Annotated in this window: 115 protein-coding genes, 2 tRNA genes, 1 other RNA gene and 1 riboswitch (2 of these 119 running past the window's edge); of the genes, 100 read left to right on the forward strand and 18 right to left on the reverse strand. The window is 32.1% G+C overall.

Going from position 1 to position 115343, the window contains the following annotated elements; genetic code table 11:
* The 5 genes from EQM05_RS04145 to EQM05_RS04165 all read left to right on the forward strand — a co-directional run.
* On the forward strand, positions 1 to 275 hold the 3' end of the coding sequence (locus EQM05_RS04145) for a coproporphyrinogen III oxidase (RefSeq protein ID WP_128748872.1). It extends 1153 nt beyond the left edge of the window; only the last 275 of its 1428 coding nucleotides appear in the window; the start codon falls outside the window, past its left edge; it ends in the stop codon at positions 273 to 275.
* A 17-nt stretch (positions 276 to 292) separates the two neighbouring features.
* The gene (gene hisS / locus EQM05_RS04150) at positions 293 to 1537 is read left to right on the forward strand and encodes a histidine--tRNA ligase (protein ID WP_128748873.1); all 1245 of its coding nucleotides are present in this window, start codon (positions 293 to 295) and stop codon (positions 1535 to 1537) included.
* Between the two features lie 17 nt (positions 1538 to 1554).
* A complete protein-coding gene (aspS, locus tag EQM05_RS04155; RefSeq protein WP_128748874.1) occupies positions 1555 to 3342 on the forward strand; it encodes an aspartate--tRNA ligase in 1788 nt (595 codons plus the stop codon).
* An 82-nt stretch (positions 3343 to 3424) separates the two neighbouring features.
* A non-coding RNA gene (gene ssrS, locus EQM05_RS04160) (6S RNA) lies at positions 3425 to 3603 on the forward strand.
* A gap of 72 nt (positions 3604 to 3675) precedes the next feature.
* Entirely contained in the window at positions 3676 to 4653 is a 978-nt protein-coding gene (locus EQM05_RS04165; protein WP_128748875.1) for a CehA/McbA family metallohydrolase, read from the forward strand.
* 47 nt (positions 4654 to 4700) lie between these two features.
* Here EQM05_RS04165 and EQM05_RS04170 read toward each other — a convergent pair whose 3' ends face one another.
* On the reverse strand, positions 4701 to 5366 hold the full coding sequence (locus EQM05_RS04170) for a DUF6483 family protein (RefSeq protein WP_128748876.1): 666 nt from the start codon (positions 5364 to 5366) through the stop codon (positions 4701 to 4703).
* 145 nt (positions 5367 to 5511) lie between these two features.
* Between EQM05_RS04170 and EQM05_RS04175 the strand changes: the two genes are divergently transcribed.
* Together EQM05_RS04175 and iadA are read left to right on the forward strand one after the other, a co-directional pair.
* A complete protein-coding gene (locus EQM05_RS04175; RefSeq protein ID WP_128748877.1) occupies positions 5512 to 7425 on the forward strand; it encodes an ABC-F family ATP-binding cassette domain-containing protein in 1914 nt (637 codons plus the stop codon).
* Between the two features lie 18 nt (positions 7426 to 7443).
* Positions 7444 to 8607, forward strand: a complete 1164-nt coding sequence (iadA, locus tag EQM05_RS04180; protein WP_128748878.1) for a beta-aspartyl-peptidase — start codon at positions 7444 to 7446, stop codon at positions 8605 to 8607.
* Positions 8608 to 8648: 41 nt separating this feature from the next.
* Here iadA and EQM05_RS04185 read toward each other — a convergent pair whose 3' ends face one another.
* Both EQM05_RS04185 and EQM05_RS04190 read right to left on the reverse strand, forming a co-directional pair.
* Complete coding sequence (locus tag EQM05_RS04185) at positions 8649 to 10676, reverse strand: ABC transporter ATP-binding protein (protein ID WP_128748879.1); 2028 nt, start codon at positions 10674 to 10676, stop codon at positions 8649 to 8651.
* Positions 10673 to 12427, reverse strand: a complete 1755-nt coding sequence (locus tag EQM05_RS04190) for an ABC transporter ATP-binding protein (RefSeq protein ID WP_128748880.1) — start codon at positions 12425 to 12427, stop codon at positions 10673 to 10675. The genes EQM05_RS04185 and EQM05_RS04190 overlap by 4 nt, the downstream gene beginning before the upstream one ends.
* Before the next feature lie 155 nt (positions 12428 to 12582).
* Here EQM05_RS04190 and EQM05_RS04195 point away from each other — a divergent pair, with 155 nt between their 5' ends.
* The 7 genes from EQM05_RS04195 to EQM05_RS04210 all read left to right on the forward strand — a co-directional run bounded on the left by EQM05_RS04195 (position 12583) and on the right by EQM05_RS04210 (position 16374).
* Positions 12583 to 13482, forward strand: a complete 900-nt coding sequence (locus tag EQM05_RS04195) for a L,D-transpeptidase family protein (RefSeq protein ID WP_243108115.1) — start codon at positions 12583 to 12585, stop codon at positions 13480 to 13482.
* A gap of 59 nt (positions 13483 to 13541) precedes the next feature.
* Positions 13542 to 13697 (forward strand): hypothetical protein, encoded by a 156-nt coding sequence (locus EQM05_RS15665; protein WP_164917186.1) that lies wholly within the window; start codon positions 13542 to 13544, stop codon positions 13695 to 13697.
* A gap of 15 nt (positions 13698 to 13712) precedes the next feature.
* On the forward strand, positions 13713 to 13847 hold the full coding sequence (locus EQM05_RS16335) for a hypothetical protein (RefSeq protein ID WP_279222125.1): 135 nt from the start codon (positions 13713 to 13715) through the stop codon (positions 13845 to 13847).
* 20 nt (positions 13848 to 13867) lie between these two features.
* Positions 13868 to 14011 (forward strand): hypothetical protein, encoded by a 144-nt coding sequence (locus tag EQM05_RS15670; protein ID WP_164917187.1) that lies wholly within the window; start codon positions 13868 to 13870, stop codon positions 14009 to 14011.
* Positions 14012 to 14140: 129 nt separating this feature from the next.
* The gene (locus EQM05_RS04200) at positions 14141 to 15103 is read left to right on the forward strand and encodes an N-acetylmuramoyl-L-alanine amidase (protein ID WP_128748881.1); all 963 of its coding nucleotides are present in this window, start codon (positions 14141 to 14143) and stop codon (positions 15101 to 15103) included.
* Between the two features lie 93 nt (positions 15104 to 15196).
* Positions 15197 to 15586 (forward strand): bacteriohemerythrin, encoded by a 390-nt coding sequence (locus EQM05_RS04205; RefSeq protein ID WP_128748882.1) that lies wholly within the window; start codon positions 15197 to 15199, stop codon positions 15584 to 15586.
* A gap of 74 nt (positions 15587 to 15660) precedes the next feature.
* Positions 15661 to 16374 carry a Crp/Fnr family transcriptional regulator gene (locus tag EQM05_RS04210; RefSeq protein WP_128748883.1) on the forward strand — a complete coding sequence of 238 codons (714 nt, stop codon included), beginning with the start codon at positions 15661 to 15663 and terminating at the stop codon, positions 16372 to 16374.
* Positions 16375 to 16408: 34 nt separating this feature from the next.
* Here EQM05_RS04210 and EQM05_RS04215 read toward each other — a convergent pair whose 3' ends face one another.
* Together EQM05_RS04215 and EQM05_RS04220 are read right to left on the reverse strand one after the other, a co-directional pair.
* Positions 16409 to 17629 carry an FprA family A-type flavoprotein gene (locus EQM05_RS04215; protein ID WP_128748884.1) on the reverse strand — a complete coding sequence of 407 codons (1221 nt, stop codon included), beginning with the start codon at positions 17627 to 17629 and terminating at the stop codon, positions 16409 to 16411.
* Positions 17630 to 17668: 39 nt separating this feature from the next.
* The gene (locus EQM05_RS04220) at positions 17669 to 18421 is read right to left on the reverse strand and encodes a DUF438 domain-containing protein (protein WP_128751027.1); all 753 of its coding nucleotides are present in this window, start codon (positions 18419 to 18421) and stop codon (positions 17669 to 17671) included.
* A 470-nt stretch (positions 18422 to 18891) separates the two neighbouring features.
* Between EQM05_RS04220 and EQM05_RS04230 the strand changes: the two genes are divergently transcribed.
* The 26 genes from EQM05_RS04230 (at position 18892) to EQM05_RS04345 (ending at position 42617) form a co-directional block, all read left to right on the forward strand.
* The gene (locus tag EQM05_RS04230) at positions 18892 to 19101 is read left to right on the forward strand and encodes a hypothetical protein (protein ID WP_128748885.1); all 210 of its coding nucleotides are present in this window, start codon (positions 18892 to 18894) and stop codon (positions 19099 to 19101) included.
* A gap of 1 nt (position 19102) precedes the next feature.
* The gene (locus EQM05_RS04235) at positions 19103 to 20107 is read left to right on the forward strand and encodes a tyrosine-type recombinase/integrase (protein WP_128748886.1); all 1005 of its coding nucleotides are present in this window, start codon (positions 19103 to 19105) and stop codon (positions 20105 to 20107) included.
* Positions 20108 to 20672: 565 nt separating this feature from the next.
* Positions 20673 to 20837, forward strand: coding sequence for a hypothetical protein (locus tag EQM05_RS15675; RefSeq protein ID WP_164917188.1), 165 nt, complete (start codon positions 20673 to 20675; stop codon positions 20835 to 20837).
* A 143-nt stretch (positions 20838 to 20980) separates the two neighbouring features.
* Positions 20981 to 21838 carry a hypothetical protein gene (locus EQM05_RS04240; RefSeq protein ID WP_128748887.1) on the forward strand — a complete coding sequence of 286 codons (858 nt, stop codon included), beginning with the start codon at positions 20981 to 20983 and terminating at the stop codon, positions 21836 to 21838.
* Between the two features lie 121 nt (positions 21839 to 21959).
* A complete protein-coding gene (locus tag EQM05_RS04245) occupies positions 21960 to 22619 on the forward strand; it encodes a hypothetical protein (protein ID WP_128748888.1) in 660 nt (219 codons plus the stop codon).
* A 217-nt stretch (positions 22620 to 22836) separates the two neighbouring features.
* On the forward strand, positions 22837 to 23112 hold the full coding sequence (locus EQM05_RS04250) for a sigma-70 family RNA polymerase sigma factor (protein WP_128748889.1): 276 nt from the start codon (positions 22837 to 22839) through the stop codon (positions 23110 to 23112).
* Positions 23113 to 23179: 67 nt separating this feature from the next.
* On the forward strand, positions 23180 to 23437 hold the full coding sequence (locus tag EQM05_RS04255; protein ID WP_128748890.1) for a sigma factor-like helix-turn-helix DNA-binding protein: 258 nt from the start codon (positions 23180 to 23182) through the stop codon (positions 23435 to 23437).
* A gap of 961 nt (positions 23438 to 24398) precedes the next feature.
* Positions 24399 to 25010 carry a hypothetical protein gene (locus tag EQM05_RS04260; RefSeq protein WP_128748891.1) on the forward strand — a complete coding sequence of 204 codons (612 nt, stop codon included), beginning with the start codon at positions 24399 to 24401 and terminating at the stop codon, positions 25008 to 25010.
* Positions 25011 to 25095: 85 nt separating this feature from the next.
* Positions 25096 to 26454 (forward strand): terminase family protein, encoded by a 1359-nt coding sequence (locus EQM05_RS04265; protein ID WP_205694163.1) that lies wholly within the window; start codon positions 25096 to 25098, stop codon positions 26452 to 26454.
* Between the two features lie 366 nt (positions 26455 to 26820).
* Positions 26821 to 27300, forward strand: coding sequence for a crossover junction endodeoxyribonuclease RuvC (locus EQM05_RS04270; protein ID WP_164917190.1), 480 nt, complete (start codon positions 26821 to 26823; stop codon positions 27298 to 27300).
* Position 27301: 1 nt separating this feature from the next.
* Positions 27302 to 28672: a hypothetical protein gene (locus EQM05_RS04275; protein WP_128748894.1), complete on the forward strand. Its 1371-nt coding sequence runs from the start codon at positions 27302 to 27304 to the stop codon at positions 28670 to 28672.
* A 151-nt stretch (positions 28673 to 28823) separates the two neighbouring features.
* On the forward strand, positions 28824 to 29345 hold the full coding sequence (locus EQM05_RS04280) for a hypothetical protein (protein ID WP_205694164.1): 522 nt from the start codon (positions 28824 to 28826) through the stop codon (positions 29343 to 29345).
* Positions 29346 to 29371: 26 nt separating this feature from the next.
* Positions 29372 to 30229: a DUF5309 family protein gene (locus EQM05_RS04285; protein WP_128748896.1), complete on the forward strand. Its 858-nt coding sequence runs from the start codon at positions 29372 to 29374 to the stop codon at positions 30227 to 30229.
* A gap of 134 nt (positions 30230 to 30363) precedes the next feature.
* The gene (locus tag EQM05_RS04290) at positions 30364 to 30717 is read left to right on the forward strand and encodes a hypothetical protein (RefSeq protein WP_128748897.1); all 354 of its coding nucleotides are present in this window, start codon (positions 30364 to 30366) and stop codon (positions 30715 to 30717) included.
* Complete coding sequence (locus EQM05_RS04295; RefSeq protein WP_128748898.1) at positions 30707 to 31054, forward strand: hypothetical protein; 348 nt, start codon at positions 30707 to 30709, stop codon at positions 31052 to 31054. Before EQM05_RS04290 ends, EQM05_RS04295 begins: the two co-directional genes overlap by 11 nt.
* Position 31055: 1 nt before the next feature.
* Positions 31056 to 31406, forward strand: coding sequence for an HK97-gp10 family putative phage morphogenesis protein (locus tag EQM05_RS04300; protein ID WP_128748899.1), 351 nt, complete (start codon positions 31056 to 31058; stop codon positions 31404 to 31406).
* Positions 31407 to 31418: 12 nt separating this feature from the next.
* Positions 31419 to 31799 (forward strand): hypothetical protein, encoded by a 381-nt coding sequence (locus EQM05_RS04305; RefSeq protein ID WP_128748900.1) that lies wholly within the window; start codon positions 31419 to 31421, stop codon positions 31797 to 31799.
* A 98-nt stretch (positions 31800 to 31897) separates the two neighbouring features.
* Complete coding sequence (locus tag EQM05_RS04310; protein WP_128748901.1) at positions 31898 to 32650, forward strand: hypothetical protein; 753 nt, start codon at positions 31898 to 31900, stop codon at positions 32648 to 32650.
* 24 nt (positions 32651 to 32674) lie between these two features.
* Positions 32675 to 33007: a hypothetical protein gene (locus tag EQM05_RS04315; protein WP_128748902.1), complete on the forward strand. Its 333-nt coding sequence runs from the start codon at positions 32675 to 32677 to the stop codon at positions 33005 to 33007.
* A gap of 47 nt (positions 33008 to 33054) precedes the next feature.
* Positions 33055 to 33210 carry a hypothetical protein gene (locus EQM05_RS15680; protein WP_164917191.1) on the forward strand — a complete coding sequence of 52 codons (156 nt, stop codon included), beginning with the start codon at positions 33055 to 33057 and terminating at the stop codon, positions 33208 to 33210.
* Between the two features lie 14 nt (positions 33211 to 33224).
* On the forward strand, positions 33225 to 35192 hold the full coding sequence (locus EQM05_RS04320) for a phage tail tape measure protein (protein WP_164917192.1): 1968 nt from the start codon (positions 33225 to 33227) through the stop codon (positions 35190 to 35192).
* Between the two features lie 168 nt (positions 35193 to 35360).
* Positions 35361 to 39320 carry a phage tail domain-containing protein gene (locus EQM05_RS04325; protein ID WP_128748904.1) on the forward strand — a complete coding sequence of 1320 codons (3960 nt, stop codon included), beginning with the start codon at positions 35361 to 35363 and terminating at the stop codon, positions 39318 to 39320.
* Between the two features lie 14 nt (positions 39321 to 39334).
* Positions 39335 to 40435, forward strand: a complete 1101-nt coding sequence (locus EQM05_RS04330) for a phage tail spike protein (protein ID WP_128748905.1) — start codon at positions 39335 to 39337, stop codon at positions 40433 to 40435.
* A gap of 441 nt (positions 40436 to 40876) precedes the next feature.
* Positions 40877 to 41176: a hypothetical protein gene (locus tag EQM05_RS04335; protein WP_128748906.1), complete on the forward strand. Its 300-nt coding sequence runs from the start codon at positions 40877 to 40879 to the stop codon at positions 41174 to 41176.
* Positions 41177 to 41190: 14 nt separating this feature from the next.
* On the forward strand, positions 41191 to 42180 hold the full coding sequence (locus EQM05_RS04340; RefSeq protein ID WP_128748907.1) for a GH25 family lysozyme: 990 nt from the start codon (positions 41191 to 41193) through the stop codon (positions 42178 to 42180).
* A 95-nt stretch (positions 42181 to 42275) separates the two neighbouring features.
* Complete coding sequence (locus EQM05_RS04345; protein ID WP_128748908.1) at positions 42276 to 42617, forward strand: hypothetical protein; 342 nt, start codon at positions 42276 to 42278, stop codon at positions 42615 to 42617.
* Positions 42618 to 42663: 46 nt separating this feature from the next.
* On the opposite strand, the gene EQM05_RS15685 is transcribed toward EQM05_RS04345, so the two are convergent.
* Both EQM05_RS15685 and EQM05_RS04350 read right to left on the reverse strand, forming a co-directional pair.
* Complete coding sequence (locus tag EQM05_RS15685; RefSeq protein ID WP_164917193.1) at positions 42664 to 42837, reverse strand: hypothetical protein; 174 nt, start codon at positions 42835 to 42837, stop codon at positions 42664 to 42666.
* Between the two features lie 397 nt (positions 42838 to 43234).
* Complete coding sequence (locus EQM05_RS04350; RefSeq protein ID WP_128748909.1) at positions 43235 to 43450, reverse strand: hypothetical protein; 216 nt, start codon at positions 43448 to 43450, stop codon at positions 43235 to 43237.
* A 215-nt stretch (positions 43451 to 43665) separates the two neighbouring features.
* Here EQM05_RS04350 and EQM05_RS04355 point away from each other — a divergent pair, with 215 nt between their 5' ends.
* The gene (locus EQM05_RS04355; RefSeq protein WP_128748910.1) at positions 43666 to 43980 is read left to right on the forward strand and encodes a hypothetical protein; all 315 of its coding nucleotides are present in this window, start codon (positions 43666 to 43668) and stop codon (positions 43978 to 43980) included.
* A 249-nt stretch (positions 43981 to 44229) separates the two neighbouring features.
* Positions 44230 to 46134, forward strand: coding sequence for a toprim domain-containing protein (locus EQM05_RS04360; RefSeq protein ID WP_128748911.1), 1905 nt, complete (start codon positions 44230 to 44232; stop codon positions 46132 to 46134).
* 182 nt (positions 46135 to 46316) lie between these two features.
* Here the strand turns inward: EQM05_RS04360 and EQM05_RS04365 are convergent.
* Both EQM05_RS04365 and ndk read right to left on the reverse strand, forming a co-directional pair.
* Positions 46317 to 46403: transfer RNA gene (locus tag EQM05_RS04365), tRNA-Leu, on the reverse strand.
* Between the two features lie 158 nt (positions 46404 to 46561).
* Complete coding sequence (ndk, locus tag EQM05_RS04370) at positions 46562 to 46972, reverse strand: nucleoside-diphosphate kinase (protein ID WP_128748912.1); 411 nt, start codon at positions 46970 to 46972, stop codon at positions 46562 to 46564.
* 298 nt (positions 46973 to 47270) lie between these two features.
* Here ndk and EQM05_RS04375 point away from each other — a divergent pair, with 298 nt between their 5' ends.
* Both EQM05_RS04375 and EQM05_RS04380 read left to right on the forward strand, forming a co-directional pair.
* Positions 47271 to 47963: a hypothetical protein gene (locus EQM05_RS04375; protein WP_128748913.1), complete on the forward strand. Its 693-nt coding sequence runs from the start codon at positions 47271 to 47273 to the stop codon at positions 47961 to 47963.
* A gap of 20 nt (positions 47964 to 47983) precedes the next feature.
* Positions 47984 to 48985 (forward strand): GGGtGRT protein, encoded by a 1002-nt coding sequence (locus EQM05_RS04380; protein WP_128748914.1) that lies wholly within the window; start codon positions 47984 to 47986, stop codon positions 48983 to 48985.
* Between the two features lie 50 nt (positions 48986 to 49035).
* On the opposite strand, the gene EQM05_RS04385 is transcribed toward EQM05_RS04380, so the two are convergent.
* On the reverse strand, positions 49036 to 49404 hold the full coding sequence (locus EQM05_RS04385; protein ID WP_128748915.1) for an HsmA family protein: 369 nt from the start codon (positions 49402 to 49404) through the stop codon (positions 49036 to 49038).
* Positions 49405 to 49509: 105 nt separating this feature from the next.
* Positions 49510 to 50067, reverse strand: coding sequence for a TetR/AcrR family transcriptional regulator (locus EQM05_RS04390; protein ID WP_164917195.1), 558 nt, complete (start codon positions 50065 to 50067; stop codon positions 49510 to 49512).
* Between the two features lie 217 nt (positions 50068 to 50284).
* On the opposite strand from EQM05_RS04390, the gene EQM05_RS04395 reads away from it, so the two are divergent.
* The 9 genes from EQM05_RS04395 (at position 50285) to EQM05_RS04435 (ending at position 61034) form a co-directional block, all read left to right on the forward strand.
* The gene (locus tag EQM05_RS04395; RefSeq protein ID WP_128748917.1) at positions 50285 to 53050 is read left to right on the forward strand and encodes a sigma-54-dependent transcriptional regulator; all 2766 of its coding nucleotides are present in this window, start codon (positions 50285 to 50287) and stop codon (positions 53048 to 53050) included.
* A 161-nt stretch (positions 53051 to 53211) separates the two neighbouring features.
* Positions 53212 to 53631 carry a PTS fructose transporter subunit IIA gene (locus EQM05_RS04400; RefSeq protein ID WP_164917196.1) on the forward strand — a complete coding sequence of 140 codons (420 nt, stop codon included), beginning with the start codon at positions 53212 to 53214 and terminating at the stop codon, positions 53629 to 53631.
* Between the two features lie 16 nt (positions 53632 to 53647).
* On the forward strand, positions 53648 to 54418 hold the full coding sequence (locus tag EQM05_RS04405) for a PTS sugar transporter subunit IIC (RefSeq protein ID WP_128748919.1): 771 nt from the start codon (positions 53648 to 53650) through the stop codon (positions 54416 to 54418).
* Positions 54411 to 55259 carry a PTS system mannose/fructose/sorbose family transporter subunit IID gene (locus EQM05_RS04410; protein WP_128748920.1) on the forward strand — a complete coding sequence of 283 codons (849 nt, stop codon included), beginning with the start codon at positions 54411 to 54413 and terminating at the stop codon, positions 55257 to 55259. Before EQM05_RS04405 ends, EQM05_RS04410 begins: the two co-directional genes overlap by 8 nt.
* 132 nt (positions 55260 to 55391) lie before the next feature.
* Positions 55392 to 55874, forward strand: a complete 483-nt coding sequence (locus EQM05_RS04415) for a PTS sugar transporter subunit IIB (RefSeq protein WP_128748921.1) — start codon at positions 55392 to 55394, stop codon at positions 55872 to 55874.
* Positions 55875 to 55876: 2 nt separating this feature from the next.
* On the forward strand, positions 55877 to 56938 hold the full coding sequence (locus EQM05_RS04420) for a serine hydrolase (RefSeq protein WP_205694165.1): 1062 nt from the start codon (positions 55877 to 55879) through the stop codon (positions 56936 to 56938).
* Positions 56939 to 56962: 24 nt separating this feature from the next.
* A complete protein-coding gene (locus EQM05_RS04425; protein ID WP_128748922.1) occupies positions 56963 to 57748 on the forward strand; it encodes a serine hydrolase in 786 nt (261 codons plus the stop codon).
* Between the two features lie 56 nt (positions 57749 to 57804).
* Positions 57805 to 58881 carry a dipeptide epimerase gene (locus EQM05_RS04430; protein ID WP_128748923.1) on the forward strand — a complete coding sequence of 359 codons (1077 nt, stop codon included), beginning with the start codon at positions 57805 to 57807 and terminating at the stop codon, positions 58879 to 58881.
* 110 nt (positions 58882 to 58991) lie between these two features.
* Positions 58992 to 61034 carry a thioredoxin domain-containing protein gene (locus tag EQM05_RS04435; RefSeq protein ID WP_128748924.1) on the forward strand — a complete coding sequence of 681 codons (2043 nt, stop codon included), beginning with the start codon at positions 58992 to 58994 and terminating at the stop codon, positions 61032 to 61034.
* 127 nt (positions 61035 to 61161) lie between these two features.
* Here EQM05_RS04435 and EQM05_RS04440 read toward each other — a convergent pair whose 3' ends face one another.
* Complete coding sequence (locus EQM05_RS04440; RefSeq protein WP_128748925.1) at positions 61162 to 61668, reverse strand: Uma2 family endonuclease; 507 nt, start codon at positions 61666 to 61668, stop codon at positions 61162 to 61164.
* Positions 61669 to 62081: 413 nt separating this feature from the next.
* On the opposite strand from EQM05_RS04440, the gene EQM05_RS04445 reads away from it, so the two are divergent.
* Positions 62082 to 63356, forward strand: coding sequence for an IS110 family transposase (locus EQM05_RS04445; protein WP_128748367.1), 1275 nt, complete (start codon positions 62082 to 62084; stop codon positions 63354 to 63356).
* A 280-nt stretch (positions 63357 to 63636) separates the two neighbouring features.
* Here the strand turns inward: EQM05_RS04445 and EQM05_RS04450 are convergent, their stop codons facing one another.
* Positions 63637 to 65028 carry an ISNCY family transposase gene (locus EQM05_RS04450; RefSeq protein ID WP_243108031.1) on the reverse strand — a complete coding sequence of 464 codons (1392 nt, stop codon included), beginning with the start codon at positions 65026 to 65028 and terminating at the stop codon, positions 63637 to 63639.
* Between the two features lie 478 nt (positions 65029 to 65506).
* On the opposite strand from EQM05_RS04450, the gene EQM05_RS04455 reads away from it, so the two are divergent.
* The 7 genes from EQM05_RS04455 (at position 65507) to larE (ending at position 73135) form a co-directional block, all read left to right on the forward strand.
* Positions 65507 to 66838, forward strand: coding sequence for a transposase (locus EQM05_RS04455; protein ID WP_128747874.1), 1332 nt, complete (start codon positions 65507 to 65509; stop codon positions 66836 to 66838).
* A gap of 291 nt (positions 66839 to 67129) precedes the next feature.
* Positions 67130 to 67936, forward strand: coding sequence for a DUF368 domain-containing protein (locus tag EQM05_RS04460; RefSeq protein ID WP_128748926.1), 807 nt, complete (start codon positions 67130 to 67132; stop codon positions 67934 to 67936).
* Between the two features lie 114 nt (positions 67937 to 68050).
* The gene (locus EQM05_RS04465) at positions 68051 to 68833 is read left to right on the forward strand and encodes a TrmB family transcriptional regulator (protein WP_128748927.1); all 783 of its coding nucleotides are present in this window, start codon (positions 68051 to 68053) and stop codon (positions 68831 to 68833) included.
* Positions 68834 to 68844: 11 nt separating this feature from the next.
* Positions 68845 to 70212: an MATE family efflux transporter gene (locus EQM05_RS04470; RefSeq protein ID WP_128748928.1), complete on the forward strand. Its 1368-nt coding sequence runs from the start codon at positions 68845 to 68847 to the stop codon at positions 70210 to 70212.
* Positions 70213 to 70233: 21 nt separating this feature from the next.
* Positions 70234 to 71913 (forward strand): alpha-glucosidase, encoded by a 1680-nt coding sequence (locus tag EQM05_RS04475; RefSeq protein WP_128748929.1) that lies wholly within the window; start codon positions 70234 to 70236, stop codon positions 71911 to 71913.
* A 71-nt stretch (positions 71914 to 71984) separates the two neighbouring features.
* Positions 71985 to 72251 carry a glutaredoxin domain-containing protein gene (locus EQM05_RS04480; protein WP_128748930.1) on the forward strand — a complete coding sequence of 89 codons (267 nt, stop codon included), beginning with the start codon at positions 71985 to 71987 and terminating at the stop codon, positions 72249 to 72251.
* A 59-nt stretch (positions 72252 to 72310) separates the two neighbouring features.
* Positions 72311 to 73135 carry an ATP-dependent sacrificial sulfur transferase LarE gene (gene larE, locus EQM05_RS04485; protein ID WP_128748931.1) on the forward strand — a complete coding sequence of 275 codons (825 nt, stop codon included), beginning with the start codon at positions 72311 to 72313 and terminating at the stop codon, positions 73133 to 73135.
* A gap of 48 nt (positions 73136 to 73183) precedes the next feature.
* Here the strand turns inward: larE and EQM05_RS04490 are convergent, their stop codons facing one another.
* Positions 73184 to 73756: a TlpA disulfide reductase family protein gene (locus EQM05_RS04490; RefSeq protein WP_128748932.1), complete on the reverse strand. Its 573-nt coding sequence runs from the start codon at positions 73754 to 73756 to the stop codon at positions 73184 to 73186.
* Positions 73757 to 74205: 449 nt separating this feature from the next.
* Here EQM05_RS04490 and EQM05_RS04495 point away from each other — a divergent pair, with 449 nt between their 5' ends.
* Positions 74206 to 75480, forward strand: coding sequence for an IS110 family transposase (locus EQM05_RS04495; RefSeq protein ID WP_128748367.1), 1275 nt, complete (start codon positions 74206 to 74208; stop codon positions 75478 to 75480).
* Between the two features lie 122 nt (positions 75481 to 75602).
* Here EQM05_RS04495 and EQM05_RS04500 read toward each other — a convergent pair whose 3' ends face one another.
* Complete coding sequence (locus EQM05_RS04500; RefSeq protein WP_128748933.1) at positions 75603 to 76295, reverse strand: cytochrome c biogenesis protein CcdA; 693 nt, start codon at positions 76293 to 76295, stop codon at positions 75603 to 75605.
* A gap of 204 nt (positions 76296 to 76499) precedes the next feature.
* Between EQM05_RS04500 and aroC the strand changes: the two genes are divergently transcribed.
* From aroC to EQM05_RS04525, 5 genes are all read left to right on the forward strand, one after another.
* Positions 76500 to 77657 (forward strand): chorismate synthase, encoded by a 1158-nt coding sequence (gene aroC / locus EQM05_RS04505; protein ID WP_128748934.1) that lies wholly within the window; start codon positions 76500 to 76502, stop codon positions 77655 to 77657.
* A 2-nt stretch (positions 77658 to 77659) separates the two neighbouring features.
* Complete coding sequence (gene polA, locus EQM05_RS04510) at positions 77660 to 80305, forward strand: DNA polymerase I (RefSeq protein WP_128748935.1); 2646 nt, start codon at positions 77660 to 77662, stop codon at positions 80303 to 80305.
* A gap of 17 nt (positions 80306 to 80322) precedes the next feature.
* Positions 80323 to 80916, forward strand: a complete 594-nt coding sequence (coaE, locus tag EQM05_RS04515; RefSeq protein WP_128748936.1) for a dephospho-CoA kinase — start codon at positions 80323 to 80325, stop codon at positions 80914 to 80916.
* A 47-nt stretch (positions 80917 to 80963) separates the two neighbouring features.
* Positions 80964 to 81518: a lytic transglycosylase domain-containing protein gene (locus EQM05_RS04520; RefSeq protein ID WP_128748937.1), complete on the forward strand. Its 555-nt coding sequence runs from the start codon at positions 80964 to 80966 to the stop codon at positions 81516 to 81518.
* A gap of 69 nt (positions 81519 to 81587) precedes the next feature.
* Positions 81588 to 81672 (forward strand) — tRNA-Leu (locus tag EQM05_RS04525).
* A 152-nt stretch (positions 81673 to 81824) separates the two neighbouring features.
* Here the strand turns inward: EQM05_RS04525 and EQM05_RS04530 are convergent.
* Positions 81825 to 83219 carry a leucyl aminopeptidase gene (locus EQM05_RS04530; protein ID WP_128748938.1) on the reverse strand — a complete coding sequence of 465 codons (1395 nt, stop codon included), beginning with the start codon at positions 83217 to 83219 and terminating at the stop codon, positions 81825 to 81827.
* A gap of 229 nt (positions 83220 to 83448) precedes the next feature.
* Here EQM05_RS04530 and EQM05_RS04535 point away from each other — a divergent pair, with 229 nt between their 5' ends.
* The 29 genes from EQM05_RS04535 (at position 83449) to EQM05_RS04675 (ending at position 107921) form a co-directional block, all read left to right on the forward strand.
* On the forward strand, positions 83449 to 83958 hold the full coding sequence (locus tag EQM05_RS04535) for a GNAT family N-acetyltransferase (RefSeq protein WP_128748939.1): 510 nt from the start codon (positions 83449 to 83451) through the stop codon (positions 83956 to 83958).
* Positions 83959 to 84031: 73 nt separating this feature from the next.
* Positions 84032 to 84168: riboswitch (cyclic di-AMP (ydaO/yuaA leader) on the forward strand.
* On the forward strand, positions 84168 to 84809 hold the full coding sequence (locus tag EQM05_RS04540; protein ID WP_128748940.1) for a C40 family peptidase: 642 nt from the start codon (positions 84168 to 84170) through the stop codon (positions 84807 to 84809). (Overlaps the previous riboswitch by 1 nt.)
* Before the next feature lie 136 nt (positions 84810 to 84945).
* Positions 84946 to 85650, forward strand: coding sequence for a hypothetical protein (locus EQM05_RS04545; protein ID WP_128748941.1), 705 nt, complete (start codon positions 84946 to 84948; stop codon positions 85648 to 85650).
* A gap of 91 nt (positions 85651 to 85741) precedes the next feature.
* Positions 85742 to 86005, forward strand: coding sequence for a DUF4321 domain-containing protein (locus EQM05_RS04550; RefSeq protein WP_128748942.1), 264 nt, complete (start codon positions 85742 to 85744; stop codon positions 86003 to 86005).
* A gap of 261 nt (positions 86006 to 86266) precedes the next feature.
* Positions 86267 to 86845, forward strand: coding sequence for a Maf-like protein (locus EQM05_RS04555; RefSeq protein WP_128748943.1), 579 nt, complete (start codon positions 86267 to 86269; stop codon positions 86843 to 86845).
* A gap of 11 nt (positions 86846 to 86856) precedes the next feature.
* Positions 86857 to 87543 carry a DNA repair protein RadC gene (radC, locus tag EQM05_RS04560; protein WP_128748944.1) on the forward strand — a complete coding sequence of 229 codons (687 nt, stop codon included), beginning with the start codon at positions 86857 to 86859 and terminating at the stop codon, positions 87541 to 87543.
* Between the two features lie 18 nt (positions 87544 to 87561).
* Positions 87562 to 88572, forward strand: a complete 1011-nt coding sequence (locus EQM05_RS04565; protein ID WP_128748945.1) for a rod shape-determining protein — start codon at positions 87562 to 87564, stop codon at positions 88570 to 88572.
* A gap of 3 nt (positions 88573 to 88575) precedes the next feature.
* Entirely contained in the window at positions 88576 to 89439 is an 864-nt protein-coding gene (gene mreC, locus EQM05_RS04570; RefSeq protein ID WP_128748946.1) for a rod shape-determining protein MreC, read from the forward strand.
* A 9-nt stretch (positions 89440 to 89448) separates the two neighbouring features.
* On the forward strand, positions 89449 to 89940 hold the full coding sequence (mreD, locus tag EQM05_RS04575; RefSeq protein WP_128748947.1) for a rod shape-determining protein MreD: 492 nt from the start codon (positions 89449 to 89451) through the stop codon (positions 89938 to 89940).
* 15 nt (positions 89941 to 89955) lie between these two features.
* On the forward strand, positions 89956 to 92646 hold the full coding sequence (locus EQM05_RS04580) for a penicillin-binding transpeptidase domain-containing protein (protein ID WP_128748948.1): 2691 nt from the start codon (positions 89956 to 89958) through the stop codon (positions 92644 to 92646).
* A gap of 146 nt (positions 92647 to 92792) precedes the next feature.
* Complete coding sequence (gene minC / locus EQM05_RS04585) at positions 92793 to 93425, forward strand: septum site-determining protein MinC (protein ID WP_128748949.1); 633 nt, start codon at positions 92793 to 92795, stop codon at positions 93423 to 93425.
* A gap of 14 nt (positions 93426 to 93439) precedes the next feature.
* Positions 93440 to 94240 (forward strand): septum site-determining protein MinD, encoded by an 801-nt coding sequence (gene minD, locus EQM05_RS04590; RefSeq protein ID WP_128748950.1) that lies wholly within the window; start codon positions 93440 to 93442, stop codon positions 94238 to 94240.
* A gap of 11 nt (positions 94241 to 94251) precedes the next feature.
* Positions 94252 to 94521: a cell division topological specificity factor MinE gene (minE, locus tag EQM05_RS04595; RefSeq protein ID WP_128748951.1), complete on the forward strand. Its 270-nt coding sequence runs from the start codon at positions 94252 to 94254 to the stop codon at positions 94519 to 94521.
* 142 nt (positions 94522 to 94663) lie between these two features.
* Positions 94664 to 95785, forward strand: coding sequence for a rod shape-determining protein RodA (gene rodA, locus EQM05_RS04600; RefSeq protein ID WP_128748952.1), 1122 nt, complete (start codon positions 94664 to 94666; stop codon positions 95783 to 95785).
* A 13-nt stretch (positions 95786 to 95798) separates the two neighbouring features.
* Positions 95799 to 96176: a methylglyoxal synthase gene (mgsA, locus tag EQM05_RS04605; RefSeq protein ID WP_128748953.1), complete on the forward strand. Its 378-nt coding sequence runs from the start codon at positions 95799 to 95801 to the stop codon at positions 96174 to 96176.
* 126 nt (positions 96177 to 96302) lie between these two features.
* Complete coding sequence (locus EQM05_RS04610; RefSeq protein ID WP_128748954.1) at positions 96303 to 96659, forward strand: hypothetical protein; 357 nt, start codon at positions 96303 to 96305, stop codon at positions 96657 to 96659.
* Between the two features lie 9 nt (positions 96660 to 96668).
* The gene (locus EQM05_RS04615) at positions 96669 to 97520 is read left to right on the forward strand and encodes a M50 family metallopeptidase (RefSeq protein WP_128748955.1); all 852 of its coding nucleotides are present in this window, start codon (positions 96669 to 96671) and stop codon (positions 97518 to 97520) included.
* A 76-nt stretch (positions 97521 to 97596) separates the two neighbouring features.
* Complete coding sequence (locus tag EQM05_RS04620; protein WP_128748956.1) at positions 97597 to 99426, forward strand: TIGR03960 family B12-binding radical SAM protein; 1830 nt, start codon at positions 97597 to 97599, stop codon at positions 99424 to 99426.
* Position 99427: 1 nt separating this feature from the next.
* A complete protein-coding gene (locus EQM05_RS04625) occupies positions 99428 to 100141 on the forward strand; it encodes a TIGR03936 family radical SAM-associated protein (RefSeq protein ID WP_128751030.1) in 714 nt (237 codons plus the stop codon).
* A 35-nt stretch (positions 100142 to 100176) separates the two neighbouring features.
* On the forward strand, positions 100177 to 101619 hold the full coding sequence (locus EQM05_RS04630; RefSeq protein ID WP_128748957.1) for a ribonuclease E/G: 1443 nt from the start codon (positions 100177 to 100179) through the stop codon (positions 101617 to 101619).
* A 163-nt stretch (positions 101620 to 101782) separates the two neighbouring features.
* Positions 101783 to 102097 (forward strand): 50S ribosomal protein L21, encoded by a 315-nt coding sequence (rplU, locus tag EQM05_RS04635; protein WP_128748958.1) that lies wholly within the window; start codon positions 101783 to 101785, stop codon positions 102095 to 102097.
* Positions 102098 to 102099: 2 nt separating this feature from the next.
* A complete protein-coding gene (locus EQM05_RS04640) occupies positions 102100 to 102432 on the forward strand; it encodes a ribosomal-processing cysteine protease Prp (protein WP_128748959.1) in 333 nt (110 codons plus the stop codon).
* A 1-nt stretch (position 102433) separates the two neighbouring features.
* The gene (rpmA, locus tag EQM05_RS04645) at positions 102434 to 102736 is read left to right on the forward strand and encodes a 50S ribosomal protein L27 (protein WP_128748960.1); all 303 of its coding nucleotides are present in this window, start codon (positions 102434 to 102436) and stop codon (positions 102734 to 102736) included.
* An 81-nt stretch (positions 102737 to 102817) separates the two neighbouring features.
* Positions 102818 to 104092 carry a GTPase ObgE gene (gene obgE, locus EQM05_RS04650; protein WP_128748961.1) on the forward strand — a complete coding sequence of 425 codons (1275 nt, stop codon included), beginning with the start codon at positions 102818 to 102820 and terminating at the stop codon, positions 104090 to 104092.
* An 18-nt stretch (positions 104093 to 104110) separates the two neighbouring features.
* Complete coding sequence (gene yhbY, locus EQM05_RS04655; protein ID WP_128748962.1) at positions 104111 to 104401, forward strand: ribosome assembly RNA-binding protein YhbY; 291 nt, start codon at positions 104111 to 104113, stop codon at positions 104399 to 104401.
* A gap of 3 nt (positions 104402 to 104404) precedes the next feature.
* Positions 104405 to 105010 carry a nicotinate-nucleotide adenylyltransferase gene (nadD, locus tag EQM05_RS04660; protein ID WP_128748963.1) on the forward strand — a complete coding sequence of 202 codons (606 nt, stop codon included), beginning with the start codon at positions 104405 to 104407 and terminating at the stop codon, positions 105008 to 105010.
* A 108-nt stretch (positions 105011 to 105118) separates the two neighbouring features.
* Positions 105119 to 105688, forward strand: coding sequence for a bis(5'-nucleosyl)-tetraphosphatase (symmetrical) YqeK (gene yqeK, locus EQM05_RS04665; protein WP_128748964.1), 570 nt, complete (start codon positions 105119 to 105121; stop codon positions 105686 to 105688).
* An 8-nt stretch (positions 105689 to 105696) separates the two neighbouring features.
* Positions 105697 to 106926 carry an LCP family protein gene (locus EQM05_RS04670; protein WP_128748965.1) on the forward strand — a complete coding sequence of 410 codons (1230 nt, stop codon included), beginning with the start codon at positions 105697 to 105699 and terminating at the stop codon, positions 106924 to 106926.
* Positions 106927 to 106997: 71 nt separating this feature from the next.
* Positions 106998 to 107921, forward strand: a complete 924-nt coding sequence (locus EQM05_RS04675; RefSeq protein ID WP_128748966.1) for an RluA family pseudouridine synthase — start codon at positions 106998 to 107000, stop codon at positions 107919 to 107921.
* A gap of 50 nt (positions 107922 to 107971) precedes the next feature.
* Here EQM05_RS04675 and EQM05_RS04680 read toward each other — a convergent pair whose 3' ends face one another.
* A complete protein-coding gene (locus EQM05_RS04680; protein ID WP_128748967.1) occupies positions 107972 to 109195 on the reverse strand; it encodes a D-alanyl-D-alanine carboxypeptidase family protein in 1224 nt (407 codons plus the stop codon).
* Positions 109196 to 109320: 125 nt separating this feature from the next.
* Here EQM05_RS04680 and EQM05_RS04685 point away from each other — a divergent pair, with 125 nt between their 5' ends.
* The 4 genes from EQM05_RS04685 to selB are packed head-to-tail and all read left to right on the forward strand — an operon-like array spanning position 109321 to position 114332.
* Positions 109321 to 109908: a helix-hairpin-helix domain-containing protein gene (locus EQM05_RS04685; protein ID WP_128748968.1), complete on the forward strand. Its 588-nt coding sequence runs from the start codon at positions 109321 to 109323 to the stop codon at positions 109906 to 109908.
* Positions 109909 to 109966: 58 nt separating this feature from the next.
* Positions 109967 to 110995, forward strand: coding sequence for a selenide, water dikinase SelD (gene selD, locus EQM05_RS04690; RefSeq protein ID WP_128748969.1), 1029 nt, complete (start codon positions 109967 to 109969; stop codon positions 110993 to 110995).
* 8 nt (positions 110996 to 111003) lie between these two features.
* Positions 111004 to 112389: an L-seryl-tRNA(Sec) selenium transferase gene (selA, locus tag EQM05_RS04695; protein WP_128748970.1), complete on the forward strand. Its 1386-nt coding sequence runs from the start codon at positions 111004 to 111006 to the stop codon at positions 112387 to 112389.
* Positions 112390 to 112421: 32 nt separating this feature from the next.
* A complete protein-coding gene (gene selB, locus EQM05_RS04700) occupies positions 112422 to 114332 on the forward strand; it encodes a selenocysteine-specific translation elongation factor (protein ID WP_128748971.1) in 1911 nt (636 codons plus the stop codon).
* A gap of 134 nt (positions 114333 to 114466) precedes the next feature.
* Here the strand turns inward: selB and EQM05_RS04705 are convergent, their stop codons facing one another.
* Positions 114467 to 115343, reverse strand: the end of a protein-coding gene (locus EQM05_RS04705; protein ID WP_128748972.1) for an IS1634 family transposase. The gene runs 983 nt beyond the window's last position; only the last 877 of its 1860 coding nucleotides appear in the window; its start codon lies beyond the right edge, outside the window — the gene reads right to left on this strand; the stop codon is at positions 114467 to 114469.

The raw sequence follows: 115343 nt of genomic DNA on the forward strand, positions 1-115343 counted from the left end.
TGAAGCCTTACTATATGTACAGGCAAAAAAATATGGTTGGAAATATGGAGAATATAGGATACTGCAAAGAAGGCAAAGAGGGAATTTACAATATACAGATGATTGAGGATAAACAGACAATAATTGCCTGTGGAGCTGATGCAGTAACTAAGGCTGTATATAGCAGCAGCGGTAAAATAGAAAGGACTACTAATGTTAAAGATTTAAGAGAATACATAAAAAGAGTAGAAGAAATGATAAACAAAAAAATAGAGTTATTAAATAATATATATTAGTTTTAGGAGGTAAAATCATGCTTGTACAAGCGCCAAAAGGGACAAAAGATTTACTGCCGGAGAATTCTTACAAATGGCATTATATTGAGAATATCTGCAGAAACTTAGCTGAAGCATATGGCTGCAGAGAAATCAGAACCCCGGTATTTGAATATACAGAATTATTTCAAAGAGGTGTAGGAGAAACCACCGATGTAGTTCAAAAGGAAATGTATACATTTAATGATAAGGGTGGAAGAAGTATAACATTGAAGCCAGAGGGCACATCACCAGCAGTGAGAGCCTTTGTGGAAAATAGTTTATATAATGAGGTACAGCCAACAAAGATGTACTATTTTACACCTGTTATGAGATATGAAAATGTTCAAAAGGGCAGGCTTAGACAGCATCATCAGTTTGGAGTTGAAGTATTTGGCTCCAGTGAAGCTTCATTGGATGCTGAAGTTATCAGCATTGCTATGGGAGTATATAAGAGGCTTGGCATTAATGACCTGCAGTTAAACATTAACAGTATTGGATGCCCAAAGTGCAGAAAAAAATATAATGAAGCATTAAAGAAATATCTGGAGAAGTATTATGATGAATTATGCAGTACTTGTAAAACAAGATTTGACAAAAACCCAATGAGAATTCTTGACTGCAAAGTACAACATGATAAAGAAATTGTTAAAGATGCTCCAGTTATATTAGATTATATTTGTGATGACTGCAAAGAACATTTTGAAGAGCTTCAAAAGTACCTAAAGATAATGAATATTGATTATAAAGTTGATCCCTTAATAGTGAGAGGGCTTGATTATTACAGCAAAACAGTCTTTGAAATAATTAATAAAGGCATAACATTGTGCGGCGGAGGAAGGTATGATTACCTCATAGAAGAAGTAGGAGGACCATCTATGCCGGCAGTTGGCTTTGGAATGGGAATTGAAAGAGCATTACTGACACTAGAGGAAAATGGAATAGAAATAGCAAAACCAGGTTATATTGATTTATATGTTGGTTCCATGGGACAGGAGTCAAAAGCTGAAGCAGTTAAACTTATATATAAACTGCGTCAGAAATCCATAAGCTGTGAATGCGATCACATGGGAAGAAGCGTTAAAGCTCAAATGAAATATGCAAATAAAATAGGCGCTGCATATACCATTATTTTAGGTGAAGATGAGCTGACTACTAGAAAAGCCAAGCTTAAAGATATGAGTGATGGAAAGCAGATAGATATAAATTTAGATGATGAAATAGCTAATTTAATTAAGAAATAAGTTTGGAGGATAAAAAAATGGGAGAAGCATTAGGCGGATTGAAAAGAACCAACATGTGCGGTGAACTTAGAGAAGAAAATATTGATTCCAAAGTTACTGTTATGGGATGGGTTCAAAGAAAAAGAAATCTTGGAGGTTTGATATTTGTTGATTTAAGAGATAGAACAGGCATTTTGCAGGTTGTATTTGGCGATAAAATTAACAGTGAAGCATTTAAAAAAGCAGATGATATAAGATCTGAATACTGTATTGCAGCTACTGGAGTTATTGTAAAGAGAGAATCACCAAATAAGGATTTACCAACAGGTATGGTGGAATTAAAAGGAGAAAGTATTAAAATACTTTCGGAAAGTGAAACACCACCTATATACATAAAAGAAAATTTAGATGCATCAGAAAATATAAGATTAAAATACAGATATCTGGATTTAAGAAGACCGGATATGCAGAGAATATTTATGATAAGACATAAAACTGCAAAGGTTGTAAGAAACTTCTTAGATGAAAATGGGTTTTTAGAGATAGAAACTCCTATGCTTACAAAGAGTACACCAGAAGGTGCAAGAGACTACCTTGTACCAAGCAGAAATTATCCAGGAATGTTTTATGCACTGCCTCAGTCACCTCAATTATTTAAGCAGCTGCTTATGGTATCTGGTTTTGATAAATATTTTCAGATTGTAAGATGCTTTAGAGATGAAGATTTAAGAGCAAACAGACAGCCGGAATTTACCCAGATAGATATGGAATTGTCTTTTGTGGATGCAGAAGATGTTATGTCTATAAATGAGAAATTAATAAAGAAAGTATTTAAGGAAATTGCCGACGTGGATGTAAAGCTTCCTATAGAAAGAATGCCATACAAAACAGCCATGGAGAAATATGGTTCAGACAAACCTGATCTGAGATTTGGTATGGAAATAAATGATATTAGTGATGTGGTAAAAGACATAGACTTTAATGTTTTCAAATCAGCTATAGATAATGGAGGCTCAGTAAGAGCTATTGTGGCTCCAAATTGCGCAGCCATGGGCAGAAAACAGATAGATAAGCTAGTGGAGTTTGTAAAAACATTTAAAGCAAAGGGACTTGTTTGGATAGCCTGCAGAGACAATGAAATTAAATCATCTGTTTCAAAATTTGTTAATGAGGACCAGACTAAAGCTATAATTAATAAATTAAATGCAAAAAAAGGAGATTTAATACTTATTGCAGCTGGTAAAAATTCAGTTGTATTCCAAAGCCTTGGTGCACTTAGAATTCACATGGCAAAGGAATTAAATCTACTTGAAAATAATAAAGATTTCAGATTTGTCTGGGTAACTGAGTTTCCACTATTATCCTATAATGAAGAAGAAGGAAGATATCAGGCAGAACATCATCCTTTTACAATGCCTATGGATGAGGACATTCAGTATCTGGATAGTGATCCAGGAAGAGTGAGAGCTAAGGCATATGATATAGTTTTAAATGGAGAGGAATTAGGCGGAGGAAGTATAAGAATCCACGATACAAAATTGCAGGAGAAAATGTTTAATGTATTAGGATTTACAAAGGAAAGCGCCTGGGAAAGATTTGGATTCCTCATGGAAGCCTTTAAATTTGGACCACCACCACATGGCGGTTTGGCTTATGGCTTTGACAGAATGATTATGTTCCTGGCAGGTACAGAAAACATTAAGGATGTTATTGCCTTTCCTAAGAATCAAAATGCATTTTGTCCTTTAACAGAGGCTCCAAATGCTGTAGATGAAGCTCAGCTGAGGGATTTAGGCATAAGTACAAAAAAACAAGCTATTAAATAGATTTACATGGAAAACCATGAACTTTTACCAAAATAAATACAATACAAACCTGTTAAAAAGTAGTATAATAAAATAAAGAATAAATTTCCTACTGTGTTCGTGTAATGAGTTAATCTTGACCCAACATTTAAATTAATGGGAATCTTACTCTTCTTGTGGAATGATACTTAAGCACTGCTTATGGCAAAGAAGCAAGAAGGCGATGCCCCCCTGCTAAAGCGGGATCGATAATAACTCACAAAGCGGCATGGTGGGAATTTTACTTTGTAACCCTTTATTTTGTAAAGCTATACAATGGTTATTAGATAAATATGCTTTAAATAAGGGGGAGAAATGAGTAAACATGGTAAAAAATATAATTACTATTTTGGAATACCGCATGCCCATACCTGCTATTCCACAGGGCATGGAACTCCAACAGATGCCTATGAATACGCAAGAGGTAAAAAATTAGACTTCTTAATAGTTACTGATCACTGCAGCAGATTAAACAAAAGCAGCAGTAAAGATCATATTATAAGGTGGAATAAAACAATAAAAGAAGTTGAAGAAATAAATAAAAGACATAAAAGTTTTTTAGCTTTGGCTGGCTTTGAAATATCCATTAAAAAATGCGGAGATTTTAACGTTATAAATACACAACAAATGATTAATAGGAAAGTAAATAATATTAATGAATTTTATTCATGGCTAAGGAATCAAAAGGCTGCAATAGCTTCAATTAATCATCCTGATGACAGTATTAAGAATTTTGAGGATAATGATTCACTTAAAAGTGTTGTTAATTTAATTGAGGTTGGAAATGGATGTGCACCTTATAAATATAATAGAAAAGATAAATATTATTTTAATTTGCTGGACAAGGGATGGAAGATTGGAGCAATAAATGGACAGGACAATCATATAAGAAATTGGGGAGATAGTGATAATTTAACTGTTATTGTTTCTTATAGTTTAAAAAAGAAGGATATAATTGAAGCATTAAAGAGCATGAGAACTTATTCTACAGAGAGCAGAACATTAAAATTAAGCTTTAAATGCAACAATAACTGGATGGGAAGTACACTTGATTTACACAATGATAAATCATTAAATTTTGAAATCAGGGCTTCTGACAGGGTTAACAAAATTAGTGAAATACAAATAATCAGCTGTAACAGCCAAATAGTTAAATCACTGAAATGCAGCGAAGAACACAAGGTTAAATGGAATATAGATTTAAAAAATGATATGAGTAAAAAGTGGTATGTGGTAAAAGTAATTGAAAGCAATTCCAATCAGGCCATAAGTTCGCCAATATTTATTAAATAAATATGCTGTGGATAACATAAATGAATCATTTATGGCATCCATAGCTTTTATTTTTCATTTTTGAGATTTGAAAGTCCATCCAAAACTTCAGATCTTGGAAGATTACCATTTTCCAGAGTAATATTATCCTTTTTAAGTAATCTTTCATAAAACTCAATGCCAAAATTAATTATGGAATCTTTATATTCATCATCATTATAATTAAGCATTTCATAAAGTATATCCTCTGCCTTATCAAAACAGCACTTGTCCTCATAATAAAGCATCATGTTCTCCTGAATTTTATTTGGAAGTTTATAATCTTTTACCTTAGAATATAAGTCTTCAATCTCATTAAGGTATATATCTAATTCTGATGTGTTATCCCAGTGCTGTGATGCTGTAAGATATAAATATAATGATTTACAATGTAGATAAAAGCTTTCATTTTCATCACCATTTCTTAAGTATATGTCTGCTTCCTCATTTAAAAGCTTAGCAGCCATTATACATCTTTCTACATCAAGAATATTATTTACTCTTATTAAGTCCAAAATGTTTTCATCAGAAAGTGAATTAATAAATTTTGCACTTAATCTAAAAATAGATTTAAAGCAATTATCAATAACCAGCAAAGCATCATCGTATAACTGTAAACCAATAAATTTGTCAATTTCCTCTAGGGAAAGAGTAAATTGTTTTATAAGCTCATTAACCAGATTTCTTTTTAACATACAGCCACCTCCTGCAAACAGCCATGAATACATTTATATTTATTTTATTATATAAGTTATATAAAAGCAAATAAACAAAAAACATAAGAAAATGTAGTTTTATTTGTTATAATGAATATAACGCAATTTGAAAGGATAGTAATATATGAATTTAATAACACTGGAAAATATATATAAAAGCTACAGCGATAAAATACTGTTAAATGGGGTATCATTAGGTATAAATGAAGGGGAAAAAATAGGGCTCATAGGCATAAACGGCACAGGTAAATCTACACTATTAAAGATTATTGCCGGTGTTGAACCCTATGACTCAGGAAATATAAATAAGCTTAGCAATTTAACAATAAAGTATTTACCACAAAACTCAGATTATAATGATGAGTTTACTGTTATTGAGCAGATATTCAATGGCAGTTCAGAAGTTATGAGCTTATTAAGGGAATATGAAAAGGCAGTATATAAGATTCAAAAGTCCCCAGAGGACAAAAATATCCAAAGGAAGATATTTAATTTAAACAATAAAATGGATGCTTTGAATGCATGGACTATTGAAAGTGAAGCAAAAACTATTTTAACAAAGCTTGGAATAACAGATTTTAATGCCCCAATTGGAAGCTTATCAGGAGGTCAGAAAAAAAGGATAGCTCTTTGTGAAGCCTTAATAACACCCTGCGATCTGCTCATATTAGATGAGCCAACTAACCATATAGATAATGAAACAGTAGACTGGCTTGAACAGTATTTAAATAAAAGAAAAGGAGCTCTGTTAATGATAACCCATGACAGGTATTTTCTTGACAGAGTTACTAACAGGATTTTGGAGCTTAGCCATGGCAATCTATACAGCTATAGCGGAAACTACAGTATTTTTCTTGAAAAAAAGTTTGAAAGAGAACAGATGGAAAACACTCTTGAAAGAAAAAGAGAAAGTTTACTTAAGAGGGAACTGGACTGGATAAGGAGAGGCGCAAAAGCCAGATCAACTAAACAAAAGGCAAGAATTGAAAGATTTGAAAAGATAAATGATGAACATATTGAAACAGCTGCAGAAAAAATAGAGATTTCTGTTGCAGGCAGCAGACTTGGCAAAAAGGTAATAGAAATTAATGGAATATCCAAATCATATAATGGAGAATTATTAATTGATAATTTCAGCACAATTATTTCTAATGGAGATAATATAGGAATTATAGGGCCAAATGGCTGCGGGAAATCTACACTGCTAAACATAATTACAGGAAACATTAAGCCTGATAAGGGAGAAGTAATTATTGGCCAGACTGTTAAAATGGGTTATTTTTCTCAGGAAGGGAAAGAATTAAATTCAGAACTAAGAGTTATAGAATATATAAAGGAAACTGCAGAATTTATAAAAGATTCTCAGGGTGAGCTTATAAGTGCTTCAAAAATGCTTGAAAAATTTTTGTTTAATGATGAAATGCAGTGGACTCCTATTAATAAACTTTCTGGAGGTGAAAAGAGGAGACTTTATCTTTTGAAAATATTAATGGAAGCACCAAATGTATTACTACTGGATGAACCAACAAATGATTTAGACATTGAGACCTTAAATATATTAGAAGATTATATTGAACATTTTAATGGTACTGTTATTACAGTTTCTCATGACAGATACTTTTTGGATAAAATTACAGACAAGATCATTTCATTTGAGGAAAATGGAAGACTTGTTCAATTTGTAGGAAATTATTTTGAATACATGGATTATAAAGAAAAAAACTATAGTGACACTGAAAATAAAGAAAAAAATATAAAAAAGACTATTACCAAAGAAGATAAAAAGAAAGATAAGCCATTAAAATTTACCTATAAAGAGCAGAAAGAGTATGAAACCATTGAGGATGATATTGGTGAGCTGGAAATAAAAATAAATGAAATTGAAGAAAAAATTAATAATAGCGGCAGTGATTATGAGCTTTTAGAGAAATGTATAAATGAAAAAAATCAGCTGGATAAAAAAATGACTGAATTAATGGAAAGATGGGAATACTTAAGTGAGTTAGATGAGAAAATAAAAAATGAAAATAATATTTAGAATCATGGGGGTAATTTTATGATTTTAATTAAAAATGTGGAAGTATATGCACCAAAGTATGAAGGTATTAAAAGCATTTTAATTGCAAGCGGAAAAATATGCTATATATCTTCTGAAATAGATATACCTGAAAAGAATTTCCCAGAAGTACAAGTGGTGGATGGAAGCGGTCTTAAAGCCATTCCAGGATTAATAGATCTTCATGTACATATAATAGGAGGCGGCGGTGAAGGAGGATATAATACAAGAGCTCCTGAATTAATGCTTTCACAGTTAACAAGCAGCGGTATTACTACTTGTGTAGGCTTGCTTGGAACAGATGGTACAACCAGAAATATGGCTAATTTAATTGCAAAATGCAGAGCACTGGAAATTGAGGGAATTACTACTTATTCATGGACCGGCTGCTATTCTGTGCCCACAAGAACAATAACAGATAGTGCACGAAACGATATTGTATTAGTGGATAAAATAATTGGAGTAGGTGAAGTAGCAGTATCTGACCATAGAGGAAGCCATCCATCAGAGCAGGACTTAATTCATCTTGCCAGTGAAGCAAGAGTTGGGGGAATGCTTTCAGGCAAATGCGGAATACTGCATATGCATTTAGGAGATGGGAAAAAAGGACTTACCCCTATAACTGATTTAGTTGAAACATATGATATGCCAATGTCAAATTTACTGCCAACTCATATAAATAGAAATCAAAGGGTATATAAGCAGTCCATTGAGTATGCTAAAAATGGAGGATTTATTGATATAACTACAGGTATCAGAAATGAAGGCGATGATGCTGTAGACCCTAATGAGGCATATAAAACTATGCTGAGCAATGGAATTTCTCCATATCATATAACTATGAGTTCAGATTCCGGGGGAAGTATGCCTATATTTGATGAAAAAGGGAACTTAACAAAACTTACAGTGGGTTCTCCAGAAACAGATCTTCAGTGTATTAAAGATTGTGTAAACAGTGGCATAGCATTGGAGCAGGCTATTATACCTTTAACAGAATCTCCTGCTGAACTACTAAAATTTAAAAATAAGGGAAAGCTTAAAGAAAATTATGATGCAGATATACTATTATTAGATGACAAGCTGAATATTAATACAGTCATTGCAAAAGGTAAATTAATGGTTAAAGATTATAAGGTTCAAGTACGTGGAACCTTTGAACAATAAAACACACCGGTATCATTTAATAAAGTGATACCGGCTTTTTATTAATTTTCTTTGTATTGCAGCTGATAAAGATCGTAATATAAACCTCTTTTTTTAATAAGCTCATTGTGGCTGCCTATCTCTCTTATTCTGCCCTTATGAAGAACAATTATTTTATCAGAATTTTTTATTGTGGACAATCTATGAGCTACTACTAATGTGGTTCTTCCTTTAGTTATTTTTTCAAGGGCATTTTGTATTAAACTCTCAGTTTCTGTATCTATATTAGCTGTTGCCTCGTCAAGCACAAGTATTGGAGGATTAAATGCAATTGCTCTGGCAAAGGCAATAAGCTGCCTCTCTCCCTGAGAAAATGTAGACCCTCTTTCATTAACATGTGAATCATATTTATATGGAAGCTTTTCAATGAAGCTGTCTGCATTTACATATTTACAAGCTTTGATTATATCTTCATCTGATATGTTTTTATTATTTAATCTTACATTGCTTTTGATGTCTCCTGTAAATAGGAACACATCCTGTAAAACAGAGGATAAATTACTTCTAAGTACATATTTATCAATATCCTTTATATTAATTCCGTCAATTAATATTTCACCTTTTTGAATATCATACAATCTCCCCAGTAGGCTTATTATTGAGGTTTTACCTGCTCCAGTTGCTCCAACAAAGGCTGCCTTTTCTCCAGGTGCAATCTTGAAGCTTACATCTTTTAGTACCCATTCTCCAGGAATGTATGCAAACCAAACATGTTTAAATTCAATTTCTCCTTTGAAACGTTTATTCACGTGCACCTTTGGGTTATTAACTATAGTTTCATTATTATCCATAAGCATAAATATTCTTTCAGAAGCTGCCATGGAAGACTGAAGTATATCGTACTTTTCTGTTAAGTCGAATATAGGCTGAAAAAATTGCATGAGATAGCTTATAAATGCAAATAAAACCCCAATGGATAATGTTCCCTCAAAAACTTTTAATCCTCCAAACCATAGAAGGCATGAAAGGGTTAAAGTAGAAATTAAATCAATAGCAGGTCTAAATACAGCAAATACAGTTAACTGACTCATAGAGGCCTTAAAATATGATTTATTTATATTGTCGAACTCCCTGAATTTTTTGTTTTCCTTGTTGTATATCTGAACTGTCTTTATACCAGAAATATTTTCTGATAAAGAGGAATTAATTTTTGCAAGCTTTGTTCTTACCTGTCTGTATGCATCTCTGTCATATTTTTTAAATATAACTGCAGCAGCAATTACAAAAGGAAGAGAGCAGAGAACAATTAAGGCCAATTTTACATTAAGTAAGAACATTACTATTAAAATACCACTAAGTAAAAACACATCTTTAAATAAATTTACCAGTACACCTGTATACATATCATTTAAGGTTTCAGTATCATTAGTTACCCTTGTTACTAATCTGCCAACTGGGTTTTTATCAAAGAATGATAATGATAAACTTTCAATATGATTAAAAAGCTTCTGCCTGATTTCATAAATAATTTTCTGCCCTGTATACTGTAAAATATATATTTGAATGTAATTTAATATAAATGTAAGACATGACAAAATCAAAATATATACAGCAGTTCTAATTACTCCTGATGCATCATCTTTTCTTATAATTTTTAACTCATTTATGCTGAGCTTGTATGCATTTGAAGTTGTATTTTGCTGAGTGTAAATACCGTTAACAATAGAAAATGGCTTGTTATCAATATTTTTACCTTGAATTACATAATAGCCCTTATCATAATATACTATTGATGCAGGCATTCCACTGGAAACTGATCCTTCAGCTAAATATTTATCTCCAATTTTTATGCTGTTTTCCTGAGGCTTTTCAAACAATGTATATGGTCTCTTGTACCCGTTAATATTATTATCAATGGCATTTTTTATTAAATAAGGTCTTGTTAGATCAAAGCATGTTGTAATCAACATTAGAAAAATAACCAGTAAAATATACATGGAAAAAGGTTTTGCAAATTTTAGAAGCCTTCTCATTAATTTTGAATCATATTCTTTAACCAGGGCTTCCTCTTCATTAAAATTTTCACTCATACTATATCACCTTCTTCTGCTATTTTCTCTTCTAATAGCTGTTTTTCATATATGTCGTAATACAGTCCCTTTAGATCCAATAATTCTTCATGGGTTCCAAGTTCTTTAATTTCACCTTCGTCCAGTACTGCTATTAAATTACTGTCCTTTACTGCAGAAATTCTATGAGAAATTATCAAAGAAGTTTTTTCACTCATAATTCTTTTCAGGTTTCCTAGTATTTTGACTTCAGTTTTAGCATCAACAGCAGAAAGACAATCATCAAATATAAGTATTTCAGGATCTTTAATAAGTGCTCTTGCAATAGAAATACGCTGCTTCTGCCCTCCTGATAAAGTTACGCCTCTTTCGCCAACAACCTGATTATAACCTTCAGGGAATTCTATAATGTCATCATAAATGTCGGCATTTTTTGAAGCTTCTTCTATTTTGTCCATATTGAAATCTTCGCAGGGTAAATTTATATTTTCTGCAATTGAAGTAGAAAATAAAAAAGCATCCTGGGAAACAAAACCTATATTTTCTCTAAGTGTTTTTAATGGAATCTTATTTATATCCAGTCCATTAAAGCTAATTTTGCCAGGCTCCACATTATAAAGCCTGAGCAGTAAGTTTACCAAGGTGGTTTTTCCGCTTCCAGTCCTGCCTATAATACCAAGAGTACTTCCCTTGGGTATTTTTAGATTTATATTTTTTAATGCAGGTACACTGCTTTTTTCGTAATAAAATGTTAAATCTTTTATTTCTATATCACCCTGAAGAGAAGCGAAATTGTAAGCATCACAATCAAGAATTTCCGGTTTTTCGGAAAGCACCTTTTCAATTCTTTCAAGTGAAGCAAAGCCCCTTTGAATAATATTAATTACCCAGCCAATTGCCATCATTGGCCAAACTAAATTACCAAGATACATATTAAATGAAATAAAATCACCAAGAGATATTTGTCCATAAATTACGGATATCCCTCCTATTCCAATTAAGAGAACAAAGCTTAGTGATGCAACAAATTCGATTAATGGAGAAAACAACCCCCATACTTTTATAAAGTCCATATTTGCATCAAAGTATTTTTGATTTTCTTTTGTAAACCTTTTACATTCCTCGGCTTCCTGAACAAAGGATTTAATTACTCTTATGCCTGAAAAATTTTCCTGAACCATATCTGTGAGCTTTGAAAAATTCTCCTGAACTCTCATAAATTTTTTATGAATGCTGCCGCCGAATTTAAGAGCTATAAGAGAAATAAATGGCAGAGGAATAAGAGACAGCAAAGTTAATTTTACATTTATAGTAAGCATTATTATAAGAGTAGCTATGGAAAGTACAATAGAATCTGTCATCATTATTACCCCGGGACCAAGAGCCATCCTCACTGCATTTAAATCATTAGTAGCAAGAGCCATTAAATCGCCGGTTTTATTTTTATTAAAGAAATTTAATGAAAGCTTCTGCAGGTGAGTAAAAAAGATATTTCTCATGTCATATTCAACATATCTGGATGTGCCAACTATAAATATTCTCCAGACAAATCTTCCAACTGCCATAAGAACAGCTACTACTATTATCAAGATTATGTATTTCATCAATAGCTTTGGAGTAGCAGTTCCCCTTGAAATGTTATCTGTAATGAAACCTATTAATTTTGCCGGGACAAGCTGTAAAAGATCAACAGAAATTAAAAAGATAAGCCCAATTAAGTATCTTTTCCTATATTTATTGGTGTATTTAAATAAAGATCTGATTTTATTCATTAGCGCACCCCCCAATCATATACACCTTATATTATATATTTTATTTTGAATATTTACCAATACAAAAAATATATGGAAATGTTACAAAAAGTATTTAGTATCATATTATACAAATTTTAATAAAATGTATTATAGAAATTTTAAAGGGTGATGGTTTGAATAGAAAATTAGTAGTTTTTTTATGTGCTATTTTATTTTTAATTCCTTTATATGCATTAGGCTGCAATATTAAGGATGTAAATAAGGAGAGCAAAATAATTACATCTGATAAAGGCAGTAATAATAGTCCAGTCTTGGATCAGAATATAATCAATAATACTGATACAAATAACATTAGCAATAATTCAGGTATTGAAGAAGAAAAGAAAATTGAAATTTATAAAAAAGGAGACAAAGGAGATAATATTAAAACAATACAGCAAAAACTGAATAAATTTGGCTATGATCTTTATTGTGATGGAGAATTTGGCGAAAAAACCTATTATGCAGTTATTGATTTTCAGAATAGAAATAGAATAATGGCAGATGGTGCAGTGGGAGATGAAACTTTAAAAAAATTAGAACTAGAACCTACTTCAAAAACTATGTACGTAAAGCCCAGCATAGACGAAAACGCAGTACCTGTATCAAATATGAAAAGCTCCCTGGAAAATTTTTTTAACAGTAAAAACTTTAACAGTAATACTGATTATTATATATGGGTTGATATAAACAATCAAAGGGTAAATATATTTGCTGGCTATAATAAAAGCTGGAAGCTTATAAAATCTGTACAGTGTGCATCAGGCAAAGAATCTACACCTACAGTAAAAGGGTATTTTGCTGTACAGGGAAAAGGAAATATGTTTAGAGTTGATAAAAATACAATCTGCAAATATTATACTCAATTTTATGGCAACTATTTGTTTCACAGTGTTTTATTAGACAATAATGGAAACATAAAGGCAGGAACACTTGGAACAAGACTTTCTCATGGATGTGTACGATTATCCATTCAGGACGCAAAATATATTTATGATTATATCCCAATTGGTACAGCAGTATGGATTAATTAATTTTTCAGAATAACACATCTTTCTCAGGGAAAACTATTCATGAGAAAGGAGTGTTTTTTATGGGTAAAAAATCAAAACATGAAGATGTTGATTTTGGTGATCTGCCAAGTAATTACCTTATAAATCTGGGGAAGGAAGAGTTTGTAAGAAAAGGTATACACAGTGAAAAAGACATAGCTTATTCTAAAATAGATAATACAAAAGTTTATAAATAGAGGAAAGGTGATTAAATGTATATTAGAGTTAGAAATGAGAGTAAACAAAGCAAAAATCCTAATTCCGAAAAGCTTCAATCCAGAAGTGCTGAATATAAGGCAATTCACAAATCTGAAGAAAAAAGTGGAAAAGAAAAATTTAAAGAATAAAAAAGAAGGAGAAATACATTATGATAAGTAAAAGTGATGATAATATTGAAATTGCAAGAAAAATGATACTGGATGGAGAACCCTTTGATGTAATTATGGAAAGAACCAAGCTAAGAGAGAAAGATTTAAAAAGAATAAGACAAGAAATTGCAGAACATTTTTAACAAGGCTGTAAATACAACAGGAGGGCGATTAGTAAAAGGTGTCCCTGAAACATGGGACATTTTTTGTGCCTAAAACTTTTTATTCAGCATATATACTTATTAAGGATAAAAATTAAGGAGATGATGAAATTGAAATATGGGATAGATATTGGACATAATAATCAATTTGACATAGGTGCTTTTGGATATAAAAATGAGGACTGCCTTTCTAAGGATGTTGGTGAAAAAGTTATAAGCAAACTTACCGCTTTAGGGTATATAACAATAAACTGCTGTCCTAAAAGTGCAGTGAGTCTAAATGATTCACTTTTTCAAAGAGTTAAAACCGCTAATGAAAATAGTGTGGATGTATTTGTGTCAATTCACTTTAATGCCGGTGGAGGAACCGGTACAGAGGCTTATGCAGTTTCTTCAGCTGGAGCAGAAATTGCAGAAGGAGTTGTAAGAGAAATATCCTCTCTGGGATATAATAATAGGGGAGTTAAGGATGGCAGCAGCCTTTATGTCATCAGGAACACCAATGCCCCTGCTGTATTAATTGAATGTGCTTTTGTAGACTCAAAGCATGATATGAATATCTTTAATAGTGAAAATATTGCTTCTGCCATTGTAAAAGGACTCACTGAACAAAACTTATATCACGGTAATACTTTGAAATCAAGGACAGATGCAGAAAAAGTCAGCACAAAAACAAAGGTGGCACCCAGTAACAATATAATAAAGGTTCAGAACACTTTAAACAGATTACAAATAAGAGATTCTAATGGCAGAAGTTTAATAGAGGATGGAATTTTAGGCATAAATACAATGTCAGCATTAAAGCTTTTTCAAGGTATAGCCGGCATAAACAAAACTGAAGCAGCGGACAAATCAACATTAAATGCATTCCATGCAATTTTAAATAAACCACTATTAGAAGCAGGTACTTATAATCCAATACCAGTCAGGTATCTGCAGTGGAGAATTGGGGTTCACATTGATGGAAGCTTTGGAAGTATAACTACTCAAGGCTTATATAGATTTCAGAGAAGAAATTCTCTTATAATGGATGGAGTAGCAGGCCCAAAAACCTGGAAGATATTAATTGGATAATTATCATTTATCGACACTTTTGTATATATTGTTTACCAAAAATTGTCCTTATGATATAATAATTCTAAATGTAGAAAACAGGAGTGAATTTGTATGATTGCATGGAAAGATGATTTTTTAGTTGGTATAGATGAAATAGATAAACAGCATAAGAAACTATTTTCTATTGCCAATGAGGCCTATGAACTGTTAAATAACGACTTTTATGTAGACAAGTATGACAAAATAATTTCTATTATTGAGGAGCTAAAGGATTATACAGTATTTCATTTCACATTTGAAGAAGAATATATGATGAAGATAAAATACAAGAAATTCTTCCCACAGAAAATACAGCATGAAAGTTTTATAAAAAAGATTAATGAAATAAATTTAAATGATATTGATTCAAATCAAGACAAAGCATTATTAGAACTTTTGGACTTTATTATTAACTGGATAAGTAATCACATTTTAATTATGGACAAGCAAATAGGAAAATAAATCTGCAGATATTTTAATGTGTAACTTAAATAATTGGAGATAATAGAGAATATATGAGCTGGAGGTGAATGGTAATGTCACAATGTGGGAAAGACTGTTTTAAATGTACAGGAAAGTACTGCGTATCCAAGGTTTATATATTTTCAACATTAAAACCTGAGGCTTTTCAGAAGATATCAGAAATAATTGTTACAAAAAGATATAGAAAAGGGCAGGTTATATTTTTTGAAGGTGATGTTGAAGATAAACTATATATAGTGAATGTGGGAAAAATAAAAATTTACAAGTATAACAAAGATGGACGTGAACAGATTTTATATATATTATCCGAGGGTCAATTCATTGGAGATATGAGCTTATTAAAAAAGGAAAATTTTCAGTTTAATGCTGAAGCTCTTGAAGATACTTTGATATGTACTATTGCCAAGGATGATTTTGATAAAATAATTACCAGGAATCCTGAAATAACTTTAAAAATTCTCGAAGTTCTTCATGACAGGCTTATTAGTCTTGAGGATCTTATTCAAAATCTAAGTACAAAGGATGTAGAAGTTAGAATTGCTTCTATGCTTTTAAACCTTGCTAAAGATTTTGGAGTAGAAAGTGAACATGGAATAATTATTAATCTTCCTTTAAATAGAGAAGAGATGGCTAACTATGTAGGGGTCACCAGGGAAACTATGAGCAGGAAACTTACTTCCCTTCAGGATGAAAATGTAATTGAATTAGTAGGAAATAAGAAAATTATTATAAAAGATAAAACGTATTTAAAAGATATAAACAGTTAAAGGCTGCCTTAAAATAAATTAAGACAGCCGCATTTTAGGAAATAAATTCTGCTGCTATTTTTCCTGCATTCACTGCAGCAGTTTTTTCTGCTTCTCCATAGAAGTTAACTCTAAGAGGAAGGCGTATGCTATTTGTACCTGTAGAATTAATGATTTTAGCAGAATCCAAAAGCTTTATATTACTTCTTTTTAAGTAATCATTTATTAACTCTATGGATTCACCGCTCCAGCCATAGGATCCAAAAGCAAAACCATATTTATCTGAAAGATCCATTTTAACTATTTCCTTTATATAATCTTCAATATTTCCTACCATGTCACCAAACTTAGTGGAACTTCCTATGATAATCATATTACTTTCAGCCACCATTTCTTTTACAGTATCAATGGAGGAACTCTTTACATTTACAATTGTAGCTGTTATGCCTGAATCAGTAAGTCCTTTATAAATATCATTTGCTGCCTTTCCTGTATTGCCAGTCATGGAGCTGAAAATAATAAGGGCTTTTTTATCTGAAGTATCTTTTAAACTCATCTTATCATATAGATCAATGAACTTTTTAGCATTGTCTCTTAATATATATCCATGGGATGGTGCTATAGTATTTATTTCTATATCCTTTATCTTATCAAGCATTTTTCTTACATAAGGTCTGTGAGGTGCCATAATAAGATCATAGTAAACTTTGAAGTCTTCAGTTATATCCTCCGGTGCAAGATCATTAAATAATTGCTGAGTAGCTATATGAGTACTAAATATATCGCAGGGATAAAGTATCTTATCTTCTACACAATAGGTTATCATTGTTTCCTCTGTATGAAGATATGGAGTTTCAAAGAATTTTAAAGTCTTCCCGCCAATATCCAAAGTTTCTCCATCTTTGATTATATGATAATCCCTTCCTTGAAGTTTATACATGCCATTAAGAAGTTTTCTTGCTTTTTCAGTAGTAACAATCACAGCATTTTTTGCCTTATTTAAAAGTGCAGGAAGTGCACCTGAATGGTCAGGCTCTACATGATTTACTACTATATATCGTAAAGTATTTAAGTCAAATACTTCTGAAAGTTTTTTTACAAATTCAACTCCAAAAGAAATATCTACAGTATCGATTAATGTAGGCTTTTCAGTTTCTAAAAGATATGAATTATAGGTTGTTCCCCTTTGTAATATTAATCTATGAAATGGGACAGGCCTATCATCTACTTTACCAACCCAGAAAGAATTCTTAGCAATTTCTATTTTATTATTCATAATTTTTTACCTCCATAATTTTTCGTTCTATTATTTTCCCTATTTACCGGGAGTGAAAGGACAATATCCTATTTTGTCACATTTACTTTTCATCTCTGCCCACAGTTCTTTATCATCTAATGTATCAATAGCTGTAGGGTATAAAATATAGTTTTCTTTATAAATGTGGTCCCTGAGATGAAATACGATATACTTAGATAATTCATCTACCTTTGTTTTATACTCATTGAAATCCATTATTTCAACATTATTTGCTGTTTCTTTAAGAAGTCTCTTTCTTTTTCTTAAATCATCATGTTCCATTCTCATGATTCGTGTAGGACCAGTGATGTTTCTTTTTTCAAGTTCTGGGAATAGCACATCCTCTTCACGTTTATGATGTTTTTCAGCATTTAAGATATTGTTTGCCAAATGCTCTAATTTTATAAATAAGTCAGTGTTTTCATTGCGGTTTTTTAGATTTTGAATTTGAAGATTTACTGATTCAAGTTCAGTTAAAAATTCTTTTATCTTCTCATGTTCAATTAATAGAGTATCCAGCATGTGCCCAGGCTCAATCTTCCTTTTAAGTTTTACTAATTCATCACTTAGAACTTCCATATGGATGTCACAAAGGTTTCTCAAATCCTGAGGATTCATACCCTGTTCAATTAGACGCTGCTCTGCCACAGATAATTCTACGGGATCTATGTCTGCTACTATATTCAAAGCTTCTTTTCTTGATTCTTCCGTTACACCTTCATTAAGTTTCCTAAGAACAGTTGTCAGCTTATTAATTCTTTCTTCATCAATTAATTGCATAAATAATACCTCCTTGTATTTTCTAAGCTTATTTAATTTATGCTTTGATTTTACTACCCAAGGTTATTGTTTTATGTGATTTAAATCAAATTTTACAGTCTTATATATAATTAAATATAAAAATAAAAGCACTTTGAAAAATTATTTCAAAGTGCTTTTATTCATTCATATAATTTGGTGCCGCTGATCGGAGTCGAACCGATACGATATTGCTACCGCGGGATTTTGAGTCCCGTGCGTCTGCCAATTCCGCCGGATATAGCAGAAAATGGGCGGTCTGATAATCTGCCTTATCTTTCCACACAATATTCTGCGGTAGACTATCTATTTTTTAATAGATAAGCGTCGGACTCTTTTTTAGGATAAATCGGATATTTTTTAAAGAAGAAAGGAGAATTTTTTAACGGCTTGATAATGAATAATACGATGTAAATAAAATTAATTATTGGAGTAGATAAAAAATGATTAACGAAAAAGAGAGAAAAAGTTTTGATGAAATTGAAAAGAATCTGATTACGGCTAAAAAAATGAATGGGACATTACAGGACATAATAGATATGGCTAATAATTTAAATAATCCAGCAGACTTTGGCGTAAATGTTGCATACATACTAGAAAGAGACGGATTAATAGATAAGGCTGTAAGAGATATAGTAGCTGGTATAGCTTAAAATGCAGACAATAACAGATTTTGCAATAAAAAGGAATAGCCGTAATCGGATCGGGCAAAATTGGAATCTAGCAATAGAAAGTTTTATAAATCACTGCATTGCAAAAAATCTAAAAGAGGTAACCGTAGAATGGTATAAAGATAATTTAGAAAATTATTTTTACAGGGATTTTATAGTTCCACAAAAAATATCCGCCCCAAATCAAATTGCAAATACCGATGTTGAATTGTATGCAATGATGATGCGCAAGAAAAAATTGAAGGTCGGCACAATAAATGTTAGATTGAGGGCATTGAGAACATTTATCAATTACCTAAAGGAAGAAGAATATATAGAACAGAATGTTAAAGTAAAACTAGTAAAACAAGATAAGCCCATAATAAAAACTTTTTCAGAGGAACAAATGAAAAGGCTAATAGAAAAACCAAAAATTGATAAAAATATGAGCTTCGCAACATTTCGGGATTATACATTAATAGCATTTTTAGCAGGAACAGGAGTGCGACTCGGAACACTTAAAGAGATTAAAGTGAGAGACGTAGACTTTGTAACAAGAGAAATAAGACTTAACCATACAAAAAACAGAACAGAATATGTAATACCATTATCAAACAGCCTTGCAAAAATTCTTCAGGAATATTTAAAAATCAGAGGAGGTGAAGCCGAAGATTACTTATTTTGTAATAGTTATGGGGAAATGATTAAAGACAGAACCATACAAGATAGAATAAAATTGTACTGCTATAACTGTCTAGGAAAAGAGGCAGAGGGGCTACGTTGTAGTCCCCATGATTTTAGGCACTTTTTTGCTATACAGTTTATAAGAAATGGCGGGGATATACTTACGCTCCAAAAATTGCTCGGGCATAAAACCTTGGAAATGACTAGGCGGTATGTAAATCTACTTAATGCTGATGTTAAAAAGAAATTTGCAGAATATAGTCCGCTAGATTCTTTAGCTACAATAAAATCTATTGGAAGGAAGGCTATAAAAATAAAAAGATAATGTATATAAGGCACTTGTTTTGGTACGGTGCCTTATACTATTTCTTGTGTGAAGCTAGGCATTTAAAACTACTTGCAACTATGTATATGTAAAAAAGAGATATGATAACTACTTTTAACGAGGCAGGAAAGGTTAGGTTGTTTAGCTTTATGATGTGTACCTAACTAACCATCTTAATTGGCTTCCCGTTAAAAATAGTATTTATTTCTTTTTGTTATAAGTAGTGTGTAATTTTTTTACTTTAGTGTTATAGGTAGTGGTATAACTTCTCTTTTTTTATTATTGTATAAGTTGTAATTTTATTGTCTAATCTGTTCTATAATCTTATTATCTGTTCTATACATTATAGTGCGTTCATTTTCTAAAACCGATCATGTTTTTAGTAATTTTCGTAAAATATTTTTAAAAACTTATCGACAAATTTCTACAAATAAATGTCGAAAACTTTTTATGAAAAATGATACTTTTATTCTCAAAAAAACTTGAAATTATAAAAAGTCTTTTATTACTATATAAATATAGATAAGAGATAGTTAGATTACAAGAAAGCGAAGGAGTTGTTATTATGTTCAACATAAAAAATAAAAAAAATGACGATGCTGATATAACCAATATGGTATTTTATGTAGATGGTATGCCTACTTATTTAGGGAAACTTAAATATTATTTCTGCGAACTAATGCATAGAAAAGAATTAAGAAAAATGGAAGAAAAGTTAAACAAATTATAGTAAAATTAGACTTTTGTAAATGGATTTAGTAGAATATAAGTGTCGTCAAGAGAGGTTTATACCTCTCTTTTTACATACAAAAAAAGTGCTCCTTTACATAGCCATTTGACCAATGGCACTAACAAAAAAAGGAGTGGGGCGACATGGAATATATATTATTAAATCCAGAAGATGGAATCGAAGATAAACAGGAAGAAAAAATAGAAAGCGTACTAGAACGAATGGTTTCCGGGATTAAAATAAATTACATTAATTGGCATGATATTGAAAAAGACCTTATAAAAATAAATAGAAGTAGTTATGCTGTAAAGCGTATAGTAGCATTCTTATTAAATAATTTAAAACAAATAGTAAATTATCCAATTTTTATAAAAAGCAAGGATGAAAGAGGCGGGCTAAAATATATGTATGATAGCCTAGATGAAATGAATGATGTTGAAGATTGCATTATATTCGCATTATACAAAGTAGCAAAACGTGTAAGAGAACGAGACCAGAAGTATTGCGATTACTTTAATAAAATAGATATTTATAATAAAAGCCTTAATAGCATAAAAAAAATACTAGCCGTAATGGTTAGGAATAACGCTACAGCGGATATATATAAAACATTGGGCATATCTAATTTAAAAATAGGCTATAAAACTTATTTAAGAAAGAAGGTGGTATGTATGGACAATGAAGTACTTGCAGAAACAATAAATAAAGCAATAGAAATAAAATCTACTGTGGAAAATAAAATAATGGGAAAAGAACTTAATAAGCTAATAAATAATGTAATAGATAATTTTTTAATAGATAAAAATAAGCTGGATACTACCATATTTCTAAACTATATAATGGCGAGTGCAAAGTATGAAAAATACGTAGTAGAAAAATTAACAGAACAGAGAATATCAAAACTATGTGGCGTGTCTGAAATAACAGTTAGAAGAAGAAAAAGAAAGTTATTGGAACAATTTAGACAAACCTGGAAAGAAGAAATAGAACCATATCTTTAATATAGAATATTCAATACCGCCATTCGGCGGACTACATACGGGATAACCTCATATCCCAAATACATCCCTACATAGCATCTCCCTATAAATAAAGGGAATGACAACTTGGAGGTGGTGCGTAATGCAAATATGTAGTAATAATTTTAATAATAATAATAATGATGATAACTTTGACAGGGACCTTTTAATGGCTAAAAAATTTTGGGAGCCACAACTAAAAGAGGTGCTGGCAGATAAATATAATATAAATACTACTGTAACACAGGGCAAAAAAAATTGGGATTTAGAGTCGAATGGACAGCCCTTTGCAGAACTAAAATGCCAAAAATTAAAGAATGTGATGGGCGTCAAGTATGGAGATAAGTTTTACCAAAACCAGCTAATGGCAGCAGAATTAACCGGACTTACCGCAGATGGACTAGGAAGCTTCTTCCATGTTCCTGTGTGTGTACAATATTATGTAATAGGGCTTACAAGCTTGAATGATAGTAAGAAAGTAGAGCATTTTTACTTTTTTAATTGGAATCTATACAGACAGAATGTAATAAATATCCTAAAACACGAATATGGAAGAGATTGGAATAACATGATAAAAGAAAATAAAATATGGGCAGTTGAAAAGGATAATTATAAGATAATACAGCAGATACAAGGTAGCGGAGGCAAAAAGTGGATTTTATGGTTGCATAACGTATGGAATTTAGACGATATAAAAATAAAACAATGGGGATTATTAAAAAGTTTTGTAAAAAATCCACAAATATTAAAGAAAATTGCATAAAAAACTTGACAATGATACCTATTTTTTATTAATATATAAATATAGAAAATTAATATATATTTATTCATGCTCCTTTTTTTTATCGGAGGTTTGGTCGCCTCCATATACATACCATCTCCTTTTGGGGCATAGCCCCGTTACATAAAACTGCAATATAAAACAGTAGAGCTTATGCTCTTTTTTTATTTTTTGTTTTTTTAAAATAGAGGTGATGTATATGTCCGATAAAGAAATCTGGGAATTAATATTAAAGCACAAAGCGTTAATATATAAAAAAATATATAAATATACAAAAAATTTTGATGAGGTTGATGATATATGGCAGGATGTTGCAATAAGTCTTTTTTATAGTATGCGTAAAGTTAGGAATACTTATATGCCTGTTAAAGGTCACGTTATAAATGCCGTAAAGCGGCTGAACAAAAACGAACGCAGACTTGCTTATGTAAGTGAAGAGGTATTGGTTAATTTAGGCGGTGTTACTGTATGTTAGATATAGAGCAGCGTCGCTATACGCTAGATATAGAAGCACAGAAATATTACCAAAAAAAACTAATAATATGTATTTTAAATATTTGAATGATTTTTATGAAGCTGCTATAACAGAAAATAATCCGGAAATCGTTTTGGATAAAATAGATATAGAAAAAGCTATAAAAGGTTTAACAACTATAGAAACACAGGTACTATACAACCTATATGTATATGGCTATAATGTTAGGCAAACAGCAAAAAAGTTAAATAGAAGCATTGGAACCATAAGCAAAATTAGTAATACAGCATTAGATAAGGTTGTTTTATACTGCCTTCCTACTTAAAAGCGTTCAAACTTTAAGGTGGGGCTACATATTTAAAAAAGGTGGGATGGCATTATGGAAGGTAACGGTAATTAGGTTATTTTTTTAGGCGCTTTTTGTTAAAAATCTTTTTTCTCCCACGCCATCTTGAACACTTACATAAAGTAGAAGCAAGTTACATTTTGGGCAGGGACTACATATTAAAATGAAATCCTTAAAATGTAAAGGAGATGTTTTTTTAGATGACCGTTACAGATATATATACAGTATTTTTAGTGTTGGCATTTATAATCCAGATTGCATTATTTTTACTATATTATCTAGTTTTAAAATACTATAAGTATAGTAACATTATGGCAACCAAAAAACACTACTTAACAGAAGAATAATATTCAGATTTGCTTAAAAGAGGAAAAAAAGAAAAAAGGATAGAATACATATAGATATAAAAGGGGGAATTAGAAATGGTAAAGAAAAATAAGGAACAACCATTAAAACAGCCTACGACAGCAGAAAAGAAAGCAATACAGGAACAGATAGATAAGATATGTAAAACAGAATAAAAGAATAGATGATGAAATAGATGCACCGCTCTGGCGGTGTTATTTTTATATAAAAAAATGAAAATGATGAGTTAATTTTCCGACGCTCACTCATCATTTCATAATGACCTCTAAAACCTAACCACCAACGGTCACACTCTTTCTACTATTTTGTACACAATCCGAGAAGACCGATAAATCTTTAGTTAGTTAATACACCTGTATTTATATTATAGCATAAATAAAAATAAATAAAAGAGATACATAACTATTTTTTACGGAGACATAACCGCTTTATTGACTTTATTGATGGTTTCCCGTTATAAATAGTTTATAGAGGCGTTAGCCTTTTTTTATACATTAGATTATGCAAATAGATAATAAAACAGGTATAAAACTATAGATAAATTATCCATCACTGAAAGAAAGGAGATGATACTATGGATAAGAAAATAGATAAAATAGTAGATACAACTAGAAAAAGATGTAAGACCTGCAATTCCAATTACAGGGAGGAAGTAGAAGAAATGTATTTAAAACAAGGTAAATCCGCTCCGTTTATTTCTAAATATTTAAAGGATAAATATGGATATAGTATTACGGCTCAATCTTTATTGCGTCATTTCAGTTTGTGTTTAAATAAAGCTGAAAAGAAAGAGCAAAAAGATGAAGCATCCGAAAAATTAAGGCAGGAAGTATTAGAAAAAAAAATGAAAGTAGCGGACCTGGTCTACGAAATTATAAGCTATTTATATGTTATAAACATCAACTTCCATAAGAGGATAATGGATAAAGGGAAAGCCAGCGGCAGAACAGAATCGGATATGATAAGAAATTACACGGGAGAATTTAGAGAATATGTAAAACTCTATACGGATTTAACCGCTGATAATGGAAAAGGAGTAAAAGTACCGGAAACAGAAATAATTTCCAGATACGAAAAATATAGAAAAGAAAATGCAGAAGTATTGAAAAGGATTAACAGTTACGAAGTAACAGATACAAAAAAAATAGCAGATGATGAGATAGAAGAAGGTGAGGCAGATGAGTAAGACGGCGAAATGTATAGTCGCACAGACACAGACGATTACAACATTGGATTCTGCGGTAGCGGATCCGCTCTTTTGGTTGAGTTTGATGGAAATAAAATTGGAACCGTATCAATTGGAAATCTTTTTAAATTTATCTTTAAAGAAATTGAACAGAATTATAAGCCTTAAAAGTAGACAAGTCGGCATGACTTGGCTTATGGCTTTATACATGCTTATAATGTGCCAAATAAGAGGAGATACCTACGGAATAATAGTAAGTTATGTAAGGCAACAGACACAAAAAACTATTACTGATATAAAAGAACTGTATAAATTAATTCCAGAAGAGTATAGAGTTCCAATCGTAGGTAATGCAAAAGGAAAAATAGAATTTAAAAATGGGGCAATGATAGAGGTATTTAGTAAAGGCGATATAAAAGGAGGAAACTCTAATAAATTTGTAATTGTATTAATTGATGAACTAGCACTTTATGGAAGTGATGACAAAGCCACTGTTAATAGTTTAAATGGCAATCTGGTACGAAGTAAATATGGAAGCAGTTTTGTTATATTAAGTAATCCCCTCTTTAAGAAAGGGATTTTTTTTGATATATGGGATGATACAAAAAAATACAAAAATTATCGAAGATATTTGATAAGATGGTGGAATTATACTGGTCTTGTTAAAGAAGGATTATGGAAGAAAGCACAGATAGAAGCTCCGCTTCTTCCTACAGAAGAGAGAGTAAAAAGATTTGGAAATGAGTCTTTGGCTGATTATTATAACGATATGAGTTTAGATGCATTCAAACAAGATTTTGAAGCTGAATTTTTAGATAACGATATCGCTTGTTATTTTGGGGCTATGGATGAATACTATTTAAAAAATGGACAGTATTGTGAAACTTTAGAAGAGATAAAAGAAAAGTATGAAAATTATTCTCTTTATGGTGGTTATGATATCGCGTCGGTTAGCGGAGCTGATAAATCTGCTGTATTTATTATTGCAGATGTGAATGGAATATTAATACCGGTTTATAAGAAAGAATATAAACTAAAATTTAGGCAACAGAAGAAAATTTTAAGAGAAATGTTTGAGACTATTGATTTAGAGAGTTTTTATATAGAACAAAACGGAATAGGCATGGAATTAGCAGAGGACCTGGAAGACGAGTTCTCCTTTATTTTTAAACATACAACTACACAGAAAACAAAGACAGGGGATTTTGCACTAATAAAAAAGATGCTTGAAGAAAAGACTTTAAAATTAATTGAGGATAGAGACTTTATGCTGCAAATGTATTCTGTAAAATTAAAACAGGCTAGGAATGGGAAGCCACAAATCGTTATAGAAAGAAATGAAAGCGGACACGGAGATGCAGTTATGGCTATGTCGCTTGCAGTTAGGGCTTGGAAACAAGGACAGAAAGACGAAAATTTTGGATTTGGATTTGGAAGGTATTAAATATATAACTTGTTCGGAAATTTAGAACGACTTATATTATGCATTATAAGTAAAGGAGACTATGTACTACTTGCAACTATGCAAAAAAGATATATGATAACTACTTTTAACGGGGCAAGAAGGTTAGATCGTTTTGCTTTGTGATATGTACCTAACCAACTAGCTCGATTGGCTTTCCGTTATAAGTAGTAGTAATACTCTTTTTTTATTATTGTATAAGCTGTAATTTTATTGTCTAATCTGTATCCGTAATTCTATTATTTACTCTTCTATACATTATAGTTCATTAGGATTTTAAAACCGATCATGTTTTTAAAAAGTTTTATAAAAATTTTACGACAATATTCGACAATAGAAGGTGATACCATGAAAACAGTAGGTATAGATGTTGGCACTAACAATTTAGCCATTAGTGTTTTTAATAATACAGATTTACAATGCTATAAATTATTAGAAAATAAGAAAACTCTGGCTCCCGGGGCAAAGTTGATAAATATAGAAAAATTCTTGGAGAAAATATTTGAAGATGAAAAGCCTGATGCAGTAGTAGTAGAAGGCACATTTTGGAATCCTAGGGAGGCCAGAGGATATAGTTATGTATCCTCTGCCATTGGTATAATACAGATGGTTTCCTGGAAAGTCTTACACATAGAACCGATAAAATTACAGCCCAGTACAGTAAAGAAGATAGTTACAGGAAATGGGAGGGCTAAAAAAGAAGAAGTAGCGGATGTAGTAAAAAACAGATTTAAAATAACAGAAGATTTGGCAGACCATTTAACAGATAGCATAGCGATTGGCTATACTTTTTTAATTCAACAAAATGTAAAAAAAGAGGTGATGTAACATGATTGAACAACTACCAACTCTAACAAGCTTAAGTACAGATAGTAAATTAGATTATAATAAAGAATGGGGATATTTTAGAAATACAAATGTAATGTATCTGCAGAAAACAGATAAAAAATACAGATTACAGAACATCTTTAACTTTATTACACAAGCTGTAAACGTGGATGTTAATTTATTAATTAAAGGATTAAAGTCTGTTGGAACAGACGCTAATTCTAATTATGTAGAGATGCTTAATGCAATCTATAAAAATATAAGGAAAGATTTATTTAGTATGTATTTAGCAGTATATGGAAACGCATATCTAAAAATGGAGCTTGACGAAGCAGAACAGAAAATAACATTAAAGGTTCTACAAAGTCCCAATACAGATTTTGTTAAAGATACTGATGGTAATATACTACAAGCAACCTATAGTTATTTACAAAAAGATGAAAAAGGTAATAGTACAAGCGTAAAAGAGGTATATACCGCTACTCTTATACAAAAATATGTAGATGGTAAAATAGTAGAAGAAAAAGAAAATAAATTCGGATTTGTACCGCTCTATCATTTTATGTTTACAGATATTGGAGAAAAGTTTGGGGCAAATAGTTTTGACCACATTGCAATACAACAGGATATTATAAATGCTTATGCTAATGTAATATACCAGATTGGAAACAAAATGATGGATCCCATTTATTTAATAAAAGGAGATTTTAGCCCTAAAGATAGAAAATCTATAACCACAGAATTTGCAAAAAATATATTTGAAGGTATAAATGTATTAACTACCACTCCGGACGGTGGAATAGAAGTTGTAAGCGGAGGCATGGAAAATACAGAAAAGGCTTTAGCATTTTTAGATAAAATACAGCAGAATATAGAGCAGAATTTACCAGAATTATTATTAACAAAAATAGTGGACAAGAATCTTTCTGGCAAAGCGTTAACGATGCTATTGCTGGGCCTGATAACAAAAATAGAAGGGGCTAGAGAAAATATAAAAAGAGAACTTGGAGTGGTAAATACAGATATATATAAAGTATTGGTAAGTTGGGGCAAAATACCTCAAGGGACAGAAAATTTTTGCGAAATAAAATTTGATGAGGTGTTTGATTTTGCAAGAGCGGATTTAATCGCGGAGGTAAACCAAGAATTGAGTATGGGATTAATAACAACAAATATTGCAAGACAGAAATTAGGAATAGATTGGAGCGGAACGGAGAACAAGACCGCTACGCAGGCTACAAATAACGGAGCTAAAAATAGTACTACTACTTCAAGCACAAATACAAATCCTATGGATAAGATTAATATGCAGCAGGGATTTATACAAAAAATAATAAATAAAATAAAAGGATTCTTTGGGGCCGGGAAATAGTACCGCTTCACTCCTTTTTTTGTCTTGAAGTTAATTAGTAAAATTTGATAATATATATAATAAAAAAAATCTCTTTAAAAAAATTGAACAAAATAACTTTAGGTTTTGCTTATGATTATGAGAGAGATAAAGGACAAGATTATTAAAAAAAATGAGAGGTGATGCCAAAATGGATACAGATAAAGATAAAGATATAAAAGAGACTACAGACGAAAAAGACAAGGATATTAAAAATACAGATAAGGATACAGAAGATAATGAAGCGGGAAATAAAACAGATAAAGAAAAAGATGATGATGTTGTAAGTGTTAAAAAAGCGGATTTAGATGCTTTAATGGAAAAGGTAGTAAAAATAGCAGATATAGAAAAAATGTTAAAAACAGAACAGACAGAAAAGAAACAGTTGAAATTTGAGAACATTAAGCAGAAACACAATCTAACCGATGATGTATGTGATTTACTTGGGATAACAGCAGATACAAAGGAAGAGGATATAACAAGCAAGATAGAAAAATTTAATAAAATTGCTGGCGTAAAAGATAATAAGGATACTAAAGATAGTGCTGTATTTTTAAAGACAGACACTACAAAAGCTGGAACAGAAGATAAAATCCAACAATTAATTAAAGAAGGTAAAGTCGGAGAGGCTTTAGCTTTAAAACTACAAAAATAATTTTTTAATGAAAGAGGCGATATAATATGGCAGATATAATTACACAGGAAACCGTACTACAGGAATTTTTACCTGTTATAAATAGTAATTTAACAAACACTTTAGATTTAGTTTTACAGAATGGAATATATGCAGCAAAAAGCACAATTGTTACAAAAGGAACAAGAGAGCTAAACGCTCCATCTTCAGCTACAGCCATAGAAAAGGACAGGATTGCAACAGACGGAAGTAACACTAGGAAAAGTGCCAGAGCAACAGTTAGCAATGTATGCGAAGTCGTAGATAAATTTGTAAGCTTATCTGATACAGAGACAGTTATAGAAGGAAATAGACTTGCTACAGAAGTTTCTGATGCTATTTTGGAAGCAAAGCAGGATATTAACCTCCATATTTGGGGCGGTTCTTATTCAATTGCCGATCCAAGAAAGATGGGCAATATCTTAAAAGATACTCCATCAGGACAGAAAATTTCACATCTGAAAGCTGAAATGACAAAGAATATTATTGTTAATGCTGTTAATACTGCAAAGAAATACGCAGCACTAAACACAATATTTGGAAGTTACGATGCTATACAGTATATAGCAGGATTGTTAAAAGCATCCGAGACAAGAATCCAAAATGATGGAAGTGTTTCCCTGGACATTAACAAATTAACAATCGGTGGACAGGTCCTTAATGTTGTGTTGGAAGAAAATTTAACAGATAGCGTTGTATTAGGAAATAAGGGATTGTTAGAGTTTTATGCTTTAAATCCTTTAAAGCAGACAGCTTTAAGTAAGACAGGAAGGACCACAGATTATATGATAGGCCTGGAATATACAGTTCTAAATAGAAATCCGAAAGCTTTTTACGAAATAACTGTAACAGACTTACACGCATAGTCCTGGGCGGGATTTTCCCGCTCATACATATTAATATATGAATACATAGGCACTTGCGGTTATTTGGCATCATCCCCCTAAAATAATTATTTCCGCCCGTGCTTATTTTTTATGTAAAAGGATGGTGATGCAAGTTGACAGATATAGAAAAAGTTAGACTAAATATACAGGATAAGGATTCCGAGATTTTTACAGATGATGAAATAACAGCATTCATTGCAGACGAAGGTGACATAAACGGGGCAACAGCAAAAGCTCTTGAAATAATGGCAATGCTGCCAGAGGGATTAATTAAAAATTATGCCAGAGGCGAAATTTCTATGGTAAAGACAACTATTTTGGAACTTGCACAGTATTACCGCTCCAGGCAAGAAAAAGAAAATAAATTCAGATTTTATGTTATACCTAGGGGGGACGGTTTAGGAGTTGCAGATATAAACAATACAACAGATGGCCTAATTTCTGGGGGCGATTCTTATGTTTCATAATATGTATAATTTATTTTTTAATGATGATTATGAAACGTTTAATGTCCATAGAAAATCAGTTGAAATTGATAACGGCCTTCGATTCGATGTTGAAATAGATAATGTAATAGGTACAGTAGATGTAGATATACAAGAAAAAACAAAGATAACTAATGCAGAAGGAAAACAGCAATCTGAAGCTGGCATTTATGTCGTTAAGTATATTTTAGGATATACCGCCCCAACAGTAGATATAAAGGAAGAAGACATTTTAGAAAATACTAATAGAAAATTAGAAGTTGTTAACATATTTAATAAAAAAGACTTCATTCTTTTATATTTAAGGGAGGTGAAGTAATATGGACGCAAATAATGAACTGATAAGAAATTTAGAAAAATTAGCAGATACATTCACAGATAACCTAGCAGATAATTTTAAAGAGGTGAGAGACGCTATGCAGGCAGAAGCGGAAGATAAAGTCCCCGTCGATACTGGAGCGTTAAAAACAAGTATAGATTTTAAAGTAGAGAAAAGCGGAAATGATAGCGTAGGAATAAATCTGAACGTAGAAAAATTAGAAGACTATTGGGCAGACGTAGAATTTGGTACAAGCAAACAAAGACCACAACCATATTTAAGACCTGCTGTAGATAAAGGTATAGAAAAAATTACAGAAAAAGTACAAGATGCTTTTATAAAAAGTATTTAGGAGGTGGTTTAGATGCTTAATTATATAAAACCACTTCTTGATATTATACAAAATACGTGCCCTAATTTCGATTTGAAATATTGGAATTCGGAGAAAAATGTAGTTAATAATAAGGTGATAACTTATTATACAAAGTTAAACACAGTCGAGGGATATAATACAGATGCGATTTTTGGAAGCATCTATGTAGATATTTGGGCAAAAAATATGAATGATATTGCTGATGCAGAAAATGCTTTATATTTAGCATTAAGACATTGGCAATATGAAAATATGAATATTTTCATATTAATTGATAAGGTTGGATTTAATGACTTTGGGGAAGAAAGGAACACGGAATTAAATAGAGTTAATGGACAAATAGATATAAGAATACTATTTGTAACGGAGTAATAAATAAAGCAATGATACTCCGTTAATAATTGTACCGCTTGGGCGGTATTTTTTATTTACTATAAACAAAAAAGAAAATTTTAAAGAGGTGATATAAAATGACAAAAATAAAATTCACATATGCAGATTTTAAAATAGCTCCATATACAGGAAATGTAAAAACAGATATTAATAATGCTACTAAAATAGGATTACTAGCGGGCGGAATTAAGCTTGAAGGCGATATAAAAACAAAAGATGTAAAACCATATGGATTTACTGCAAAAGTTTTTGAAAAAAACGAACTAGAAACGGCCAAGGCTTCGACTGATTTAATAGAAATTAATGCCGCTAATATTGCAAAAACAGGATTATTTTCGGAAGAAACAGAGACAAGCCAGCAGGATTTAAGTGCAGACGTTACTAAACAGGCAGGATTGCCAATATCTTTGCTTTTAACTGGAACAGATCAAACTAACTTTATTTTTAAAATAAACAATGTAAAACAAACATATGTATTAGATACAGATTATTCTATTATTACACAACCAGATGGATCAAAATCGCTTAATTTATTAACTTTACAAGATGGACAAACTGTAAATATAACCTATACTGCTGCTGTAACAATAGATACAGGTAAATATGCTTTACAAAATCCAAATACACAGTATCTATTAGTAGTGGAAGAAAAAGAAGTAAATACAAATGGAGAAAGATTGCGTTGGATATTTTATCCTTGCGTTTTATCTGGAAAGTTTATATTTGATTATAACGATAAAGAGATGCATATGCCACTGGAGTACACGGTATATGCCGACGAAAATGATCCAGAAGGCAGACTAGGCTTAAGATACGAAAAAATAGTTTAAATAAAAAAATGAGGTGATGCCAATATGAAAAGATTAGTAATACCAGAAAGTCAGTATAGAAAATCTCTTCTTTCCCTTAATTTAGGAGGAAAGGAATATATAATAAAAGAATTGTATGGAAAATTTGCCGATGAAATGTTTAATATGGTTGATGAGATACAAAAATCCACATATGGAACCAGGGAACAAACACAATTAGTAGATAAAATGGTAAATCTAGTACTCTGTAAAGCTAATGGAGTGCCAGAAAATGTATATAATCAACTATCTATTTCCGTAAAGATGGAGATTTTCGAAAATATAAAAGATGATGCAGAGGATAGCACAGAAGATTTAAAAAAAACAGAAAAGGGATAGATAAAAATTTAAGTGGCAGGGAGGCTTATCTCTCTGCTATTTTATTTTTGGTTAAATTCGGCGGAATTGATTATACTACAGCATACAATATACCAGTTTCCGCTTTACAATTAAATGTAAAAATATTAAGTAACTGGCTAGATACAGGCGAAAAAAATGATGATAATGATGATGAAATTATGAAATTATTTAGACCATTATAAAAGAGGTGATGCAGATGGATGGCAAAAGCTTTCTTATTGGTACAGGCGTAATAAATATAATGGCGAAAACGGACCAATTTTCCAACTCTGTTAAAAAACTAATTGGAGATATAAAAAATAACGGATTAGGAGTTCAAGCAGGTGTCGCTATCGCAGGGCAGATTGGGAAAGGAATGTCTGTAGCAGGGGCAGGTATAGTCGGCGGTCTATCTGCACTTTCTACAACCGCTCAAAATTTCAATAGAGGATTAAATAAGGTTGGAACAATAGCGGATACAAATGTAGTACCGCTCAATAAATTTAGAAAAGAAATTTTAAGTTTATCAAATGATACTGGCGTAGCCGTAGGCGACATATCCAATACATTGTACGAAGCTATTTCTGCAAATAACGATACAGCAAATTCCATGGATTACGTAACTATAGCTACAAAAGCAGCAAAAGGCGGATTTACAGATTCGGCGACTGCTATAGATGGTTTAACCACGGTTATGAATGCTTATAACTTAAAAGGGAAAGCCGCCATGCAAGAGATTTCCGACGAAATGCTGGTTGCGCAAAATTTAGGTAAAACCACATTTGGAGAAATGGCACAGAGTATGGGGAATGTTATTCCCATAGCCAGTACGCTAAACGTAAGTACAAAGGAATTGTTTGCATCTGTGGCGACATTAACATCATATGGTATAAAGACCGACGAAGCAGTTACCGCTCTAAAAGGTGCTTATACAAGTATTTTAAGCCAATCAGCAGAGGCAAGTAAAATGGCAAAACAACTCGGGATAGATTTTTCAGAATCGCACTTAAAAGCCGTAGGATGGACAAAATTTTTGGATGAAATAAAAGATAAAACACACGGAAATACAACACAGATGGCATCATTGTTCGGAAATGTTAGAGCCTTGAATGGTATGCTGGTACTTACTGGAAAAGGCAATGATAAACTAAAAGAATTTGAAAAAGGTATGAATAATGCAGGCGGAGCCACGGAAAGTGCATTTAAAAAAATGCAACAAGGAGAAAGCCTTACTAGAACGCTAAACCTATTAAAAAATATAGGAATAGAAATAGGAAATATTGTACTTCCTAAAGTTAATGCTTGGTTAGAGAAGGTTCAAGCAGTGCTTAAAAAATTTGATGGCATGTCAGACAGCCAAAAGAAAAATATTACAGATTTGGTATTTAACCTCGGAAAAGTATTACTTACAGGGGGCTTAATCCTAAATGGAGCAAGCAAACTTATTGGCATAGTAGGCACTATTAAAAAAATAACCACAGCTATAAAAGGTGTGAATACCGCTTTAAAAATAATCCCATTTTTAACTGGGCCGGTTGGACTTGCAATTACTGGAATCGCCCTAGGGGCTGGCTTGATAATAAAATATTGGAAGCCTATATCTGGTTTCTTTAAAAATTTATTTATGGGCATAAAAAATACGTTCAAGAAGCACGGGGAATATATACTTGCAATCATGCTGCCGATACCAACGTTAATTATTAAAAACTGGAGCAAAATAAAAAGTGGAGCATCCAAAATATTAAACAGTGTAAAAAATGAAGCAAAATCCATGATAAAAACAGTCAGAACAGATTTTGCCAACGCAGGATGGGGACAAAAAATAGTTTGGACATTAAATCCATTTACCTATCTAATAGATAAAGTAATAAAGAAAAATATAGAAGCTATCAAGAGTGGATGGAAAAGCTTTGTAGATTTAGTAGATAACTTAAAAGAAAAAGTATTATCCCCGTTTAAAGCTATAGCCCAATGGATACAAAATATAGCAGATAAATGGAATAGTTTCAAAAATAATTTTTCTTTACCACAGATAAATATACCGTTAGTAGGCAAAGTTGGAGGTTCGGAAAATAGTAGTGGAAGTAATAAAAATGTGACTATAAACCAAAAAAATACTATAAGCAGTAATTATGGATTTAGTGCTTTTAATAATAAACTTATGCGGGCAATAAATCGAGGATAATTATATCAACATAAAAGATAAAAATAAGCCCCGCTCATGCGGGACTATACATAACGGGAAACCAATCATCAAACAACAAAACATTCTCTATCCGTTAGAAATAGTGCGCCAGCTATTTTCTTTTTTTTATTTACATATATATCATAAACAAAAAAGGTGGTGTTAAAAATGGAAACTAGATTAGCAAAACAAAATAATGCGTTTATTTTAGTATTAAGTAACGGCGCGCAATGGAATAGTTGGGATAACAATGTAATAGTAGTAGAAAAGAAGATACCAATTTTTGCAGATATAATAGAGAATCAAGAGAAGATGTTGGGAGCAGATGGATTATACGACTTCGGAAGCGAATTTGAGAATGCAATAATAGAGCTAGATGTAGTTGTTAAAGCAGACAGTATAGATAATAGAATAGCCAAAGTCGCAGAAATAGCAAGACTGCTAAATCCTAAAAATGGATTCCAAAAAATAATTTTTGGGGACCGCCCTAATGTATATTACATGGTAAAAGTTAATTCTGCTATGCAACAGGATTTTATACAAAATAAAGGCCTCTCTTATTTTACTATTAGTCTTAACGCACAGCCTTACGCATATAAATCTGGTACGAGTGCGAGTTTTTCCGGAAACGGAATGGATGGAATAGAAATGTTATTAGATACAAAAACAGACGCAGATGTACCATTCACAATGGAAATAGGAGGAGATGTAAATATTAAACCTACCGATTTTTGGGACGCAAAGGGAGACAGCAAGAATATACTTCCTAATCCTAGATTCCAGAAAAATACCAATGGGGACGTAGTAAAATGGACAAAAAGCAAAGAATATAATTCAGAAGAAGATTTTTATAAATTATTTGGATTTAAAAAGGCTTATCCAACCTATGAAGATAATCAAACAGACTTTATAAATAAAATCAAAGATGGAAGTTATACCGCCACAGATTTTACAATAAAAATAGATTATAATGCAGATGCCAGCGGTTATTTAGTAAGAAATTACCATTACTTAATAAACGGTTATGAAGTGTATAAAACTACAGATAATATAATAGACACAAACTGGCTTGGAGCAAAAGAGTATTACGAATATACTGTTGTAAAAGATATAGTTTATGTATTTAAGATTATTTTCGCAAATAAAATTGCAATAAGTTCTTATCTTACACAACAAAGTCCATATTTTGCATTTAAACTTTTAGATAGCTTTAATTATGGAGACAAGGATAACACATGGTTTTTAAATAATAAGATAGAAAAAACATTAAAAATAGAAAATAATGTACTAATCCTAAACGATTTTTACTGCAATTATAAAGAGCATAACATTCAACTAAAGGAACTCGGAGTAAAGGAATACTTTAAAAGCAACAAAACTTATAAAATTTACGATGTATTATTAAATGGCGTTCTAGTAGAAAGAATTAGAAGAAATGTTATTAGTCAAGCCCAAGATTTAGTTCCAAGTTTTACAAACGATTTACAATTTATATTATCACGCTCATCATCGAATCCGGGCTGGTGCTATTCCATTTTACACGATTTTGGATTAGATAGCTTCAATGCTGATTTTATAGAAGCTAATTTTGCAAGTTCCGGAAATGCCATAGACAATCTTGCAGAAGATACTGGATGGAGTCAATTTTGGACAATTAAAACAGATAAAATAATACAGAAAAAGAATGTACTAACTGGAGATATTGGAACTATAGATAATAATACTATAAAGATGGTATTCTATCCGGTTAAAACAGACAGTTATGTAAATTACTACGCAATACTATTCGTTAATAATATAATAGCTGGATTTGCATATGTAGGAGCAGAAAATAACGGAGATTTTATAGATACTCAATACAACACAATTTTAGCACTTATTAAAAAATTTACGGACGCAAGGGGGATAATAAATAGTTTAACTAAAGCAGACATTCAACCTCAAATCGCAGGAATCGGAGACATTCCAGCGCATTTCCAGTTTACTATTAATAATAATACTATTCAGACTCCTACAGCAGATACCGGAAGCCAACCGAATAACACATATAGCTGGTACGACATAAGTCCTAAATTACAATATATACAAAGCGAAATTGGAATGTTTGCAAGTACTGGAGAAACAAATGTAATAACTGGGAATACAATAAATATAGACTTTCCTAGACAGACATATTTAAATATACCTAATAATCATATAAGCTTTACATTTTCTCCTTATTATTCAGACGCATTAATAAGATATAGATATATTTATAGTAATATTATTACTATAAACGACGCTCTAAATTTGGATAAGGATTATGTATTAAGTGCCTATTTTAAAGGAAAAACAAGCCAAGTAAGGTTTGGAATTATTGTATTAGATAACTCGGAAGTATTTAAATGCCTTCATGTAGACGGTTTTGGAAATTTACAAGATTGGACAAGACAGTTTTTTGCAGAACATTTAAGTGCTGCAGATGTGAAAATAGTTGTTTTTATAGAAGCAATAAATGTAAGTCATTCAGACATGGCAAATAATGCATATGTTTGTTTACCACAATTAGAGATTTCTCCGCTAACCGCTTTTACAGAAAATAGTGCTTTGTATAATTTAGATTTAGTAACCAGTAAGAATTTAATAAACAATGCCGGTTTTAAATTCAGTGATAATGGCGTAATGGATAGATGGGGATGGCAGGATGGATCTGCTGGAATGTTTACTAAAGTTTATTCATCATCTGATTTACCACAAAACAGTGGAAGTAGCCTTGGATATGGTGTAATAGAAGTTAGCTGTCAAGATGGCTCGGGAAATTCTTACACATCATATTTAAATCAAACAGTCACAAATATAAAGGAACTTACTACTTATACTTTATCTGCATATTTAAAACTGGTCGGAGATTTAAATGTTAATGCTGGTTTTACAATAATACAAAAAGATGCAAATAGTGCAATTTTAGATAGTAAAACACAGGATTTTTATTTAGGAACAGATTGGAAATTATACAGCTTTGGTATTACTACAGTAGCCGGGGCAGTATTCATAGAAATTCGTATAGAATTTAAAAAAGGTTCTATCGGATTATCAGGGCCGGGCACAATAAAAGTTGGTGCAGTACAATTCGAGCAGAACAGCCTCCCAACAAAATGGGAGGATGATAATTGGAATACAAGCTACGTAGTCGCAAGCAAAAACCTTATTTATAATCCCGCCCTCGGAGTAGTATCAGGGAAAAATCTACCGGATGGTTGGATTAAAGAAATAGAAAGCCCTACTGGATTAGCTAATACAATTACAGAAATTAAAACAGATACGATAGCAGGAGAAAAGAAAGATTATGTAAGATTTAATTTACAAAAAGAAGATAATGATAACATAAAAATATGGTTAAAGAGTAAACCATTTGCCGTAAATGCAGAAAGATATTATGCAGTCTCTTTATATGCCAGGGGCAAAGATATAATACAATCCGCTGTTCCAGTAGATTATATTTTTACGGCTCAAGCCGTCAAAATCGAATTTTTGGATACAAATGGCGTAATAATAGATACCACAACAAAAGTTGCTGGTATAACAGCCAGTACAGATTTGTGGGGCAGATACCAATTAGATTTTATGTCTATAAATAAACCAGCCCCAACTGGTGCTGTAAGTTGTGTAATATCTTTGTGCGTTACTAATTTAAGTACAGTACAAGATAGAGGATATATAGATTTTGCCCTAGTACAAGTCGAAGAAGTTGCAGATTCGAGTTCGGTTATGACAGCATGGGCAGATAATTATACTTTTACTGTAAAGCCTGCAATTCAGCACAGCGTTTTAAAACCTGTTTATATTACTAATCCAAAAATATATAGGCAGGACGGGACATTATTCTTTGCGTGGAAAGGTAAATTTTTAAACACAGAAAAAATAGTAATGGATACAGAAAAGTATCAAGCTTATGTGATAAAAGAAGACGGAACAAAAGTAAATATATTGGATTCCGTATTTGTATATATTTATAATAGATTGCAAAAGCAGATATTGGATACAGATAGAATGTATCTCCGTTATGTAGATGAAAGTGGAAATGATGCCAATATAGAAAATCCAGTTGCAGTAGTCGTTAAATTCGATTGGACAGCCAGAACATTTTAATAGGAGGTGGAAATATGAATATTAAAAGTGCAGTATTTAGAGATATTAATAATAAGATTCTTTTTATTGCTGGGGCTATAAAAGAAGCCAAAATAGAGGAGAGAGTGGGAAACCACTCTTATTTTAATATAACCTTTGCCAAAGACCTTCCTCCATTTTTTAAGAACGATACAATAGCCAGTGCTGAATATGTAGAATTTTATGATGAGAGGATACAAAAACAGAGAAGATTCAAGATAAATAGTATAGAAAAAGAGATGAAGGCCAAAAAGTTTTTAGAAACGGTAGAGACGGAAAGCACTAATTATGCTATGTATAATAATGAATACGTTAAAGTTAAGCTAGCAGCAGGCACAACTCTACAAAATGCTTTATCATCAGTTCTTTTCAGGAGCGGATTTTTCGATTTTAGAGGCAACATCGGAGTAGTGGAACAGGATGCCACAATAGGGCTTGTGGAGGCAAAGGACTATACAGATACACCGTTATTGGAAGTCCTCGACGATTTACAAAAAATATATAGCCGATATCTTATAATATCAGACGATGGTTATATAAATTTTCATAAAAATATAGGAAAAGAAGCAGATGTAAATTATATTTATGGACTTAATTTTAGAAATATAAAGCAGAAAATAGATAAAAGTAAAATAATAAAAAGAGTAGTAGGCAAAGGAAAAAGTAATGCAAATTTTGCCAACGTTAATAATAATAAGGATTATGTAGAAGATGGATTCTCGATAAATGATAATTTCGGGATATACGAAGAAACAGAGCAGGATAATTCAGCAGAATTATTAAGAAAAAGCAAAGAAGAATTAGAAAAATATAAAACTCCGATTTTAACTTACGAATTAGATACTAATTTTATAGAAGTTAATCCAGATATGCAAATAAACGAAATTTTTAATGTGGCAGACACAGTAAATATATTTAATCCTTATTTTAGCACAAGCAAAATCCAACAAAAAGTTGTAGAGTTAACTTATAATCCATTCTTCCCGTGGAAAGATCCACAGATAACATTAGGAGAAAAGCAGACGGAACTAGTAGAATTTATGCAGAATCAAGTAAAAGATATAAACAAAATAAAAAGAAGCATAACCGCTCAATAGATATAAATATTGTCGATATTTGTCATAAAGTTTTTAAAAATATTTCGTAAAAATCGCTAAAAACATGATCGGTTTTTAAAAATGGGCGCACTATAATGTATAGAAGGATAGATAATAAGATTATAGATATAGATTAGACAATAAAATTACGGCTTATATAATAATAAAAAGAGAGTATTACTACTACTTGTAACAAAAAAAGAGATAAATACTACTAATAACGGGAAGCCAATTAAGATGGTTAGTTAGGTACACATCATAAAGCTAAACAACCTAACCTTTCCTTCCTCGTTAAAAGTAGTTATCATATCTCTTTTTTTCATAGTTATAAGTAGTAAGTATTCTCTTTTTTCTACATATATAATATACATAATCTAAACCTAGTTACTTTATCTCTCATGCTTAAAACAAAAAAATAAAAAGTAATTGAGGTGATGCAGTATGGAAAATGAAAAATGTAAAGATTGTATGTATATTACAAATATGCAAGAAAAAATTGAAAAACTAGAACAAGATGTAACAGAATTAGAAGTAAAGGTAAATACTATAGAAACAGAAAATGCGGTAAGTAGAGAAAAAATAGATTCTATTTGCTCCAGTATAAGTAGAATAGAAAAAAGTATAGAAAAAATAGCAGATAAGATAGAACAGAATAACCAGAGACCAGTTGCATTATTATACAGTGCCGCTGGCGGCATTATTATTGCATTAATAATAGCAGGTATTAAATTTATAAAATAAAGGAGGGCGATAAAATGAAAGGTATAGACGTATCAAGCTATCAAAGCAATATAGATTTTAAAGCGGTTAAAAATAGTGGTATAGAAATTGTATATATAAAAGCAACAGAGGGCGTTACCTGGACAGATCCATGTTTAACGCAGAATTATCAAAATGCCAAAAATGCGAGATTAAAAGTTGGATTTTATCATTTTTTAAGGGCGAATAATCCGATAAACGAAGCTCAACATTTTTTAGATGCTACTAAAAATTTCGACGCTGATTGTAAATATGCTATAGATGTAGAAATTACACTAGGGCAGACTGCAGAACAAATTTCAGACAATGTTGTTAAATTTGCAGAATATCTAAAACAGCAAAATAAAGGTGTATGCTTATATACCTACAGCAATTTTTATAATAATAATCTAACAGATGTAGTTAAAAATTATCCGCTCTGGATTGCTAATTATTCCAATACAGAGCCTAGTGTGCCTCATACTGGTTGGCAATATTCAGAAAACGGACAAGTCCCCGGAATTTTAGGAAATTGCGATATGGATACTTTTGCAGATAATATATTATTAGATTTCAATGCTCCAGTTATAACAATAAAACCTGTTCAGCAGCCACAGACCGGAGATAATAATATAAGAAACTTACAGCATACATTAAATGTATTAAAAATTCCAGACTATCAAGGTAGGGCTTTAGTAGAAGATGGTTTTACAGGGGCTAGGACAGTAAGTGCAGTAAAAAAGTTTCAACAGATTGTAGGTATTTCATCCGATGGAATAGCCGGACAAAATACATGGAATGCAATAAATACAATATTTACAAAGCCTTATGCATATTATAGCACAAATGCTATAATCGTAAGATATTTACAATATAGAGCTGGAACAGTAATAGATGGAATCTGGGGCTGGCGTACAGATAGGCTTATTAAAACATGGCAAAGTAACCACGGCTTATATCCAGATGGCAAAGTTGGAAATAATACTTGGGGGGCAATGCTCTCTTAAATTTTATCAATTATATTTTTCGTCAACGTTATGTTGAATAAAAAGGCTATCAAGTCTCATCTCTCTTAAAAATTTTAGAAGCTGAAGGTGATAATATGGTATTAGATAATTTTTTAACTTGGAGTTTTTTAGGTGGTTTTATGGGAACTGTAATTGTAACTATGTTGGTTACACAATTTTTAAAAGAAGTTCCGTTTATCAAGGCAGTTCCGACAAAATATTTTACTTTTATAGTCGCTTTTATTAATATCCTAGCCGTAGCCATTGCTAATGGTACTTTTGCATTTAATGGCATTTATTTAATGTTTATAAATGCAATTGTAGTAACTTTTACTTCAACAGGCACTTACGATTTTGTGGTAAGACCAGTTCAGATTATAGAAAATAAAGCAGATGCTCCCGCTGTAGCAGATACATCTACAGCAGAAAACAAGTAATGTATTGCAATCATATCCACGTCCTTTCAAGGGGCGTGGATTTTTTTTATTTTGCATTAGATTCTATTTTTATAATAATTTTATTACCATTTTCGTTTACACGTCGCATTATACATCCATATTCCCATCCACTCGCACTAAACCATTCTAATAATTTTTTGTTAAATTCATCTGCAGATAAATCTGTTTCTAGCGTAATATCTAATTTAGTTTGCTTCATACATATAAAACCTCTCTCTTTTTGATAATACACATTAACTGTTATTAATTCGTATTAATATAAACTAATATCAATTAACTTGTATTAGTACATATTAACACATATTAAAAATCTAAACTACAGAAAACGTAGTCCAAAATCGTAAATCGTTTTTAAATTCGGAACAGTCTTTAGAAGATAGAAAATAGATATATACAAAAGAAGCAGGAATATGTATTATAAGCCACTTAATTTACTGCCATCGTTTCATTTTTTGTTTTTTAGCTTATTAAACGTGTTTTTAGCTATTTATTTATCTAAATATTAATCATCCTGTCATTTATTTTCTACGTCAACGTTACGTTGTCAATAGAAAAAGAGGCCTTAATGACCTCTTACTATACTTATTTTATTCTTATTATATTAGTGGAATAGCAAATTCCAAAGCTGTTTGTGTAGCCCATCCCAAAACGGAAGGCATCCGTCTACTAATAGTCTTCATACCACTTTTCGTAGCATAGCTTAAATTTATTGTATCTAAAAATCCCTGTCTGGTTCTATTCAACTGGTACGTAAATCCATCCTGACATACTACCAATTTAGTATCTATCATTTCATTTTTTATCTTATCCATAGGATTCATCAATTTTTCATCCTCTCCCTTTTTTATCCATAGGTTTTCATATTATTATGTTTGGATTATCATGTTTTTACTAATTTGTAAATTATAATAATATTATATCACAATTTAGAAGATTATCAATATTTTTAATAAAAATACTTGCAACTATCAAAAATGATGTTCTACTATATATTTATAAAGAACAAAGGATAGGATGGTGATGCCATATGAAAAGAAAAAATAAAATCTGGGCTTGTTTATCTCCAAGCTGTTATACAGCTTTAAAAACCGTGGCAAAGCATCATAACTTACCAGCCACAAAATATACTTTAAATTTAATAAGAAGTTTAGAAGATAATACAAATATTTACGAGGATACAGAATATAATTCAAAAGACCTCCAAAAAATGTTATTCAGCTTAAACGATGATGAATATAAAACTATTAAAGATATAGCTGCGAATAGGCAGCTAAAAACTGGAGAATTTATAAGACGTGTGATTTGTACTGATATGTTAAAAGGTGGATGCCTGACAAGGTGAGTTAAGGAAGTATATGGTAGAATTAGACTTCTGGAAATGCTGATGCTATCATAATCTTAATAAAAAATTTTAAAAAGTTTATAAAAAAACTTGCAAATACCGAAAATGATGTCCTAATATATAATCATAGAGGGAACAAGAGTTCTTAATAAATAAAAAATAATTAGATATTAGGGGCTTATCAAAGCCCATTACATAAAATTTTATAAACCACCGCTCAAGCATTAAATTGCAGTACATAATCCAAAAATGACCAAATGGATTATAAATACAGATGAACATAAAGGAGCGTGGTATGTAATGAGAATATTTAAAGATCAAACTGAAAATTATAATAAAATAATAAATAAATATAATACCATTTTTAACGGGGATAACCAACTGGATTGGGCTACCGTTATAAATAGTGCGGTAGCAAATTTATTAAAATCAAATTACGATCTTAAAAACCTAAAAAATTACAATTACTATACTAAAGATGAAAACAGATGGGAATATAAATACGTGAAGTTAGATTATAATTTGTACAAACAGTTAGCAGACAAATTAAACTTAAAAAGCTATCTTAAAAATGCGCAGGAAGATAAATTAGATAACGTAGTAAATACAGCATTATATAAAGCTATAGATTTAAAGTGGAAGTTAAGAAAACAGATAATAGATGCCTGGAAAGACAAGGATGATGATGAAGACATAGCAGAATGGAAAAGATTATTAAGAAAAGTGGAAATAGATAATAACGGCTGGAACATAAATAAATTAATGTTAGTATTAAAATCCACCGGAGTAGTTAGAGATACAGAGGACTACAAAACAAAATATGTAAAAGGAAATGAAATTGCTGAAACAAAATGTCCGCTCTGCGATACAGATAAAGATAAAAACACAAGACATTGCGGATGGATTATAACAGAAAATGTACCGAATTTTTATTGTCAAAAGTGTGGCAAAAGAGGTACCATTTTTACAGCCTTAAAAAAATTGCTTGATGGAGTTAATCCTATAGATTATATATACAATATCCTGTACGGTAGCGGTAAAGAAGTTATCATAACAAAATTCGAAAAAAAGAACATAAACGAAATTGAGAAAGCCAAAGCCGAGAGAATAAGAAAAGAAGAAGAGCAGATAGAGAAAACAGGGCAGATAGCAGAAGGCATTTTGGAAGAATGTACACAAAATAATTGGTATCTACAAAAAATGCACTTTACAAAAAAGGATTTTGGCACAGATGTTTATTATAGAGATTTTACTATATCATCCGCAGAAGATAAAGATGTTAAATACTGGAGTAATATGTTCCGTGGCTCTGTAATTTATGTAATAAAAGATACCTATGGTAAGATTATAGGACTCAAGGGACGTAGAACAGGGAAATTTAACAAACGTGGCTTTAAAGATACAGAAGAAGATATATTAGAAATTATAAAAGGGGATGAATGGTTTAGCACACAAAAAAGTGACCTCGTAAGCAAACTTAAAATAAATTTAATAGGTACAAAAACAGATAATTCCCTGTTTTTATTAAGTAGGTATTCGGATGCTCCACGGGAATACAATAAGCTGGTAATAACAGAAGGCGAAAAAGATGCTTTAAGGATAGCAAGTAAAAATTTTGCAAAGACTGCTGTTGTGGCAAGCTATGGTTGTAAATTAACAAGTGGACAGATACAACTTATAAAAGATTTTAAGAAATTAAGCCAAAGCGAACTTAAAATCGTAATTAGTTACGATAATGATACAGCCGGAATAAACGGAAGCATAAGGGCATACAAAAAACTTAAAGCCGCAGGATTTAAAAATATAGTTTTTGGAAATTATAAGGACGATAGATTTAAAGATGCCGGAGAAATGTATTGGCGAAAAGACCAAGAGAATTATATAACAAGCAATTATATTTTTCCTTTAATATATACTGATTTAACAATAAAAGATTATGTAGAGAAGGCACAGAAAAATAGTATTGAGATAAAAGAAGAACTAATGGAAATAGAAGAATTAAAAGATGTAAAAGTAGATAAAACAAAAAAGACAACACTTGCAGAGGACGCAGAAAATTATTGGGCAAATGTAGTAGCAACAATAGAAAAAGAGAATAATAATACTACTAACGCAAAGCCAATAACATCATCATTATCATCCGTAACTGTTTAAAAAATAATATAATTAATTCAACCTACCTAAAAAAGGTAGGCTTTATTTTTTATTATGATATAATAGATTTATACGTCGGATTATTTATTTCAGAGCAAAAAAAATCGCATAAGACGTGCGATTTCTGATAACTTATTGGATTGTATAAAAATACACTCTTATACAAGAGATAAAAATTTTGATGGTGCCGCTGATCGGATTCGAACCGATACGCCCTTACGGACAACAGATTTTGAGTCTGTCAAGTCTGCCAGTTCCATCACAGCGGCACAATAAAAGAGAAAAAATATACGATTATATTGTATAATTATGAAATTTTACAATCGACAATTTATCCGGGATTTTGAGTCCCGTGCGTCTGCCAATTCCGCCACAGCGGCAAGTAACAGAATTATGATATCATATGATAATAATTATGTCAACAGTATTATTTTACCTCAGGGAACCATATATTGATTTCACGTTTAGCGCTATCAGCACTATCAGAGGCATGAACCAGATTTCTTTGCTTATCACAGGCAAATCTGCCCCTGATACTCCCCATATCAGAATTCAAAGGATCTGTTGAGCCATTAATCTTTCTTACCAATTCAACAGCGTGCTCACCCTGAACAACCATGGCAACCAGTCTTTCTTCAGTTATGTAACTTATTAAATCTTTAAAATAATCCTTTTTCGTATGCTCAATATAATGTTCTTCCACTGTAGCAAGATCTGGCTTAATCATTTTCATTGCAATAATATTTAAATTTTTTTCCTCGTAGAAATTTATAATTTTTCCTATTAATTTTCTCTCAACTCCGTCAGGTTTTATAAGTACTAAAGTTCTTTCAGACATAAAATACCTCCCATAATAGTTTATGGAAGATATTATACATTACAGCATACAATAAACGCAATAGTATAATAAATAAAAATAGTGTATGTTATCAGAATTTTGTGTAATTTAGTTCTGATTCAATTTATTTATTAAAGCTATTGTTACCAACTGAGAAATTTGTTAAAATAAAAAAGTACGTATGTCAATTATTTTATAACTGATGTGGGACGTAAATATACCCAGTGGGCTAAATAATTACATAGCCACATTAATAAATTTGAAAATCAATGATCTATAGTAGGAAGGAGATAATAAAATGATTTATTCAACAGAAGTTGAAAACATGATTTGTGTTGCAAAAGGACCTAATCATGGCCCAGCTCCAATACCAGAAGAAGGAAAATGGGTACAAGCTAAAGAAATAAAGGATATATCAGGTTTAACTCATGGAATTGGCTGGTGTGCTCCTCAGCAGGGTGCCTGCAAATTAACTTTAAACGTAAAAGATGGAGTTATTCAGGAAGCATTAGTTGAAACTATAGGATGCTCTGGAATGACACATTCAGCTGCTATGGCATCTGAAATTCTCCCAGGAAAGACAATACTTGAAGCTTTAAATACAGACTTGGTTTGTGATGCAATAAATACAGCTATGAGAGAATTATTTTTACAGATAGTTTATGGAAGAACTCAGACTGCTTTCTCAGAAGGCGGACTACCAATAGGTGCAGGCCTTGAAGATCTAGGAAAAGGATTAAGAAGCCAGGTTGGTACAATGTACGGCACTAGTGCTAAGGGAACAAGATACCTGGAAATGGCTGAAGGTTACATAAATAGAATAGCTTTAGACGAAAACAATGAAGTAATTGGTTATGAATTTGTCAGCCTTGGAAAAATGATGGATATGATTAAAAAAGGCATAGATGCAAATGAAGCTATGAAAAAAGCTACAGGTACTTATGGAAGATTTGCAGAAGCTGCAAAACTTATAGATCCAAGGCATGAATAAGAGAAGGAGGATGAACTGACATGGCATTATTTGAAAGTTATGAAAGAAGAATAGATCAGATATTACCAGTATTAAATAAATACGGAATAAGCTCTGTTGAAGAAGCTAAAAAAGTATGTGATGAAAAAGGTATAGATGTTTATAATATAGTAAAGGGCATTCAGCCAATATGCTTTGAAAATGCATGCTGGGCTTATACAGTTGGTGCTGCTATAGCTATTAAAAAAGGCTGCAGGAAGGCTGAAGATGCTGCAAAGGCTATAGGAGAAGGCTTACAGTCATTTTGTATTCCTGGTTCAGTTGCCGATGACAGAAAAGTTGGCTTAGGTCACGGAAATTTAGCAGCTATGCTATTAAGAGAAGATACTAAATGCTTTGCATTCCTTGCAGGACATGAATCCTTTGCTGCTGCTGAAGGTGCTATAGGACTTGCCAGATCAGCAAATAAAGTAAGAAAAGAGCCATTAAGGGTTATATTAAATGGTCTTGGAAAAGATGCAGCATATATTATCTCAAGAATAAATGGTTTTACATATGTTCAGACTAAATTTGATTATTACACATCAAAATTAACCATAGTTAAAGAAACAGCTTACTCAAAGGGCGAAAGAGCAGAAGTCAGATGCTTTGGAGCAGATGATGTTAGAGAAGGTGTAGCTATAATGCACCATGAAGGTGTTGATGTTTCAATAACAGGAAACTCAACAAATCCAACAAGATTCCAACATCCAGTTGCAGGTACATATAAGAAGGAATGCATAGAGCAAGGTAAGAAGTATTTCTCAGTTGCATCGGGCGGTGGTACAGGAAGAACTCTTCATCCAGATAACATGGCAGCAGGCCCAGCTTCTTATGGTATGACAGATACTATGGGAAGAATGCACTCAGATGCTCAGTTTGCAGGTTCTTCATCAGTTCCAGCTCACGTTGAAATGATGGGACTAATCGGAATGGGTAACAACCCAATGGTTGGAGCTTCTGTTGCAGTAGCAGTTGCTGTTCAGGAAGCAATGAATAAATAATTTAAGAAGCAGAGAGTATTTTTTTAATATACCCTCTGCTTTTAGTTTTGTTATCTTGTCATACCAAATATAGCACCTGAAATAAAAGGTATAAGCCAGATAAGCCAAACAAAAATACTGAATTTATGGAAGTTTGCTTTAGCTTTTTCATCATTTTTAACTAATACTACAGTTGCCCAAATTGCATGGAAAAGCATCAAAAGAATTGCAAGTAAGCCTGTAATGCCATGGAAATTAAGTTTAAAGCCGCCAGAAGCAATTTTGCTCATAATTGTTGTTCCTGTAGTGTCAAATGCTAGTCCAATATAAAAAACAGCTAAGTGCCATTTCTTAAGTTCACCTTGAGCTTTCTCGCTCCATACACCTATAGTGTAAAATATGAGAGCCAATGTAATTGTTATAATTGCATAAATTAACATAAGAATACCTCCTCGTTTATATATAAATTTAAGATATATTTGAATGAATGCCATGAACAATGTTCATATCGAGGCCTTTTAAAATCATATCAATAAAGATATGATTTATTTAAAAAGTTCTTTAAGAAATAATTCAAAGGATGAATACTTAAAAAGCGGCATCTGAACCATTGTTACGAAATTCATAATTATAAAATTTGCTGTTTCATGTGTACCCAGTTTGATTTTAATATTATTATCACACTGTTCTTTTATTAAAATGTCTTCAACTATAGTTATAATGTTTTCTAAGAAAGAATACTCTTTCTTTAGTCCACCCTCAACATAATCGGGTCTGTCATAAAGGTCTGGGGTCAGCCAATACTGTCTAAAGCTTTTAAAAAATATTTTCAATTTATCGAAGATATTTTTTAATTTAATATAAATATCATCATTTGAATCTGCTATTTTCCGAACTGAATATAAATAATCCTTCCAATAGTCAGTCATCATTTCAATAACCAGATCTTTTTTTGTGGGATAATAGTTGTATATTGTACCTAAAGCTATATTACATGCCTTTGATACAGCTCTCATACTTAGCTTTGAATAGCCATCATTATATAGAATTTCTTCAGCTTTTTTTAATATAAGCTGTTTTGGATTTTCAATTATTCTAGACAATGCATCCCCTCCTGTAATATTCATATGAACTATGTTCATTTTAGTATATTTACTATGGTTTGTCAACATAATTTTTTTGGAATTAATATCTTTACCTTAACGCTTTGCGTTTGTAGTGGTATCCAAAAGTTGTAATACCTAAGTTCAAGATATATAATAAATTTATTAAGAAAAGGGTATAAGACCATGCAGAGTACTAGAATAAGGGGGAATATGTTTGCTTAGAAAAGATAAAGTATATGAGCACTTAAAAGAGCTGTGTAATTGCATACAGAACCCAAAAGAACTTAAGTATAATGTGGGATTTTCTGCAGTAAAAATAGCAAATGATCTTAACATAGAAAGAAGTAATGTGTCCTCTGATTTAAATAAATTATACAAGGAAGGCAGCATTTATAAAGTAGAAGGAAGGCCTACTCTATACATAGATAAAGAATGGGCATTAAATAATGACTATTATGGTAAAAATAATGATGAAAATAATAAGCCTAAAAGGGAAATTAAAGATTGCTTTACATCTTTGATTGGATATGAAGACTCTTTAAATTCTCAAATAAAGCAGGCGCAGGCAGCTTTGCTGTACCCTCCTCATGGATTGCCTGCTTTAATATTAGGGGATACAGGTACCGGTAAGACTATGTTTGCAGAGTATATGTATAAATTTTCTGTAGATAATAATGCCTTAAAGAAAAATGCACCATTTGTATCCTTTAACTGTGCCGATTATGCTAATAATCATGAGCTTCTTATGTCAATTTTATTTGGAAGTATAAAAGGAGCATACACAGGAAGCGATGCTAGTAAACCTGGACTTGTTGAAATGGCTGATGGAGGTATATTGTTTCTGGATGAAGTTCACAGGCTTCCACCTGAGGGGCAGGAAATGCTGTTTACTCTCATGGATAAGGGAAAGTTTAGAAGGCTTGGAGATACAGTTTTCAAAAGTGTGGATGTGCTGATTTTAGCTGCAACCACTGAGCTGCCGGAGTCAGCATTTTTAAAGACATTTTATAGAAGGTTTCCAATTGTAATTAAGATGCCAAGCTTAAAGGACAGGTCTATAAAGGAAAGACTGATGCTGATATATTACTTCTTCAACAAGGAAGCCATGAGAATTAAAATGCCGATAAAGGTAAGCAATGATGTGCTTCTTGCACTTTCTTCATATTTACCTTCAGCCAATATAGGAGAGCTTAAATCAAATATTGAGCTGGTAGTTTCAAGAGGATATATGGATTATCTAATTGAGCAGGATAGTATTCGAATAGTATTGGCCTACCTGCCTGACAGTGTTAAAAATTCCCTCCTGTATGATAAAAACACCCGCCAGCAGATTTCAGAAATTATAGGCTATGAGGATAGGGTATTTTCAGGAAGTGTTAACCTTATAAGCAGCAATGAATATAAAAACAATAAGTTCTCTAATGACGTATATTTTTATCTGGACCGTAAATTTGATGAATATAAAAATATAGGTATGGAAAAAGAAAAATTAAAAGATAAGCTTTACAAGGATTTGGAGGATTACTTCGTAACTTATAACAGAGGGCTAATGTCTAAAGCATATAATGAATCTGAGCTTTCTAAATTTGTGGACAATAAAATAATAAGTATTTTAAAAATAATAAGAAGCGAAATAGAAAAAAGGTTCAATTATTATATAAAAGAAAATACCTTTGTTGCATTAGCTTTTCATATAAATTCTATGTTTGACAGGAGAATTCAAAGCAATTCTGTAGAAATTATTAATGTAAAGGATAAGAATCCTATTGAATATGATATAGCAGTTTACATTTATGAAAGGCTTAACTCACTTTTAGGCTATAAGATCCCTAGAAATGAGATAGAATTTATTAGTATAATATTACATACTTCAGAACATGAAGAAGATAAGCATAAAAAAATTCCTATTTTAGTTATAGCACATGGAGAAAATGTTGCTACAAATATGGCCAAAGTAGCCACTACCCTGCTGGATGTAGATCATATTGTAAGTATAGACATGAACCTTGAGGACAAGCCAAGTGATATATTGGAAGTAGCAATAGATTTGTGTAAGAAAATAGATGAAGGCAAGGGTATTCTTTTAATGGTAGATATGGGATCTTTGAAGACCTTTGGCAGTGAAATTACAAAAAGGACAGGTATACAGGTAATTACTATTGATAATCTTAGCATGCCGGCACTTTTAGAAGCTTCACATAAATCCATGCTGCCTTATTCAAATTTAAAGGATGTGGCCTTATCCGTGCTGGAGGTATATAAAACTTCTTTAATAAATAATACAAATGAAATATTAGATTCTAAGAACAAGAAAAAAGTTATATTTACCACCTGCAGTACAGGAAAAGGTACTGCAGCTTTTCTAAAGAAGCTGATTTCAAAGGCACTTAGTGTTAATTGTATAAGGGGTGTAGAAATATTTGAAGTGAATATTAGTGACAAAAAAGAAGATGCGGAAAAAATAAAAAGACTTGCGGGTGAAAAGAAAATTGCAGCTATAGCAGGAAGTATAAATCCTGGAATTACTGATGTACCATTTATTAATTTAATGGAATTTGTTACAGGAAGCGGTTTAAAGAAGGTTATGAGCTATGTAGCTGATAATCAGGTCATTAATTTAGAAGCAATAGACAATGACAGGACAATTGCTTATGGGGCTATAGGAAATGCATTAGACGAAAATTTAAGATTTTTATCTGGTAATAAAATAATGCCATATATTGATAAATATATAAAAAGTTTAGAAGATGAAAAAGCTGCAGTTTTTAGCAATCAGACATATACTCTTTTAGCAATTCATTTAGGTTATGCATTAGAAAGGCTTAAATTTGATAAGGATATTGAAGTTTCCACTGAGGATATCTTAGAAAGTAAGCTGGCTAATGAAATTAATAAAGATTTCGGAATTATATTTACTAAGTCAGAAATGGATAATTTAAACATGATTATAAATGAGGAATTAAAATCTAGTGTTTCATAGTGTTTTAATTTTAGAGATACTATTTTATCTTTTTAGATAAAGTGTATCTCTATTTATTTTGTCCATTGAAACTCAGTGCTTAGAACTTATTCATAATATTAAAATAAGTTGGCATGGATATTGCTTTAATAATTAGTGTAAGTATGAAAGGGGGTGCAATTTTGAAAGACATAGCATTAATACTTTTAAGTCATGGCAATATGGCTAAAGAAACTTTAAAGAGTGCAGAGATGATAGTAGGCAAAATTGAAAATGCTTATGCTCTCTCTATGGACGTTGATGATGGTATGAATGGAATAGGACTTAAATTAGATAACTGCTTTGAAGGCATTGGTAAAAATATAAAGCATGTTTTTGTAATTGCGGATCTATTAGGCGGAACACCTTGCAATGTAGCTGTGCAAAAGCTGGCCGCTATGGAAAATGTTACTTTAATCAGCGGACTAAATCTGACAATGGTAATTGAATTTGCTATGTCTCAATACGATGACTGCGAAAAATTGAAGGAACATCTTATTGAGGTAGGCAGAAATGGAATTTTAGACGTCCTGGCAGATCTAAAAAAACAATTAACTAAATAAAAAAGGGAGTGATTTAATGCAACATTTGGCTATGTGGCAGATTATAATTCTGACAGTATATGCGGCTATTTCAATTATTGATAGTTTAGGCTTATCAACATCAATAGCTAACCCTTTGTTTGCAGGCTTTTTTACAGGACTTATTTTAGGAAACGTTCCCATGGGGCTTGTGGTAGGCGCCACATTACAATTGATGGTATTAGGCGTCGCAACATATGGAGGTGCTTCTGTACCAGATTTTATGTCAGCAGCCATTATAGGAACGGCTTTTGCAATAATATCTGGTCAAAAGGTTGAGTATGCTATAGGAGTAGGGGTTCCAATTGGTTTATTATTAACCCAGATGGATGTTTTAGCGAGAATTTCCAACTCCATATTCCAGCATAAAGCTGATAGATATGCAGAAAATGGAGATGCAGACGGAGTTGCAAGAATGAACCTTGCAAGCATGTCTACTTGGATGATAAGCAGAGGCTTGCCAGTATTTGTGGGACTTTTCTTTGGTACTGCAGTAGTAAATGCAATAAATAAATATATTCCACAGTGGCTTATGGGTGGACTTAAGGTATCAGGTAAAATTCTCCCAGCATTAGGTATTGCAATACTTATGAGATATCTACCTCTTAAAAAGTATTATCCATTCTATATAATAGGATTTCTTTTAGTTGCCTTTGGAAAAGTAAGCATGATAGGTATTGCTTTAGCAGGCTTTGCAATTGCAGCTATTTATCTTATGATTAAAAATGATCTTAAACCCAGTGTTGGCGGAGGTGATATAGATGACTGAAGAAAAAAAGGTTACTGTAAATGAAGCTGAAAAAAAGGCTGCTTCAAATGGAAAGGAAAAGATAACTAACAAGGATTTAAAAAAGGTATTCTGGAGAGCACTTTTTGGATTACAAATAGGTTTTAACTATGAAAGAATGCAGGGTCTTGGCTATTGTTTTGCCATGATACCTATATTAAAAAAGCTATATAAGACCAAAGAAGAAATGAAAAGGGCTTTAAAAGTGCATCTGCAATTTTTCAATACTACTCCTGCTATGTCACATCTTATATTAGGTGCAGATATTGCTATGGAAGAGGAATATGGGCTTGATGAAGAGGCTATAAGTTCATTTAAAACTTCACTTATGGCACCATTTGCTGGAATCGGAGATACAGTATTTGTAGCTATTTATAGAACAGTAGTATTTAGTATAGCAGCTTATATGGCAATGCAGGGAAGTGTTGTAGGAGTTGTAATTCCAATCATTACTGCAATTATAATGTGGTGGGTAAGATATAAGTTTACACAGATAGGCTATAGTCAAGGTAAGAAAATAGCAGTTGGAATGGGAGGCAGACTTAAGCAATTAACTGAGGGTGCTTCTATATTAGGATTATTTGTTATAGGCGGTCTGGCACCTTCAATTATCAATGTAAAGGTTCCCTATGTATTTCAATCCGGAAGTGTAAAACTTGTAGTTCAGGATATGCTTGATAAAATATTACCAGGCATGGTACCACTTGCAATAGTCTTCTTTTCTTATTGGCTTCTTGGTAAGAAAAAGATGAACTCAACAAGACTTATAGTTGTTTTAATTATTTTAGGAATAGTTTTGTATAATCTTCAAATATTAGCATAATAACAAATGCATATACAGTATTATTTACCAATACTGTATATGCTGTTTAATATAAAAATGTTAGAATATTAGCATAATGATATGTACACTTACTGTATATGTTAATTTATAAAAATGAAAGAAGGTATAATAATGGCAATTATACATGCAAGAATAGATGAAAGATTAATACATGGTCAGGTTGCTACTGTTTGGACTAATAGCTTAGGCTGCAATAGAATAATGGTAGTAAATGATGAGGCCTGCAACAGTGAAACGCAAAAATATGTGTTAAAACTGGCCTGCCCTGTCAGCGTAAGCTTATCTGTTCTAACTATAGAAAAGGCAGTAACAAGAATAAAAGAAGGCAGATATGACAACGACAAGGTGTTCGTAATCTTTAAAAATCCTAAGGACTGCTTAAAGCTTATAGAAAATGGAATAAAACTTCCTTCACTTAATGTTGGAAATATGTCCGCAAAAGAAGGAACCACAAATATAAAAAGATCAGTTAATGTATCTAAGGAAGATGTTGAGGCATTTAGAAAAATAAACTCTTCCGGTCTGAAAATTACTGCAAAAATGATTCCCGATGAACCGGAGACAAATTTCATGAACTTAATAAAGGACTTATAATTATGATAGATAAAAATAGATTTATGTATTTAAAAAAGTACCTTGAAGAATGTGCAAAGGGAGGAGCATTTCCAGGCGCTTCCTTTGGCATAGTAACTAAAGAAGACTGCATGTTTGATTCTGTAGGCTATTCTCAGCTTATGCCTGAAAGAGAAAGCGCAGGTATTAATACTATTTATGACTTAGCTTCTTTAAGCAAAGTTGTTTCTACAACAACTATTATTTTAATGCTTATAGAACAAGGCAGAATTACTCTTCAAACAAAGGTAAGTGATATTTTAAGCAGTTTTAAACATAAAGATGTTACTATTTTAAATTTACTCACTCACACTTCTGGGCTGCCTTCAGACATACAGGATTATAAAAAATTCTGCAGCACAAGGGAAGATTTAATTAACAGTGTTTATAACACAGAATTAGAATACGAAACTGGCAAAAAAGTTATGTACTCAGATATAGGCTATATTCTTCTGGGATTAATTGCAGAAAAAACTATTGGAAAGCTTGATGAGTTTTTTAAAAATAATATAGCTAAGCCCCTGAACATGGAAAATACTTTTTATAATCCAGTTAAAGAAGTTAGAAGCAAATGTGCAGCAACTGAAATTACAAAAGCAAGGGGCTGTATCAAGGGAATAGTCCATGATGGAAAAGCATATATGCTTAATGGGGTAAGCGGTCATGCTGGCTTATTTTCTACTGTAGGTGATCTTGGAAGGTTCTGTAGAATGATTTTAAATGAGGGAATGCCAGATGGCGTAACCCATGAAAGAATTTTAAGTAAAAATTCAATAATGCTAATGAGCAAGTGCTATACTACGGGACTTAATGAAAGAAGAGGACTAGGATGGCAGCTTAAAGATAATTTAAGTTCAATGGGGGATTTGGCATCAGAATGCAGTATTTACCATACTGGTTTTTCTGGAACTTCAATACTAATTGATTTTAAAAATCAAATGGCTTTTATATTGCTTACAAACAGAATACATCCTACCAGGGAGAATAAGGAATTAATAAAACTAAGAAGAAATATTAATAATATAGCAGAAACTATAGTTTTTTAAAATTTTGAAAATAAGGGGAAGCTTATGGAAAATATTAAAAGACTAATTGATGAAAATAAGGGAGATATAGCAGTAGCTTTTAAAAATTTAAAAACCAATTCTTCCATAATGATAAATGAAGATGTAATATTCCCTTCAGCTAGTACTATAAAATTAGTAATTATAGCTGCTTTAATGAATGAGATTAATAAAGGTACAATGAAACTTGAGCAGACTATAACTCTGTCAGATATTCATAAGTGCGGCGGAGATGGAATACTAAAAGAACTAAAGGAAGGTCACAAATTTACATTATATGAAATTGCAAAACTTATGATTATTATAAGTGACAACACTGCGGCAAATATATTAATAAAGCTGTTAGGTATGGGAAATATTAATCAAATGGCTGAAAAATTAGGCATGGCAAATACAAAACTTAATAGAAAAATGATGGATTCAGAAGCTGTTAAATATGGAAAAGAGAATGTAACAACAGCAAAGGATTTATGTCATTTTTTAGAGCTTTTATATAATGGGAAAGTGATAAATAAAGAATATAGTGAAATCATACTGGGAGTATTACTTAAACAGCAATTAGGCGGAAGATTAAATTTATATCTTCCAGAAGGTGTTATAATTGCTCATAAAACTGGAGACTTAGATAAACTAGAACATGATGCAGGTATAGTATATAATTATCCCAATGATTATATACTTTGTGTATTAACTAAGAATTTATTATCAAACAAAGATGGAAAAGAGATTATAGGCAGAGTTTCGCTGGAAGTTTATAAATATATGAATAAAGACAAATATGAGCAGGCATAAAGTATTATAAATCAACAAATTTTGTCTTTTCTACATTCATTTTGGAGGCAATTAATATGAAAATAACAGACATAAAAATAAAACACATATCTGTTCCTCTCAGGACACCTTTTAAAACTGCCTTAAGAACAGTAAATAGTGTGGAGGATACTATAGTAGAAGTTTATACAGATACTGGCAATATAGGATTTGGTGAGGCGCCGCCTACTGGAGTTATAACTGGAGACACTACTGGAGCTATAATAGGCGCTATAGAAGATCATATAAAAAAAAGTATAATAGGCATGTCTATAGATAACTTTGAAGAATTAATGCTGAAGTTAAATAATTGTATTGTAAAAAATACCAGTGCAAAGGCTGCAGTAGATATAGCCTTATATGATTTGTATGGTCAGCTATATAATGCACCATTATACAAGTTATTAGGCGGCTACAGAAAGGAAATAATTACGGATATAACCATAAGTGTAAATGACCTGGAAGAAATGGCAAAAGACAGCTTAGATGCAATTAAAAGAGGTTACACTACCTTAAAAATAAAAGTAGGAAAAGATTCTGCAAAGGACATGGAAAGAATGAAGGCAATAAGAAAGGCTGTAGGTTATGATGTAAAGCTTAGGATTGATGCTAATCAAGGCTGGAAACCTAAAGAGGCAGTAAGAATATTAGATAAGATGTATAATGAAGGCCTTCAGATTGAATTTGCAGAGCAGCCAGTTGCAGCCCATGATATAGATGGATTAAAATTTGTAACAGATAATGTATCCATACCTGTTTTAGCTGATGAAAGTGTATTTTCACCTATGGATGCCTTAAATATTCTGCAGAAAAGAGCAGCGGATCTAATAAATATAAAGCTTATGAAAACCGGTGGAATATATAATGCACTGAAAATATGCTCTCTAGCAGAGATGTATGGCGTTGAATGCATGATTGGCTGTATGCTGGAAGCAAAGGTCAGTGTAACTGCAGCAGTACATTTAGCCTGTGCTAAAAGCATTATAACTAAAATTGACTTAGATGGTCCTGTTTTATGCAGTGAAGATCCAATAACTGGAGGAGCTGTATTCAATGAATATAAAATAAGCCTTACAGAAGATTCTGGCTTGGGTATTAAGTCTATAACTTATTAGAAGATAACATTAAAATTAAATTAAATTTTTTGTAAGATAAAGCTATCATTTATATTTGATAGCTTTTTTGGATATATTAATAATATTAAAATATACGGGAGCGTGATATTATGCCAAGTCATAAGATGCATGATAAAGCTAATAGATTGGTAAATGAAAAATCTCCATACCTGTTACAACATGCATACAACCCAGTAGATTGGTATCCATGGGGTAATGAAGCTTTTGAAAAAGCTAAAACTGAAGATAAACCCATTTTCCTGAGTATAGGCTATAGTACCTGTCATTGGTGCCATGTGATGGGGAGGGAATCCTTTGAAGATAATGAAGTGGCAGAGCTTTTAAATAAATATTTTGTGGCTATAAAGGTGGACAGAGAGGAAAGACCTGATATAGATCATATATATATGAATGTGTGCCAGGCACTTACAGGCAGCGGAGGATGGCCTCTTACAATTATTATGACTCCGGATAAAAAGCCATTTTTTGCAGGTACATATTTTCCAAAGCACAATAGAATGGGAATGAAAGGTCTGCTATCCATTCTTGACAGCTATGGTAAGGCATGGATTAATAGCAGAGAGTATCTTTTGGATTCAAGCAAAGGAATTTTAAATGCTGTTAACAGTTCAAAACCTGCAGTATATGAAGAATTCAGGACTAACTTGATACAAGAAGCTTTTACACAGTATAAATATGATTTTGACAATATTTATGGAGGATTCGGCGGTGCGCCTAAATTTCCTGCGCCTCATAATTTATATTTTCTTTTAAGGTACTGGTACAGCACCAAAGATGAATCTGCACTTAACATGGTTGAAAAAACATTAAATTCCATGTATCGTGGGGGAATATATGATCATATTGGATTTGGATTCAGCAGATATTCAACGGACAGAAAATGGCTGGCCCCTCATTTTGAAAAGATGCTATATGACAATGCACTTTTAGCCATTGCATATCTGGAGACTTATCAGGCTGCAAAAAAATCAAAATATGCAGATACAGCTAAAGAAATTTTTACTTATATTTTGAGGGATATAACCTCACCGGAAGGGGGCTTTTACTCTGCTGAAGATGCTGATTCAGAAGGTGAGGAGGGTAAATTTTATCTGTGGACAGTAGATGAAATTAAAAGTGCGCTTGGCGTGGAGGATGGAAATAAGTTCTGCCAGTATTTTGATATAACATCTAAAGGAAATTTTGAAGGTAAAAATATTCCTAATTTAATAGAGTCACCTTATTCTGTAATAGACAAGGAATTTATAAACAAAAATAGGGAAAAACTTTTCAAAATCAGAGAAAAAAGAATTCATCCCCATAAGGATGATAAAATATTAACCTCATGGAATGGATTAGTGATTGCTGCCTTGGCTATTGGAGGAAGAGTCTTAAAAAACAAGGAGTATACTGCAGCAGCCGAAAATGCAGCAGCATTTATATTCAATAAGCTTATTCGTGAAGATGGAAGACTGCTTGCCAGATACCGTGACGGAGAATCAGCATTTCCTGCATATGTAGATGATTATGCCTTTTTAATATGGGGATTAATAGAGCTTTATGAGACCACATTTAAACCGGAGTATCTTGAAAAGGCTTTAAATTTAAATAAAGATCTTTTAAAATATTTCTGGGACAGCCAAAATGGAGGATTGTTTGTATATGGCAGTGATAGTGAACAGTTAATATCAAGGCCAAAAGAAATATACGATGGAGCAGCTCCATCAGGAAATTCAGTGTCTGCGTTAAACTTTTTAAGATTAGCAAGATTAACTGGCGATTTTGATTTAGAAGATAAAGCTGATGAATTACTTAAAGCCTTTGCAGGCAGTATTAATGATTATCCAAGAGCTTATTCATTTTCCTTAATATCACTTTTGTTTATACATCAAAAAAGCAGAGAAGTTGTTTTAGTGTGGGAAAACAGCGATGCTGAAACAGAAAAGATCATTGATATAATTAATGAGGAATTCATGCCATTTACAATTTCAATGCTGTATTCCAGTGAAAATAAGAATATTACTGAAATTGCTCCATTCATAGCAGACTATAAATCTGTTAATGGTAAGCCAACTGCTTATGTATGTGAAGATTTTTCTTGTCAAGCACCAGTAACAGATGCTAAAATGTTTAGAAAGTCATTAGGAAGTTAGGGTTAGAATAATAAATATTCACCGGCATAGCCGATGGTTTTGCCTTTACTACTAGCCACATCTAACGTGTGGTTTTCTTAAACAAAAAGTCTCCTCGAAATGAGGAGATTCCCTTACTTTTTATTGGTTATTCGCTGAAAATTAAATCAACATCAATAATCAAATCTGTAAATATTGAACTGGTATATTTATCCCCTTTTTTGAAAGTATTAGTTATTTCATATGAACCATCTATTAATGTGTGCTGTATAATAAATCCATTTTGATCTACCATATTATATTCCTGAACTCCATATTTTTCATAAGAATAGTATTTTGTTCCCTTATCTATTATAGATGTAGATTTTGAAAGTATTTCAAAAATTATTTTTGGTGCAGTTAAAAAGCTTTCTCCTTTTTTTACAGCATTACCGCACATGACAAATATATCTGGTTTATATTTTTTTATATCATTTTCACTTTTAAAGATAACTTCTATTTGTTCAGTATATGATCTGCAATCTTTTCCCCTAAAATATAGTACTAAGTAAGAATTAATATTATTTAATATAATATTATGTTTTTGAGAGGTATTAGAACTTAAATAAATAGCCCCATTATCATATTCTACCTCGTATAATAAGTTTATAGTCAGTTAAATGACTGCTATAAACTTATTTATTTTTATATTTTAGTATAGATAAGAAAGTATCTATGTTTTTCTGTGGGGATTCCCCCAATTCATTATTGCTATCTATTTTACATTCCTATCTATACAACTTACATTAACTATTTATAAAGGAATTTCCTAATGCTAAAATAGTCCTAACGGACTTTAGCGAAGGTTACTGCTGTATTCTCCTGCAAAACATATTGTTATTGCCTAGAAAGCTTGCAGCCTGACCAGAGTATCAAATTCTGCTTACACAAATGTTGCATCTCCATTCGTAGCCACCAGCAAGGTATTTCGCTTGGTTGAATGCTGATTACGCGAGGTTGCAGTCAGTACTCTGGATTAGGATAATTCCTTTTCTAATTTCCTCATTACTTTCGAAAGGTGGTGATTTCATGAAGAAAGTAGATTACTTATCAACTCTATTTGTTGGTATCGATATTGGTGCGAGACAAAATGTTGTCTCTGCAATTAACTTTGAACAGGAATTTTTTATTAAAATGAAACCTGTTCCTAATACACAATCTGGTGCAGAACAACTAGAATCCATGCTCGTCAAGATACTAGAAAATAATATATTTAAGGTTACTATTATTGGTCTTGAGTCTACTTCATTTTATGGCGTGCATATAGCTAATTTTTTATCTGCAAGTGAAAAACTTGTGCCATATAAACCCTACGTCTACTGTTTGAATCCTAAGGAAGTTGCTAACTACAAAGATTCCTTTAATGCTCTTAACAAAAATGATGGCATTGACTCTTTTGTTATTGCTGATTTTGCAAGAGTCGGCAGGATTCATACTGAGCCTTGGCGTGGTTCTCAATACCTTGCCCTACAAAGGCTTACAAGACACAGGCTTCATATAGTTGAATGCTTAACCAGGGAGAAGACATATATGCTATCAAATGTATTTCTCAAGTTTAGCGAATTTGCTTTGTTAGATGGTGAAGAACATCCTTTTTCTAATAAATATGGTGCCACTGCTTCCTCTATCCTGACGGATTTTTTATCTTCTGAAGACATTGCAAATGCTTCCATAGAAGAACTTGTTGAATTCATCAATACAAAGAGTCGAAAGAGAATTTCTGATCCACAGATGACTGCTAAAATTCTTCAACAAGCTGCTCGTAATTCATATCGCCTTGATAAATGTTTGTATGAGCCATTAACGACTTCAATTGCATGCTCTTTTAACTGTATTCAGGCTTTTGAAAAAGAACTGAGTACTATTAATAAAGCCATTGAGAAAGCGGTTATGGGAATGAATCCTGTGGAATATCAAATTCTCATGTCAATCCCTGGTTTTGGCCCTGTTTATTCCAGTGGTATTCTTGCCGAATTAGGCAGTGTGCATGCATTCCCTAATAATGATGCTATTGCTAAATATGCTGGCATCGTATGGAAAGAAAATCAATCTGGTGATTTCAAGGCTGAAAATACGCCAATGAACAAAGCAGGTAACCGTTATTTACGTTATTATCTGATAGAAGCCGCTGGTAGTGTCATAAGACACGTTCCTGAATATCAAGCTTTCTACCAGAAGAAATTTGCTGAAGTGACTACACATCAGCATAAACGAGCACTCGCGCTAACTTCTCGTAAATTAATCCGTTTGATTTTTGGATTGCTGGCTAAAAATCAACTCTACTCTTCAAATAGAGTAGATTAATTATATAAGACACACGAACATACATTCTGATTTGACTGTATGTTTATTAGGGTTACCCTTTTTTTGAAGAATCATTTCATTTTCTTTTTATTTTGTTCTGTCAAGCATTTTTGAAAATGTCCCAAAATATTTAAAACATTAGCACCAGTTTTCTGGTGCTTTTTAGTTAGGTTTTACTTCTAAAATAAATAATGAGGCTTTCCTGGATTTTGGGTATGCTTAATAAGCCTTCTGAGTTTTATACTTAAAAGGAGGAATAGTAATATTATGGCATTTACTTTTATGCTATATTTTCCTGCCTATGTTTCTGCTTTTTAAGATAACGTTCAAAAGAAGCTTGTTTCCAAGGATGACTCATTGGAGGAATATAACGTTTTTTTGGTTGCCCCGCAGGAGCTGCAAGGTCAAAGCTTTTTGATGTAAGTTCATGTTCTGGTAATAGATCTAGAGCATATACCTTTTCATCAACACAAAAGAACATTCCACCATCAAAGGCTTGAATTACCATACCTGAAGTACCTTTTCGGTAATGTACAGCATATCCATTACAATCCATAGGGAGGTAATAACTTTTCTTGAATTTGATGCAGCTTCCGTTATCAACCTTCCTACTGGTTAATACGGCAAGTGTTAAATTTATTTTTTCAATATCTAGTTGTTTTTCAAAGACAGATTTGATATTATCAACTGGTAAAGCAAACTGGGCATTGAATTCTTTTATGTATGAGTTTAAGAATTCATTTGCTTGCTCAATTGTGCTGATACAAGCTAGCCTCATTTCTAAAGGGAGGCGTGATTGTAACGTCTGAAACATTCTTTCTACGCGCCCTTTAGCTTGGGCAACACTGCTTGTCTTAATTCCTATGCCTAACTGTTTACAGGCATAGCTAAACTGAGTGAAAGTATCCTCTTCAACTGAAGGGGACTTTTTCTTTTTGTATTCAAATACAGTACGTCTATCTGTAAATAACATATAAGGGATACCGTGTTCCGTGAGTACCTGGTGTAACACATGGTAATACCCGTTTAGGGTCTCTTGTGAGTCAAAATAAGCTCCCATAATAGCACCTGTAGCATCATCTACAGCAATGTGTAATTGGGTTTTATTCTTACCGAACCAAAGATGCTGTGAAGCATCCATCTGGAGCATCTCACCTATGTAAGCACATCTAGGGCGCCTCGGGTGTGCATCTTCAGCTGCAATAATTGCATTCTGAATGTTAGAAACCTCTTTTGGAGATTTGGCTACATTCTTCAATTCCTCTAATTGAGCTTTAACCTTTTTCCTTGTAGCACGCTTAGCCTTAGGAGACAGGATGAATTCCTGCATAAGGATTGAACGGATGGTGCTAATGGATACTTTGATATGCTCATGCTTCTCTAATAACTCAGAATAGTGGGTGAGATTAGCATCAGAGTATTTGGTACGATAAAGGTCAATAATTAATTGTCTTGTCTCATCATCAAGTGTATGGACTGGTTTTCTCCCATGATTACCATGAATAAAATAAGCCTTTCCCTGTTCCTGATATCCTTTGATCATTCTATTAATATGTCTAATAGAGCAGCTTAGATAAAGGGATGCCCTCTTCTTGTTTCCATTTGTTTCGACCAATTTCTTTATAGTTGTATATTTATCATTTTCTTTCATAGTTAAATTTACCTTTCTCATTATGTCCACCTCAATTCTCTTGAGGTATCATTATACTATATTTTTTGCATTTGGGACATAATCATATGTGGTATATTAAGACATTATCATAAATCAATCATACATTTCATTTTCTTTTTATTTTGTTCTTGACATATTACCAAATTGCTTTCCGTTAAAATTAGCCTGAATATCTTCAAACTCATCTTCTGTATAAAACACATCTCTTATAGAATTTTTCATTTCCTACATCTACCTCCATAAAACTATTTTACAAGTTCACGTCTATATTATACATTAAATAAATATTAAGTGAAATAGCGGCTTTTCATTCCTTTCTTTTACTTTGTACTAAATTATTTTTTGATTACAACAAGGGCGTCCATTTAAAAGTACAGCTATGAAAGGTAAAAAAATTCGCACAAATTAATCTGATTTCATGCCAATCTGCAATAAGTGTAGTAAAATAATATAAAAACTTATTCGCAGTGAGGTAAAAATGGGAAGAGAACAGGATCGTATAAATCGGAGAATAGAAAAAAATCCAGCGGCAGAATGTAATAAAATCCAAAAGAAGTATTTTCCTGAGTTGTTTCAGAAGTTTGCAGGGACGCTGGATCCTAGGCATCAAAGCTATATTGATTATTCCAATAAAGTAATGCTTGGAACTGTGTATTACAAAGGAATAGCTGGGCTTGTAAGCATGCAATCTATGACATATGAGTTTAATGATGACAAGGTGGTAAAAAACATTATGAACTTTCTTGGAGAAAGTGATAGGTCATATCTCCCACACGGAGTAACCGTAAATGAATATCTGGAGAAGTTGGCTACGTCTCAATTGCAGGAAATCCAGCAGTCCATGGTGTATAGTCTGATACGAAGAAAGACATTTGATGATGCCAGGTATCAGAAGAAATGGCTTTTGATTGTTGATGGGTCACAGTTATATTCCGGAAGTCGCCAGATCAATGAGCAATGCCTTGAAAGACATCACAATAAAGGAACAGTGGATGAAAAAGTCAGTTATCACAGCGATGTTCTAGAAGCAAAAATCGTTTTGGGAGAAAAACTGATTGTAAGTATAGCAAGTGAGTTTGTGGAGAATAATGGAGAAGACGCTCTGCGTCAAAAAAGTATGAGTGAGGAAGAGCGTAAACAGGACTGTGAAACTAAGGCGTTTCAAAGACTTGCAGCTAAGCTGAAAAAAAGATTTCCGCGCCTTCCAATAATATTGTTGGCGGATAGCCTGTATGCATCAGAAAAAGTTATGGAGATATGCAGAAAAAATCACTGGGATTTTATTATCAGGTATAAAACCGGGAGTATCCCAAGTATTGCCGCAGAATATGAAGCAATACCAGAGAAGGGAACATCAGGTCATGCGGAATATGTGAATGAAATAGATTACAAAGAAAAACCCGTAAATATGCTTAGATACTGGGAGGAAAAAGTAATAAAAGGGAAAAATGTATGGACAGAATTCCAGTGGCTGACCAGTCTTAGGATTACAGACAAAAATGCGGAAAATTTAGCGGCTGCGGGAAGAAAACGCTGGAAAATAGAAAATGAAGGCTTCAATCGTCAGAAAAACTGGCAGGGAAATATCACACATGTATGCAGCTGGAATGTCCAAGCGATGAAGAATCATTACCTGATGCTGCAGATATCTGATACAATCAAGCAACTGTATGAATGGTATTATTTGAAAGCCAATGATATAAAAAAGAAACAAAAAAATATATCCTCTGACCTGCTAGCAAGCTTTGGACAGCAACTAACAAGGGAAGATATATTTCAAGTTGATATGCATAGCATATCAACCGCCTAAAATGATTATATCAAAGGAAGTGATGTCTGCCAAGAGTAAATTTAACTTGAACAAAAAATTTATCCACAAGAAAAACAAATTGGTGTAGTGCCGGATATTTTTGTGGATAAGTATAAATCCAGAAAAAAGAATTGTGGATAACATGGCGTTTAAAGAAAATAAGTTGAATTTAGCAGACAGAAACAATTTCACCTTTCAAGGCTGTTAAAAGTAATAAGATGATGACATTCGTGGGACTTTCTGGGATAATAGAATATATGCATTTAAAAATATAAGATCCGGAGGATGAAAGTGAAAAGTATAATTAATTTTTTCAAAGGAATTGCTATCAGTGTTTCTACATTGGTTCCAGGTGTCAGCGGGGGAACTATGGCTATAATTTTGGGGGTTTATGATGATTTAATACATTCCATAGGGTCTTTTTTTGAAGACTGGAAGAAACATGGCCTTTTGCTTTTAGAATTAGGACTTGGTGCATTAGCAGGGATTGTGTTATTTGCTCCACTCATTGAAAGAACAATTAATAATTATCCAATTGAAACAGGCTTTTTCTTTATAGGTGTTGTTTTAGGCGGTGTACCTGTTTTATACAAAAGAGCTGCTTCAAAAGGAAAGAATGTTTATGATTATTTATACCTTATAATAGGAATTGTAATAGCCTTGGCAATGTCGGGAAAACCAGAAGCTGCCAGTGCCATGGCTGCAGCAGGAGGAAGCAAAAGCATTATTTTTCTTATACTGGCAGGTATTATTATTTCTATTGCCTTAATACTTCCCGGAATAAGCGGATCATTTATGCTTTTAATTTTAGGACTTTATGATGTAACATTAAATGCTATTAATACATTAAATATACCTTTTTTAATCCCTTTAGGTATAGGGTGTGCAATAGGTACCATTGCCACTACAAAAACTATAGAAAGATTGTTAAATAAACATCCTGGTAAAACATATATGTTAATATTAGGTTTTGTATTGGGCTCAATACTTCCAATATATCCTGGGCTTCCAGAGGGAATTAGTTTGGTATATGCATTGTTTTCTTTATGCTTTGGTTTCCTTCTAATATTCAATATGGGTAAGAAATTTAATAATTAAAATAAAAAAATCTATATAAAAAAGTTTATATAGATTTTTTTATTTTAATATTTACACAAGCAAAAAAATTTGATATTATTTTAGTAGTACATAATGTACTACTAAGGAGGGGCTATGAAAAATATAATAGATTTACTGCAAATGCTGAATTTTTCGAAAACTGAAGCAGCCGTGTATATTACATTACTTAAGAATTCCAAGCTCACAGGTTATCAAATAGCAAAGGAGCTGAATACTTCACGTTCATCTGTTTATTCCGCTTTAGACAACCTATATAAAAAAGGTTATGTTTTCCTTCTTAAGGGAGAATCTCAGATTTATCAGCCTGAAAGTCCAAAGGTACTTATGAAAAAATTAAAAAAAGAATATATAAGCTCTATAGATATGCTTGAATCCCAGTTATCCAGTATAGAGGTTAGTGATAAAGAGGAGAGATACATAAATATTGAGGGCTATGAAAACATTATTGAAAAAGCAAAGGAAATCCTTTTGACTGCAACAAAGGAAGTGTATATAAATACAGATTTTGATCTTCAGGATTTTGCAGATGAATTTAAAGCTTTAGGGAAAAAAGGAGTAAGGATAATAATATTTTCTTTTTCAAAGCTTAATAGTGAGGGACTTCCTGTGGAATTGTATGAACATTGTGATGCAGACTGTTATTTGAAGCACACCAGGATTATGCTAGTTGCGGATTGTGAAAAAAGCCTTATTGCTGATTGTGGTAAAAGCGGGAACAATTACATAGGCACTTTTACTGAGAATTCTTTAATGGCTTCTATTGCTGCTGAACATATTCACAATGATATTTATTTATTAAGACTTAAAAAAAAGTATGGCAGAAATTTAATTGATAAGGACATTCTTATTAACTCAATGCTGGAAAAACGTAAATAAAGGGGTTCAAAATGAATAATATTCCCATAATAAATAGAAACTATTTAAAGTTAATGCTGGCTATAGCAGTTCCAGTAGCCATTCAAAGCCTTATACAGTCATCCTTAAGCATGATAGATCAATTCATGATTGGCCGGCTGGGAGCTGGAGCTATAGCATCAGTAGGCCTTGGGGCAAGAATACCCCAGATATTTATTGTGACTATAACTGGAGTTACTTCTGGCGCTGCAATTTTTACAGCTCAATTTTGGGGAAAAAATGATAAAAGAAACATTGGACAGACCTTAGGTGCATCATTTGCTTTTGGCCTTCCTATAATAGCAGTATTTAGTATAATATCAATATTACTGTCAGCAAATATGCTTTCTTTATTTACCAAGGACACCGAAGTCATAAAATATGGAGCAGAATATATGAAGATTACAGCCTATGGATATATTCCATTAATGATAGTGTCAGTTTTTGCTGCAGTATTAAGAAGTACCGGTAATGTAATGCTGCCTATGTATACAGGACTGCTTTCAGTAATACTTAACACAACACTTAATTATTTACTCATATTCGGCAATCTGGGAATGCCTCAGCTAGGGGTTAAGGGCACAGCAATAGCAACTACTGTTTCAAGATATGCGGAGTGCATAATTCTTATTTCAGCTGTTTATTTTAAACATTTGCCTTGTGCTGTAAATATCAAAGAAATGATTAATATGCACATTGACTTTATTAAAAAGTTTTCTATAATAACACTGCCTATAATATGTAATGAATTTTTATGGTCTTTTGGACAGACAGTTTACTCTGCAATATATGGTCACATGGGAACAAATCAAATTGCAGCTATGACCATTACTTTCCCTGTACAGGGGCTTACTATTGGACTATTTACAGGAGTAAGCAGTGCTGCAGGAATAATCATTGGAAACAGGCTTGGGTCAAATAAATTTAATGAAGCTGTGGATTATTCCAGAGGTTTTATATCAATAGGTGCTATTGGCTCAGTTGTTGTTGGCATGGTTATAATTCTTTTATCTAAATTATATGTATCAATTTATAATGTTTCCTATGATGTGCAGATGTACTCAGAAAGGCTTCTTATAATTTTTGGTATACTATTTGCAGTTAAGGTATGTAACATGATTTGCGGATCAGGAATTTTAACTGCTGGAGGAAAAACTAAATTTGCTTTTATGCTTGATTTAATAGGTACCTGGTGTATTGGAGTGCCGCTAGGATTATTTAGTGCCTTTGTGCTGAATCTGTCAATAGAATGGGTATATCTTTTAATATCTACTGAGGAAATTGTAAAACTGCTCATTGGCTTAAGAATAGTTTATTCTAAGAAATGGGTTACTAATATAGCTGAAACAGCTGTAAATTAATAAATAGGAGAAGTTGATAATATGAATAAAACATGGTGGAAAGAATGTGTGGTTTATCAAATATATCCAAGGAGTTTTAAGGATTCCAATGGAGACGGAATTGGAGATATAAATGGAATTATTGAAAAGCTGGATTATGTAAAAGATCTGGGGGCGGATATGATTTGGTTAAATCCAGTTTATAAATCTCCAAATGATGATAATGGATATGATATAAGTGATTATGAAGATATAATGGACGAATTTGGGACTATGGAGGATTTTGATAATCTGCTTTTACAGTGTCATAACAGAGGAATAAAGGTTATGATGGATCTGGTTGTTAATCATACTTCTGATGAGCATAAATGGTTTATTGAAAGCAGAAAATCCAGGAATAATCCATACAGTGATTATTATATCTGGAGACAGGGTAAACACAATGAGGAGCCAAATAACTGGGCATCTTTCTTTGGAGGCTCGGCCTGGGAATATGAAGAAAACAGGGATGAATATTATCTCCACATTTTTAGTAAAAAGCAGCCCGATTTGAACTGGGATAATCCTAAGGTAAGAGAATCTGTTTATAATGTAATAAAATTCTGGCTTGATAAAGGAATAGACGGCTTTAGAATGGATGCAATAAACATTATAGGAAAACATGATGATATGCCTGATGGTACTATAATAGAAGGCTATAAATATGCAGATGGAACTAAATATTTTATGAATCAGCCAAAGGTTCATGAATTTCTTCATGAAATGAATAAAAATGTTATTTCTAAATATGATGCTGTAACTGTTGGAGAAACTTCAAATGTGGACACAAAGGAAGCACTTAATTACATAGCAGACAGCAGAGAAGAAATGAATATGATATTTCAGTTTCAGCATATTGCATTAAGAGATGCGCCTTATGATAAGTGGGAGGATAAACCAGTAGATGTAATTAAATTGAAAGAAATATTAACAAAATGGCAGACAGATCTGCAGGGAAAAGGCTGGAACAGTCTATATTGGAATAATCATGACAAGCCAAGGGCTGTGTCTAATTTTGGAAATGACAGAGAATACAGAATTGAATCTGCAAAAATGCTGGCTACGTGTATGTATTTAATGCAGGGAACTCCATTTATTTATCAAGGTGAAGAAATAGGCATGACTAATGCTAACTTTAATCAGCTTTCAGATTATAAGGATATACATACATTGAACTGCTATAATGAACTTGTTAATAAAGGAATGACTCATGAACATTTAATTAATGTTATGAAACATTTGAGCAGGGATAACTCAAGAACTCCAATGCAGTGGAATAAAAGTGTAAATGCTGGTTTCAGTGAAGCTGAGCCATGGATTAAGGTAAATCCAAATTATATTAACATTAATGTGGAAGCAGAAAAAGCAAATCCAAATTCAGTATTGAATTATTATAAAAAACTTTTAACACTTCGTAAAGAAAACGAGGCTGCCATATATGGAGATTATAAGCTTATATTAGAAAAGGATAAACAGATTTTTTCATATATGAGAACTCTAAATAATGAAATTATGCTTATAATATGTAATTTCACATATAGAACTCCATTTTTCAGGCTTCCAAAGGATATAAAGTATTCTGGAAAAGAGCTTGCTTTATGCAATTATGAAAACAGGGGAAATGACAATTTAGAAGGCTTTAAGCTTAGACCATATGAATGCAGAGTATATAAACTTAATTAATAAATTCATGTTGAATATATTAACATCTAAATATATAATGGTATAAACATAAAAAATAAAGGAGGATGTATATGAAAAAGATAACTATAATTGGAAGCGATTTATGCCCTGATTGTTTGGCTACTAAAGAATATTTTTCTAAAAATAATATAGACTATGATTTTGTTGAGATTACGGAAAGTCTTCAGAACTTGAAAGCTTTTATAACATTAAGGGACAAAAGGGCAGAATTTGATAGTATAAAAAAAGAAGGAAAGATAGGAATACCTGTTATAATTACTGAGGATAGTGATAATCTTATTTTTGATGTAAAACCAGATTTAAGTAAGTTTAAGTAAACATATTTTATACAGCAAAGGACAAAGATATATTTGTAAATAGCAAAGGGGATAGATAAATGACTCTGGAATTAAAATTACAAAATTTAAAAAAGTCTCTTCTAGATATGGGAAGTGTGGCAGTTGCGTATTCAGGCGGAGTGGACAGCACCTTTTTATTAAAAGTTGCAAAAGATACGCTTGGAGATAAAGCAATTGCAGTTACTGCAAAGTCTTCAACTTATCCTGAAAGGGAATTTAAAGAAGCAAAAGATTATGCCAGCAGAATTGGTGCTGAGCATATAGTTATTATATCTGAGGAACTAGAAATAGAAGGGTTTGCAAAAAACCCTGTAAACAGATGCTATTTTTGTAAAAGAGAACTATTTACAAAGATTAGAGATGTAGCAGATAAAAAAAATATCAACGCTGTACTGGATGGCTCCAATTGTGATGATACAGGTGACTTCAGACCTGGAATGAAAGCTGCTGAAGAATTAAATGTCATAAGTCCTCTTAAGGATGCAGGTATGACAAAAAGCGATATTAGAGAATTGTCTAAAAAAATGAATATACCAACCTGGAACAAACCTTCATTTGCATGTCTTTCATCTCGATTTCCCTATGGAAATGAGATTACAGAGCCAAAACTAAAAATGGTGGAAAAGGCTGAGCAGTTTTTACTGGATATGGGATTTACACAGGTTAGAGTAAGACATCATGGAGAAATTGCAAGAATTGAAGTTAACTCAGATGAGAGAAATAAATTTTTTAATCTTAATGTAATGGACAAAGTAGCTGCGGAACTAAAAAAAATAGGATTTAAATATGTTACTTTGGATTTGCTTGGATATAGAACAGGAAGCATGAATGAAGTCTTGACTCAAAACGAAAAAAATATTTAAAGAAATTAAGCTGTAGTAATATAAATATGTTATATTACTACAGTTTCTTTATTTTAAGGCATTTATATAGGATTTCATTTCTGATAGTGACATAGCACCTGTTTTTTTAGCAGAAACAGTGCCATCTTTATTTATAAAATAAGAAGTTGGAATGCCTCTGATATTGTATTTACCTGCAGTACCCTGGCTAATATCTAATAATACATTAAAATTATAATTATTTGATTTTAAAAATGATTGTACAGTATCTCTGTCTTCTCCAATATTTACTGCAAGTATAACTAAGTCACTGTTTTTAGTTTCATCATATAATTTTTCAATGTCCGGCATTTCACCTTTGCATGGAGGACACCAGGTTGCCCAGAAATTAAGGAACACTTTCTTTCCTTTAAAATCACTTAATGAAACATTTTTGCCGCTTACGTCCTGAAGCCTAAAATCATTTGCTTGTTCTTTATTAACATCAGTTCCGGAAGAATCATTACTTTTTACTGAAGCCGTATTACTATTTTTACTGTTTTCAATTTGTGCTTTATCTTTTGAATTATTATAATTATTAACTTCAAAAACTGCACCAAATATGATGACAGCTATTACAGATAAAATAATATATTTTTTCATATGTTTAATCTCCTCGTATAATAAGTTTATAGTCAGTTAAATGACTGCTATAAACTTATTTATTTTTATATTTTAGTATAGATAAGAAAGTATCTATGTTTTTCTGTGGGGATTCCCCCAATTCATTATTGCTATCTATTTTACATTCCTATCTATACAACTTACATTAACTATTTATAAAGGAATTTCCTAATGCTAAAATAGTCCTAACGGACTTTAGCGAAGGTTACTGCTGTATTCTCCTGCAAAACATATTGTTATTGCCTAGAAAGCTTGCAGCCTGACCAGAGTATCAAATTCTGCTTACACAAATGTTGCATCTCCATTCGTAGCCACCAGCAAGGTATTTCGCTTGGTTGAATGCTGATTACGCGAGGTTGCAGTCAGTACTCTGGATTAGGATAATTCCTTTTCTAATTTCCTCATTACTTTCGAAAGGTGGTGATTTCATGAAGAAAGTAGATTACTTATCAACTCTATTTGTTGGTATCGATATTGGTGCGAGACAAAATGTTGTCTCTGCAATTAACTTTGAACAGGAATTTTTTATTAAAATGAAACCTGTTCCTAATACACAATCTGGTGCAGAACAACTAGAATCCATGCTCGTCAAGATACTAGAAAATAATATATTTAAGGTTACTATTATTGGTCTTGAGTCTACTTCATTTTATGGCGTGCATATAGCTAATTTTTTATCTGCAAGTGAAAAACTTGTGCCATATAAACCCTACGTCTACTGTTTGAATCCTAAGGAAGTTGCTAACTACAAAGATTCCTTTAATGCTCTTAACAAAAATGATGGCATTGACTCTTTTGTTATTGCTGATTTTGCAAGAGTCGGCAGGATTCATACTGAGCCTTGGCGTGGTTCTCAATACCTTGCCCTACAAAGGCTTACAAGACACAGGCTTCATATAGTTGAATGCTTAACCAGGGAGAAGACATATATGCTATCAAATGTATTTCTCAAGTTTAGCGAATTTGCTTTGTTAGATGGTGAAGAACATCCTTTTTCTAATAAATATGGTGCCACTGCTTCCTCTATCCTGACGGATTTTTTATCTTCTGAAGACATTGCAAATGCTTCCATAGAAGAACTTGTTGAATTCATCAATACAAAGAGTCGAAAGAGAATTTCTGATCCACAGATGACTGCTAAAATTCTTCAACAAGCTGCTCGTAATTCATATCGCCTTGATAAATGTTTGTATGAGCCATTAACGACTTCAATTGCATGCTCTTTTAACTGTATTCAGGCTTTTGAAAAAGAACTGAGTACTATTAATAAAGCCATTGAGAAAGCGGTTATGGGAATGAATCCTGTGGAATATCAAATTCTCATGTCAATCCCTGGTTTTGGCCCTGTTTATTCCAGTGGTATTCTTGCCGAATTAGGCAGTGTGCATGCATTCCCTAATAATGATGCTATTGCTAAATATGCTGGCATCGTATGGAAAGAAAATCAATCTGGTGATTTCAAGGCTGAAAATACGCCAATGAACAAAGCAGGTAACCGTTATTTACGTTATTATCTGATAGAAGCCGCTGGTAGTGTCATAAGACACGTTCCTGAATATCAAGCTTTCTACCAGAAGAAATTTGCTGAAGTGACTACACATCAGCATAAACGAGCACTCGCGCTAACTTCTCGTAAATTAATCCGTTTGATTTTTGGATTGCTGGCTAAAAATCAACTCTACTCTTCAAATAGAGTAGATTAATTATATAAGACACACGAACATACATTCTGATTTGACTGTATGTTTATTAGGGTTACCCTTTTTTTGAAGAATCATTTCATTTTCTTTTTATTTTGTTCTTGACATATTACCAAATTGCTTTCTTAAAAATTAAAGTAGTTGCTTAAGATGCTAAGTTTATTTGTAAAAATAAGTATTCCCATAGCAATCATTAAAATGCCGCTGACAATAGAAAACACAGGCAGATATTTACTGATTTTTTTAAAGTACAAAGTGAGTTTTTCAACAGCCAGGGCCGTTAAAATAAAAGGAACAGCTAATCCCAATGAGTACATAATGAGCAGGAGAATTCCCTTGGGTACTGTATTCATATTTGAAGCATAAATTAATATTGATGCAAGTATTGGGCCGATACATGGTGTCCATCCAGTAGCAAAAGCCATACCCATGAAAAGTGAATTTAAATTACTAAAGCTTTGAAAATGAATGAATTTTTTTTCATAATATAAAAATTTAATTTTAAAAATTCCAGTGGTATGTAATCCAAATAGTATTATGATAATTCCGCCAATTTTCCTCAATATATCCATATGCTTTGTTACAAGACTGCCTAGAAAAGTAGCCGTGGCACCTAGTAGGATGAATATTATTGAAAAACCAATAACAAAGGCAAATGATTTATAAAGTGCATTGAATTTATTTTTAGAATTATGTGTATCTCCTATGGTAGTACCTGTAATATAACCAATATATGCCGGGAAAAGAGGAAGTACGCAGGGTGATAAAAAAGATAGAAGCCCAGCAGAAAAAGCTAAGATTAAAGAAATATTATCCAAATTCTATACCTCCATTGTAATATATACCCATAGTGGGTATAAAATTATTATAATATTATTTCCCAAAAATATCAAACAAAATTTAAAGTTGCTGTTTTTGCAGGAAATTTTTTTATTATCATTGTAATTAATATGCTGTTTTATTATATAATTATATTTGTATAATTTTTTAAAGTATTACAGATTAAGAAGGGAATTTAATATATGTTAAGATTTTTAGATGCAGGAGAATCTCATGGGAAAGCTTTAACTGCTATAATTGAAGGCTTTCCATCAAACTTTGAAATTAATATAAACAGCATAAACAATGAACTCTCAAGAAGACAGAATGGTTATGGCAGAGGAAACAGAATGAAAATTGAAAGGGATTCAGTTGAAATCTGGTCAGGTGTAAGGGGAAAATATACCACAGGGAATCCTATAACTTTAATTATATACAATAAGGATTATAAAAACTGGATTGAAAAGCTTTCTAAAAAGCCTGATGATAATGAAAGAATAACAGTTCCAAGGCCTGGCCATGGTGATTTAGTGGGATACTATAAATATAATACACTGGATATAAGAGATACCATAGAAAGAACTTCAGCCAGGGAGACAGCCATAAGAGTTGCAGTAGGAGCTGTATGCAAACAGGCTCTTGAAAGTCTTGGAATTATTATCAGAAGTAAGGTTAAAAGCATTGGCGGAATACAAGATACACAGGTGGATTTATTTAACCATAATGATTATGATATAATAGAACGAAATAATTTAAGATGTTTTGATAAGAATATAAGAAAAGAATGGAAAAACATAATAGACCAATGCAGTGAACAGGGTGATACCATAGGGGGAAGTATTTTTATTTCCATAAAAGGAGTGCCTCTTGGTATTGGAAGCTATACTCAATGGGACAAGAAATTAGATGGTATTTTGTCAAAGGCAATAATATCAGTTCAGGGTATGAAAGCCGTAGAATTTGGAAATGGTACCAATATAACTGAAAAAGGCAGCAGCTTTAATGATGGAATTAAATATATAAACGGCAGAATTACAAGAAGCAGTAATAATTGCGGAGGAATTGAAGCTGGAGTATCCAATGGAGAAGATATTAATATCACTGCTTTTATGAAGCCAATTTCAAGTGTGAAAAAGGGCGTTGACTCAATAGATTTGATAAAAAAGGAAAATCTCACAAGCAGATACGAAAGATCAGATACCTGTGCTGTGGTACCTGCAGGCATTGTGCTTGAAAATGTATGTGCATATGAACTACTTAAAGAAATATTGAATAAATTTCCAAATGATGATTTTAATCAGCTTATTGAAAATTACAAAGCCTATTGCAGAAATCTGCCTGTAAAAAATATGGAGGTGTGAAAATGACAAAAGAGAGAATGCTTGTGCTGGATTCAAATAGTTTAATGAATAGGGCATTTTATGCATTACCACCGTTAACAAATAATGAAGGATTACATACTAACGCAGTTTTTGGATTTACAACTATGCTTTTGAAAATGAAAGAAGAAATTAAGCCTGACTACATTGTAGCAGCATTTGATAGGAAAGCTCCTACTTTCAGACATAATGAATATAAGGATTATAAGGCAGGAAGAAAGAAAATGCCGGAAGAGCTGGCAGAGCAATTCCCAGTTATAAAAGACTTATTAAATAAATTATCAATAAATATATTTGAAATTGATGGCTTTGAAGCTGATGATTTAATTGGAACCCTTGCAGTGTATGCAGAAAAAAATGATATTGAAGTTTATATTGTAACAGGAGATAGAGATGCACTTCAGCTGGCATCAGATAATATAAAAGTTGTAATAACTAAAAAAGGTATTACTGAAAAGGAAATATACGATAAAAACAGAATGATTGAAGATTATGGAGTAACTCCAAAGCAGTTTATAGATGTAAAAGGTCTTATGGGAGATGCATCGGATAATATACCAGGAGTTCCAGGTATAGGGGAAAAGACTGCATTTAAATTAATTAAGGAATACGGAAGCATTGAAAATGTACTTTCAAATATAAATAGTATAAATGGCAAGAAAATAAAGGAAAATCTAACGGAATACAGTGAGCAGGCTGTATTTAGTAAAAGACTTGCCACAATTATAACTGATGTTCCCGTGGAAATGGACTTAGATGATATAAAATCTCAAGACAATTATGATGCTGATGGTGTAAAGCAGATGTTTTATAAGCTTCAATTTAAATCATTGCTGGACGAAATCCCTGACAGTGATAAGACAACAGTAAAAGCTGAAGAAAAAGATTTAAGTTTTATTAATATAGAAACTGTCAGTGAATTAGATGAGCTGTTCAGCCGTATTGTACTTTCATGCAGCAATGAAGGCTTTACCGAGATCTTTATAATATTTGATATAGAAAATGGAAATGTATATTCAAAAAGCTTTATTAGTAAAATTTATATGAAATATAATAGTGAGCTTTATTCTATTAATATGCAGCAAATTATCCATGAAGATGATGAAAATGCAGTTAATATTTTAAAATCTGTTTTTGACAGCACTTCTATTTTAAAGATTGGATTTGATGTTAAAGTACCTCATACCATACTTCATAAAATGGGAATTGAGTTTAATGGAGTTAAATTTGATGCTAAAATAGCTGCTTATCTTTTGGATTCTTCAAAAGGGGAATATAATCTTAACGAAATTGAAGAGGAAATGTTAAGAATCAATATTGATGGTGAAGGAGAAAAGGTAAAAATAAAGGAAGTTTACTATTTAGAGCAGCTTTACAATGAATTAAATAAAAATATTAAAGAATCAAATATGGAAAGTTTATTATATGAAGTTGAACAGCCTCTTACTGAGGTATTAGCCTCAATGGAAAATGAAGGATTCAGAGTTGACAAAGAAAAGCTTTCAGAACTGGGAGAGAAATTTAAAAGAGAGATTCTTCTCACTCAGAAGGTCATTTATGAACTAGCTGATGAAGAGTTTAATATAAATTCACCTAAACAGCTGGGAAAGGTTTTATTTGAGAAATTGGATTTACCAGTAATAAAAAAGACTAAAACTGGTTATTCAACCAATGCAGAGGTACTTGAGGCGCTTAGTGATAAGCATCCTATAATTGAAAAGATTATTTATTACAGACAATTAACTAAGCTTTATTCTACTTATGTTGAAGGGCTTATGGCTGTTATTGATGATGATGAAAAAATACATTCAAGCTTTAATCAGGCGGTTACTACTACTGGAAGACTTTCAAGTACGGAGCCTAATCTTCAGAATATACCAATTAAACATGAGCTTGGAAGAGAAATTAGAAAAGTTTTTGTACCTGAAAATGAAAACTGTGTTATACTGTCAGCAGATTATTCTCAAATAGAACTGCGAGTATTAGCACATATTGCAAATGATGAAAATTTAATAAATGCTTTTATTAACCATAGTGATATTCACACAAAAACTGCTTCCGAAGTTTTTAAGGTACCAATTGATCAGGTTACACCTATTATGAGAAGCAATGCAAAGGCTGTTAACTTTGGGATTGTATACGGAATTGGAGAATTCAGTCTGGCAAAGGATTTAAAAATATCCAGAAAAGAAGCTAAGCAGTATATTGACACATATTTTGAGAGATATCCAAATGTTAAAAAATATATGGATGATATTATTAAACAGGCAAGGGAAAGCCTTTATGTTACTACAATTATGAATAGAAGAAGATTTATACCTGAAATACAAGCATCAAATAAAATGGTAAGGTCCTTTGGTGAAAGATTAGCTATGAATACACCTATTCAGGGAAGTGCTGCTGATATTATAAAAATGGCCATGGTAAAGGTATATAAACAGTTAAATGATAAAAAATTAAAAAGCAAACTTATTTTGCAGGTTCATGATGAATTAATTGTTAATGTTTATAAGGATGAGCTTGATGTGGTTAAGAATATAGTTAAAGATGCTATGGAAAATGTTTTAAAACTCAGAGTACCCTTAGAAGTTGATATAAATATAGGAAATACCTGGTATGATGCAAAATAGTGACTGGTGGTGTTATAATGCTGAAAGTTGGTTTAACTGGTGGTATTGGAAGCGGGAAAAGTACAATATCCAAATTATTAGCTGAGAAGAACATTCCAGTAATAGATGCAGATTTAATTTCCAGAGAGGTACAGTGCAAATATCCTGAAATAAATTTAGAAATCCGCAAAAAGTTTGGTAATGAATTTTTTGATTCTGATGGAGAAATTATAAGGAGGAAACTGGGGAATTATATTTTTCAGTTCAAAGAAAAAAGAGTAGAATTAGAAAGTATTATTATCCCCTTTATAAAAAAAGAGATATTTAGTAAAATTACGTCATATAGTAAAAGTGGAGTAAAAATATGCATAGTTGATGCACCTACTTTAATTGAGAAGGGGCTATATAAACTTATGGATATAAATATTCTGGTGTGGGTTGACAGGGAAACTCAAATCAGAAGGGTTATGGAAAGAGATAACTTCACCATGGAACAGGTGATTCAAAGAATAAATTCTCAAATGTGTTTAGATGAAAAGAAGAAATACGTAAATTATGTTATCGATAATTCAAAAGAAATAGATAGTTCAGTAAAACAGTTAGAAAAAATTTTAATTAATCTGCAGAAGTGATAGGGGGTGCGGTTGCTACGTATGGAAGGTGCGTACAATTATAGGGAATGAAATTAATAAAAAGATTTTTTTTAATTATACTTGTAATTATTGTAGCAATTAATTCAAAAAATATATTAAAACATTTTTATCCTTATAAATATAAACAGGATATATTAACATACTCAAAAAAATATAATGTAGATCCATATCTAATATTGGCTGTTATTAAAGCAGAAAGTAATTTTAACGAAAATGCCACTTCTGCCAAAAACGCTCACGGACTTATGCAGATAACATCAGAAACAGCACAGTGGGCTTCAGAAAAGATGAAAATAGAAAATTATAATGACAAGATGTTATATGAACCTAAGTTTAATATAGATATGGGGTGCTGGTATGTTTCTGACCTTACAAAGGAGTTTAATGGTAATATTGACTTAGTTTTGGCAGCTTACAACGGCGGCAGAGGAAATGTACAAAAGTGGTTAAACAGCCAAAATCACTCTTCAGATGGAAAAACGCTTGAATATATACCTTTCAAGGAAACAGATAAATATGTTAAGAAAGTTAAAGTAAATTACAGCATCTATAAATACCTTTATGGTGCTGATAGTAAATAAATGCTGCACCACATAAATTATTTATTGACATAAACTTATTACGTAGTATAATAATATTTGTAATCTTAAGCAGGAGTGGCGGAATCGGCAGACGCATGCGTTTAAGGGGCGCACGCCGAGAGGCATACGGGTTCAAGTCCCGTCTTCTGCACCAATTTCAAAGGCTTTAAGCTGATTTAAACAAAATTTATATTAAAAATATACCACACGTTTAGCAAAGAAAAATGCTTATAAACGTGTGGTTTTTCTATATTTCCCGTAAATTTAAAAAGTGCAGTTAAATCAACTGCACTTTTATAATATTATTTATTTCAGTAAATATTCAATAATTGTTCTCATAGTTATACCGTTGGCACCAATGTCATAGCCATCATGTGGTTTTGAATATGATGAGCAGCCGGCTATATCCAGATGAGCGAAATCAACTCCCTCAGAAAAGCTTTCAAGAAACATGCCTGCAACAACTGCTCCTGAATCAGTACCTGTATTTTTTAAGTCTGCCTTATCAGTTTTCAGCTGCTCAAAGTATTCTTCATTGTTTGGAAGCCTCCAGAAATTTTCCCCTACAGCATTTCCTGCTTTTATTATTGAAGAACTGAGATTGTCTGAATTGCTGAAAAGTCCTGCATTTATGCCGCCCAGGAAGTTTGCACAGGAGCCTGTCAGTGTGGCAATATCAATAATTTTAGTGGCTCCCAATTCCTTGGCATAGGTTATAGCATCACATAAAATAAGTCTTCCTTCTGCATCTGTAGAAATAACCTGAACAGTTTTACCACTATATGTTGTGATTACATCTCCTGGTCTGTAAGAATTCCCAGATGGCATATTTTCTACTACTGGAATCAGGCCAATTATATTTTTTTTAGGTCTGATACTTCCAACTGCTTTCATTATACCAAGTACATAAGAGGCACCAGCCATATCACCTGACATTGATTCCATGCCCTTTGCAGGTTTTAATGATATTCCGCCGCTGTCAAAGGTTACTCCTTTTCCAATAAGAGATATTATTTCTTTATTTTCAGCATCACCAAAGTACTGAAGCACTATAAGTCTTGGGCTATGTGAACTTCCGCTGCACACTGATAGAATTGAGTTCATTCCCATTTGCTCAAGCCTGTATTTATCTATTATATCTATATCCAATTTCTCATCAGTAGAAATATTTTCTGCCTGCTGAGTCAGATATTTCGGTGTTACAATATTAGAGGGCATATTCACCAGCTGTCTGGAGAAATTTATGCAGTTACCTATAATAACACCCTTACTTATGGATTCTTTATATTTAGATATTACATTGATATTTTGCAATTTTATTTTTTCGTGTTCCTTCTTTATTCCGGCATATTTATAAATTGAAATCTGAATAGACTGTCCCAATATATAACCAAAATCTTCAGGAAGATTATCAAGAATATCCAGATCATCAATAGAGTTTTTTATTGCTCCAATAGCTGTACCTAAAGCCTTGAATAATTTTATTTCACTGAATTCTTCTGTAGTTCCAAGTCCAACAACGAACAATTTTTTGTAGCTGCACATACCTAGAGTGTTTATGGTTTCAAGCTCTTTAAATTCACCATTGTTTGTTGAAAATTTCATAATTTCAGAAATTTCCTTTGTGTAATCCAAGTTGAAATTACTGAACTTAAATACAAGAATATTTGAATATAGCTTATTATCATTTATCCCTATCATAACTATCCCTCCTCAAAGTATTATGGGTATATAATAGCATATTTTTATGAAAAAGTTTACTGTATAATACCCTGCAAAAACATATTATATCCGGCTTCTGCTAAAGCAACTGAAAGTCCTATACTTTGCCAGGTACAATGCAAAGTTTTAATGTAAAGTGAAGATAAAATAAAAGGATTTTTAAAAGAAATGTAGAATTTTTATTTAGGGTAAGAAATGAGGTGAATTTATGCTTGACGTTGTTATCCCAATTGATAATTTATGTATAACTAATGTATTGGAAGATGACATTAAAGAAATTGGGCATTGGATTAAACTTCAAAACTATAATAAAAATGATGTTAAATTTATTGAGTTTAATGAAAAGGAGCTTTACGATAGATATTTAGAATGCTATCTTAGTGAATGCGAGTTCTTTTTAAAAATTAAAAATTGTAATAAGCTGATTGGAGTTTTAAGGGGAAAGGCAGAATTTAAAAGATCTAATGAAATAACATTTTTGTTTATGCTGCTTCAAAATAATATTGCAGATGAGACAGCCTGCAGTATTATAAGTGCTTTAACTGATTATTTTTATAATGAATACAGCATAAATAATTTTTATAGTTATGTAGTTGATGGAGTAAACAATTATATAAACAGCTGGGAAAAAAATAATTTTTTTGTAATAAACAGATACAAACAATACTATAATTTTAATAATAGAGCATATGATATGCTTTTATTACAAAAAAAGTAAGTTTAATAAACTTTCACAAAAATTAACAAACATATATTAACTGCATTGACAGCTTGTACAATTTTATTTTATAATATTAATTGTGCTGAATCTCAGAAATGAGTACGGAGGAACCAAGAAAATGGGGCTAATCTGAAATAACCATATTTCAGTAGAATAACCTTCATTCGAGCCCGTCAGCTAACTCCGAAGGCAATAGGGGGGTAATCATGTTTAACTTCAAATTCAAATTTTTAACATTTGTACTTTTCTTGCTAACGTTTACTTTATTACAAAAAGTAAATACTGTAAAGGTATATGCTGATGCAGCAGTTAATACAAGCCAGCAGAAGGTTGTTATGGACTCTGCAGATATAAAATGTAATAAAGTAATACAAGTACCAGAGAAAGCTTCGAAAAGCAAGAGCGTTCCTACAAGCAGCAGAGTATCTGCCAGCAGAGGCGGAAGTGTAGCTGTTAGTAGAGGCGGAAATCCTGCCGGAAATGGTAGAGGAGATATTATTTCCTACGCTTATAATTTTATGGGAAGGCCTTACGTATGGGGTGCATCCGGTCCGTCTGCTTTTGACTGTTCTGGATTTACAGCATATGTATATAGTGCATTTGGGGTGAATCTTCCTCATTATACTGGTTCACAATATTCAATGGGACAGTATGTTTCAAGAGATAACCTTAAAGCAGGGGATTTAGTATTTTTTAATACCTATGGTTCAATATCTCATGTTGGGATATATGTAGGAGGAGGGCAATTTATCCATGCTTCTTCTGGCAGCCATAGAATTACGGTAAGTGATTTAGGGGAAAGCTATTATACTTCTAGATATGCAGGGGCAAAAAGAATTTTAAATTAAATATTTTGTTATACTCCCTGGAGTACTTTTATGTATTAAAGTATTCCAGGGAATTTTTTTTGTAATAGAAAAGCTAAATGGTAAATATAATTAAATGAGAAGTATATTCTTTGATAAAGAATGAAGGGGGAGTAAAATGAAATACACAAGATTTGATTTGAAGAAGAAGAGCAATTCAGGAAGATTTGTCTGGTGGGTACTATGCATATTAATAGCCGCATTTATATTAGGAACCATAATTTCAAAGGTTATTTCAAAGGAAGCCTGGCCAAAGTCAATTTTAAATTTGAAGCAGAATAATATAGAAAGTAAGAACCAGCAGCAGGTTACTAAAAAAAATGTTAAATATATTGCCGTTCAGGGAGGAATGTATGCAAAAAAAGAAAATGTAGAAAATGAAAAGAAGCTTCTGCAGGGTTTCGGAATGCCATTTGAAATAACAGATGGAAATAACACAAGGGTTTTTATTGGGATATATGATGAAACCGGTGCAGAAGGCATAATAAAAACATTGAATACTAATAATGTTGCAAATTCAAAAATGATTTTTGAATTAAATGTAAGTGACCTTTGTGATGCAGAAATAAGTGAAATAATAAATGCAGATTTACAGATTATAAATAGATTTTCAGATAAAGAAGTAAAGGGATATTACACAGAAGAACTTAAAAAATGGTGTTCTCAATTGAAGGCTGTAGACAAGAATAGTAAAAATATAAGTGTGTTAAATGAGCTGAAAGCATATGTTAATTCTATGCCTGAAGAAATTAAAAAGGACAAGATTGAGGAAAATTATATAAAAATATATACAATTCTAAAAAAAGTTAAAACTAACAATTAATATATTGTTGCCATATCTTTCAAAAAAATGATAAACTATTATTATAAATTTATTTAATGAACTTATAAACATTAAAAATGAGGGATGTATTATGAAGGGTGTAAGCAGGGGGAATAAGGGCTTATTTTGGTTTATCATTTTATTAGGTGCAATCTCAGGTACTATAGTTGGGGAGATTTTGGGAAGCAGTATAAAATCCATGAGCTTTCTAGGTAAATTTTATTCAGTGGGAACATCAAAACCACTTGTACTGGATTTGAAGTTTATGACACTTACATTAGGTATAAATTTCAATATCAATATAATGACAATTTTATTTATTATAGCAGCAATTATAATTTATAGAAAATATTAACTCAAACATTAAATGGCTTTCCTAAAAAGAAGGCCTTTTTAAATTTTTCTTAATAATAGAACTAAACTCTTGTTTATAAAAAGATTAAATGATAAACTATATTAGATGTTTACTGGAGTAAGGTATTCAGGCAAAGCTGCTGTATTTTTTTAATGTAAACATTAATTATTTTTGTAATTAAATTTTAATAATATCCATGACTATAAATGATATAATTATGGCTATAATTATAAAATGGTATTATTTTAGGAAGTGATAAGTGTGAACTATGTGCTGGCATCAGCTTCAGAAAGAAGAAAAGAACTACTTAAAAGATTGGTGCCGAATTTTAAAGCTATAGTCAGTGGCTTTAATGAGGACACCGTTATCTTTAATGGCAGTTTTTCACAGTACGTAATGAATATTTCTGAAGGAAAAGTTGCAGATGTAAAAGATAAATTAAAAGATGATGCAGTTATTATTGGATGTGATACAATTGTAGCTTTTAAAAATCAGGTCATGGGAAAACCAAAAAGTGAATCAGAAGCATTTCAGATGCTGACACAATTAAGTGGAAATACTCATCAGGTATATTCAGGAATAACAGTATACAATACTGCAGACAATGAGATGAAAAGGGACTTTGTATGTACTGATGTAAAATTTTCAGATTTAAGTGACAGTGAAATCAGAGCATACATTAAAACTGGTGAACCAATGGGCAAAGCAGGTGCATATGGTATTCAGGGATATGGTGGATTATTTGTTGAAAAAATTAATGGCTGCTACTATAATGTAGTAGGTCTGCCATTAAATAAATTAAATTACATATTAAGAGAGATGGGGGTAAATCTTTATTAAGGAGTAGAATAATGAGTGACTCAATAAAAATTATGGATTTACCTGAAAATGAAAGACCTAGAGAGAGACTTATAAGATATGGAGCTCAAAGCTTATCAAACTCTGAATTAATTGCAGTTATTTTAAGAAATGGCATTAAAAATGAAAATGTACTAAATTTAAGCAGCAGGCTTATTACAATATGTGATGGAATAGATGGTATTTTTAACAGGACTGCTGAAGAGCTAATGGATATTAGCGGTATAGGCATTTCTAAGGCTTCACAAATTGCTGCAATAGGAGAATTGTTTAAAAGAGTCAGAGCCTTTAAATCGGGAAATGCCTATAAAATTTCAAGGCCCAAAGATGCATCAGATTATGTCATGGAAGAAATGCGTCATTACAATGTTGAAATTTTAAAGGTAATTATGCTGAATGTTAAAAATGTTGTTATTGCATCTAAAAATGTATCTATGGGTAGCTTAAATTCTTCAATAGTTCACCCAAGGGAAATATTCTGCGAGGCCATACGAAGAAGCTGTTATTCAATTATTATTTGTCATAATCATCCTTCCGGGGATCCTACCCCTAGCAGTGAGGATATTAATATTACACATAGAATAAAGGAATGCAGTAAAATCATAGGAATAGAATTATTAGATCACATTATCATTGGAAATGGTGACTATGTGAGCTTAAAAGAAAAAGGTATAGTGTAATGCGAAAGGAGATATAAAATGGGATTATTTGGAATGTCAAAAGATATGGGTATTGATCTGGGAACAGCAAATACTTTAATATATGTAAAAGGTAAAGGTGTTGTATTAAGTGAACCATCAGTTGTTGCTATAAACAGTGATACAAAGAGGGTATTAGCCGTTGGTGACGAAGCAAAGCAGATGATAGGAAGAACACCAGGAAATATTGTTGCCATAAGGCCTCTTAAAGATGGTGTAATTGCAGATTTTGATGTTACTCAGACTATGCTCAGAAAATTTATTGAAAAAGTAAGCCCTAAAAGTGCTTTTACAAGTCCTAGGATTGTGATTTGCTTTCCATCAGGGGTTACTGAGGTTGAAAAAAGAGCTATAGATGAAGCCACAAAACAAGCAGGTGCAAGAGACGTATTATTAATGGAAGAGCCAATGGCAGCAGCAATAGGTGCTGGGCTTCCAGTTAATGAACCAACAGGAAGTATGATTGTTGATATTGGCGGCGGAACTACAGAGGTTGCAATAATATCATTAGGAGGAATTGTTACAAGTAAATCCTTGAGAATAGCAGGAGATGAATTAGATCAGGCTATAATAGTTTACATAAAAAAGGAATACAATTTAATGATAGGCGAAAGAACTGCAGAAAATGTTAAAATACAACTTGGATCGGCTTTTGATATTGGTGAGAATACAACTATGGAAATCAGAGGAAGAGATTTAATAACCGGACTTCCTAAAGTATTAAATATTTCAGAAGCAGAAGTAAGGGAAGCCCTAAAGGAACCCGTAGCTTTAATAATAGATTCCATAAAAACAACATTAGAAAAAACACCCCCTGAACTTGCCTCAGACATAATGGATAAAGGTATAATGCTAGCTGGTGGCGGTGCTATGCTAAAAGGCCTGGACAGATTAATAAATGAGGAAACACATATGCCTGTTCATATAGCAGAATCACCCCTTGACTGCGTTGCATTAGGTGCTGGAAAAGCATTAGATACTATTGACAAAATAATTGCTAATAGAAAATAAAATATGAAATTTTTAAAAAATAAACTGGCAGTAACAATAATAATACTGTCAGTTACATTTTTAGTACTAATTGTGAATAGTGTCAATAGGGAAAAAAGTTCTTTTGTTGAAAATGGAATAGGTGTAACGCTGAATTCAGTAGAGGGTGTTTTTTACAATTTTAATAACAAAATAAAAAATACATTGGGGTTTGTATTTAATTTTTCAAAAGTTAAACAGGAAAATGAACAGTTAAAGGAAAGAAACAGTCAGCTGGAATCTATGTCGCAGGAATATGATTCTTTAAAAAAACAAAATGATGAGCTTAGAAAACAGGTGAATTTTCAAAATCAGAGATCGGAATATAAATATATTGGCTGTGACATAATAGGCAAGAGTGGTGCCAGCTATTTAGATCAATTTACCATAAATAAAGGAAGTAAAGATGGAATTGTAAAACAAATGGTTGCCATAACTTCACAGGGGCTGGTTGGTCAGGTAATATCAGTAAGTAATAATTGGGCAGTAGTTCAGACATTTGCCAGTGATAATTTAGCTGTTCATGCCATGGTAGAGAGCACAAATGAAACCAATGGCATTGCAAAGGGATATAAGGACAGCAGCACCAATAGTTTGTTAGCTAAAATTTTTAATCTTCCTTTAAATTCACAGATTAAGAAGGGCGACGTTATTTTAACTTCAGGGCTTGGACAATTATATCCAAAAGGCATTAGAATAGGCTATGTAACTGATGTACAGGATGATCAGAGCAAAGCCATGAAAGTAGCTGTTATTCAGCCATATGTAGATGTTAATAAACTTCAAGAGGTTTTTATGGTAGTGCCTAAGTCTGCTCCTAAAAATAATCTTGACGATATAAAATATTAGGTGATTAAAATGAAAAAATTTTCAGTTTTATTTTTACTTTCTTTTCTATGCCTTTTTTTAGATAGTACAGTTATGCCTTTTATTGGTATATATGGTTATTATCCAAGTATTACGGTTTGCTTTATAATATGTTATTCTATAGTAAATGGAAGCTGGGAAGGACTATGGGTTGGTGTAGGCTGCGGACTCATACAGGACATATTCTTTATTAATATATTTGGAATAAATTCTTTGGCTAATATGATTATATGTGTATTAGCAGGTATAGTAGGTTCAAATATTTTTAAAGAAAAGAGTTTAATCCCGGTTATATCAGTGTTTGTGCTGACCATGCTTAGAGGTGCTATTGTTGTTGGAATATTATTTGCAGCTCACATTTATGCAGATAATATGGCCATAATTTATGTTGCAGTATATAATATGATTATTTCAATATTCATGTACAAATGGATTTACAGATTGTGTCAGAAGGAATATATGCAGGTAAGATGGAGATTTTAGAGAAACGGTGATTTTATGAGAGATAAAAAGAAACCATTTAACAGATATATAGCATTGCTAATAATAATGATTGTAATTTTTTCTGGAATTGGTTCCAGGCTGTTTTATTTACAAATAGTAAAGGGAGCAGAATATACTCAAAAGGCTAATAGTGGTTCAATCAGGGAAATTCCTGATGCTGCTCCAAGAGGAAAAATTTTAGATAAAAATGGAACAGTATTAGCCACAAATGTTCAGAGTTATGAACTGGTATATAATGAAACGCCTGAAAATAAAAGCAGTTTTTTCACTACCATGACAAAGGTTTTTAAATTACTGGATGAAAATGGTGAAACCCAGGTGGATGATTTTGAGCTTAAGGTTAATCCATATAGATTTGAGTTTGCAGCCCAGGATGAGGCCGGGAAAAGAACGCTGCAGATTAGATTTTTAAGGAACAGAGGCTTTAATGAAAGCATTGAAAAGAAGCTGTACCCAAAGATAAAACCTGCTGATTTAACGGATGATCAAAAAAATAAAGTGGATGAAGAGCTGTTAAAGATTACTCCTGAAGAAGTTTATAAAAAGCTTTTAATTGATTATAAAATACCAAGCAGCTATGATGCAGCCACCCAAAGAAAATTTATGATTATAAAAGATAAGATGAAAATGCAGAGCTTTTCTGGATACAAGCCAATAGTAATTGCAAATATAAAACCGCAGACTGCATCCATATTCTATCAGCTGTTATATGAACTTCCTGGTATTGATGTAAGTATCCAGCCAATTAGATCTTATCCTTATGGAGATGTTGGGTCAGCATTTCTTGGGTATATTTCTAAAATTACAGCAAACGATACTAAATATGAAGAGAAGGGCTATGATACAAGCACAGATTATATTGGAGCTGCAGGTATTGAATCAACCTATGAAAACAGATTAAAAGGCTCCAAGGGAGGAAGAATCGTTAAGCTTAATAAGGATGGAAGAATAATTGAGGAATTGGGAAGCAGGGAGCCATATCCAGGTCAGAACATTCAGCTTACTATAGATGAAAAGCTTCAGAATACGGCAGAAAAAGCTTTAGATTCAGTTATGGCAAACCTGAGGGCCAATGCTCATCAAATTTCAGATGTTAACACAAGTAATGCTACCAGGGGTGCAGCAGTGGTTTTGGATGTAAAAACCGGTGCAGTTTTAGCTCTTGCAAGCAGACCAGGCTATGATCCTAATATTTTTGCCACACCCGGAAAGCTCACATCAGATTTATATAAACAGTATTTTCAGCCGGATTTAGGACAGTTTGGAAAAAGTTTCATACAAAATAATGGACTTATGAGCTACTATCAAGGTAAATCACTGGATCAGGTACTTAACATTTTATTTCCAATAGATACTTCTATAAAGGGAAATACAACTATAAGAAAAGATCAATATGATATATATGCAAGACCTATGTATAATTATGCCACATTACCATTAGTTCCCCCAGGTTCTACATTTAAACCTATGACTGCCATAGCAGGACTTGAAAGTGGAGCAATTACTCCAGGGTTCACTATAGTTGATGATGGAACATTTGATAAGGGCGGGGGAAATATTACAAGATTTGCTGTTGGAGGCTATGGATCAGTTGATCTTTCTAAAGCCCTGGCAGTATCAAGCAATCCTTATTTTATGACCGTTGGAAAAAAGATAAGGGAAGCATACAATAATAATGATGATATACTTGCCAAGTATGCATGGAAGTTTGGATTAGGTGTTGATCCAACTTCAAATGCCAAGCCATCAACAGGTATAGAAATACCGGAGAACTTTGGACAGGTTTATAATACATGGTCTAATAAGGAGATATTCGGCAGAAACTATACCTGGAAGGTAATGGAAACATTAAAGTCCGGTGCTACACATAATGGAGCAAAATTTACTCCTGTTAATTTATATGACAGCGATAGTGACAGCAGTGAAGTTAAGAATTATAAAACTCAAATTAAAGACGAGTGCAAGAATATAATTAAAACTGGAAAATACAGTGAAAGTAAGCTTAACCAGTTATTAACCAGTTTAGTTAATGCTGACAGCACATATAAGGATAAAAATATATCAGCTTCTGATATTTCAACAATGGTAAAAGAAATAGTTTATATAACTTACTCAGATGCTTATATGCAGGTAAGACCTTTTGCAGGTTCCAATATGTATGATGCATGTATTGGACAAGGTATTGACAGCTTTACTCCTCTGCAGCTTGCTAATTATATTGCAACAATTGCCAATGGAGGCACAAGATATAAGCTTCATTTATTAGATAAAATTACAGATGCAGATGGAAAATTAATAGAGCAGGTACAGCCTGAAATAGCAGAAAAGACAAATGCCAGTGAAGCCAATTTAAATGCCGTTAAACAAGGTATGTATCTTGTTAATAACTCTGGTGAAGATGGTACTGCAGCAAATACATTTTCTGGATTTCCTATTAAAACTGCTGGTAAAACAGGTTCAGCTACTGTGAGTAACAGTCAGGATACTTTTGGCAGAACATCATCTGCAGTTTATGTTGGATTTGCACCCTATGATAATCCTCAGATTGCAGTATGTGTTATGGTATTTGATGGTGGACACGGAGGCACTATTGCACCAGTTGCAAAGGCTATATATGAACAATATTTCAGCGATGAACTTAAAAAGGATGGATATACTCCTCAATATAATTTTAATAACAATTAAATAAATATGCAGAAATCGCTTTATATTTGAGTATAAAGCGATTTTTGCATATAGTTGAAATTTAAAATAAAATAAAATTAAAAATTTAGAAGGAATTATATTTAATATGTTGAAATATAACATATGATGACTTATGGAGGTCTATAATGGAAGAAAATAATATTATAATTAAAGGAAATAGAGATGGAATAAATGCTGTAATAAATATGAATAAATTTAAAGATTTTCAAGATGTGCTCGATACTTTAATTGAAAGACTTTCAAAGGGTAAAATGTTTTATAAGGGGGCTACACTAAAGATAACTACTCAATTGAAATTTATTAATGACAGAGACATTAATAAAATGAAAAATGTTTTATTCGATGAATTTTTAATAAAAGATGTAATCTTTGATGATAAGGAGGAGAAAGGAAACAAAAATTTCACAGGAATATATGAGGGAAGAACTAAATTTATCAGAAAAACCGTAAGAAGTGGACAAGTTATTAATTATACTGGGAATATTGTTATTATTGGTGATGTTAATTCCGGATCCGAGATAGTTGCTGCGGGCAATGTAATTGTTCTGGGAACTTTGCATGGAAGAGTTCATGCTGGATTTGATGAAAATACAAAAGCTATAGTTGCTGCTTTTTATTTTCAGCCTGAGGTATTAAGAATAGGAAATATAATAACTATTTCTCCAGATGAAAATATAAAGCCTAAGTACCCCGAAGTTGCAAGGGTAAAGGGTGAGTCAATAATTGTTGAACCATATATACCAAACAAATATATTTAATGGAGGAATTAATTATGGGAGAAGCTATAGTAGTAACGTCTGGAAAAGGTGGAGTTGGAAAAACTACTACAACGGCAAACATTGGAACAGCATTAGCATCTATGGGAAAGAAAACTGTGGTTGTAGATGGCGATACTGGCCTTAGAAATTTAGATGTTTTGATGGGTCTGGAAAACAGAGTTGTTTTCACTTTAGTTGATGCTATAGAAAAAAGATGTAAGCTGAAGCAGGCATTGATTAAAGATAAAAGATTCCAAAATTTATTTCTACTGCCTACAGCACAGACTAAGGATAAAAACGATGTACCAACTGAGGAAATGTTAAAGCTGGTTAAAGAACTTAAAGATGAATTCGATTATGTTTTAATTGACTGTCCGGCAGGTATAGAGCAGGGATTTGAAAATGCCATAGCAGGTGCAGACAGGGCACTAATTGTTGTAAATCCTGAGGTGACTTCTGTAAGAGATGCAGACAGAGTAATTGGAAAATTAGATGCTAAAGGTCTGGAAAGGCATGAACTCATTGTAAATAGAATTAATTTTGAAATGGCACAGAATGGTGATATGCTTGCAGTTGAGGACATAATAGATAGTTTGGCCATTAAACTTATAGGGGTAGTCCCAGATGATAGAAATATAACAATTTCCACAAATAAGGGGGAGCCCATAGTATTAGTGGAAAAGGCTTCATCTGGACAGGCTTTTAGAAATATTGCAAAAAGAATAACTGGGGAGGAAGTTCCACTAATGGAATTCCATCAAAGCGGTAATGGCATATTTTCTGCATTTAGAAAGTTTTTTGGATTAAAGGAATAGGAGGGTAATACATGGATTTATTTAAATTTTTTTCAAGCAAACCTTCGCCAAAGGACATGGCTAAAGAAAGATTAAAGCTTATTTTAATCCATGACAGAGCTGATCTTTCACCAGAGCTACTGGAGGCTATAAAGGGTGATATTTTAAAGGTAATATCAAAGTATGTGGAAATTGACTGTGATGAATTAGATATAAGGATGACTAAAACAGATGTATCCGAAGGCAGTTCTCCTGCATTAGTTGCCAGCATACCAATAAAAAGCAGCAGAGCTTGCAGATAATATACTTACATAAAATATAAGGCTATTTTTTAGATTAATTGTAATAATATACAATTGCTGAAAAATAGCTTTTTTATTAAATGTTCATAGCTTTTTAGAATTCATATGGTATAATAATTGTTGTACTGGAGGTATTAAATCTATGCTGGAAAAATTAAAAATCAATAGAAAACTTCTCAAAGAGCTTGATTTCAGTATAATAATTGTAGCCATATTAATTGCTTCTTTTGGAATAATGAATATATACAGCGCTACATATTTGAAATCCGGCACACATGTTGCTAAATCACAGTTTATGTGGCTTATAATAGGACTATTAATAATCTATTTTATACTTACTATAGATTATTCGATTATAGAGGGTTATGCAAATATATTTTACTGGTTTTCTGTATTCCTTCTTGTGTTAAATGACACACCTTTCTTTAAACATACCGTTAATGGTGCATCATCATGGATGAGTATAGGGGGATTTACCTTTCAGCCATCTGAACTGGCTAAGCTTGGAATTATATTAATAATTTCAAAAAAGTTAGATGAAATGGAAGGTAACATAAATACACCTAAAAACTTTTTTACACTTGTTTTATATGCTGCCATACCAATGGTATTAATAATTATCCAGCCAGATATGGGTATGACAATGGTTTGCTTTTTTATTGTGCTGGGTATGTTTTTTATGGCTGGACTGGATTTAAGAATAATTTTGGGTGGACTAGCAGGAGCTTCAGCATTAGTTGGATTGGTTATGACTACATCTATAATGCCGGCTTATTGGAAGTCCAGATTAACTTCTTTTTTGAATCCTCAGGCTGACGAACTGGGCAGTGGACTTCAGCTATCGGAATCCTTAAAGGGAATAGGCTCCGGAGGACTTTTTGGAAAGGGCTTTTTAAAGGGTACACAGGTTGCAGGTGGATTTATTCCTGAAAACCAGACTGATTTCATATTCTCTGTAGTAGGAGAAGAATGGGGTTTAATAGGCGGGCTTGCACTTCTTACTTTATATGGTATATTATTGTATAGATTTATTAAGATAGCAAAAAATTCAAAGGATATTTTTGGCAAAATGCTTTGCATAGGTATAATTTCATTATATATGTTCTCAATATTTGAAAACATAGGCATGACTATCGGGCTCACACCTATTACAGGAATAACACTGCAGCTTATGAGTTATGGCGGTAGTTCAATGATTACAAGTTTTATAGGAATTGGTTTGGTTTTAAATGTTGGTATGAGAAAGAAGAAAATTAACTTTTAGGGGGGAAGATGCCATGAAGATTGCTTTTATAGCACATGATAAAAAGAAAGATGACCTTATTGAATTTGTAAAAAGGTATAAATACGTTTTTGAAGAACATGAACTTTATGCAACAGGAACAACAGGCAGGCTTTTAACAGAGTTAGTGGGACTTAAAGTACATAGATTTTTATCAGGACCATTAGGTGGTGATCAGCAGATTGGGGCAAAGGTAGCAGAAGGCCAGATGGATTTTGTGATTTTTCTCAGAGATCCTTTAACTGCACAGCCCCATGAACCAGATGTAACTGCACTGCTTAGGATCTGTGATGTACATTGTGTGCCTCTTGCAACCAATATAGGTTCTGCAGAAGTATTTGTGCAAGCGTTAATTAATCATAATAAAAAATAAAGTAAAGATCCAGGAGTTTAAAATGCTTCTGGGTTTTTTATTTATAGCAAAGTATATAGTCATAGAATTAACCATTTTTAAATATATATATTAATAAAAGTACTATATAAGAGGTCAGGTGAGTGTATGGGAAGTTTTAATCAGCAATATGATAAGTATTATAAAAATTTAAGAAGCAGCTCAAACTTTAATAATAGACAAAGACGAAGCAATAATTTTAATACTTATAATGTGAACTATTTTGTAAAAAGAATCATTAGGGACTTAATTGGAGTATCAGTATTATTGATACTTATATTGACCTGCAAAACTATAATTACACCTGAAACCCAGACGGTATATAATTACTCGAAAAAAGTGGTAAGTACTAATTTTGATTATAAAGCTGCCGCTAATGAAATCAAAAAAATTAATTTTTCAGCAATAAGGATAAAAACCGCTGATTTTTTGGAAAAGATAAAAACCGACAGCAGTTTAGAATGAGGTAATTCATTGTTTAAAGTAAATAAGTATTTTATTTTTTATATCTTTTTGTTAGTTGTTTTAGGATATAAAGGCAGGTTTTTTTTAGCATTTACCATTGCATTGTTTCATGAAGGAGTTCATTATTTAACTGCCAAAAAACTTGGATTTAATGGGCTTCAGATTGAATTTTTTCCATTGGGTACAGCATTAAAAATGAAGGACTTAGAGGATGCATCACCCTATGAGGATCTTCTTATTTCTATTTCAGGGCCTTTATCTAATATAATAATTGGTATAATATTTATGATACTTTATTATAAATTTCATATAGAAATATTCAACACGCTGACTTATGGAAACCTGTCTATAGGAATTTTTAATCTTATTCCTGCACTTCCTTTAGATGGCGGCAGAATAATTCGAAATTTATTAAATTATAGAACCTTTTATAAGAGAGCAAACAGAATAACAGTTAATTTAAGTATAATACTAGGTATTGGAATGATGTTTTCATACCTGGTTTTATTTATTAATGGGAAGAACAGCTTTAGTATAGGTCTGGTAGCAATTTTTATAATTGAAACTGCCTTAAAGGAAAAAGAAAGGGTTGCATATATAATTATGGGTGATGTAATAAAAAAAAGATATAAATTTATAAAAAGAGGTTATATTGAAAACAGGAGTATTTCTATATACTGTAAAATGGATTTAATAAGCTTAATGAACTTTATAGATAAAAATAAGTATAATATCTTTATGATTATGGATGAAAATATGAAACTAGTAGATATCCTTTATGAAGATGATATAATAGAAGCTTTAAAGCTTTATGGAAATATAAAAATTGATGAATACCTAAAACTGGATTCTAATGGGTAATTAACAAAATATGTTTTCATTTATTTATTTTTTATGTTAGAATAATTAAATGTGATAGTACTGAGGAGGAATAAGGATGAATAAAATATCTGATGATATATTATATAAAGTTGAAAAACCTGCAAGATATATAGGGGGAGAATTTAACTCCTGTATAAAAGATAAAAATAAAGTAGATATAAGATATGCATTTTGTTTTCCTGATGTTTATGAAGTGGGCATGTCTCATCTTGGAACAAGAATATTGTATTATACATTAAATGAAAGAAAAGACACCTATTGCGAAAGGGCATTTGCTCCCTGGCCTGATATGGAAAACCTAATGAGAGAAAATAATATTCCCTTATACGCATTAGAAACTAAGGATTCATTAAGAGAATTTGACTTTCTGGGATTCACGCTTCAATATGAAATGAGTTATACTAATATATTGAATATGCTTGATATGGCTGGAATTCCCGTAAGAGCATCTGAAAGAGGAGAAGACTATCCAATAGTTGTCTGCGGAGGACCATGCGCATATAATCCTGAACCATTATATGATATTGCAGATTACTTTGTAATTGGCGAAGGAGAAGAAATATTAGATGAACTTTTGGATTTATATAAAGAATATAAGGGAAAAGGGAAAAAACAATATTTGAGAAGAATTGCTTCCATAAAGGGGGTATATGTTCCTTCTCTTTATGAAACAACTTATAATGAGGATGGTACCATAAAGGAATTTAAGCCATTATTTGAAGATGTACCTGAAAAGGTTCAAAAAAGGATTATAAGAAACTTAAATAATGCACCTTATCCTGATAAGTTCATAGTGCCCTATACAGAGATAGTACATGACAGAGTGGTTCTGGAAACCTTCAGGGGATGCACAAGGGGATGCAGATTCTGCCAGGCTGGCATGATATATAGACCTGTAAGAGAAAAAACTACAGAAAAACTAGTGCAGCAGACAGAAAATTTAATTAGAAATACAGGCTATGATGAGGTTTCTTTAACATCACTCAGCATTTGTGATTATTCAGATATTCAAAATCTTATAAATACGCTTATTGAAAAATACAAGGATGAAAAGGTAGGAATTTCATTACCATCTCTTAGAGTAGATTCATTTTCTGTGGATTTAATAAAGGAAATCCAAAAGGTTAGGAAAACAGGATTAACCTTTGCACCAGAGGCTGGTACTCAAAGAATGAGAGATGTAATTAATAAGGGAGTAACTGAGCAGAATCTTATGGATTCATCCAGAAGTGCTTTTGAAGCAGGCTGGTCTACAATAAAATTATATTTTATGCTGGGACTGCCATACGAAACTATGGAAGATGTTAAGGGTATAGCTGATTTAGCTGAAAAGGTCGTTAAGCAATACTATTCTGTACCAAAAGATAAAAGACAAAAGAGATTAACTGTAACTGTAAGTACAGCATTATTTGTTCCAAAACCATTTACACCTTTTCAATGGGTACCACAGGACACCATGGAAAATATGAAAGAAAAAATAAATACATTGAGAAGGGAAATAAAGAGCAGACAGATTACTTATAACTGGCATGAATCTATTGTGAGCTATCTTGAAGCCATATTTGCAAGAGGAGACAGAAAGCTTTGTGATGTGCTTATAAAAGCTTTTGAAAATGGAGCAAAATTTGATGGATGGTCAGAGTATTTTAACTATGATATATGGAAAGATGCATTTAAGCAGTGTGGAATAGATGGCGATTTCTATGCATTAAGAGAAAGAAGCTATGATGAGAAACTGCCTTGGGATTTTATAGATACAGGGGTTACAAAGAGCTTTTTAATTAAGGAAAATGAAAAAGCCAAGAGTTCACAGGTTACACCTGACTGCAGACTTGGGTGCAGAAACTGTGGAATTAATGTTAACCTTGAAGGGAAGTGCTTCTAAAATGCGTTATGTTATTAAATTCAGCAAAGAAAGCGAAATTAAATTTATTTCACATTTAGATTTAATGAGGACAGTACAGAAAATTATTAAAAGGTCAGCACTGCCTATTGAATACTCAAAGGGATTTAATCCCCATATGAGCCTGTCATTTGCCCAGCCATTGGCTGTAGGTGTATACTCATTTGGAGAGTACATGGATATTAATTTAAATGAGGAATTAGATGAGCAGTACATCATTAATGCATTAAACTGCAATGCTCCAGCTGGTATTAAATTTCATAAAGCAGTTAAGCTTGTGCAGAATGGTGGAAAGAAAGTTTCTAAGTCCATGGCAGGAGTTGAGGGAGCTTCCTATAAAATAGAAATAAGATATAAAGATATAACTGAACTTGAAAATCAGATGAAGATGCTTGTGAAGCGGAACAATTGGGTTACTATAAAAAAGAGTAAAAGCAGCGAAAATGAAGTAGATATAAAGCCTATGTTTAAAGAATTAAAGTATTCCATTTCTGACAATAAGCTAATAGTTAAGGCATTAGTAAGCTGTGGAAGCCGTGAAAATCTTTCTCCTGAGCTCATAGCTTCATTTATAAAGGATAATACCACAGGGGCTGATTTTGATGCATTTGTTGATATAGTAAGGGAAGAGACTTATGGTAAGCTTGAAGGGAAGTATATTCCTTTACATGAATATTTAAAATCATTTAGCAGTTAAAAGTTAAAGGTTAAGTGTTAAAAGGTGGTGAAAAGATGAAAGAAATTTTCATTGAAAGAACTTCAGAAATATTAAGAATTGCAGTTAAAGAAAATAATGTATTAATGGAATGTCTTATGGAAGAAGTAAATGATAAACCTTTTCCAGGACAAATTTATAAGGGAATAGTAAAAAATATAGTTCCTGCAATAAAATGTGCTTTTATTGACATTGGATATAAGAAAAATGCTTATATGTATATGGATACGAAAATGAAAAACCAAGCATTAAAAAAGGGTCAGGAAGTGCTTGTACAGGTTATCAAAGAAGATATGGAGAATAAAGGGCCCAAGGTAACTAACTGGGTAACACTTCCCGGAAGAAATATAGTACTTGATTTATTGAATAAAGGATTAAGCTTTTCCAGAAAAATATCAAATGAAGAGTTTAAAAGATATATAAGAGCAAATCTTATAATAGACCCTGAAATAGCTGTTAAAATAAGGACTTCTGCAGAAAATACAGATATTAGTCTCATTAAAAGGGAATATAATGAATTGTATAAGCAATACATTAATATTAATAAAAAATTTATGTATTCATCTAATGTAGGTGTGGTTTTTAACGATGGAGGCATTATTGGCAGGATCCTCAGGGATAAAGCTGATGAAAGCACCAGTAAAATCTACATAAACAGTTTGGATGATTATGAAAGTGTAAAAAGTTTTGTTAATAATGTTACAGGATTGAACATTGAGGTCATACACTATGATGGGGAGAGAACTCTATTCCATAATTTTGGTATAGAAAAGGAAATATTAAATTTACGAAATGACAGGGTATATTTAAATTGCGGAGGATACATTGTAATAAATAAAACTGAGGCATTGTATGCAATTGATGTTAACTCAGGGAAAAATATTAAAGGAAGCAATATACAAAAGACAGCATTGGTAACAAATCTGCAGGCGGCTAAAGAAATTGCAAGACAGGTGAGACTTAGAAATTTAAGCGGTATTATAATTGTAGATTTTATTGATATGACAATGGAAGAACACAAGGCACAAGTTATGAACGAATTAAAAAACGGGTTTAGCAGTGATAAAAATAAGACAAGAATATATAATTTTACTGAATTGAATCTGGTTCAGATTACAAGAAAAATGATTGGAAAATCAATAAGTGAATATATTGAGGAGAACTGCAGCTGCTGCAGCGGAAAAGGGAAAAAACTTAAGTTTTCATATTTATGTCTTCTGATTAAAAATGAAGTATTGAGTATAAGCAATAAATATCAAATTAAGGATATACTTATAGAAGTAGATGAAAAATATAAAAAGGAATTACAGGATGATATACCAGAGTTTATTAAGAATATACATGCACTTGATAAAACTATATATGTTAATTTTATAAGAAGTCCTGAAAACTTTAAAGTTGAACCTTTGTTATTTGCAAAGCAGATTGAAGATGCCAGTATGTTGAAAATATACGGATAAACATATGAAAACAATAGGCAAACTTATTTGTTTATATTTCTTTACAAATAGTTTTCATTGTGTTAAAATGTCATTTGTAGACCGCGCAGAAAAGGTGAATAATCATGGCTGTTTATTTAGCTGTGAACCTTAATTGGCGAGACTGGTTTGAGGAGGTGTTTTTATGTACGCAGTTGTAGTTACTGGAGGAAAGCAATACAGAGTTTCAGAAGGAGACGTTATATACGTTGAAAAATTAAACGCTGAAGTTGATTCAACAGTAGAAATGGATAATGTTCTTATATTAAGCAAAGACAACGGTGAAGTTGTTGTTGGTAAGCCTGTAGTAGAAGGAGCTAAAGTTGTAGCTAAAGTTGCAGCTCAGGGAAAAGCTAAAAAAGTACTTGTTTTCAAGTATAAGAGAAAATTAGACTACAGAAAGAAACAAGGACATAGACAGCCATACACAAAATTAGTTATCGAAAAAATTAATGCATAATTATGATTAATGTAAAAGTGCTAAAAAAAGATAATAACATTGTATTTATTGAAACAAAAGGTCATGCTGAATATGATGAATACGGGAAGGATATTGTTTGCAGTGCTGTGTCAGCTTTATGTACAGCTACACTAAATGGTATTATAGAAGTGTTACATATAGAGCCTGGGTATTCTATTCAGGAAGATGGTTTTTTAAGTATTAATCTTGAAAAACTTACTTTAGATGAAATCACAGCGTGCCAGGTATTAATGAAAACTTTGTTATTAGGCTTGCAGAATATTGAAATAAGTTATAGTGAATATATAAACATTAAGGTAGAGGAGGTGCAGTAGAATGATACTAATAAACCTTCAGTTATTTGCTCATAAAAAAGGAGTAGGTAGCTCAAGAAACGGCAGAGACAGTGAATCAAAAAGATTAGGAGCTAAAAGCGCTGATGGACAATTTGTTTTAGCAGGTAATATACTTGTTAGACAAAGAGGAACAAAAATCCATCCAGGTGAAAATGTTGGAATAGGCTCAGACGATACTCTTTATGCAAAGATAGACGGCACAGTTAAATATGAAAGAGTAGGAAAAGATAAGAAAAAAGCTAGCGTTTATCCTTTAAATGTAGAAGAAGTTGCAGCTGAATAAGTTTAGAGTTGGCACCCTGAAAAATGGGTGCCTTTTTAAAATAAAAAAACAAATGTAATCTATAAAAAAGAGGTGGAAAAGATGTTTATTGATACAGCTAAGATATTTGTTAAATCTGGTGACGGCGGTAATGGTGCAATATCCTTCAGAAGAGAAAAGTACATTGCTTTTGGCGGACCAGATGGCGGTGACGGAGGAAAAGGCGCTAGTGTAATACTAGCTGCAGATCCTAATATAACAACTTTACTGGATTTTACATATAAGAGAAAGTATGTTGCAGAAAAAGGTGTAGATGGTTCCGGATCTAAATGTTATGGCAGAAATGGAGAAGACTTAATAATTAAAGTACCTATGGGAACTATAATTAAAGATGCTGACAGCGGAAAAATAATGGCGGATTTATCTCATGCAGATGATAGATATATTGTAGCTAATGGCGGAAAAGGCGGAAAGGGTAATGTAAAATTTACAACACCTACAAGACAGGCACCTGATTTTGCAGAACCAGGAATGCCTGGCGAAGAAAGATGGATCAAGCTGGAATTAAAGATACTGGCGGATGTAGGACTTTTAGGATTTCCTAATGTAGGCAAATCTACAATACTTTCTGTTGTATCAAAAGCCAGACCTAAAATAGCAAATTATCATTTTACAACATTAAAGCCTAATCTTGGCGTTGTAGCACTGCCGGGAATTCAAAGCTTTGTTATGGCTGATATACCAGGAATAATAGAAGGTGCATCAAAGGGAGTAGGATTAGGATTAGATTTCTTAAGACATATTGAAAGAACAAGGCTTTTGATACATGTTGTGGATATCAGCAAAAGTGAAGGCAGAGATCCTTATGAAGATTTTATAAAAATTAATGCAGAACTCAAAAACTATAGTGTAAAGCTGTGGGATAGACCTCAGATAATTGCTGCTAATAAGTGTGATATGTTATATGATGATAGTGTATTTGAGGAATTTAAGGCTAAGGTTGGAAAACTGGGCTTTAAAAAAGTATTTAAAATATCTGCAGCAACTAACCAGGGCCTGGAAGAATTAATAAAAGAAGCAGCAAGAATATTATCTACAATTCCTGTAACAGACTTAGAAATAAGTGAAGAAGATAAATTTGTTGAGGAAGATAAGAGATTTACCTATGAAATAAGAAAAGAGGGAAATGTTTTTGTTATTGAGGGAAGCTTTGTAGACAGATTATTAGCCAGCGTAAATGTAAATGATCCTGATGAATTAAGATATTTCCACAAAGTACTTACTAATAAAGGAATAATGGCTGAACTTAGAGAAATGGGTATAAAAGACGGCGACTATGTAAGACTGAATAATTTCGAATTTGAATATTTACTTTAAAATGCAAGGAGAGATATAATGATTACAAGTAAACAAAGAAGCTATTTAAGATCCATGGCCAATAATATGGAGTCAATATTTAACATTGGTAAAGCAGGTATAGAAAAAAACTTTTTAAAGCAGATTGATGAAGCATTAGAATCAAGAGAGCTAATCAAAATATCTATTTTAAATAATTGTGACTATGATGCAAGAGAGGCATCTGATGCTATATGTGAAGAATTACATTGTGAAGGCATTCAGACTATTGGAAATAAGGTAGTCCTATATAGGAAATCTACCAAAAAGCCAAAAATAGAATTACCATAACATATGATTAAAAAGGCTATTTTTGGTGGAACTTTTGATCCAATTCACAATGGGCATCTTCATGTTGCTTTTAAGGCTTTATACAATTTAAACCTGGAAGAGATAATTTTTATGCCAAGCGGGAATCCTCCTCACAAAATTGGCAGGAAAATAACAGACAGTTCCATTAGATATGAATTAATTAAAATGGCAATAAGAGAGGAAAAAAGATTTGCAATTAGTGATTACGAAATAAATAATAAACAATTAAGCTATACATATAAGACTTTGGCATATTATAAAGAAAAAGAGCCCAATACTGAATGGTACTTTTTAACCGGGTCTGACTGCTTAATGGAATTAGATACATGGAAAAGTGTAGATAAGATATTTTCTCTTTGCAAATTTGTTGTTTTTAATAGGCCGGGGTATAAAATACAAGATTTCCTGGCTCAGAAGCACAGAGTTGAAAAACAGTATAATTCTAAAGTCTTATACCTGGATATGCCTGTACTGGATATCTCTTCTACAAGTATAAAAGAAGCAATAAGAAATCATGAAAATATAAGCTATCTTATGCCGGCGGGTGTGTATAACACCATATTACAATTGGGATTGTATAATGATTAATAGCAAAGAGAAATATAATCTTTGCTATTAATTATATGCATTCGTGGATAATTATAGAAAAGTAGTGTAAAATAACATATATATTATTTTGGGATTGAGGGTAAAAATATGTGGAATGAAGACGAAATAATTAAATATTTAGAAAAAAATTTAAATAATCATAGATATATACACAGTCTGAATGTAAGTAAAACAGCCATGAAGTTAGCAGAACTTAATGGTGCTGATGTTAATAAAGCTAAAATTGCGGGTTTAATTCATGACTGTGCAAAAAAACTATCTGACCAAGAATTATTAGATATATTTAAGAGCAGTAATATAAAAGTAGATGCAGTTTCCATGAATAGTCCTCAGCTGCTTCACGGCTGGGCTGCTGCTATAATTGCAAAAGGGACTATGGGTATTGATGATTATGAAATTCTCAGTGCAGTTAAATACCATACTACTGGTAAAAAAGATATGAGTCTCCTTGAAAAAATTATATACATTGCTGATTATATAGAACCAGGCAGAGATTTTCCAGGAGTTGATGAACTTAGAAAAATTACTTTTGAAAATTTAGATGAAGGACTCCTTATGGCTTTTAACTCAACTATAAAATATGTCATTGAAAAAAATCAGCTTATTCATTTAGATACAATAGAGGGAAGAAACTTTTTATTAATAAATAAAAAATAGGTGATATAATGGCAAAAAGAAAAAAGTCTATCAAGTTGAATATAATAATTTCTCTATTAATTGTTTTACTTATATGTTTTGGAGGTTTCTTTTATTATTATCTTTTAGGAATCAGTAAAAACAGCAGCAGTGCTAAAACCAGCCCTGTAGAAAAAGGAGCTCCTGTGAATATTTTAGTTTCAGGAGTGGATATAGGAGATCCATCCTTAAAAGGCAGTAATATACCTAAAAGAACTGATACCATAATTTTGATGAACTATAATCCTGAAAGCAAGGAGATAAATATGGTATCTATACCAAGGGATACACTTATAAGGATAAATGGCAAAAATGAAAAAATAAATGCTGCTAATGCTATAGGTGGTCAGGATATGCTGATACAGGCAGTTGAACAGCTTTTTAATATTGATATTAATTACTATGGTAAGGTTGATTATACGGGGTTTGATAAAATAATAGACACAATTGGCGGAATAGACGTAGTTATTAAGCAGAACATGAATTATGATGATGAATCCCAAAATCTGCACATACATTTTAATAAGGGTGAGAAAGTACACCTGGATGGTAAAAAAGCAGAGGAATTTTTCAGGTGGAGAAAAAATAATGATGGTACAGGACTTGCTGAGGGAGATTTAGGAAGAATTGAAAATCAGCATGAATTTATAGGAAAAGTGGTAGATAAATTTAAAAGTCCTTTAATTATTGCTAAAATGCCATCTATTTTATCTACAGTATCTAAATACAGTGAAGCAAATATGCAGCCGGAAGAAATGCTTAAGTATGCATATATAATATCAAAAACCGATAAATCAAAAATTGCAATTTCAACCATAAAAGGAGATCCTGTGTATATAAATGGCGCGTCATACTTTGCATATAATGAAAAGAGTAATGCTGAACTACTAGGCATAATACATGGCAACTATTCAAATTCAGTAAATTCATCTTCTGGTGCAAATGAATATAGAAAAGGACTTAAAATTGAAGTCTTAAATGGAACAAATAAAAATGGTTTAGCAAAGGAATATGCAGATAAATTAAAACAAAAGGGATATACAAACATAGTTACAGGTAATGGAACAAAAGCTAAAAAGTCTAAAGCTGTTTTATATGGCATTGACAAAAGTTATGAAGATACTGTAAAGGAAGATATGGGACTAAGTAATGTGGAAAATAATCAGCAGAAAAATAAAAGTTTTGATATAATAGTAACGATTGGAGAGGATTATAAATAGTAGATTAGTTATATACCTGGTGAACAGTTTTTACTGCTCACTATATTTTTATTATGATAGGGGATTTTTTAATGAAGGAAAATAAATTAAACTTTATTGTAGATAAACAGATAAAGGATATGAAAATAAAAGAGTATTTAAAGTTTAATAGGAAACTTTCGGGAAGAATGATAAGGCTGGCTGCAAGGGAGGGAAGAATATCAGTTAACAATAAAAAAGTTAATCTAAGTTATGTGTTAAATTCTGGAGATTCAATTGAAATATTAATAAGCAGGGATGAAAGCCAGAATATTGAACCTGAAGATATTGATTTAGATGTGGTTTATGAAGATGAAGACATAATAGTATTAAATAAACAGCCTGGAATAGTAGTTCATCCAACTAAAAGTCATCCAACAGGAACCATATCAAATGGATTAGCAAACTATTATAAGGAAAAGGGAGAAAATTGTATAGTCAGATTAGTAAGCAGACTGGATAGGGACACATCAGGATTACTGCTTCTGGCTAAAAATCAATTTGCACATATGTCACTAGCCAGAGATATGAATTTAGACAGCTTTCAAAAGGAATACACAGCTGTGGTTCATGGAAATTTATTAAAAAGGGCTGGCACTGTTAATGAGCCAATATACAGGCCTTTGCATGACAGTATAAAGAGAATTGTAGATGAAAGAGGACAAGAAAGCATAACTCATTATGAAGTATTAAACAGTTATAAAAATGGTGATGTTGTACGATTAAAACTTGAAACTGGCAGAACTCATCAGATAAGAGTACATTTAACATACTTAGGTCATCCCATATTTGGAGATTCACTGTATTGTAATTATAATGATGATAATTATATATTAAGGCAGGCTCTGCATGCAAATAAACTCACTTTCCCACATCCAAGAACAGGGAAATTAATGAAAATTGAGGTAGATTTGCCCCAGGATATGAAAAACTTAATTGAATTATTAAAAGAAGATAAATCAATAAATACAAAATAGCTTATACAGTATGAGAAATGCTGCATATACACTTTGTATACTGCATAAGCTTATTTATATTGCTTTTCCCTTCTGTATTTTATATAGGCAAAACTTACAATGCCTGCAACTAAAAGTAAAGAAGCAGCTATATAAAAATTATTATTATTTTTATTTGAAACCACATTTTCAATAGATGTGGTTAAATTGTGGTCAATAGAACTGGTTAAAGGATAACTTTGAGAGTTTTTGGAAGAACCTACGATTATCTTGCCAACAATATCTCCCTTGTGGACTTTCTTTAAAGCTAAATCACTTTCAGTACTTATATCAATACTTGGTTTTACTGTGCTGTCCTTTTCATTTATATAATATATATCATCATTAGCAAGCAGAGGAATATCTATGCCGCTCTTTTTATAATCTGAAATTATATCACCTTTATTGTAAAGCTTTACTAAATCAAAATTATTAAAACCATAATTTAATAATGCAGGTGCATCAGCAAAAAATGTTTTATTTTTGTCATGTACTAAAGCAACAATTAATCTGTGGCCATTTCTTGTAGCACTGGCAACATAAGAATGATCAGACTGAGTAGTATATCCTGTTTTACCGCCTTCACATCCTTCATAATAATATTTTGATCCCTTTTGAATTAATTTATTTTCATTCCATAAGGGCCTTTCTAAAGCACTTTTATTTGTTGGAGCAATTTTATAGCTTTGTGTGGTTGCTATCTTTTCATATTCACTATTTATAACAAGCCGTCTCATAATAAGAGCTAAATCTTTAGCAGAAGTTTTATGCTTTGGATCAAATAAACCACTGGGATTAACAAAGTTGGTATCTTCACATCCAAGTTCTAGTGCCCTTGCATTCATCTTCTCTGCAAATTTATCAAGGGAACCGCTTATATACTCAGCAAGTGCTTCAGCACAATCATTTGCTGAAACTAAAATAAGACCATATAATAAATCTCTAACTTTTATTTTTTCGCCTTCAAACAGGTATATTTTACTGCCCTCAGCAAGTGGAGGATTTTTACCTACAGTAACTACATCATCTAAATTACAATTTTCTAAAGTTAATAAGGCTGTCATAATCTTTGTAGTAGAAGCAGGTGGATATGCTGTATCCATATTCTTTCCATAAAGAACCTGACCAGTAGTAGCGTCCATTAATACTGCACTATCAGCTGATACTGCTGGAGGATTATCCTTTGCATATACCAAGCCATTAAAGCTTGAAAAAATTAATAAACAAATTGATAGTACAACTACGAATTTTCTCATTATTACCTCCTATTATTCCGCTAAATTTAATTATATCAAAAAAAATATATATTAGCGACATTATTTTATAAAAATATGTCAATAATTTATAAATAAGTATTCATTTATGTTATTTGGAGGGCTTAATGAAAGGAAATAAAAAGATAATTGGTTCCGCTGCATTAATAATCATAATTTTAATATTCTTCACGGCTGGGTATTTTATAAATAAAACGCCAAAAAATTATAATGATAAAGATATATTTGTGGAGGAAGATAAAGGAGAAAAGACTGGAGATAAATATATAACGGTTTATATAAATGGAGAAGTAAAAAACCCGGGGGTTTATAATCTGAAATCAGACAGCAGAGTTAATGACTTAATAAAAGCAAGCGGGGGTTTAGGTGACAAGGCTGATAAATCAAGATTAAATTTAGCCAGGAAACTTAAGGATGAAGATTACATTTTTGTTGATTCAATAATGGAAAATGGAGCTGTAAATGGCACATCAGGCGGTGTGAATAATGCGAAGCCAGGTGGAAAAGTAAATATAAATAAAGCTTCAAAGGATGAATTAAAAACAATACCAGGTATTGGAGATGTTACTGCACAGAAAATAATAGATTATAGAGAATCAAATAATGGCTTTTCACGGATTGAAGACATTAAAAAGATTGACAGAATAGGTGAAAAAACATTTGAAAAAATAAAGGATAAAATAGACGTAAACTAATAAATTAGTATATAATGTCTTTGTAATGTTTATACCATAAGAAAAAGGAGGGTTCGCCATGAATAATAGATTAACAGAATTTTCAAAGACATCAGGCTGAGCTGCTAAAATAGGGCCGGAGACCCTTTCTAAAATATTAAATAAACTGCCTAAAATGTATGATCCTAATTTACTGGTTGGCATAGAAACATCTGACGATGCTGCAGTGTATAAAATAGATGAGGACAAAGCATTAATACAGACTTTGGACTTTTTTACACCTGTAGTAGATGATCCATATACTTTTGGTCAGATTGCTGCTGCCAACTCTTTAAGTGATATATATGCCATGGGCGGGAAACCAATGGTTGCATTGAACATAGTATGTTTTCCTAACTGTCTGCCTATTGAAGTCTTAGGGGATATTTTAAAAGGAGGAGCCGATAAAGTTCTGGAAGCAGGAGCTGTAGTTATAGGGGGACATTCTGTATCTGATGATGAACCTAAATATGGACTTTCTGTGTCTGGAATTGTGAATCCAAAAAAAATACTAAAAAATCATGGATGTAATGATGGAGATGTACTGATTTTAACTAAACCCTTAGGCACAGGAATTATAAATACAGCAATAAAAGGCCAGTTAGCTTCAAAAGAAGCCTATATTAAAGCTGTTACAATTATGACTACATTGAATAAATATGCCGGTGAAATAATAACAAACTACAATATAAGCGCATGTACTGACATAACTGGGTTTGGCATAATGGGACATGCTTACGAAATGGCATCAGCTTCAAATAAAACAATAAAATTATTTAAGGACAAAATACCTTTTATTAATGAAGCAAAGGAATATGCTGAAATGGGACTGGTGCCTGCAGGATCATATAGAAACAGAAGCTATCTGGAAGGAAAATATGAATTTAGGGATGTTCCAGAATGGTTCCAGGATATCTTATTTGATCCACAGACTTCTGGAGGACTTCTTTTCTCATGCAGCTTTGAGGAATCAGTGGATATTATGAAGGATTTATCTAAGCTGAATTTACAATCTGCTGTAGTAGGCGAAATAATAAGAAAAGGAGAAAAATATATTATAGTTGAGTGAGGTTTAATATGACTGAAAAAGAACTTTTAAGAAATCTACCTAAAGTAGATGAGATTTTAAATAAAAAGGAAATATGTTCATTATTAAAAAAAAATTTAAGACCAGTTATAGTTGAAGCCATAAGGGAATCCATTGACTATTACAGAAAAAAGATCATCTCACATGAGTTAACAGATATAACAATGGAAGATATAGTTCAAAGAGTAATTGATAAAGTTCAATTTGAAAAACAGAGTAATTTAAAAACAGTGATAAATGCCACAGGAGTAATTATCCATACCAATTTAGGCAGATCAAAATTATCAGCCAGGGCTATAGACAATGTTATAAATATCTCTCAGAACTATAGTAATCTGGAATATGATATTAACCTTGGAAAAAGAGGATCAAGGTACAGTCATGTTGAAGAACTTATTAAGAAGATTACTGGAGCAGAAGCAGCATTGGTAGTTAATAACAATGCTGCGGCTGTTATGCTGGTATTGAATACATTATGTAATAATAAAGAAGCCATAGTTTCAAGAGGACAGCTGGTGGAGATTGGCGGCTCCTTCAGAATACCTGATGTAATGTCATTCAGCGGAGCTAAGCTTACAGAGGCAGGCACTACTAATAGGACTCATTTATATGACTATGAGAATAATATAAATGAAAATACCGGAGTTATCCTAAGAGTACACACATCTAACTTTAAAATAATGGGATTTACTGAAGAAGTAACCATTGAAGATATGGTTGCATTAGGTGAAAAATATAATATTCCTGTAATTGAGGATATAGGAAGCGGCACTCTTGTGGACTTTTCTAAATATGGATTTTCACATGAGCCTACAGTACAGGAAAGCATAAATAAAGGTATAGATGTGGTTACCTTTAGCGGCGATAAAATGCTTGGTGGTCCTCAGGCTGGTATTATAATAGGCAAAAAGATATACATTGATGCCATGAAAAAAAATCAGCTCACAAGAGCTCTTAGAATAGATAAAATGACATTAGCTGCACTGGAAGGAACATTATACTATTACTTGGATGAAAATGAGGCCGTTAAAAATATACCAACTTTGAATATGATACTTGGCTCAAAAGAAGAAATAAAGAAAAAGGCTCAAAGGTTAAAGAGAAAACTGCAAAATAAAAACAGTAATTTTTCTTTTAAAATAGAGCCTGATTCATCAATGGTTGGCGGGGGATCAATGCCTACAGAAAGAATAGAAACATTTACACTTAAGGTTAAACACAAATTTCTTTCAGCAGATGAATTAGAAGAAAAATTAAGAATGAACAAGATCCCTATAATAGTGAGAATAAGCAATGATGAAGTGATTTTTGACTTAAGGACTATTGAAGAAAAGGATTTTCAGATAATTGCTGAAGCTATAATGAATTTAGATTAATTTATATAAACAAAGCTTGTATGGAGGTTAACATGAAGCATATTATTATAGGAACTGCAGGTCATATAGACCATGGTAAAACAACTCTGATAAAAGCTTTAACTGGTAAAGAAACTGATACCCTAAGGGAGGAGAAAGAAAGGGGAATATCCATAAATTTAGGATTTACTTTTTTTGATCTTCCTTCTGGGAAAAGGGCAGGCATTATTGATGTTCCGGGACATGAGAAATTCATTAAGAATATGCTGGCTGGTGTAAGCGGCATAGATATGGTTCTTCTTGTAATTGCAGCAGATGAAGGAATTATGCCTCAAACCAGAGAACACTTTGAAATATTGCAGCTTTTAAATATTAAAAAGGGAATTGTAGTATTAACTAAAATAGATATGGTTGATGACGACTGGCTTTCAATGGTAAAGGAAGATGTAAGTGAAGAATTCAAAGGAACATTTCTGGAAAATGCTCCAATAATACCTGTATCATCTAAGACTGGAGCTGGTATTAAGGAGCTGATTTCTGAAATTGATAAGGCAGCTGAACAGGTTGAAGCTAAGGACACAGAGGGACATTTCAGATTACCTGTAGACAGAAGCTTTTCTATAAGCGGATTTGGAACTGTAGTTACGGGAACAGTGATAAGCGGCAAAGTTCAAGAGGGTGATGCTGTAGAAATATATCCTTCTAAGACAGTGGTTAAAGTCAGAGGAATACAAGTGCATGATAAATCTGTAAAATTCGCTGAGGCAGGTCAGAGAACTGCACTGAATTTAGCTAATATTAAAAGCAGCCAGGTTAAAAGAGGTGATGTTATTTCAGTAGAAAAGCTTATGGAACCATCCATGATGCTGGACTGCAGAATTTACTATTTAAAAAGTGCATCAAAGCCTTTAGAAAATAGACAAAGAGTAAGATTATATCATGGAACCAGCGAAATATTATGCAGAATTATACTTTTAGATAAGGAAATCATTAACCCTGGTGAAAGCGGTTTTGTGCAGCTTAGACTGGAAAAACCTTTAACAAGTCAGAGAAATGACAGATTTGTTATAAGAAGCTATTCACCAATGCATACCATTGGCGGTGGAACAATAATAGAACCTGCAGCAAAAAAAGCAAAACAGTTTGACAAAAAATATTTAGCAGATCTCATGGTTAAAGAAAGCGGTAAAATAGAAGATATCTTGGAAAGTACCGTTGATAAGCTTAGCAGTTTATATCCTGAAAGGCTTGATATTTTAAAAGCCCTTGGAAAAAATGTAGAGTCAATAGATGAAAAGCTTAATGAGTTAGTTAATAAAGGTAAAATTATAGCTCTTGGCAATTCAGATAAAACTGTTTATGTGCATAAGAACTTTTTGAATTTAAAGGCTCAGCAGATAAAATCTATTTTAGAGAAGTTTCATAATGAAAATGAGTTATTGCCAGGAATATCAAAAGAAGAGATTAAAACTAAGGTATTTGGGAAAAATCTAAGGCAGAAGGTTTATGATGAACTTTTGGAAATACTAAAAAAAGATGAAATAATTGATATCCATAATAATTATATATGTTTATTTAACTTTAAGATTATTTACAGTAAGGAACAGCAAAATATTAAGGAATATATTTTAAATAGTTATTCTTCTGCAAAATATGCACCTCCTAAATATGAAGAACTGGATAATGGAGAAAGTGATAAAAAAACTTTTAAAAAGGTATTTGATTCTCTTATTCTATCCGGTGAGCTTGTTAAAGTTTCAGAGGAGTGCATACTTGAGAAAAACTGTTATGAGGAAGCAAAGAAATTAATATATGATTATATTAAAAAAAATGGAAGCATAACTGCTGCACAGTGGAGAGATTTATTAAATACTTCAAGAAAGTATGCAGTAGCGCTGTTAGAGAATTTTGACAGCATCAAATTAACAAAGAGAATTGATGACAAAAGAGTGCTCCAAGATTAATGCAAAGATCAAATTATTTGACTTTTTATAATATATACTCATTTTCAACACTTAAATAAAAATTTAGAGAAGGAACCCCAGTAAATAGAGGCTTTCCTTCTCTTTTCTTATTTTAAAAATGTTGTATGAAAACATCAACTTAGAAATTTTTTTATTTTCTTATTCAGTTCTTTAGGAAGATAATATTTTTTATCTAAGCCTAAATTAAATAGGCCATTTAACGCTGTACATACTTGGCTTCCTGTATATGTTGCTGTATAAAAAGCATCCTGTGTATTCATGACATTCATATTACGTAGCGTTTCAAGAATATCATCTGCTGTAAAATGTGTTCCTTGCAGGTCTAGCTTGTTTTCAAGCAAACGATAAATTAGTAAAGACGTATAACAAATCATGAAGTGTGCAATAATCCTGTTGCGATTTCTGTGATAAACTGGTCTTGCATTAAAATTGCTTTTTAGTATCCGAAAACAATCCTCGATTTTATAACGGTTTGAATTTATAGTAAGTATTGATTTAGCATCATCATCCAAATTTGTGGCAACTGCGTAATACCCATCATATTTTTCTTCTCTATCAATGATAGATTGATCAATTTCATAGTGATCAGAGGCTTTTTCACCATTATTACCTTTTGATGTCCTTTTGATGAAACGTGTAACATCATGAGGTCCCTTTTTTATATTATCTATATTTTGATTGTTGAGTAAGTTCTTAGCCCGTTCAATCTGCGCATTTCTGATATGCCTTTGATATTCCATCATTTTTCTTGAAAATGTAATTATGATTTTTTGCTTTAGAAATGCTTTTGATTTTACAATTCTGGACTTACCGTTTTTATATGTTCTCTTTTCATATAGGCCAACATCCATGGCGCTGTCTGCATCTATGATTTTGTAAACAGTATCGTTATAAATGGGTAAATTCTTTTTATCAAATCTATCGAATCCCTTCATAAAACTGATAGTAATAGGAGAATCATCAGAAATCCGACGATAATCAAAATCATTA

The sequence above is a fragment of the Clostridium sp. JN-9 genome, from assembly GCF_004103695.1.
Lineage (GTDB): Bacteria > Bacillota > Clostridia > Clostridiales > Clostridiaceae > JN-9.

Bases quoted from the DNA above. Each gene is read 5' to 3' on its own strand.
- hisS (WP_128748873.1), top strand. From the start codon at position 293: ATGCTTGTACAAGCGCCAAAAGGGACAAAAGATTTACTGCCGGAGAAT.
- aspS (WP_128748874.1), top strand. From the start codon at position 1,555: ATGGGAGAAGCATTAGGCGGATTGAAAAGAACCAACATGTGCGGTGAA.
- EQM05_RS04165 (WP_128748875.1), top strand. From the start codon at position 3,676: ATGAGTAAACATGGTAAAAAATATAATTACTATTTTGGAATACCGCAT.
- EQM05_RS04170 (WP_128748876.1), bottom strand. From the start codon at position 5,366: ATGTTAAAAAGAAATCTGGTTAATGAGCTTATAAAACAATTTACTCTT.
- EQM05_RS04175 (WP_128748877.1), top strand. From the start codon at position 5,512: ATGAATTTAATAACACTGGAAAATATATATAAAAGCTACAGCGATAAA.
- iadA (WP_128748878.1), top strand. From the start codon at position 7,444: ATGATTTTAATTAAAAATGTGGAAGTATATGCACCAAAGTATGAAGGT.
- EQM05_RS04185 (WP_128748879.1), bottom strand. From the start codon at position 10,676: ATGAGTGAAAATTTTAATGAAGAGGAAGCCCTGGTTAAAGAATATGAT.
- EQM05_RS04190 (WP_128748880.1), bottom strand. From the start codon at position 12,427: ATGAATAAAATCAGATCTTTATTTAAATACACCAATAAATATAGGAAA.
- EQM05_RS15665 (WP_164917186.1), top strand. From the start codon at position 13,542: ATGGGTAAAAAATCAAAACATGAAGATGTTGATTTTGGTGATCTGCCA.
- EQM05_RS16335 (WP_279222125.1), top strand. From the start codon at position 13,713: ATGTATATTAGAGTTAGAAATGAGAGTAAACAAAGCAAAAATCCTAAT.
- EQM05_RS15670 (WP_164917187.1), top strand. From the start codon at position 13,868: ATGATAAGTAAAAGTGATGATAATATTGAAATTGCAAGAAAAATGATA.
- EQM05_RS04205 (WP_128748882.1), top strand. From the start codon at position 15,197: ATGATTGCATGGAAAGATGATTTTTTAGTTGGTATAGATGAAATAGAT.
- EQM05_RS04210 (WP_128748883.1), top strand. From the start codon at position 15,661: ATGTCACAATGTGGGAAAGACTGTTTTAAATGTACAGGAAAGTACTGC.
- EQM05_RS04215 (WP_128748884.1), bottom strand. From the start codon at position 17,629: ATGAATAATAAAATAGAAATTGCTAAGAATTCTTTCTGGGTTGGTAAA.
- EQM05_RS04230 (WP_128748885.1), top strand. From the start codon at position 18,892: ATGATTAACGAAAAAGAGAGAAAAAGTTTTGATGAAATTGAAAAGAAT.
- EQM05_RS04235 (WP_128748886.1), top strand. From the start codon at position 19,103: ATGCAGACAATAACAGATTTTGCAATAAAAAGGAATAGCCGTAATCGG.
- EQM05_RS15675 (WP_164917188.1), top strand. From the start codon at position 20,673: ATGTTCAACATAAAAAATAAAAAAAATGACGATGCTGATATAACCAAT.
- EQM05_RS04240 (WP_128748887.1), top strand. From the start codon at position 20,981: ATGGAATATATATTATTAAATCCAGAAGATGGAATCGAAGATAAACAG.
- EQM05_RS04245 (WP_128748888.1), top strand. From the start codon at position 21,960: ATGCAAATATGTAGTAATAATTTTAATAATAATAATAATGATGATAAC.
- EQM05_RS04250 (WP_128748889.1), top strand. From the start codon at position 22,837: ATGTCCGATAAAGAAATCTGGGAATTAATATTAAAGCACAAAGCGTTA.
- EQM05_RS04255 (WP_128748890.1), top strand. From the start codon at position 23,180: ATGTATTTTAAATATTTGAATGATTTTTATGAAGCTGCTATAACAGAA.
- EQM05_RS04260 (WP_128748891.1), top strand. From the start codon at position 24,399: ATGGATAAGAAAATAGATAAAATAGTAGATACAACTAGAAAAAGATGT.
- EQM05_RS04265 (WP_205694163.1), top strand. From the start codon at position 25,096: ATGGAAATAAAATTGGAACCGTATCAATTGGAAATCTTTTTAAATTTA.
- EQM05_RS04270 (WP_164917190.1), top strand. From the start codon at position 26,821: ATGAAAACAGTAGGTATAGATGTTGGCACTAACAATTTAGCCATTAGT.
- EQM05_RS04275 (WP_128748894.1), top strand. From the start codon at position 27,302: ATGATTGAACAACTACCAACTCTAACAAGCTTAAGTACAGATAGTAAA.
- EQM05_RS04280 (WP_205694164.1), top strand. From the start codon at position 28,824: ATGAGAGGTGATGCCAAAATGGATACAGATAAAGATAAAGATATAAAA.
- EQM05_RS04285 (WP_128748896.1), top strand. From the start codon at position 29,372: ATGGCAGATATAATTACACAGGAAACCGTACTACAGGAATTTTTACCT.
- EQM05_RS04295 (WP_128748898.1), top strand. From the start codon at position 30,707: ATGTTTCATAATATGTATAATTTATTTTTTAATGATGATTATGAAACG.
- EQM05_RS04300 (WP_128748899.1), top strand. From the start codon at position 31,056: ATGGACGCAAATAATGAACTGATAAGAAATTTAGAAAAATTAGCAGAT.
- EQM05_RS04305 (WP_128748900.1), top strand. From the start codon at position 31,419: ATGCTTAATTATATAAAACCACTTCTTGATATTATACAAAATACGTGC.
- EQM05_RS04310 (WP_128748901.1), top strand. From the start codon at position 31,898: ATGACAAAAATAAAATTCACATATGCAGATTTTAAAATAGCTCCATAT.
- EQM05_RS04315 (WP_128748902.1), top strand. From the start codon at position 32,675: ATGAAAAGATTAGTAATACCAGAAAGTCAGTATAGAAAATCTCTTCTT.
- EQM05_RS04320 (WP_164917192.1), top strand. From the start codon at position 33,225: ATGGATGGCAAAAGCTTTCTTATTGGTACAGGCGTAATAAATATAATG.
- EQM05_RS04325 (WP_128748904.1), top strand. From the start codon at position 35,361: ATGGAAACTAGATTAGCAAAACAAAATAATGCGTTTATTTTAGTATTA.
- EQM05_RS04330 (WP_128748905.1), top strand. From the start codon at position 39,335: ATGAATATTAAAAGTGCAGTATTTAGAGATATTAATAATAAGATTCTT.
- EQM05_RS04335 (WP_128748906.1), top strand. From the start codon at position 40,877: ATGGAAAATGAAAAATGTAAAGATTGTATGTATATTACAAATATGCAA.
- EQM05_RS04340 (WP_128748907.1), top strand. From the start codon at position 41,191: ATGAAAGGTATAGACGTATCAAGCTATCAAAGCAATATAGATTTTAAA.
- EQM05_RS04345 (WP_128748908.1), top strand. From the start codon at position 42,276: ATGGTATTAGATAATTTTTTAACTTGGAGTTTTTTAGGTGGTTTTATG.
- EQM05_RS15685 (WP_164917193.1), bottom strand. From the start codon at position 42,837: ATGAAGCAAACTAAATTAGATATTACGCTAGAAACAGATTTATCTGCA.
- EQM05_RS04350 (WP_128748909.1), bottom strand. From the start codon at position 43,450: ATGGATAAGATAAAAAATGAAATGATAGATACTAAATTGGTAGTATGT.
- EQM05_RS04355 (WP_128748910.1), top strand. From the start codon at position 43,666: ATGAAAAGAAAAAATAAAATCTGGGCTTGTTTATCTCCAAGCTGTTAT.
- EQM05_RS04360 (WP_128748911.1), top strand. From the start codon at position 44,230: ATGACCAAATGGATTATAAATACAGATGAACATAAAGGAGCGTGGTAT.
- ndk (WP_128748912.1), bottom strand. From the start codon at position 46,972: ATGTCTGAAAGAACTTTAGTACTTATAAAACCTGACGGAGTTGAGAGA.
- EQM05_RS04375 (WP_128748913.1), top strand. From the start codon at position 47,271: ATGATTTATTCAACAGAAGTTGAAAACATGATTTGTGTTGCAAAAGGA.
- EQM05_RS04380 (WP_128748914.1), top strand. From the start codon at position 47,984: ATGGCATTATTTGAAAGTTATGAAAGAAGAATAGATCAGATATTACCA.
- EQM05_RS04385 (WP_128748915.1), bottom strand. From the start codon at position 49,404: ATGTTAATTTATGCAATTATAACAATTACATTGGCTCTCATATTTTAC.
- EQM05_RS04405 (WP_128748919.1), top strand. From the start codon at position 53,648: ATGCAACATTTGGCTATGTGGCAGATTATAATTCTGACAGTATATGCG.
- EQM05_RS04410 (WP_128748920.1), top strand. From the start codon at position 54,411: ATGACTGAAGAAAAAAAGGTTACTGTAAATGAAGCTGAAAAAAAGGCT.
- EQM05_RS04415 (WP_128748921.1), top strand. From the start codon at position 55,392: ATGGCAATTATACATGCAAGAATAGATGAAAGATTAATACATGGTCAG.
- EQM05_RS04420 (WP_205694165.1), top strand. From the start codon at position 55,877: ATGATAGATAAAAATAGATTTATGTATTTAAAAAAGTACCTTGAAGAA.
- EQM05_RS04425 (WP_128748922.1), top strand. From the start codon at position 56,963: ATGGAAAATATTAAAAGACTAATTGATGAAAATAAGGGAGATATAGCA.
- EQM05_RS04430 (WP_128748923.1), top strand. From the start codon at position 57,805: ATGAAAATAACAGACATAAAAATAAAACACATATCTGTTCCTCTCAGG.
- EQM05_RS04435 (WP_128748924.1), top strand. From the start codon at position 58,992: ATGCCAAGTCATAAGATGCATGATAAAGCTAATAGATTGGTAAATGAA.
- EQM05_RS04445 (WP_128748367.1), top strand. From the start codon at position 62,082: ATGAAGAAAGTAGATTACTTATCAACTCTATTTGTTGGTATCGATATT.
- EQM05_RS04450 (WP_243108031.1), bottom strand. From the start codon at position 65,028: ATGAGAAAGGTAAATTTAACTATGAAAGAAAATGATAAATATACAACT.
- EQM05_RS04455 (WP_128747874.1), top strand. From the start codon at position 65,507: ATGGGAAGAGAACAGGATCGTATAAATCGGAGAATAGAAAAAAATCCA.
- EQM05_RS04465 (WP_128748927.1), top strand. From the start codon at position 68,051: ATGAAAAATATAATAGATTTACTGCAAATGCTGAATTTTTCGAAAACT.
- EQM05_RS04470 (WP_128748928.1), top strand. From the start codon at position 68,845: ATGAATAATATTCCCATAATAAATAGAAACTATTTAAAGTTAATGCTG.
- EQM05_RS04475 (WP_128748929.1), top strand. From the start codon at position 70,234: ATGAATAAAACATGGTGGAAAGAATGTGTGGTTTATCAAATATATCCA.
- EQM05_RS04480 (WP_128748930.1), top strand. From the start codon at position 71,985: ATGAAAAAGATAACTATAATTGGAAGCGATTTATGCCCTGATTGTTTG.
- larE (WP_128748931.1), top strand. From the start codon at position 72,311: ATGACTCTGGAATTAAAATTACAAAATTTAAAAAAGTCTCTTCTAGAT.
- EQM05_RS04490 (WP_128748932.1), bottom strand. From the start codon at position 73,756: ATGAAAAAATATATTATTTTATCTGTAATAGCTGTCATCATATTTGGT.
- EQM05_RS04495 (WP_128748367.1), top strand. From the start codon at position 74,206: ATGAAGAAAGTAGATTACTTATCAACTCTATTTGTTGGTATCGATATT.
- aroC (WP_128748934.1), top strand. From the start codon at position 76,500: ATGTTAAGATTTTTAGATGCAGGAGAATCTCATGGGAAAGCTTTAACT.
- polA (WP_128748935.1), top strand. From the start codon at position 77,660: ATGACAAAAGAGAGAATGCTTGTGCTGGATTCAAATAGTTTAATGAAT.
- coaE (WP_128748936.1), top strand. From the start codon at position 80,323: ATGCTGAAAGTTGGTTTAACTGGTGGTATTGGAAGCGGGAAAAGTACA.
- EQM05_RS04520 (WP_128748937.1), top strand. From the start codon at position 80,964: ATGAAATTAATAAAAAGATTTTTTTTAATTATACTTGTAATTATTGTA.
- EQM05_RS04530 (WP_128748938.1), bottom strand. From the start codon at position 83,219: ATGATAGGGATAAATGATAATAAGCTATATTCAAATATTCTTGTATTT.
- EQM05_RS04535 (WP_128748939.1), top strand. From the start codon at position 83,449: ATGCTTGACGTTGTTATCCCAATTGATAATTTATGTATAACTAATGTA.
- EQM05_RS04540 (WP_128748940.1), top strand. From the start codon at position 84,168: ATGTTTAACTTCAAATTCAAATTTTTAACATTTGTACTTTTCTTGCTA.
- EQM05_RS04545 (WP_128748941.1), top strand. From the start codon at position 84,946: ATGAAATACACAAGATTTGATTTGAAGAAGAAGAGCAATTCAGGAAGA.
- EQM05_RS04550 (WP_128748942.1), top strand. From the start codon at position 85,742: ATGAAGGGTGTAAGCAGGGGGAATAAGGGCTTATTTTGGTTTATCATT.
- radC (WP_128748944.1), top strand. From the start codon at position 86,857: ATGAGTGACTCAATAAAAATTATGGATTTACCTGAAAATGAAAGACCT.
- EQM05_RS04565 (WP_128748945.1), top strand. From the start codon at position 87,562: ATGGGATTATTTGGAATGTCAAAAGATATGGGTATTGATCTGGGAACA.
- mreC (WP_128748946.1), top strand. From the start codon at position 88,576: ATGAAATTTTTAAAAAATAAACTGGCAGTAACAATAATAATACTGTCA.
- mreD (WP_128748947.1), top strand. From the start codon at position 89,449: ATGAAAAAATTTTCAGTTTTATTTTTACTTTCTTTTCTATGCCTTTTT.
- EQM05_RS04580 (WP_128748948.1), top strand. From the start codon at position 89,956: ATGAGAGATAAAAAGAAACCATTTAACAGATATATAGCATTGCTAATA.
- minC (WP_128748949.1), top strand. From the start codon at position 92,793: ATGGAAGAAAATAATATTATAATTAAAGGAAATAGAGATGGAATAAAT.
- minD (WP_128748950.1), top strand. From the start codon at position 93,440: ATGGGAGAAGCTATAGTAGTAACGTCTGGAAAAGGTGGAGTTGGAAAA.
- minE (WP_128748951.1), top strand. From the start codon at position 94,252: ATGGATTTATTTAAATTTTTTTCAAGCAAACCTTCGCCAAAGGACATG.
- rodA (WP_128748952.1), top strand. From the start codon at position 94,664: ATGCTGGAAAAATTAAAAATCAATAGAAAACTTCTCAAAGAGCTTGAT.
- mgsA (WP_128748953.1), top strand. From the start codon at position 95,799: ATGAAGATTGCTTTTATAGCACATGATAAAAAGAAAGATGACCTTATT.
- EQM05_RS04610 (WP_128748954.1), top strand. From the start codon at position 96,303: ATGGGAAGTTTTAATCAGCAATATGATAAGTATTATAAAAATTTAAGA.
- EQM05_RS04620 (WP_128748956.1), top strand. From the start codon at position 97,597: ATGAATAAAATATCTGATGATATATTATATAAAGTTGAAAAACCTGCA.
- EQM05_RS04625 (WP_128751030.1), top strand. From the start codon at position 99,428: ATGCGTTATGTTATTAAATTCAGCAAAGAAAGCGAAATTAAATTTATT.
- EQM05_RS04630 (WP_128748957.1), top strand. From the start codon at position 100,177: ATGAAAGAAATTTTCATTGAAAGAACTTCAGAAATATTAAGAATTGCA.
- rplU (WP_128748958.1), top strand. From the start codon at position 101,783: ATGTACGCAGTTGTAGTTACTGGAGGAAAGCAATACAGAGTTTCAGAA.
- EQM05_RS04640 (WP_128748959.1), top strand. From the start codon at position 102,100: ATGATTAATGTAAAAGTGCTAAAAAAAGATAATAACATTGTATTTATT.
- rpmA (WP_128748960.1), top strand. From the start codon at position 102,434: ATGATACTAATAAACCTTCAGTTATTTGCTCATAAAAAAGGAGTAGGT.
- obgE (WP_128748961.1), top strand. From the start codon at position 102,818: ATGTTTATTGATACAGCTAAGATATTTGTTAAATCTGGTGACGGCGGT.
- yhbY (WP_128748962.1), top strand. From the start codon at position 104,111: ATGATTACAAGTAAACAAAGAAGCTATTTAAGATCCATGGCCAATAAT.
- nadD (WP_128748963.1), top strand. From the start codon at position 104,405: ATGATTAAAAAGGCTATTTTTGGTGGAACTTTTGATCCAATTCACAAT.
- yqeK (WP_128748964.1), top strand. From the start codon at position 105,119: ATGTGGAATGAAGACGAAATAATTAAATATTTAGAAAAAAATTTAAAT.
- EQM05_RS04670 (WP_128748965.1), top strand. From the start codon at position 105,697: ATGGCAAAAAGAAAAAAGTCTATCAAGTTGAATATAATAATTTCTCTA.
- EQM05_RS04675 (WP_128748966.1), top strand. From the start codon at position 106,998: ATGAAGGAAAATAAATTAAACTTTATTGTAGATAAACAGATAAAGGAT.
- EQM05_RS04680 (WP_128748967.1), bottom strand. From the start codon at position 109,195: ATGAGAAAATTCGTAGTTGTACTATCAATTTGTTTATTAATTTTTTCA.
- EQM05_RS04685 (WP_128748968.1), top strand. From the start codon at position 109,321: ATGAAAGGAAATAAAAAGATAATTGGTTCCGCTGCATTAATAATCATA.
- selA (WP_128748970.1), top strand. From the start codon at position 111,004: ATGACTGAAAAAGAACTTTTAAGAAATCTACCTAAAGTAGATGAGATT.
- selB (WP_128748971.1), top strand. From the start codon at position 112,422: ATGAAGCATATTATTATAGGAACTGCAGGTCATATAGACCATGGTAAA.